Here is a 115,343-nt window from a genome sequence, read left to right on the forward strand (position 1 = left end):
TTTTCCAGAGCTTCATTAAGCCTGGCTTTATATTTTTCGTCATTAAAATGGAAAGAGTTTCCATATTTTTTGCCTAATGCATTTTCCAGATCATCAAGAAAAAAACGGCCTGTGATCTCAAAAGATTTGGATTTGGAATTATAATTAATTTCAACAGAACCTACATGATAAGGATGCTTCACCTTTGAAAAAGAGAATAAAAAAAATACCGGTAATAAAAACAGCCATAAATTCTTCATATGCCCTGACCTTTAAAATTTGTTCGAAATTAATCATTATTTTCGTACGCATTATATTTTTACGTTATGATGCTGGATTTTCTCTTCTATTTAAACCTTGGCTGGGAGCATATTATTTCTCTGGATGCGTTGGATCATCAATTATTTGTCCTCGCTCTGATTGCCGTATATTCTTACAGTGACTGGAAAAAAATACTGATCCTTGTGACTGCTTTTACAATAGGACATTCTATCACATTGGCATTGAGTATTCTCGATATTTTCAGAGTTCCCTCTGCCTGGGTAGAATTCTTAATTCCGCTCACGATTGTCCTTACCTCTCTGGATAATATTCTGATGAAAAACAAAAAGCAGACCCTGATGCGGACCAATTATTATCTGGCAGCCATCTTTGGGCTTATCCATGGAATGGGGTTTGCGAATACGGCAAGAGTGATGATCGCCAAAAGCCAGAGTATCGCCATACCGTTATTAGGTTTTAATATCGGGCTGGAATTGGGTCAGATCGTTATTGTTTTAGGGATTCTTATCCTTTTATTTATTTTGCTGAGCATTTTTAAGGTTAACAAAAAAGACTGGGTCCTGTTCGTATCTTCCGGAGTATTCGCATTGGCTTTAAAAATGACTTTAGAAAGAATTCCTTTTTAACTTTGAAACATTTTTAATTTTTCAACGACTTATTATTATCTTTGATAACTATTAAATCAATCCGGTAATGAAATTAAAAGCAGCCCTACTTTCATTTTCTGTATTCGCATATACAGGCTTCACCGCACAAAACATTCAGAATAATCCTGGAAGTAACCACGGAAACAGATTCGAGCAGCTCGGGACTATTCTTCCCACTCCTAATATTTACAGAACGGCTTCCGGGGCTCCCGGCCAGGGATACTGGCAGAACAGGGCTGACTATGATATTACAGCCTACCTTGATGAAGATAAAAGAAATCTGAAAGGTTCAGAAACTATTACTTATTATAACAATTCCCCGGATGATCTGGATTATATCTGGCTTCAGCTGGATGAAAACGAACAGTCCACTGTAAAAAATGCCGGTTTTGCGTTTCCTTCTACCCTTCCGGCTTCTTCTAACGATCAGCAGCTGAAAGTCACCGATCTGCCTGAAAAGGACAACGGCTATGGCGTGAACCTGGAGAAGGTGACGGATGCCTCAGGAAATCCCCTGAAATATACGGTGAATAAGACGATGATGCGCATTGATTTGCCAAAAGTATTGAAAAAAGGAGAAAAACTGGTTTTCAAAATAGACTGGAATTATAATATCCCGAACAGAATCAAAATGGGCGGCCGCGGTGGCTATGAAAACTTTGCCGAAGACGGAAATGATCTGTACACCATGACACAATGGTATCCGAGAATGTGCGTATACAGTGATTTTCACGGATGGCAGAACCACCAATTCACAGGGCGTGGTGAATTTGCATTGGTATTCGGAAATTTTAAAGTTTCAATGAATGTACCCGCAGACCATATCGTGGGCGGAACCGGAGAATGTAAAAATTATGAGCAGGTTTTAACTTCGGATCAGATGGCAAGATACCGAAAGGCTGAAAATGCTGCTGAACCTATAGAAATCGTAACACTGGAAGAGGCGAAAAAAGCTGAAAAAAATCATTCTAAACAGAGAAAAACATGGAGCTTTGAAGCCAGTGATGTAAGAGATTTCGCATGGACCTCATCCAGAAAATTTGTCTGGGACGGAATGCGTGTTACCATTCCAGAAAACAACAACAAAGTAATGGCGATGAGTTTCTATCCAAAAGAAGCTTATGGACTTTACAGGAAATATTCAACAAAAGCAGTTGCCCATACCATCAAAACCTATTCAGAATTCACGATTCCTTATCCATATCCTGTAGCGCAGTCTGTAGAGGCAGCCAACGGAATGGAATATCCTATGATCTGCTTCAATTTTGGCAGAACGGAAAAAGACGGGACCTATTCCGAAGGGACCAAAAATGGAATGATCGGAGTTGTGATTCACGAGGTTGGTCACAATTTTTTCCCAATGATCATCAATTCTGATGAAAGACAGTGGAGCTGGATGGATGAGGGATTGAACACCTTCACGGAATACCTTACAGAAGAAAAATGGGACAATAAATTCCCATCCAAAAGAGGCCCGGCCTGGACGATTACCGATTATATGAAGCTTCCTAAAGATCAACTGGAACCGATTATGAGTAATTCTGAAAATATTATTCAGTTTGGCCCGAATGCATACTCAAAACCGGCTACCGGATTAAATATTCTTCGTGAGACAATCATGGGAAGAGAATTATTCGATAAAGCTTTTAAAACCTATGCAAAAAGATGGGCATTCAAACACCCTGAACCTGCAGACTTCTTCCGTACCATGGAAGATGCCAGCGGTGAGGATCTCGACTGGTTCTGGAGAGGATGGTTCTACGGAACGGATCCTGTAGATATCGCTATTGATAAAGTAACTGTAGCAGTTCCGGACCTTAATACTCCTCCAAAGGAAGCTAAAGAAACAAAATATAAGGTGGAAAAACCTCTTCAGAATACTTTTGAAGATATTTCTAAAATCAGAAATAAAGAGGATAAAAACATTACGTTCTACGTAGATAAAGATAAAGAGCTGCAGGATTTCTATTACCGATATGACAGAGGTCAGGAAAAATTAGATACTGAAAAAGAATACACCGTAAAAACGGAAGCAGGTATTCCTCTGGATGCTAAGGATAAAGAGAAGTTCAAAAATCTTACCGGCTATCAGATCGACTTTGTCAATAAAGGCGGACTCGTAATGCCAATTATCCTTGAATTCACTTTTGAAGACGGAACAAAACTGTATGATAAATCATCTGCACAGATCTGGAGACAGAATGAACAGAAGGTTTCCAAGACTTATTATTTTGACAAAAAAATCAAGTCGATACAGCTTGACCCGATGAGAGAAACAGCGGATATTGATACTTCCAATAATGTATGGAGCAGTAACAGTACAGATACTCAGGTTTCAAAATTCCAGCTGTTTAAACAGAAACAGGGAGAAGGCCCGGTAAGAGGTGGTGCCAGCGGAAAGGTAAATCCGATGCAGGCCGGGAAAAAATCATAACATAAAAGGTTGTCCATATTTGAGGCAACCTTTTTTATTAAACTTAGCGGGTTAATCATTTTGGCTAAAGCCATTTTTCCGCAAAATTGTTAAGCGGGCTAAAGCCCGCTCCTATTGAATTATATAATTCCGAAAAAGAAAAAGAGCTGCTCAATCAGCTTAATCTGCGAGCTTTTTTAAACGCAAAGTTTTATCTATATTCCGACAATTCAAGTTTGCAAAGGGTGAATCATTAAATTGATTGATGAAGCTGTTGTTAAAATTAGTTCAGGTAAGCTTTCAAAGAATTTTTATAGGTCCTTCCAAGCGGAAGCTTCTCCCCATCTTTAAGATACACATGAGCCGTATCATACGAACTGATATGGGAAGACAGGACAATATATGACTTGTGAATTCTGATGAATCCCAGGTTTTGAAATTTCTCTTCAAAATTCGACATCCGGTCAAGGATCATATACTTTTTAAGATGGGTCATCAGAATGATATATTCTCCAAATCCCTGTACCCACCGCACATCATCCAAAAGGACTTTATGCATCACGTAATTGGATTTGAACATGATAAAGTCTTCCTTCTTCTGTTGTTCCGCAGAGTTTTTAAACTGAAGGAAATCCTTTGCCTTGTTAATCGCTTTCCGGAATGTTTCAAAGTCCACAGGCTTTACAAGATAATGTACAACATCCAGTTCAAAAGCTTTAACGGCATACTGCGTTTCGAGAGTGAGAAATATGCATAATGGTTTATAAGGTAACTGATGTAAAAGCTCAATTCCGTTGATGTAGGGCATATTGATATCCAGAATCACCAGGTCTACCCTGTTCTGCTTAAGATATTCCAATGCTTCTTCCGGATCCTGAAAAAAATTCAGCAGATCTACATCTTCCATTTGTCCGCAATACTTTTGAATAAGCTGAAGCGCCGGATATTCATCATCTACACTTACGATCGTCAGATTAGCCATTACAATTTTATTTTTAAAATAGTCTGATAGTTGTTGTTTTCCGCAGGTTCGGAGATAAAAGTAAATCTTCCTGCATAGTTTTTTTCAAGAATATTGATAACGGCTTCGTTTCCCAAACCGCTGTCATTCATATTCCCGACAAGATTCTTCTTCCTGGATATAGAATTTATGATCTCAAATAAAAGTTCCTGATTCCTTATTTTATAGCTTACATGAATATGGCTATCTTCTTCTATTCCCACCGCTGAATGTTTCAGGGCATTCTCAAATAGAGTAAGGCATACGGAAGGCGGAACATCAATCAATTCAATGGTTTCTTCATCTTCAATCGTAAAAGCAATATTCAATACATTATTATATTTTAGCTGATACAAGCCTGCAAGAGAATGGATCGATGAAAGTTCCTGAGCCATGGAAATTTTCTCTTTACTGGTGTCATAAATTATATACTGAAGCAGTTTACTGAGCTGTAATATAGATTCTGAGGTATTTTCTGAGGGCTGGAAACTTTTGGAATAAATATTATTGAGGGTGTTCAGCAAAAAGTGGGGATTCATTTTAGATTTTAAAAGATCAAGATACAGCTGGTCTTTTTCTTCGCCAAGATCTTTAAAATCCTGTTCAATGAGGAATTTATCTTTTGTAATCCCCAGGAATGAGGCAACAAGTATGACAATTCCCTGCGCCGTATAGACATTATATAAAAATTTGGTATTGGACAGGCTTTCATTAAAATTCATATTAAAAACCGCCGGTTCCAGCAGAATTCTGAAAAGGCTGGAGACAAGAAAAGTGATTAGCGCAAAGAGAATGAACTCAGGATATTTATTGGAAAGATAAAATTCCGGGACCAGATAAAAATAGACAAGACTGTAAATTCCGACATTAAAAATAATCACAGATAAAACACTCCAGATAAGTTCCGGAACATCCAAAAAGTAGTTTTCGGTAAAAAAAGTGATGATAACGAAGATCAAAAGGAAAAAAATATGCTGAAACTTCAGTAAAAACCCCCAATGATATTCCATCAGTCTTTTCAAAACTTTTGCATTAAACAAAACCCTGAAAACCAACAATATAAATACAATATTGATAATTAAAAACATCTAAAAACCCCAATTTTCAATCTTTCAAATATACCATCTTTTTCTGCCCATCCTGCAGTTCACTGATAAAAACTGTCATTGATTGAAAAATAAATCCGCGGCTGGTTCTTATAAATATATTTGAGACATCAGGATGTTAACTCAATATTACATGAAAATTAAATTCAAATTAATCATTATTCTACTGTTTGGAATGATCCGCCTGGCAGATGCACAAAGCCGGGACAACTACAATATGTGGTTCCAGTATCTCATGTCGGCAAGACTAACGGATAAAAGCACCTTGACCGCTCTATCCCAATACCGTTCTTTTGATTTCGCTTATGACACCAGGCTTTTTCTGGTATCTGCCTATGTAGATTACGAAGTAGCCCATGAAGTGAAGCCCGCTGCCGGATTTATGTTTCTGGTACTGGATTCCTATAAATCTGACAATACAAAGAAAGCGAGGTATGAAAAAAGGCCTTTCCAGCAGGTGACACTGGGAAGTAATATCGGGAGAACTTCGGTTTCACACCGTTTCCGTGTAGAAGAAAGATTCATAAGCAATCCTGATGAATTCATCGTCAGGCTGCGTTATCTGATTTCACTGAGAATTCCTTTTAACAGAGCAGGAGAAAAAGAAAAACTATACGGTATTCTGAAAAATGAAATAAGAATGAATGTAGTGAAGGATGAACCGTTTGACAGTAACCGCCTAACGGCTGGCATCGGAGTTAAAGTGGGGAAAAACTCTGCTATTGAAGTGGCTTTTATCAACCAGCTGGAGACCGGATCTACAAGCAACTACGGCTATATCGGCTACAGAAACAGCTTCGACTGGAGAAAAAACAAAAATAAATAACTATAAATCAAATCATCTATGCTTACTTTCCTTGGATTTCTCATGATCCTGATCTTTATGGTCCTGATCATGAACAAAAAAATGACTCCGCTCACAGCCTTGGTCATCGTACCCGTAACCATAGCTCTTTTTGCGGGTTTCGGTCCTGAGCTGGGGGATATGATGAAAAACGGTGTCAAAGAAATAGCACTTACAGGGGTAATGCTGATCTTTGCCATCCTATATTTCAGCTTAATGATCGACACGGGACTTTTTGAGCCCTTAGTAAATATAATCTTAAAAGCTGTTGGGGACAATCCTATTAAAACCACAATAGGAACCGCCATTCTTACGGCCCTGGTATCACTGGACGGTGACGGTTCTTCCACTTATCTGATTGTAGTGGCCGCTATGCTTCCGCTTTACAAAAGACAGGGTATGAACCCGTTAATCCTGACCTGCATCATTATGCTTGCCGGGCAAATCATGAATATTCTTCCATGGGGAGGACCTACGGCAAGGGTAATGAGCTCACTGAAGCTTGGGCACACAGAAATTTTTGTTCCTATGATCCCCATTATGGCGATAGGCATCCTATGGGTGATTTTTGTGGCTTACATTCTGGGAAGAAAAGAAAAAATAAGGATTGCAAAGCATGGGAAATTTACCAATTACAACAGCAATGATATCATTGGCGAGGCAGATCCGAAGCTCCGTCGTCCGAAACTGATCCTTATTAATCTCGCCCTTACCATCACACTTTTAGTGGTCATGATCCTGGATATTGTTCCTTTGGGCATTGCTTTTATGATTGCGTTCTGTATCGCTTCCATTATCAATTACCCTAAACTGAAAGACCAGCAGAAAATAATCTCCAAACATGCAGGAAATGCTTTATCTGTGGCAGGAATGATCTTTGGAGCCGGAATTTTTACCGGAATTCTGAATGGTTCAGGTATTATGCAGGCAATGGGAAACAGTATGATAGAAATAGTTCCTAAAAGCTGGGGAGGCTATCTGAATATTGTAACGGCACTCTTCAGTATTCCGCTTACTTTTTTCCTTTCCAATGATGCCTATTATTTTGGAATATTGCCTATTATTGTGGCTACCGGGCATCAGCTGGGGATTTCACCGGAAATTCTGGGAAGAGCAAGTCTCATTGGTCAAGGTTCACATCTTTTAAGCCCGCTGGTTCCATCTACTTATCTGTTAGTATCATTGGCAGGTGTAGAATTTTCTGATCATTTGAAATATACTTTAAAATGGGCATTAGGATCCTCCCTTGTGATGCTGCTGGCAGCACTGATTCTTGGAGTTATCTGATCATTAAAGATTGGAAGCCGGAAGAAGGGGGATGGAAGTTAATATTGGACCCGGTTATAAAATTAATGGGCAGATTTAAAGATTAATAGAAACCGGCTGGAAGCTTTTATTTCCAACTTCAATAACTTCGTTCTTTCAGCCTCACGCTTCCCTACCCTTACTATTATATTTCAGATGTAAAAAAAACAACAGATCTTTGTACGGAAAGCATAAGCATATTCAGATGAACCTTTTTGAAACAAAAAAAACATTCACAGGAAGATATTTAAAAAATCTCACCTTATATGTATTTGCCGCAATTCTCGGTGGAGTGCTTACAGGATATTATGCGCCTGAGGCAAGCATTCAGCTGGGAATTGTAAGCCGGTATTTTTTCATGATTCTGGAAATGCTCATCCTTCCCATTATTTTCATGGCGATCATGTATGGTATCTGCCAGCTGTCAGGAATCAAAAATGCGAGCAGCATTGTATGGAAAACTATTCTGTATTTTCTTATCATAAGCTCTGTTGCTATTGTTTTAGGATTTATTTTCGGTTTTGCCGTAAAACCCGGAGCCGATACGGGCATTGATCCTGCGAGGATCAGTAAATCACTTCCCAGAACATTTGAAATTGACAATACAAGTATATCCGGTATCCTGTACCTCAACAGACACGGTATTTTTCTTATCGTGTCCATTGTCGCCGGGATTTTCATGAATCTTTCCAGTGCAAGAGAAAAATTCCTGAATCTATTGGACCATGGTCTCAAGGTTTTTTATACGGTGATCAAGTATCTCTACCTTATTCTGCCCGTTATCATATTCTGCAACATTGCATACGGAGTTTCTGTATATGGCATCAATACGCTTCTACCGCTCAGTAAAGTTGTTGCAACAGTATATCTGGCTGATATTGTCTTTATTTTTGGAATTTTGGGAGTTGTCTCTTATCTGTTCAAAATCCGGCTTTGGAAGTTTTTACTTGATTTAAAAGAAGAAATTATCCTTGTAGTTACCACATCATCTTCCAAAACAGCATTTCCGCTCATCTTTGAAAAAATGGAATCTGAAGGCTACAGCAGAAAAATTTTAAGGTTTGTCATTCCTTTGGGATATAATTTTAATCTTTCAGGAGCCTGTATTTATATTGCCGTGACCTGCTGCTTTCTTATTCAGTTTTACAACATTTCTTTGACTGTCACCGATTATCTGTGGCTTTTCGTCATTATTTCCGTAACCTCGAAAACAGCATCAGGTGTTCCTGGCTCAGGATTTCTGGCCCTTATTTTCACTTTAAACAGGTTTGGAAAAATTCCGTTAACGGATATTGCCCTCCTTTACAGTGTAGACCGTTTTATGAATGAGGCGAGATCTGTTACCAACTTTATCAGCATTGCGGTTTCCGGGGCTGTGATTTCAAAAATAAATCAGAATCAGAAAAATAAAACCCACTCTATTTGAGTTACTGCATACTACTTTACTGACAAGGAAAATAAGGCTGTAACTTTTTGAAAATGAGTAACACTTATTAATAAAAAATCATGAGAACATTTCTTGCATTGTTATTAATAAGCAGTGTTAATTTATTTTCACAAAAACTGCTCACCCCAGCCAACAATGCTATTGATCCTAAGCTGATCAAAGATGAAACATCAGAAGCGGTCTGGTATGCTGAAAATGCAGGAACAAAAATGGAAATTGGGAGCATTATTACAGAACTCAAAAAATTAAACAAAACGGATCTCCTCATCAAAACTACTGTAAAGCTGAAAAAGGCACCTGATGCTAAATGGACCGATTCTACCATTGTAAAAACTGCCAATTTCCAGCCAGTCTATCATTCGTCTTTTAATATGATGAGAGATATGGTTCTGAAATCAGGGAAGGCTAAGGTAACAGGATATTATCTGGATAAAAAATCCCAGAAAAAAGACCCTATCGAAATGGATGCTGCAGATTATTTTGACAGCAGCAGCTATCCTATGCTGATCAGGTTTTCTCCCCTGAAAGAAAATTATACTGCTGACCTCTCTATTTTCGATTATAACCCGGATGCTAAGAAAGGACTTATTAAAGCCTATATACTGGACGTAAAGAAAACAGATTACAACGGAAAAAAAGTATGGGCTGTAAAAACAACCGACGATATTAAAGATAAGACAACGATTGTTACTTATTACATAGATACCGAAACCCGGAAGATCCTGAAACAGGATATGGACCTCGGCGGTAGAAAAATGACATTGGAAACCATTCAATGATGGATCTACAAAGTTTACCGTAATGGTAAACTTTTTCTTTTTAATGTTGAGTACTGCTAAGAAGCCTATGCCAGGAGCCTTTTACAAAGCAACCAATAAAACACTGAAAATCAAAATACAAACTCCATAAATAAATCTACAAACAGTGTATAATCTGATCATATTTTTTTTTATCTTTGACATACACTATCACATCAAATCGTCAAAATCCTGATTGACATTAAATGTTCAGGCATGTACAATAAACAAAATATTACCTATGAAAAACGCTAAATCATTAAGCAGAGAGGCTCAAAAATCCATCGTTGGAGGCGCAGCCGGAATTGTTTGCTGCGAATGGAACGATCAGGGAAAATGCATCCTTTGGATCGGGCCGGGACAGCACTGCCCTTAGTTTACTAATTATTAGAGTTAAATACAAAAGCCGGAAGTTTCCGGCTTTATTTTTTTTTATTTTTCTGCCAAATTTTCACACTGGGAAATAAAATTCTGCCATTTCATCCACAGATCTCTCATGGCATACATTTAGAGAATTATAACGGAGAATTAATTAAAAATAAATATATTATGTCAGTAAACTTTAAACCATTAGCAGACAGAGTTTTGATCGAGCCGATCGCTGCAGAAACTAAAACAGCTTCAGGTATTATTATTCCGGACACCGCAAAAGAAAAACCACAGGAAGGTACAGTAGTAGCAGTAGGTCCAGGGAAAAAAGATGAGCCTACAACTGTTCAGGTAGGTGACAAAGTTCTTTATGGAAAATATTCAGGTTCTGAATTAAAATTAGACGGAAAAGATTTCTTAATCGTTAAGGAAGGTGATTTACTTGGTGTAATCGGGTAAGATTTGTAAAAAGTACGATGTACAGAGTACAACGTATTTTAACAACGTTTAATCAAATTATTTAAAAATAAAAAAGTACATTTTACATTGTACATAATAATACAATAATACAGCAAAAAATGGCAAAAGAAATAAAATTCGATATTGAATCAAGAGACGCTTTAAAAAGAGGGGTTGATGCATTGGCTAATGCAGTAAAAGTAACGTTAGGACCAAAAGGTAGAAACGTAGTGATCGAAAAATCTTTCGGTGCACCTCACGTAACTAAGGATGGTGTTTCTGTAGCGAAAGAAATCGAACTTGAAGACAGAGTAGAAAATATGGGAGCGCAGATGGTAAAAGAAGTGGCTTCCAAAACCAATGATATCGCAGGAGACGGTACTACTACCGCTACTGTATTGGCACAGGCTATCGTAAGAGAAGGTCTTAAGAACGTAGCTGCAGGTGCTAACCCAATGGATCTGAAAAGAGGGATCGACAAGGCAGTAACTGCAGTTGTTGAAAACCTTAAATCTCAGTCTAAAACAGTTGGAGATTCTACAGAAATGGTGAAGCAGGTAGCTTCAGTTTCTGCAAACAACGACGAAACTATCGGATCTCTGATCGCTGAGGCTTTCGGAAAAGTAGGTAAAGAAGGGGTAATCACTGTAGAAGAAGCTAAAGGTATCGATACAACAGTAGACGTTGTGGAAGGTATGCAGTTCGACAGAGGATACCAATCTCCTTACTTCGTGACTAACCCTGAGAAAATGGTAGCTGAAGTAGAAAACCCTTATATCCTTTTGGTAGAGAAGAAAATCTCTTCCATGAAAGAATTGCTTCCGGTTCTTGAGCCGATTGCACAAGGCGGAAAATCTCTTTTAATTATTTCTGAAGAAGTGGAAGGTGAAGCTTTAGCTACTTTGGTGGTAAACAAATTAAGAGGTTCTCTTAAAATTGCTGCTGTAAAAGCTCCTGGATTCGGAGACAGAAGAAAAGCAATGTTGGAAGATATCGCGATCTTAACTGGCGGACAGGTGATTTCTGAAGAGCAAGGTTTCACTATGGAAAACATTTCTCTGGATATGCTTGGAACTGCTGAGAAAGTAACGATCGATAAAGATAACACGACTATCGTAAACGGTGGTGGTGATGAAGCTAAAATCAAAGGAAGAGTAGCTCAGATCAAAGCTCAGATGGAAACTACAACTTCTGACTACGACAGAGAAAAACTACAGGAGAGACTGGCTAAATTAGCCGGTGGTGTTGCCGTACTTTACGTAGGTGCAGCTTCTGAAGTGGAAATGAAGGAGAAAAAAGACAGAGTAGATGATGCCCTTCACGCTACAAGAGCAGCCGTTGAAGAAGGTATCGTTGCAGGAGGTGGTGTTGCTTTAGTAAGAGCAATCTCTGCTCTAGAAAACCTTACAGGGATCAATGCTGACGAAACTACAGGGATCAGAATCGTGAAAAGAGCGATCGAGGAGCCATTAAGACAAATCGTTGCCAACGCAGGTGGTGAAGGTTCTGTAATCGTAGCGAAAGTTGCGGAAGGTACAGGAGACTTCGGATACAATGCTAAAACTGACGAGTATGTAAACATGCTTGAAGCAGGTATCATTGACCCTACGAAAGTAACAAGAGTTGCCCTTGAAAATGCAGCTTCTGTTTCAGGAATGCTTCTTACTACTGAATGTGTAATCACTGAAGTGAAAAAAGACGAACCAGCTATGCCAATGGGTGGTGGAATGCCAGGAATGATGTAACGGTCAGCGACCGAGGCAAATTAATATACTAACCGCTCTATTTTATAGGGTGGTTTTTTTGTTGAGAATAAGAATAAAAGGAAGTAATATAAAACAACGAATCAAGAAAAGCTACAGGAGGTTAGCTCAACAGCCATTTTACGCAATTGTGAATTTTGTTGTGAATTCATTTTTACGTCTCGCAATAAGCTTTATCTTTAACAAAAAATAAACTAATAACCTAAAAGAATGACTTTCACTAAAACAATTTTCACATTTTTAATTACCATTTTATCATTAGCCTCAATTTTTGGACAAGAGTCTAAACACAAAACCAAAATCCTGTTAATCGGGACCATTCACTTCGAAACCCCTCATTTAGACACATTTGAATTAAAGACTGACGATTTTTTAGCTCCGAAAAGACAGAAGGAACTGGAAGAACTGACCGAAATTTTAAAACGAACAAATGCTGATAAGGTGATGATAGAAAAACCATTGAATCAACAAAAGCAAATTGATAGTCTTTATAATGCCTATTCCCAAAACAAGTATACATTAACCGTTTCTGAACGGGAACAAATCGGTTTTAGATTAGCTAAAAAATTAAATTTAAAACAGATCAATGCTGTAGATATTTTTTATGGAATGAAACATGACAGTTTGGTTTCTGTCACTGCTAAAGAAAAAAATCAGTTATATCTGTTAAAGGAATTAGGTACTACTGCGAATAACTTAAAACTTGAATTCGATGGTGTTGTAAAACGAAATTCAATAACCGAAGTCCTAAAATATATCAATACAAAAGAACTTTTGCAGAAAAACTTATCATTGTACTTAAAATATATTGCAAAAATTGGTGCAGGAGAGAATTATATTGGTGCGGAATCCGTTTCTGACTGGTATTTGAGGAATTTAGCCATTTACGCTAATATCATTACCCAAATAAATAAAAATGACAAATACGTTATCCTCATATTTGGACAAGGACATATTCCTATCTTAAAACACCTGTTGCAAAATAATGACGACTTTGAAGTGGTTGAAGTAAATAGCGTACTAAAATAAACGGCCACCAACAGCTAAAGTTAAAAAATACAGCTTCTGTTTCCGGAATGCTTTTAACCACTGAATGTGTGATCACTGAAGTGAAAAAAGACAAACCAGCTATGCCAATGGGTGGTGGAATGCCAGGAATGATGTAACGGTCAGCGACCGAGGCAAATTAATATACTAACCGCTCTATTTTTATAGGGCGGTTTTTTTTGAATTATGGTTTCCCGTAAAGAAATAATATATTTATATTTTATATTTGATGAGTAACAAGTAGTTATCTAAACCAAAACAACATTAGTGCAATTGTATATTGACACAATGCATAAATTTGAACATTAGGCAACAATATAAATAAACTCCCATGATAATAAAATCTATAACCTTAAAAAATAAGTCTGAAATAAATATTGGAAAAATTTCAGTATTAGTAGGTCCAAATAATGTTGGAAAATCTCAAACATTAAGAGATATTCAACAGACAATGGAAAATGGAAAAATGAGTCAAAAGATTTTGATTGACAAAATTACTTTTGAAACACCAACAAAATTTGAAGATATATTTTCTAATCTTAAAGTCACTGATAGTACAAATAATATTGCCTACAAAGTAGTAAGAGGAATAAAAAATAATTTAAGTCAAAAAGATCAATATGAGTTTCATTGGGAATCTATGAAGGAACAATTCGAGAAAGAAAAAAATATTGATTTTACTTTAGGAAACATTAGTAAATTTAAAGTTTCATTTTTAGATTCATCAACAAGGCTTAATCTTGTAAAAACCTCAACATCATTTAATCCAGAAAAAGAAGAACCTTCAAACCTATTACAAAATTTATATATTGACAATAATAATGATAAACTATTGAGGGATGCATTTTATAATTCTTTTGAAATGGACATAAAATTAGATTACAGCGGACTAAAAGACTTTTGTCTTCGAGTAGCTAAAGAATTCGAAGAAATTCCAGAAGATCCAAGAAAAGCATTTCCAATTTTCAACAAATATAATAAAATAGATAATCAAGGTGATGGATTTCGTAGTTTTGCAGGGATAATATTAAGTTTATTGTTTTCAAAAGATAGAATTATTCTACTAGATGAACCTGAGGCTTTTTTGCATCCAGCACAAGCAAGATTTTTAGGAAAATGGATTGCTGACAATTCTGATAATTTTACTGGTCAATTATTAATTTCAACCCATAATTCAAATTTTTTAAGTGGTTTATTGCAAAGTGATAAAAAAGTAGACATATACCGATTGAATAGAGTTGATGATAATACTTCTTTTAATCTGATTCCCTCTGAAGCAACAGACAATCTTTCAAAATCACCAATGTTATCAAGCCAAAGAATACTTGAAGCAATTTTCCATAAAGGTGTAATAGTTTGTGAAGCTGATGCCGATAGAATTGTTTACCAGTCAGTTTCAACTCTTTTATTCAATAATCAAGAGGTTTTGTTTGTTCATTCACATAATAAACAAACATTAAAAGATGTAGCAAAACTACTTAAAGCCACAAAAATACCCGTTGGAGTTATTTGTGATATTGATTTATTAAATGATGAAACAGATTTTAAAAACCTTATTCTAAGTGTTACAAATAATACAGTTTCTGAAGCATTAATAATTAAAAGAAGAGAAATTGCAGATAGTATTAACAATTCTGATGAAGAAGAATTACTTAAAAATATTCAAGAAAAAATAATAGAATTTCAAGAACAGCTAAAAAATGGTGAACATAGACTTGGTGGAGCCATTGGAGCTATAAATAGAATTCGAAATGAGACATCAAAATGGAGTGCCCCAAAAAGCAATGGCATCAATGGTTTTGAGGAAACTATTCAAACAACAGTAATATCATTAATTCAAGAACTTAATGAATTAAATATTTTTCTTGTTCCAGTAGGTGAACTAGAAGGATGGATTGATGTCGGAACAAAAAGAAAAAACAAATGGATAATAAAAGCTCTAGATGCTATTTTTGCCGGACAAACTCCCAACAATTTACGTGACTTCGTTGGTCTTGCTATAAATAAAGTGAAAAATAACATTACTTAACATTGTATTGGCAAAATTGATGAGAAATCCCGAATCTCGTCAGGATTTCTCATCAATTTTGAAATTAAATAATTCTTGCGGATGAACTTCTAAACCTTTAGATAGTTCCTGTATTGTTGAAATTCTTAAATCAACCTCTCCCTTTTCAATTTTACTAATATTACTATGGTCTACATCACACTTCTGAGCTAACTCCCGATAGCTTAATCCTAACTTCTTTCTAAATTTTTCAACTCTTTTTCCAAAAGCTATTCGAAACTCAATTCTATCCATTGCAATACCATTATCAGAGCAATTTGGAAAGTTTACAATAAAAAAATGTAGTTGAATTAGCCTACAATTGAAAAATTATTTTATATTTGTACAATAAGCTACAATAAATGTAGCTTTGCGATACTTCAAAGAAATATAGAAGCTATTGCTTAGAATCTCGCCATTGGAAACTGGTAATTTTTAGGAACGAGACGATAAGCTAGAAGCTCACGACCTAGGCGTGGGCTCTCTTATCTGTTCCCAGGTATACCAGTACCTCAATGGCGGATATTGTAGAGTCTCATGCCGTTTTTATTTTTCATGCAGTTCTCTTTTCTACAATCATCCTTTTCTAAGCCTGCTTTACATCATAAAGTATCATGATACGGTACAATGGGGTGTACAATCCATTGCGGCTTTAGGGCTTTTATAAAAACACAAATTCTATCATATTCATTGGGCTTGTATGGGCAGGAAGTTCAGGCGGACTTCCTCCTTTACAGCCAGTAAAAATCGTACAGTAAAAGAAAATACAAACTCATGAAAAAAAACAGAACAGACCTTCAATCCCGGCTTGGTAAAGACCGGAAGAAACATTGCGGCTTACAGCTAATGGAAAACTATTTTAAACTCAATGACCTGACAGCATCCAAAGAGCTGCTAAACGACATTATAAGTTATGCGGTAAAAAGAAATAGCTGGATAAAAGAACATCCGTCCGTTATCCTTCATTTTCAGCAGGCTATGCGGTCATTCATCCATGCAGGCTACTCCATTGCACTACAGGAAAAGAAAAGGACCGTCAATGCTCCGTTGGAAGATGTTTCTCCGTTGGTTCTTGGCTTGCTATCCGAGAAGGAATACCAAAATCCGCTGTTGGTATTTAGAAAAGCCTTCAAAGAATACAGCATCAAGGAATTCGATTATTTTATTTCCGGGATGGTCTATCTCTCACTGGGAATCTATGACAATCTGCCGGAAAGGAATATAATAAGCCCATACATACATCTGACCAAAATGCTGGATGCAGCGTACCTTATTATTGAAAGAAAAAATAAAGATAACCCCACCTTAAGTTAACTGTTTCGCCATCAGTAGGGGCCTAATGGATAGCATTTCATTACAAACACTATTGCGGGAAACAAAACACAGTTGTATTTTGTTTCCCGCAAGTTGCGTAAGACCTTCAACAAAATATTTTTAACAAAAACAAGGTTGTTTGTAACCAATGTAAAAAGTATTTGATTACAAACAACCCTGTTTTAAACCAAATACAAATTACTTTAGTGAAAAACATATATGTTTGAACTTTCGCAGATTTTGTGCAGTGGAAACCAACGTTCACAAGGATGCTGCAATTTCTAAAGATTAAAAACTTAAATTAGCAATCATTATTATTGCAAATAATTTCAGAATGAAGTATAAACTAGCCGTGATTATATTTTTTATCAGTTTTTTATCTTATTCGCAAACCATAGAATGGAGACCTGATTTTAAATTACAACAAAGTGACTTTCAGGGAAAAATCCCTGACAATAATACAATTGATCATGCAGGAACGGCCTTTAATATCGGCTATGAAATTGTCTCGAATTCTATATGGACAGGAAGAATGAAGATCAGGACTTATGCCATATTCGATCAATCAAAATCCTGGTTAAATGAATCCTTTTATTCTGATAATTTATTGAATCACGAACAAAAGCATTTTGACATCGCTCAGGTTTTCGCATACAAATTGCAGAATCTGATTAATAAGGAAATAAAAAAATCAGAAGATTTCAGTTCAAAATTTTTGAGCTTAAGCAAGCTAATTGAAGATGAATGCTTAAGTTTTCAAGAAAAATATGATGCAGAAACTGATCACGGGACTATACCGGAAGTACAAAAAGAATATGATAAAATTATTGAACAAATGCTAAAAGAAAATAACAAAAACTAATCATGCCAAATTATAAACAACTATTCCTATTTTTCATTCTTCTTCTATTTCCCATAAATAATTCATTCGCCCAGACAAACAAAATCAGCCAGATAGATTCCCTGATGAAATGGTCAAATCAGATTGGAGTATTTAATGGAAACGTTTTGGTATCAAAAAATAATAAAATCATTTACAACGCTTCTTTTGGCTTTACAGATGCCACAAAAACGAAAAAACTAACGCCTGATTACAGGTTTCATATTGGTTCCATTACCAAAGAATTCAGTGCCGTGGCATTGATGCAATTACAGGAGCAGGGCAAATTGAACATAGAAGACCCTGTTTCCAAATACATTCCGGAGTTACCAAAATGGGCCAATGAAGTCACCATAAAAAACCTGTTACAGTACACAAGCGGCATCCCCGGTGTAAACTGGAAAAAGATTAAAAATGACAAGGATCTTTTTGATGGCTTAAAACTCGTGGATTCACTGGATTTCAAACCGGGTACCCATTACGATTACACCATCAATAACCTGTTTTTACGCCAGTTCATTATTGAGCGGTTAGCCGGAATGAACTTTAAAACGTATGTGGAAAAATTCATTTTCAAGCCTTGCAAAATGACATCTTCCGTTATGACTCTTTTTGAAAATGAAAAAAACATAGCTAAAGCATTTGATAATAATTTAGTAGCAGACAAAGAAGAATTGCCTATAACTGGCGGAACCTATTTAACCACTAAAGATTTGTTGAAATGGGAAGATTGCCTTCATTCCAATAAAATAATCAGTGCCAACTCAGTGTTTGAGCTGGGGCAGCATTTTGATCTGCCGGATACCCAATCAGCTTTGGGACAGGCAAAATATAGAAATAGAAAATTAATTGAGCATGTACACGATGGAAGAGCCGGAAGATATGAAGCCCTTTTAGTTTCTGATCTGGATCAAAAATTTACAATTATTCTATTGGGAAACAACTACAACGGAAGATTATTTGAAATTTCCGATGCCATTACAGCCATTCTGAAAAACGAGAAATATAGTCTTCCTCAAAAAAACAATCCATAAAACAAAAAGACCTTTGAATTCTTTAAACTACTTTGCTTTTAACCATAATAATTAAGTTGAATTTTGAAAAAAATAATTATAATAAGCTGTATCATTTTAGTATTGATTTTTCTTAATTATCCTGTTTTTGATAGCGAAGGAATATCTTATCTTATTATTTTTACCTGCTTTGTTGCTATTTGTTTTTCAGGAGCAAAAATATATTCTCCCAAGGCTGAAAATTATGTCTCTGTTGAAAAAGAAGCCGATCAACTAGAGAAATATGATGGTGATTTCCAATATACAAATGAAGGATTTTACAATAAACAGAAAAAACCGGTAGAGCTTATAAAGTGGGATGAAATTATTTCAGTATATTCATTTAGTATTCCAGTTTCAAAACATAAAAGAGAAACAGGCCTGGAAGTAATTACCTACAAAAATAGTTATGAATTCAGTAGGTCTACACCCGGAATCAAAAAGTTAACCAATGAAATGTATAATCATCTCCCAGATTGGCAATTAAATTCTCCAACTATTAGAATCAATAATCACGGACTGGAAAAAACAAAACTGTATGAAAGACACCATGAAAAAAACCTTTGAATTCCTAAAACACTTAGAAAAAAACAACAACCGTGAATGGTTTACTCAAAACAAAGTGGAATATGATTCAGTGGTAAAAGCAAACAAAGTTTTTTTTAATCAGGTCTATACTGAACTTCAGGAACACGATAATTTAAAAGGAATCCATATTTTCAGAATTTACCGGGACGTACGCTTTTCCAAGGACCCTACTCCGTATAAAACCAATTTCGGGGTTGGCTATTCCCGTTCAAAGCCAATGCTGAGAGGAGGATATTATATTCAGCTGGAGCCCGGTAACAGTTTTGTAGGTGGCGGTTTCTGGGGACCTGAGGCTAAAGACCTGCTCCGTATCCGTAAAGAATTCGAGCTCAATACCACAGAAATTGAAAAGATCACTTCTGATGAAACTTTCATGCAATACTTTGGAGAAATTAAAGGCGATGCTGTAAAAACAGCTCCGAGAGGTTTTGATAAAAATCACCCAGCCATAGATCTAATCAGGAAAAAACAATATGTAGTAATGCGGAAATTTACCGATAAAGAAGTTCTGTCTGATGGTTTCCAGAAAGAAGCAGTTTTCACCTTACTGGCCATGCGTCCTTTTTTTGATTATATGAGTGAGGTGCTTACCACAGATTTGAATGGGGAGCCTTTATTTTAAAACATAAAGAAGGTCGCTTATGAATTTTCTGTTTTCATAAAATCCGGTTAATATTTTACTTATTTTTATAACACCAAATCACCAAACAAAATATTAATCATCATGAATTTAAAAACATTAATCACGCACAGTGTTCAGTACAACAATTGGGTAGTCAATAAATACATCGACTGGCTTTCCACAAAGTCTGATGAGCAGCTTAACCAGGAGGTTATTTCAAGTTTTCCGACGATCTTAGCAACCCTACATCACATCTGGCAGACCCAGCAATACTGGTGGGCTTATATTGCCGAAAACGGCGATTTTGATTTTGCTGAAATTTCAGCTGCAGTGACTAAAGAAGAGATTTTCAATGGCATAAAAAACAACTCCCAAAAGTTGATGGATTACGTGGAAACCTTATCCGAAGAAGATCTGGCAAAAAACGTAAAAATTGAGTCCCAATGGTTCCAGTGTGACTTTTCAAAATTTGAATATATCCAGCACGTGATCATTCACGGGACTTATCACCGGGGGCAAATCGTTACTATGGGACGGAATGTTGAAATAACAGATGCTCCAATGACGGATTACAACTTCTGGAATGTCTATAAAAATTCAGAAGCAACATCCGAAGCATAGCTAAATAACCTAATATCTGTAATTGTTAAATTATAAAACATCTACTAAAACATGACAGATCCTGAACTCTGGGAGGAAGAATTAACAACAATATGGAATCAGCTGGGAAAAATATCCAATGATGATTTTATTGAAAAAATAAAACGACATACGGATAAGATCTCTGATGATCATCCTGCCATTGCAGATTTTGAAAGAGCGTGTGCCTACGATTCTACAGGTTTTGAAAAACATGCAGAACCCCTTTACAGATCTGCTTTAAAATTGGGTCTTGCAGGATTGCGGAGAAGAAGAGCAAGAATTCAGCTGGCAAGTACTTTAAGGAATAATGGAAAATTCCATGAAAGCATAGAAATACTGAGAGAGGAAAAGGAAAACTATTCCGATGAGCTGGATGATGCTGTCAATGCATTTTTGGCGCTGTCGCTTTCCTCGGTCAATAATGATAAGGAAGCATTGTCTTTAGTTCTGGAATCACTATCCGCACATTTGCCGAGGTATAATAAATCGGTGTATCATTATTCAAAAGAACTCATCAAATAACCAATAGACGCAAATAAGTGCAGGTTCTGTTGTAAATTTAACTGTTAAAAGCTGGAAGATCCTAAATTACTACAGCCTTAATATTCTTTGTCATTTATAACGTAAAACGTTCGGTCTTCAGAACGTTTTTCTTTATTTTTACAGGGATTCAACGATAAACCCATACTATCATATGAGAAAAATAATCCTGGACCTGGCTGTCACTTTAGATGGATTCATTGAAGGTCCCAATGGCGAAACAGATTGGTGCATCATGGATGATGATATGAATTTTGACGGATTTCTGAACAGTATCGATACTATTTTTTATGGCCGGGTAAGTTATGATTCCTGGGGAACCTATCAGCCGGAAGAAACTGCTGATTCTGAAGAAAAAGAGTTTTGGAGATCTATACATTCTAAAAATAAATATGTTTTTTCAGGACAGGACAGAAAAGATCCGGGAGCCTTTTTTATCAGCTCCGATATTGCTGAAAAAGTAGCTGAAATTAAACAACAGGATGGTAAAGATATCTGGCTGTATGGCGGAGCGCGTCTTATCAACACTTTTATTAATTCAGATCTTATTGATGTATACAGAATTTCCGTTCACCCCGTTGCTCTGGGAAGCGGCAAACCTTTGTTTGAAAACCTGAAAGAAAGGCTGGAGCTGAAACTGATCACCACAAACGTTTTCAGGTCAGGAGTGGCACAGCTTATCTACGAGCCAAAAAACCAATAAATTAAACCTCAGAAAATATATTAATCATGGAAAAATATGCACAGTCTTCGGACGGACAGAATATTCATTATAAAGAAAGCGGACAGGGAAGCCCCTCTCTCCTATTTGTACACGGGTGGCTCGGCAATGCAGAATGGTGGAACAGCCAGCAGGAGTATTTCAAGGACAGATATCATATCGTACAGATGGATCTTGCCGGGCACGGAAAATCTGATGCTTCCAGAAACGAATGGACGAGTACATTGTATGCAGATGATATCAAAGCGGTAGCTGACCAGATAGATTCTTCAGAAATCATCCTGGTAGGACATTCTATGTCAGGAGCCTATGTCCTTGAAGCTTCTTTAAAAATTCCCCAGGTAAAAGCACTTATCCTGATCGACACCGTAAAAGATCTTGACGAAGCGATCACAGAAGAAAAGGCTGAAGAGTATTTATTCGTGCATTACCGCAATGATTTTAAAAATGCCGTTGAAAATATTCTTCCTCAATATCTTTTTGCGGAAAAAACGCCATCCGAAGTGAAACGTAGTCTTCAGGATGAGTTTCTTCAAAATACTTCAGAAAAAGCTATTGATCTGCTCAGACCTTTGTATAAGAAAGATTTTAGAGAAGAGGCGTCACAAGTTCAGGTTCCGGTAAGGGCTATCAATTCCGATAACTTCCCGACCAACATAGAGCATAACCGGAAGTATTTGAAAGATTATAATTATACTGAAATAGCCGGGACAGGTCACTATCCTATGCTGGAAAATCCAAAAGAATTTAACCGTATTCTTGATGATATTCTGAAAGAAGTCAATGAGGAACGTCAATAGTAAGTGAATATTAATTAAAAAGTCATGCAGAACACCAGAATTTATACTACCGCTTTTGCCAGCGTTTATCCTCATTATATTCAAAAAGCAGAAAAGAAAGGACGTACAAAATCCGAAGTTCATGAAATTATATTTTGGCTTACAGGATATGATGAAAAAAGCTTACAGGAGATTTTAGAGAACAGAACAGATTTTAAAACATTCTTTGCAGAGGCCCCACAGATCAATCCCAATGTTTCACTGATCAAAGGGGTTATTTGTGGATACCGCGTGGAAGACATTGAAGATGAGCTGATGCGAAATATCCGTTATCTGGATAAACTCATCGATGAATTGGCAAAGGGAAAGAAGATGGAGAAAATATTAAGGGAATCATGATTTGTGAGATGTAATGGAAATTAGTTTTTAATGTAACAAATACGAGTAAAATCCCTTTCCGGATTCAAAAAACTTTCCGAAATTTGTAATCTGTGCGTTAAATATAATCAATGAAATAAAAATTTTAAATCAGAACATACAGTAAAACTTAGTATAAGTTTTCTTCGGGGCAGGGTGAAATTCCCTACCGGCGGTTACAGTCCGCGACTCCTTTCTTATGAAGGGACTGATCTGGTGAAATTCCGGAACCGACAGTTAAAGTCTGGATGGGAGAAGAAAATGAGATGACCAATAAGATTCCTTATGGACTCTTGTTGCGTTGTATTTCATTTCCATGTACCGAAGACTATTTTAACTTTTAAAAGTAAAATAACATGGAAAAATTATTAGAACAATTCGGAGCAAGCTCCAAAGAACGTGTAGAAAAAGCACTTCAAACACTACAACAGGGAAAAGGTATTCTTTTGGTAGATGATGAAAACCGTGAAAACGAAGGTGATATCATCTTTCCCGCTTCCACTATTACAGAACAGGATATGGCACTTCTGATCCGCGAATGCAGCGGTATCGTCTGCTTATGCATTTCTGAGGAAAAAAGCCGCCACCTCAACCTTCGTCCGATGGTGGAAAACAACAATTCAAAAAATCAAACCGCATTTACCATTTCCATTGAAGCCAGAGATGGTGTGGAATCCGGTGTTTCTGCAAGAGACCGTGTAACAACGATCAGAACTGCTGTGGCAGCAGGTGCCCAGGCAGAGCATATTGCAAGTCCCGGTCATGTTTTCCCTCTGATTGCCAGAAAAGATGGTGTATTTGCAAGACGCGGTCATACCGAAGGCAGTGTAGATCTTGTAAAAATGGCCAATCTGGGTGACGATGCCGTACTTTGTGAACTGACGAATGAAGACGGTTCTATGGCAAGACTTCCTGAAATTGTGAACTTTGCTATCGAAAAAGAGATGAGCGTCGTGACCATCGAAGACATTTATGCTTACCGTAAAATGGTAATGAGCAATTAAACGTAAACATTTTTAACGCACAAAGTCGCCTGCTGATGCTATCAGCAGGCGTTTTTATTAAAAAGTTAACTAAAAACAAATAAAATTATCATTTCAATACTATTTTTTGATTATTTTTAACAAAAAAAATCTTAACCATGAAAAAATCTTTACTCCTCTTATTAGGAGCTTCTGCAATGTTTTCTGCGCAGATCACGCTTACAAAAGCAGCCAATGACCCTATTTCCGGAAACGTTATCAATTACAATCATGTAACCGGAGCCGTAAACAACTCCGCAACAGGAGCTAACACTGTGTTTTCAAACGGAGGTCTTACAATGGGAATTTCGTCAGTAACGACTTATTCTACTCCTACTTCTGCTGAAATAACAACATTTCCGGGTTCTACCATTAAAATGATAGACGGAGCAACAACCATTTATTATAAAGCTTCTACAACTAAACTGGAAATTACAGGAATTGTAAATCCACAGCTTACCTTAAATTTCAGTGTAGATAATGGTACTTATAATAATTATCCTACCACTTATGGACCGGCACAAAATGATACGGCTAAAGGGACTTTCTCGTCATCTGCTGCCAACGGATTATTCAGTGGTACAATGACTGCCCAGGCTGATGCATACGGAACTCTGATTATAGGCAATCAAACATACAGTAATGTTCTTAGAGTAAAATATACACAGAATCTTAATCTATATGCATCTTTTGATGTTATTTATGCCAACCCTATCGGAACAGCTACCAATACATCCTATGCTTATTACGATGCTTCTCACAGATATGCTCTGCTAAGTTCTACAAGCGGAAATGTCAGTGTTCCATTGTTGAGTATCAACCAGACAGTAGGCACTGCATTAGCTTTAAACGAAGCATTTCTGGCAACCAGCAATACAGTGAAAAAAGAAAACTTAGTGGTTTATCCTAACCCTGCACAGGACTTTATCGGTTTCAAAGGAAATACGGATAATTACTCCAAAGCAAATATTTACAGTCTGGATGGGAAACTGGTTAAAACATCAGATGTAAAATCCGGAAATATTCAAATCTCAGATCTTCCACCAGCGTCTTATTTCATAGAGATCAGTGGAAAAAATGCTACAGATACAAAGAATACAAAATTTATCAAGAAATAAAAAAAATCCCCGCTCAATTGAGCGGGATTTTTTTTTAGAAAGAAGCTGGATGTTGGAGGATGGAAGCTATTTCAGCCTAAGAACAAATGCAGTTCAATTTTATTCTATTTTTTAGCCAAAAATCTGGTGTAATAGTTTACACAGCGTAAGCTCCCATCTTCCAGCTCCCTGCTTCCATCCTATTTTATGATTAAAAAGTAGCTGCAGGAGCTGTTTCGTTGTTAAGCTTTCGCTGAATTTCCGTCTTTTTTCCTTTGGAGAAATCATAACTCAGTCCTAATACAAACATTGACTTATTATTCATAATCTGAGTATGAACTTTATAATCAACTAAGCTTTCCGGTAAACTTTTCGTTTTGTACTCTGAAGGCATTCCTATCCAGTACATGCCCGTGGAAAACGTCCAGTTCTTGTATTTATAGCTTACAAAAATATTATTCTGATTTTCGTTCGTGTTCATGAAAGCACCGCTAAGACTATACACCGGAATATTGAACTGATACTGAAGTGAGAAAGATTTATATTCTGAGGAAAGCGAAAAATAATTGCCTAAATAATCATTCTTAATCAAAGCGCCGGTACTGGTTTTTACTGTTTCAGAAGTAGGTGTAATCACAGCTTTTATGACAAACAGGTTATTCCCGAAAGGTTTATAAGATCCTGTAAGCTGTACTCCGTATCGCTGTCCGTTTTTCCCGTTTTCATAAGTCAGTGCATAACCTCCCAATACATTATCCTGAACATAGTACTGATTAATTACCCTGTTGGTATATCGGTAAAACAAACCTGCATTAAAATCAAAATATTTGTTATTAAAAGAATAAGTCAGGTTGTTAGAAAATACCTGCTGAGATTCTAAAAAGGGATTTCCTCTTTGGACAATATTAGGCGCCAACTGCAGCACATTACTACTCAAGGCATTACTCCATGGGCTTACCGGGTTATAGCTTGCTGTAAAACGAAGGTTGTGATTGTTTTTAAGTTGATAGGATAAAATAACTTTCGGAGTAAAAGTCCATTCATCAAAAGTATTCTCTGCACTTTTGTTGTGAATATTTGTAAGACCAGCTCCGATGCGGTAACTGAATTGATTTACCTTTCCAGCAAATTCGATATAAAAATACTGTTCCAGATAATTGACACTGTATTGAGAATATCTGGCAAGGTTATTCAGATCATTGGAAATAGAAGACCTTGAAATACGATATCCGGATGATAGTTTTCCTGCTTTAAAATCATGAGTATGGGCAAGCTCTCCTACCAGGCTCGTTTGCTTTGCCTTTAAAACCATATCATTATCATATACCGAAACTCCTGAGCCTACAATCCATTCCCTGGCAGTTTCTGAAGTATGGGTAGTATAATGAGAACCTACTACATTAATGCTTAGTTCATCTTTTTCACCAATCTTTTTGGAGTAATAAAGATCCAGCTTAGGAATCACATAATCCGAACCATTATTTTTAAACATCGCATGTTCTTGCTTCAGATGATTTTCACTAAAGATACTTTGCCCTACTCCTTTTGAAAATCTGCTGAAAATATCCATATTCAGTTTGACCTGAAAGGCATAATTATCGGGAACAAGTCTTGTATAACGTAAAGCAACATTCTGGAAAGTATATCCAAAATGATCTTTCCTGTTTTCATCAGAACGGTAATGCTTCCCATTCAGCTGGTAATCATAAATGCTGTTTACTCTTCTGTCATCATAATCTCTGAGGTTTAGAGAATATTCAAGTCCGAAATTATTTTTCCCTTTTGTATAATTAGCGTAAGCAGAACCATTCACAAATCCTGTATTCAAAGCTGTAGAAACATCAGCCCCGAACACATATCCTGTTTCTGTGGATCTCGTCAGAATATTAACTACAGTATCTGCCCTTGTTGCCCATCTTGCCGGCGGAATATCATAATACTCAACTTTCACAACCTCACTGGGTGCAACACTTCGTATCTGCATATCTGTAGCTTCAATCCCGTTGATAAGAAATAGTGTAGTTCCTCCTTTCGTACTTGTGATGGTATTGGAAACTGGATCCAGCTGCAGCTCAGGCAGTGTCTGAAGTAAGTCTTTTGCATACCTTGCTTTCTCCAGAGCTTCTTTATCAAAGGTATAAACGGACTTATCTGCAAACTGTTTTTTACGTTGAGCCTTTAAGATCACTTCCTGGATTTCCTTTGTACCCGCCTGTTCTATCGTATCATTTTTCGTGCTCTCCTGCGAGAACACTAAAATCCCACAAAGAAAAAGTACAGAATATATCGTTTTTTTCATATTCAGAAATAAAATTGTATTGATGAAAATAAGACAGTCAATATCCAGCATTTGTTACATGTAGTCAAGTTTCTGCAGGAAATAAAGACAACCGGTTAAGTTGCAAAGACTTGTCTGCTCCTTCATTATCCACGGAAATAAACAGCACGAATAACAATTAAATCACTAATTAAAAATTAAAAACGAAACCATATTGAATTATTATTGATTTTTTGCCCGTTTTTTGCTGCTACCTTTTTACACCACAAAATATAAAGTCATGAAAAAGCTCCTCATCTTAATCCCTTTTTTGCTGCTTTCAGAAGTAGGCGCACAGGAACTACAGGCTGTTCCAACGGAGAAAATGAACATTATTAAGACCAACGTTACAGCTTATGCATTCAGAAACATCAACCTGTCTTATGAAAGGGCCATCAACCAGTGGTTCTCTCTCAATATAGGTTTTGGAACAATGACGCAGGGAAAAGTACCTTTCATTAATGCATTTTTAAAAGACGAGGACGAAAAAAGGTTCCAAAATCTAAGAGTCAAGGCAACCAACTTCACTATCGAACCCAGATTTTACATTGGGAAAGGCTATGGCAGAGGATTTTACTTTGCACCTTATTACCGGTATTCAGATGTTTCGTCCAATAGCTTTGACTTCTATTACGATTATGATGCTATCGACGGAAATACCTACCAGATTCCTCTCAAAGGCCAGGGAAGCACCAGCGGAAACAGCGGTGGTCTGATGGTTGGCGTACAGGTCTTCCTTACCAGAAGCCAAAACCTGGTTCTTGATTTCTGGATTGCAGGCGCCCATTATGGAAGCGGAAAAGGTGACTTCACCATGACCAGCAATTATGTGCTGACTCCTGAAATGCAGGCACAGCTTAAACAGGAAATTGAAAATCTTGATATCCCTTTTGTAGATTATACCGTAGAAACGAATGCCAATGGAGCAAAAATAAAAGTGGACGGACCATGGGCAGGCTTCAGAAGTGGATTATCGATTGGATATAGGTTTTAAAAATGATATTTACGTTATTAAACCGTTCTTAAAAGAGCGGTTTATTTTTTTACAAAATTTGTATCTTGGCTTCCATTATACCATGAAAAATGATAGAACTAATTCAGCAAAATAAATTTCCGGAACTTAAAGAGGCATTAAAAAATTCTGATGAACTTCAGATCCATGAATATCTTTATGATATTTTAAACGGTAACGCCCTTGAAATTGATAATGAAAGCTTTTCTCCTTATAGCTATCAAATTGAATTTCTTGAGGGACTGCAACTTTATAAAGCCCTTGAAAAATCTGAAATACAAGCAGAATATTTAAAGCAATTCTCTAATCTTTTGGTTCAGTTAGCGTTTATGATGAGTGCCCATGTTCAAATGCTCTCCGATAAAGCAATGAATAACGGTGCTTATCTGACAGACCTTGGACATATCTACCGGTTCAAAGTTTATCCTGAGATCAGAGACGGTATTCAGGAGTTTATCGATTTGCTGAAAATCAAACTAGAAGAAGATAAAGCTATTGCCAATCTTACTGCTGCAAAAGCAAAGATCAGCAATTCTATAGGCAATATTCTCGAAAAGTATGAGATCGGGGAAGATATGCTCCAGTTTGCAGAACACTTTGAAAAAGTTGGTGAAACTGAAATAGCCATACGAATTCATCAGGGAATCATGAATGATTTTGAATGTGAATCTGTAAAATTAAGTTCGGGCATCATTCCAGAAGCAAGCCACATAGATGACAGACCAGAAGCAGAGATTGAAATTTTCGAAAAAGCAAAAAACCATTTTGAAAGACTAACTGGTCAAAAGATACAGGAACCCAACAGAATACACATAAAAGAAAACATAGATGCTAAAAATTTAGCTGATTCAACAACAATTCAGAGTCAATCCCAAACCCAAAAACAAAGTTTTTCAGAACAAAATACAACTTCTCAATCTTCCAAACCTGGATTATTAGATAGAATAAAAAAAATGTTTGGTAATAACTAATCTATGTACTTAGTAAAATATTTATGAATTCATCACAAATCACCACCGCTCAAAGAATCAAAGCTATTGTGGGCGGATCTATCGGAAACCTTGTCGAATGGTACGATTGGTATGCCTATGCTGCTTTTGCCATTTATTTTTCTCATTCATTTTTTCCGGATTCGGATCTTAATGCACAATTAATGAATACAGCGGGAATCTTTGCCGTAGGATTTTTAATGAGACCGATCGGAGGCTGGATATTCGGAAGTATTGCCGATAAGATTGGAAGAAAAAAAGCGATGACCTTTTCTGTCTTGTTGATGTCTTTCGGATCGCTTCTTATTGCCCTTACCCCAACCTATAAAACGATTGGGATTCTGGCACCTGCACTGTTGCTGCTTGCAAGATTACTGCAGGGATTAAGCGTTGGCGGAGAATATGGTGTTTCTGCAACCTACCTCAGTGAAATGGCATCAGAAAACCGGAGAGGCTTTTATTCAAGCTTTCAGTATGTAACGCTTATAGGCGGACAGCTGATTGCATTAGGCATTCAGTTGATTCTTCAGAAACTTCTTCTAACGGAGACCCAACTTGAAGAATGGGGCTGGAGAATTCCATTCGTAATCGGAGCCTTACTTTCTGTTATTGCTTTATATTTAAGAGCTAATCTTCATGAAACTGAAGCGTTTGAAAACAAGAAAGAAATCAGTGAAAAGAAAAAAGGAACAATTACCGAGCTGCTCAAACATCCCAAAGCTTTGCTTACCGTTATAGGACTTACTTTAGGCGGAACCCTGGCTTTTTACACCTATACCACTTATATGCAGAAATTTTTGGTGAATACGGTAAATCTTACCAAAGAGCAGTCTACCCTTATTTCTTTTATTTCACTGTTTATATTTGCCTGCCTGCAACCTGTTTTCGGAGCATTATCGGACAGGATCGGAAGAAGACCGCTTCTTTTAGGTTTTGGAATTCTGGGTACGTTGTTTACAGTTCCTCTTCTTACAGCCTTAAGCACAACCACCTCGATGTGGACTGCATTCTTCCTGATCATGGCTGCCCTGATTATTGTCAGCGGTTACACATCAATTAATGCCGTTGTAAAAGCAGAACTTTTCCCTTCTGAGATCAGAGCGCTGGGAGTGGGACTTCCTTATGCCCTTACGGTAGCTATTTTTGGAGGGACTGCAGAATATATAGCCCTGTGGTTTAAAAAATCCGGAACGGAAGAATATTTCTACTGGTATATTACCGGATGTATATTATTCTCGCTGATCGTTTACGCCGGAATGAAGGACACCAAAAAAACCTCCACACTGGATAAGGATTAATAATTCGTCATAAAAAACCGGGCGCCGCAGATTCTCTGCGGCGCCCGGTCTATATTTTAATGGTAAGCCTTTTTAAATTTCTCCACCATACTGTCCAGATTATGACGTTGGACATACACACTCTTCACTTCCTGGTATCTTGGTGATTTATAAAAAACCTCATGGAAATCCATACTTCCGTTTCCTACCTTCACTACTTTCTGTACGTCGATATTCAGTTTTTTCAGTTCGTCTTTAAAGACTTTAAATTCATCTTGTATATTGCTCATTTATATTTTTGGGTTTTTAATTAAAAATTAATTTTATCCTTAACACCCTTCAATTATCTGGGGCAGGCTATAAATTTGTAATAAAAATAGTGAATTTTTCAATATAATCATCAGTCAACCTCTACTTTTTTACTTAAATTAATGATTTTATATGGATTTTACATTTTTTTCATGATTGTAAAATAATTTCAGCTTTTTAAAATTTTCCAGAAAACACATTTGAAAAGCCTATCAATTCAGGAAAAATTACCAATTTGTCATTTGACTGATATACACATGTACGGTTTTACTCCAAATTCAAAATCACAAGCAAACGGGACAAAAGTTAATGGATTAATTTATAAATTCGAAGAAAGAAAGAAAGAAACTACTAAAAGGGTAACGATCAAAAAACATATTAAAATGAATGATATCAACAAGGAACACTGGGAAAACGTATATGCGACTAAAAACCCGGATCAGGTAAGCTGGACCCAGAAAAAACCACAAACATCCCTTGATTTTATTCATTCTTTCGGTTTGGGAAAAAACGCCAGCATCATTGATATAGGAGGTGGAGACAGTAATCTTGTTGATTATCTTCTCGAGGAAGGCTATGAAAATATTACCGTCCTTGATATTTCCGCCAAAGCTCTGGAAAGGGCCAGAAAAAGGTTAGGAGAAAAAGGTGATAAAATAACCTGGATCACTTCAGACATTACAGCATTTGAGCCCCGGGAAACTTATGATATCTGGCATGACAGGGCTGCTTTCCATTTTTTAACGACTCCACAGCAGGTTTCCCAATATATTAAAACAGCAGGTAAATGTGTAACCGGGTTTATAATTTTAGGGACTTTTTCGAAAGAAGGTCCTGCAAAATGCAGCGGACTGGATATTCAGCAATACGATGCCGAATCGTTGCCAGCAAAGTTTGAAGCAGATTTTGAAAAAATAAAATGCCTTACAGAAAATCATATAACACCTTTTGGTACAGTACAGAATTTTGTTTTCTGCAGTTTTAAAAAAACTTAGGATGTTGATTTTAAAGAGTCATTCAGTAAAATGATTTCTCTTTTAAAATTTTATTATAAACAGACGTACTTGTAAGCCTGATCTATTTTTATATTTATATTAATTATTCTATTTTACTGTTTTCCTCAATGAGAATTAACAATATTTAGCCAAATATAATAGAAAATATAGTTTTTTGTTATTTATTTTATTATTTTTATTACACCACAATTTAATAATATAATATATGAAAAAACTACTATTAATCATTGTTTCGGGCTTAGCCTGTTCAAATTTTTATTCACAGAAGTTAGAATTCCAGGAGTGCGGGACTGATGAATTGATGCGAAAACATTATGAAAGACATCCGGAAGAGAAAGCTCAGGATGATGCTTTTAACCTGGAATTATCCAAGCTGATCAAAAGCGGAAAATTATCCAGCACATTAAACAAAAACCAGGTCTATGAAATCCCTGTTGTTGTTCATGTGGTAGGTGACGGAAGTGCTGTTGGGACAGTCAATAACAAATCTGATGCTGATATTATAGCATGGGTGAATTATACGAACGGAGTATTTTCCGGAAGTACAACCAGCGGAATGTCAGGTACCAGTGCTATATTGCCTGTAAAATTTGTTTTTGCCAAGGTCAATCCAAGCTGTAATCCTACCAACGGGATCAATAGAATCAATGCGTCTCATCTTCCAAAGTATGTGAGCGGAGGGGTAAATAATGATAATACAACGAATGCTGTAACCGCTTCTGAGATTACTGCTCTGGGAATGTGGGATACCAGTAAATATTACAATATATACGTTGTTAAGAAACTGGCATCCAATGCAGGGACTTTGAACGGATTTGCCTATTATCCCGGAGGCAGCAATGATTATTCTTTTATGTCTACAAGTGCCTCGGCAGTGAATGCACAGACGTTGGCCCATGAATTTGGACACGCGCTTGGCCTTCGCCACACACATGAAGGTTACAGTGAATCTACCGGAGCCTGCCCTACGAATACAGACTGTACTCTTCAGGGAGACCTGGTATGTGATACTGAACCCATGAAAAGCCTTTATCATTCGTCTGTTCCTTATACCTGCCAGACAGGACAGATTAATCCGTGTACCAGCCAGATATATGCGGGCGGTGAAAGAAATGTTATGGCTTACACATTCTGTTTCAGGAATTTATTTACCCAGGGACAGTCTGATAGGGCTACTGCACAGCTTCTGCAGTACAGACAATCGCTGATCAATTCTCCGGTAGCCTCTTCAACTACGCCTAACAACAGTTCTGTTTTAACCACAACATGCACTCCAACCTCTATGACGAATCCCGGAAACTTTAATATCGGAGTTACTTCTGTAAAATTCGGAAACATCAATAACTACTCTGCCAATTACAAACAGGCTTCCAATAATTTCTATGAAAACTTTACTGGAAATTACTGCTCTGGGATTTCAAAAACTACAATTCCGTCGAATACCGCAACGGTACTTACGGTTGCACCGGGAACCAGCAATCCACATATTATTAAAGCTTATATAGATTACAATAATGACGGACAATTTAATGAGACCACAGAACTTGTGCTTAATCAAAGCGCAATAAGCAGCGGTTCTGTTGCCACTGCATCAGTAATTCCTCCTGCAGGTGCGGTCACTAATACGCCATTAAGAATGAGAGTTATCGGTGAATTTAACGGAACAGCTGTTACGGCCTGCTACACTCCAAAATATGGGCAGGTAGAGGATTATTCTGTGATCATTACACCTCAGAATTTATTGGCTGCTGAAAGTGTAAACAAATCAAGCATGACACAAATTATCAAGGATGAGGGTTTTGTACAGGTAAAAAGTGATCTTAAAATTTCCACCGTTCATATCTATGATGCTTCCGGAAGACTTTTGACCAGCAGAACAGACATAAAATCCTCTGAATTCAGATTTCCTGTCAATGTAAAAAATACCGTCATCACGGTAACAACAGTTTTGGAGAACGGGAAAATAATCAATAAGAAATTAAAATTTTAAAGACACATTTCAAATACAAAAAAGAGAGCCCAGAGCTCTCTTTTTAAGTTTTATAAAATAAGGTTAATCTATGATTTTTGCTTTTCTTCTTCCAGTTCTACTTCATGTCTCAATTGGGCTTTGTAAAGTGTTGAGTAATATCCGTTACGGTCAAGAAGTTCCAGATGCTTTCCTTCTTCTACAATTTTACCATGCTCCATGACAATAATTTTGTCTGCCTTTTCAATGGTAGAAAGCCTGTGGGCAATAATGATAGAAGTTCTGTTCCTGGTAATTTTTTCTGTTGCTCTTTGGATCAGCTTTTCACTTTCATGGTCTATAGAAGAAGTAGCTTCATCCAGAATAAGGATTTTAGGGTCTGATAAATAAGCTCTCAGGAAGGATAAGAGCTGCCTCTGACCTAAGGAAATAGAAGAACCTCTTTCACTTACCACAAAATCATATCCGCCCGGAAGCTGCTCGATAAACTGATCTACTTCAATTTCTTTTGCTCCGGCTTTTATTTTTTCTAAAGTAATGCTTTCATCTCCAAACGCAAGGTTTTCGAAAATGCTCCCGTGAAAAAGAAATACATCCTGAAGAACAACTCCGATATGACTTCTCAAGTTATAAAGCTCATAGTCTTTTACATCCACATCATCAATTATAATCTTCCCGGAATTAATATCATAAAGCCTTGTGATAAGACTGATAATGGTAGATTTTCCAGCACCGGTCGCTCCTACAATAGCAACGGTCTCTCCCGGATTTACTTTAAAATTAATTCCTTTCAATACTTCCTGTTTCTCATCATAAGCAAAATGTACATTCTCAAATTCAATTTTGCCGTCAAAATGATCCTTCTTTACGGTTCCTGTATTCGGCATGGCATAATCTTCATCCATGACACCCAATACCCTTTCTGCCCCTACAATACCTCTCTGGATATTATTGAAACGGTCTGCAATCTGCCTCAACGGGCGGATCAGCATGGAAATATACTGGATAAATGCAATAACAACTCCTGCACTGATTGTGATATAACCGCCATAAAACAGGATAAATCCGATAAATAAAGAAGATATAAGCTCTACAACCGGAAAAAATAATGAGAAGATGAATACTGTTCTCAGTAAGGCACTTTTCAGGGTAATATTAATATCATCGAATTTTTTAAATTCTGCATCCTGTCTGTTGAAGACCTGAATAATTGACATTCCAGCCAGTCTTTCCTGAACAAAAGAATTCTGATTGGCCGTCCACGTTCTTTCATCTCCAAATGCTTTTTTCAATCTTTTCTGGAAAAATCTGGTAATCATAACCATTAAAGGCAGGATTGCCAATGTGATATAGCTCAGATGCACATTGGTATTGAACATCATGATCAGGACAAATGCAATTCTGAGAATATCCCCGAAAACCATAAGAAAACCGTCCGTATACACTGTAGCAATAGTCTCTACATCACCTACAGCACGGGTCACAAGCTGACCGATAGGTGTTTTATCAAAAAATGATGTCCTGAAATAGATCAGCTTTGCATAAAGTCTTTCGCGAATATCACGGATAACATTCTGCGAAATAAAATTTGAAAAGTAAACTAAGAAAAAGTTTAAAATAGTTTCTGCAAAGACCAAACCTACCAGAATATAGATATGCTTCATCATCAAGGCATTATCCTTCAGTTTAGTGATATCATTATCGACCACCTCCATGGTAAGATAAGGCCTGTAGGTAGAAACTACGGACAGTAGGACAGAAATAATTAAAGTAAGGATGAACCAGGACCGGAATTTCATTCCTATAAAGAACAGCCTCTTAACAATTCCCCAGGTATCTTGTTTTTTCATTGTACGAGTTGAAGAAAGAATTTAAAATTCTATGCAAAAATAAGACTTTAAAATTTGACAGCCTTTAGAAGTTGATCAAATCGTCATAGAAAATTTCAGATAAAGGTTATTTACAATATGAATATATTAAGCCGGATCTTATCTTAAGTACTTCTGAAATACTTTAATAAACCCATTATAAATTCTTATCCCCAATCTTTTCAATTTCCAGAGAAGGTTTATTCACATGCTCTTTCACAAACTTCCTTTCGAGAAGCTGATAAACCCCATATACGACTGCAATTGAAATGATCCAGCTAATCATATTGATCAGGGAGAAACCTGTATAGTTCATATTATCTACAGCGTCAGGGTCTGTAAGTCCTTTATAAACCCCATAAGAAAAACCAAAGAGCAGCTGGGTTCCAAAATACACTCCAATGGCTAAAAGGCCATAATGCCATTTTGTTTTCCCGAACTTTTCAGCAAGCTGTGCATAATACCTGTAAGCTCCGATAAGAATAAAAATTGATAACATAATTTGTGTTTTATATATTTAACATTCAGACTGTCCTATTTTATGAAAATAATGCAATAATTTTCACAGAATAGTTACTGATTGCTAAAATAACTTTTTTTTCAATACTGTAAAACAAAAGAACATCCGTAAAATCACTGAAATTTTGTCACTGGATTAAAATTCGTATCCTACATCTACAAGGAATAATCCATGGCCCGGAGCTGAAGTTCCGGCAGCATTACGGTTTTTATCTTCAATAATTTTACGCAGGTCTTCGGGTTTTATTTTACCGCTTCCAATTTCTACCATAGTTCCCACAATGGCACGGACCATATTTCTGAGAAAACGATTAGCTGAAACCGTAAACTTAAGTTCGGTTCCTTCCTGTTCCCATTCTGCCTTATAGATTTTGCAGATATTGGTTTTATTATCGGTTTTTAATTTGGCAAAGCTTGTAAAATCCTCATATTCAAATAAAATTTTACAGGCTTCATTCATTTTATGGATATCAAGCTGCCTTTTCCAGTGCTGCCATGCCGATTCCTGGGTAAAAGGATTTTTCGCCAGGGAAATATAATATTCGTAGGTTCTGTACGTAGCATCAAAACGGGCATGAAAATCATCTTTAACCTTAAAAATCCGCTTTATAGAAATATCGGGAGGTAAGAAACTGTTTAATTTATAAGGAAGATTCATTTCATCCACAGGTTGTTCCGTATCAAAATGGGCAAATATTTTTTTAGCATGAACACCTGTATCTGTCCTTCCGGCACCTGTCGTTTTGACTTCTTCTCTTAATATCGTGGAAAGTGCTTTTTCCAGTTCCTCCTGTACAGAAACGGCATCCGGTTGTATCTGATAACCGAAATAATTTTTTCCGTTGTAAGAAAATTCAATAAAGTATCTCAATGTAGTATAATAACTCAACAAAAATACTTTAATTTAATGAAATATTTGTTGAAAAGTCTTTGAGAATATTACTTAAAATCCTTATGAAAATTCCTATTTTTGCAGACGTATGAAAAGATGGTACCTTTATCCTTTTTCCCTCGGTTATCATTTGGTAACGGGTATCCGAAACACAATGTATGATCTGGGCGTTTTTAAGGCGACAAAATTCAAAACTCCGATAATCAATGTCGGTAATCTTTCTGTGGGCGGAAGCGGGAAATCGCCTATGGTGATGTATCTTGCCCAATACCTGTCCAAACACTACAGAACAGGGGTTCTTTCACGCGGTTATGGCAGACTGACGAAAGGCTATGAAGTGACGAATTATGAAAGCAACTATAAAATTGTAGGTGATGAAGCCATGCAGCTTTTTGAACGTTTCAAAAACCGATTCGTCATCGCAGTTTCAGAAGAACGAGTTCCCGGAGCCAAAAAGGTAATTGGAGATATGGATCTCGACGTTCTTGTTCTGGACGATGCCATGCAGCATAGAGCCATCAAAGCAGGATTCAATATCCTGATGACAGATTTTAACGATCCTTACTTTAAAGACCATCTGCTTCCGGCCGGAGATTTAAGAGAATCCAGAAACGGAGCCAAAAGAGCAGACATCATCATGGTCAGCAAATGTCCTGATGAACTTACTGAAGAAACCAAACGCTATTATATTTCAAGGATCAGACCTTCTTATAACCAAAAGGTATTCTTTTCATCCATTGGTTATGACGAAAATGTGTACGGAAAAGATAAAATGCTTCCGGATAATAACCTGAACTATTATGACATCCTTCTGATTACAGGAATTGCTAACCCCAAGCCGCTTCTGGAGCATCTGGCTAAATTTTCGCAGCGGGTTAAACATTTAAAATTCAGAGACCATCATAATTTTACGGATGACGACATCAAAAATATCACTGCAGAATATAAAAAATTAGGCGAATACAAGCTGATCCTGACCACGGAGAAAGATTATGTACGTCTGAAAACTTTTGACTATCTTAGAGACATTGTTTACTACTGGCCTATTAATGTTATCATTGATAAAAAGGAAGAATTCAACCAAATCATCTTAGATTATGTTAGAAAAAATTAAGCAGACCGCCGATTTTATCAAAAGTACAATCAAAGAAATCCCCGATTTTGCTATTGTTTTGGGATCCGGACTGGGAAAACTGCAGGATGAAGTGGAAGCCCTCCATATTTTGGAATATCCTGAGATTCCCAATTTTCCTCAGACCACTGTTGTTGGGCACGGAGGAAAATTAATTTACGGAATTCTTAATGGCAAAAAGGTTCTGATGATGAGCGGCCGTTTTCATTATTATGAAGGCCATTCCATGGAGACTGTAACTTTCCCGATAAGGGTTTTCCATCTGTTAGGTGTTAAAAACCTCATCCTCTCCAATGCCTGTGGCGGTGTAAATCCCGCTTACAAAGTTGCCGATATCGTTATTTTAAAAGACCATATCAATATGATGCCTGAACATCCGCTTCGTGGTAAAAATATTGAATCGTTCGGACCGCGTTTCGTGGATATGAGCGAACCTTATAACAAAAAAATGATAGAAGCTGCCGAAAAAGCTGCCGCCGAAAACAATATTAAAATCCACCAGGGAGTATACGTAGCACTACAGGGACCAACTTTTGAAACTCCTGCAGAATATGGCATGATCAAAGCCATCGGTGGTGATATGGTAGGAATGAGCACTGTTCCGGAAGTAATTGTTGCCAGACATATGGGAATGGATGTTTTCTGCATTTCCGTAATTACAGACCTTGGCGGACCGGATATTGCCTTTGCCGTTTCTCACGAAGAAGTTCTGAATGCCGCCAATAAAGCCATGCCGAATGTGATCGCTGTGGTAAAAGGCGTGATCAAAGACTATCAATAGATCTTTATAGAAATTTTCAATCTCATAAATTTTTCCTAATTCATAAGAAATCAATCTCCAATTACGTTTCATTGCTTAGATTTGTATAAATGAAATTGAAAGAATGAAAAAGTTAGCATTCATTTTTATGATCGGTGTTTTCGGGTTAAGCTATGCACAGCAGCAACCGAAAGTGCTTAAAACCTCTTTCTCCAAAGAAGCTTTAATACAGAAGCTGGAAGATGAGGAAGGAAAAAATATTACTATTCAGCAGATCCTTGATGAACATAAAGGAAAAGTTTTAGTGATTGATTTCTGGGCCGGATGGTGTAGAGACTGCTTAAAAGCACTTCCAAAAGCTGAAGAGCTTGAAAAAAACAATCCGAATGTAGATTTCGTATTCCTTTCCCTGGAAAGATCAAAAGAAGGTTTTGACAAAAGCCTCGACAGGTTCAATATGAAAGATAAGGATAATTACTGGTTTGCTTCAGGCTGGAAAAATGATTTTAACAATTATATTGATCTGAACTGGATCCCTAGATATATGGTCATAGACCAGAAATCGTCTATCGCGAAATATTACGCTATTTCGCCTGAAGATCCGGAAATACAGGAAACCATTAACCGTCTTTTACAATAATGATCACAAGAGAAGCCACAGAACAGGATCTGAAAGTCCTTTTTGAATTTGAACAGGGAATCGTTACCGCAGAAAGGCCATTCAACAGTACTCTTATTGATGGAGAAATTCATTATTATGATCTGCTTAAACTGATACAGGCTGAAGATGCATTTGTACTCGTAGCTGAAGAAAATGATGAAATCGTAGCATCTGGATATGCAAGGATTAAAAAACCGGATGCCAATTATTATAATTTCGACCGCTATGCTTATCTGGGCTTTATGTATGTAAAACCCGAACACAGAGGAAAAGGAGTCAACAAATTAATTCTTGATGAACTAATGAGTTGGGCAAAGTCTAAAGATATTTCAGAGGTCAGGCTCGATGTTTATTCCCAAAATGAATCCGCTGTAAAAGCCTATGAAAAAGCAGGGTTCCAGTCATTACTCACTACGATGAGGATGAAAATATAATCAGAACTCAATTCAAAAATAAATGAATCCATATCTTTGCGGTATGGATTCTTCTTTTCCCACCCGTAAGATTATTCATGTCGATATGGATGCATTTTATGCTTCTGTGGAACAGCATGACAATCCCTCACTTAAAGGGAAGCCTATTGCTGTAGGAGGAGAGCACCGGGGTGTGGTTGCAGCAGCAAGTTATGAGGCAAGAAAATACGGAGTCCGTTCTGCAATGCCCAGCAAAACAGCTAAAGAAAAATGCCCTCATATTATTTTTGTGCCTCCACGCTTTGCACGTTACAAAGAAATATCACGACAGATCCGCGAAATATTCCATGAATATACCGATCTGGTAGAACCTTTATCACTGGACGAAGCATATCTTGATGTCACTGAAAATAAAAAAGATATAGAATCTGCCAATCAGATTGCCAGAGAGATCCGCCAGAAAATATTTGAGCAAACGGGACTGACAGCTTCTGCAGGAATTTCTGTAAATAAATTTCTTGCAAAAGTAGCCTCTGACATCAATAAACCGAACGGCCAGAAAACCATTCATCCCGATAGAATTGAAGATTTTCTTGAGAAACTTCCGGTTGAAAAATTTTACGGTGTAGGTAAAGTAACCGCCAACAAAATGTTCAGCCTGGGAATTTACAAAGGAAAAGATTTAAAGAAAAAAACTCTGGAAGAATTGGTAAGGCTTTTTGGAAAATCCGGAACGTACTATTACAATGCAGTACGTGGCATTCACCATTCTGAGGTAAAGCCACACCGGATCCAGAAAAGTGTTGCCGTGGAGAGAACTTTTTTTGAAGATCTTTTTGATGACCAATCGATTAATGAAAAACTGGAACATCTAAGCCAGGAACTTCACCAGAGACTGCAAAAGAATAATATTCTGGGAAGAGCCTTAACTTTAAAGATCAAGTATAAAGATTTCTCGCTTTTTACAAGAAGCTTTACAAAAGAAGAGTATTTCACTTCTCCTGAACAGTATTTCAGCACCGGGAAAAAACTTTGGGAACTAAGGCCGTTTGATAAGCCTGTAAGATTGCTGGGGTTATCTCTCTCCCACCTCAACACCGAGGAAAAAAAACAGGTTTCTATTCAACTAAAAATTCCGTTTGAAGAATTTGAGAATTAACAGGTAAAAAAATTTCACTACCTTGTAATAACCAAATTACAGCCTATGAACCCGACAATGATTCAATTTTTCCACTGGTACTCGGAAGGGAATGGAAAATTATGGAAAGAAGCAGAAAAGCAGGCCGCATATCTGGCGAAGTTAGGAATTACTTCAGTATGGTTCCCCCCTGCCTATAAAGGAACAAACGGAGGTTATTCTGTAGGATATGATGCTTATGACCTGTATGACCTCGGAGAGTTTGATCAGAAAGGAAGCACACCAACCAAATATGGCACCAGGAATGATTATATCAAAGCTATTAAAGCTTTAAAAAAACAAAATATAGAGGTAATTGTAGATATTGTACTGGGGCATAAAGCCGGCGGGGATGAGCTGGAAAAATTTAAAGCCGTAAAGGTAGACGAAAACAACAGGGAAAAGGTTATTTCCGAAGTTATTGAGATAGAATCTTACACTAAATTCACATTTCCCGGAAGAAATAAAAAATATTCTGATTTTGAATGGAACTTCACTTGTTTCAGCGGTGTGGATTATGCCGAAGGTATGGATTCCCATATCTTTAAAATACAGTCTGAATACGGAAACGACTGGGAAGAGATGATAGATGATGAGAAAGGGAATTACGATTACCTGATGTACAACGACATCGAGCACCGGAATCCTTTTGTGCGTGAGGAGCTCAACGGCTGGGCAGAATGGTATTTCAACCTGACCGATTTTGACGGAGTAAGACTGGATGCTTTAAAACATATTTCATTTGATTTTTATAAGGAATGGCTGACCATGCTCCGCTCCAATTCCGGAAAAAACATTTTTGCAGTCGGAGAATATTGGGCCCCGGGACAGCTTAATCTTCTGCAGAAATATATTGAGGTAACGGAAGGATGCATGAGCCTTTTTGACAGCTCGCTGCAGAATAATTTCCATACTGCATCTAGTGAAGGCAGCTCCTATGATCTCCGCAGGATTTTTGACCAAACTCTTACCGAGGCAGATCCTATGCACTCTGTAAGCCTTGTGGATAATCATGACACACAGCCTCTTCAGGATCTTGAAGCTCCGGTACAATCATGGTTCAAGCCGATAGCTTATGCGTTAATTCTGCTTCGCGAGAATGGATATCCCTGTGTTTTTTATCCCGATCTTTATGGCGCCCATTACGTTGATACAGGCAGAGATGGTAATAGCCATGAGATTTTCCTGCCGAAAGTGGATGGTATAGAAGAGCTTCTGATAGCAAGAAAGGAACATGCGTACGGAACACAGAAGGATTATTTTGAAGATACCAACTGTCTGGGCTGGACACGTGAAGGTGATGGTGAACATTCCGGATGTGCCGTAGTTCTCAGCAATAAAGATGCCTACAGCAAACCTATGGAAATGGGAAAACAGTATGCAGGCAAAAGTTTCAAAGATTTACTTAAAAGATCTGAGGAAACGGTAATCATTGATGAAAATGGATGGGGAGATTTCCCGGTTCCTGCAGGAAATGTAAGTGTATGGGTCTCTGAGTAGGCTTTGCAATCTATATAAAAGGCATACATAACCTACAGTAATGTATGCCTTATTAGTTTTACTGACAAAATGATTAGCAGTAGATATACCGGCAATTCTGTATATTAATGGCCCATTCGCAGCAATAGCCATCCTCGTTGGAGGTACAGCATACACCGTTCCGGATGATCCCTTCTCCTTTTAGATTCTTAAGTTCACTTCTGTCAAGTTTTCGTACGTTAGCAAAAAGTTTTGTTTTCATAATTAATAGATTTTTTGGTTTGGTTAGCCTAATATACTTAAAACATCATAATATGCCAAATACGAATCACCAAAAGACTATCTATTTCATAAGCTAAATACTCCATTGCACTTTCCTTCCAATTACTTAAAATTTAATTTCCTGATTTTTAAGATTTCCGGCCTTTCCGAATCGTCAGAAATATGACTGCTTCTTGCAAATTCTGCCCAGAGCGCTCTGAGTTTTTTGCCATTCTCGTCAATGTACTTCCATGGAATATCTTTTACCATTTCAGAGGATTTCCAAGCCTGTTCATTTCCGAAAATCAGCGGAAGATCAATACAGTGCGGAGCCCCGATAGGGCTGTTTTCTGGTCTGGAATGAATTCTAAATAAATAAACGTTCCCCCCTGCCTTTGCATAGTTTTCCGCAAAGACCTTTGCCGGAGTCCCATAAATAAGTTCAGTCGTCTTTTCAACGGCTTTATCCAAAACCCTCAATCCAAAACCTTTCCCGAAATATTTATTTAAAGCATCGGAAGTTTTAAGGTAAAATGCGGTTTCATCATTATTCAGACCAATCAGGACATCGTACTTCCGTGCGTTTGCCTTCCATTTCTCTATAGATTCCTCTTCTTTGCATAAGGGCGGAAATCCATACTGAATACCGAAAGGCATAGCAGCCTTCAAGCCATATTTAATGACGGACGGCACATGTTTCCTGTATTCATCCATCATTTTAAAAACATCTGTTTCGTATTTCAGTCCTTCGGTTTTCTTTAGAAATTCGGCGGACATTTTTTGTCTTTTATAACGTAATCCCAATGGGGCGCTCTGAATAATCACTCTTTGAAACAGGCCCTCTACCCCTTCGGAAATCATAAGATGGGCAATAGCATCACCACCTGAAGATTGACCTAAAAGAGTAATATTTTCAGGATCCCCTCCAAATTCTGAAATGTAGGCATTGATCCATTTTAATGCTTCTATGATATCGAACAGCCCCAAATTAGGCGGCCTTTCATCACCTCCCAGAAATCCGAAAAGCCCGAGTCTGTAGGAAACGGTAACAACAATAATCTGCTGTTCCCGCACCCAGTCACTGGGGTCAGAGGTAGGAAGATCACCACATCCTATTTCATGGGAACCTCCATGGATCCAGACTACAACAGGAAGCTTTTCACTATCTGTAATGCTGCCGGGACGGAAGACTGAAAGATACTGTGTAGATTCATCAGGAGCAAAGTTTTCAATATGAGTAGGGCCAATCATTTTTTCTACTAACGGACTAATGGCCTGCGGACAAACGGGAGTCTTATCCGGGAAAATAATTTCTGAAGGTGAAGGCTGCTCTGCAACAGGTTTTTGAAATCTTTCAGAACGGGCATACCGGATGCTTCTGGCTCTGATAACACCGTTGTTCTTTAATGCAATAACTTTCCCGAAAGAAGTCTGAAAAATGTGGGTTGTGGTCTGCTCAACGGTCATTTTAAAAACTTTGAAAAATTTTATCCTATTAAAATTAATTCAGTTTTTTGAAATGAGAAAACTTTCCATTGATTTTAACGTTAAAAAACGCCGACTTATACAGTTAATCTATAAAATAGTTTAAAAAGGGTACTAATTTTAAACGCTAATTTCCACAAACAATTCAAAGTAAAAAATTGTAATGAAGTATTAGTGTTACTTGCGTTTAAAATGATCAGTTCAATGTTTTGTATTCACTGGGAGAAACACCAACTTTAGCTTTGAATAATCTTGTAAAATGCTGTGGATATTTAAATCCAAGATCATAAGAAATCTCACTGATTGATTTTGATGGATTCAGTATCTGTTCTTTGGCTACCTCGATCAGCTTATTATGGATAAATTCCTGCGCGGAAACCCCCAATTCTTTTTTGATCAGGTCACCGAAGTAATTAGCAGATAGGTTCAGCTTTTCTGCAAAGTAATTGACCATCGGGAAGCCAATATTTTTAGGATTATCCGATTTAAAATAATCATCCACCAGATTTTCAAATTTCCCGATAACACCCTGATTGACATGGTCTCTTGTGATAAACTGACGATCATAGAACCGCATACAGTAATTTAAAAACAACTCAATATTGTTGACGATTAACGATTTGCTGTGCTTATCGATAGACTGTTCGAGCTCAAGTTTTATATTTTTAAAACATTCAAGAACAATTTCCCTTTCTTTTTCTGAAAGATGCAGAGCTTCGTGCACGTCATAGGAAAAGAAGCTATAATCTGTGATATTCTTGCCAAGATTGGTTCCTTTGATAAGGTCCGGGTGAAACAGCAATGCATATCCGCCCGGCTGTATAGATTTCCCATCGTTTGTAACTCCGCTCACCTGTCCCGGAGCAATAAAAACCAGCGTACCTTCCTGATAATCATAGCTGTGCTTTCCGTAATGCATATCACCACAGATTACATCTTTCAGAAAAACGGTGTAAAAAGTATAGGTTCTTTTGTACTGGCATATAGGATCGGATTTTGCAAAATCTACCACACTTACCAGCGGATGCAGCGTTTCATGATTTACCATTTTATTGTAATCTGAAATACTGTTTACTTTTTCAACTTCCTGATCTTCCATTGACTATCTTTTTTAAGCTTATTCAAAATTACCACTTTCCTGCGGACCTTTTTATGGTGCCTGTAAAATTGGTAAGTATTCCGGTAATCTGTATAAGTTATGTTTACTTAAAAGTGTCGACTTTTGTACTGTTATGGAAACATTTAATACAAATATCTTCCCGAAAGGAGAAAAAGCGCCGGAAGCTTATTTTTCTGGAGGAACCGCATGGGTTCAGATTTTAAAACCTAATGTAGATGATCTGAACTGCCAGATCGGAAATGTTATTTTTGAACCCGGATGCAGAAATAACTGGCATTCTCACGGTGGCGGCCAGATTTTAATTGTAACTTCAGGAACAGGTTTTTATCAGGAAAAAGGAAAGCCTGCACAGGTTTTACATCCTGGAGATGTAGTCAATATTCTTCCTGGTATTATCCACTGGCATGGTGCGTCTGCAGACAGTGAGTTCACGCATATTGCCATTAATCCCAATACTCAAAACGGTATTGTGGAGTGGCTGGAACCTGTAAGTGATGACGAATACAATAATTTATAACTGAACTTAATATAACTTAAATTAAATAAACCAATGAGTACAATCACAGTAAAAGCCTATGGGGCCGAGTCTACTACGGCAGACCTGAAAGAAATGACTATTGAGAGAAGGGAAACAACACCTAAAGATGTAGAGATTGAAATCCTATACTGCGGGGTTTGTCATTCTGATCTTCATACGGCAAGAAACGACTGGGGCGGATCTTTGTATCCTGTAGTTCCGGGACATGAAATTGTCGGAAGAATTACTAATGTGGGAAGTGAAGTTTCTAAATTTAAAGTTGGCGACCTGGCTGCTGTGGGATGCATGGTAGATTCATGCGGACACTGCAACAGCTGTAAAGAAGATCTGGAGCAATACTGCTTAAATGGATTCACAGGAACCTATAACGGAAAAGACAAACATTTGGGGGGCCATACTTTTGGCGGATATTCTCAGAAAGTAGTGGTAGACGAACATTTTGTTTTAAGCGTACCTGAAAATTTGGACCTGGCTGCCGTAGCACCCCTTTTATGTGCAGGTATTACCACCTGGTCTCCATTGAGACACTGGAATGTTGGACCGAACTCTAAAGTGGCGGTTGTTGGATTAGGCGGACTAGGACATATGGCCATTAAATTAGCAAAAGGATTAGGTGCAGAAGTGACTTTATTCTCAAGAACTCCGGGAAAAACGGATGATGCCAAGCAGCTGGGAGCTGATCATGTTGTAATTTCTACTGATGATTCGCAGATGGATACAGTAAAAGGAAAGTTTGATCTGATCATCGATACAGTTCCTTATGAGCACGATATCAATCCTTATATGCAAACGCTTACTCTGAACGGGACTTTGGTTCTTGTAGGATTTGTAGGTGAATTTCAGGAAACTGAAGTGAGTACAAGACCTATGATCTTCCAACGCCGTTCTGTTGCAGGTTCATTAATCGGTGGTATAGCTGAAACTCAGGAATTACTGGATTTCTGTGGAAAACATAATATTGTATCAGATATTGAGCTGATCAAAATTCAGGATATCAATCAGGCATATGAAAGAATGATCAAAAGTGATGTGAAATACCGTTTCGTTATTGATATGAAGTCTTTGTCATAATTTCAAGATTCAAAATAAAAAAAGACTCTTCGCTGAAGGGTCTTTTTTATTGATGTTTAATATGCTTTTTCATATCCTGAAAAGCCCAGTCTGCCATTGCATCGATAACAGGAGCCAGCTTGAGGCCTGCTTTACTGAGTTCATATGTGACATGCGGAGGAACCACAGGCTTTGCTGTTCTGACAACCAGTCCATCAGCTTCTAATTGCTTCAGATGCTGAATCAGCATTTTTTCTGTCACCTCAGGAATGGCCCTTTTTAATTCGCTGTATCTCTTCTCTCCCGTTGAAAGATTGAATAGAATAATAGGTTTCCAAAAACCGCCTATCTTTTCCATTACATACATTACAGGGCACTGTTCCAAGATATTTTTCCTGTTCTGCTGGATGGTAGAACTTTCTTTAATTGCTGTCATGATACATACTTTAGGGTAAGTACTTGTATAAAAGTAAGTACAAATATAACTTTGTATAAAGAAATAAACAACATTTAATATGAAAATTATTGTAACAGGTTCTTTAGGGAACACCGCAAAACCGTTAGCACAGCAATTAATTGCAAAAGGACACGACGTTACTGTAATCAGTAGCAGCGAAGCAAGGAAAAGTGAAATTGAATCTTTAGGAGCGAAAGCTGCCATCGGTTCTATTACTGATGTCAATTTTTTAGTTAAAACATTTGAAGGTGCTGATGCCGTATTTGCAATGACTCCTCCGATTATAGGTGAGACGAATATTGTCGAAAATACAGTGAATGCAGGAAAAAATTATGCTGAAGCCATTGCCAGAACAGGAGTAAAAAGACTTGTCATGCTAAGCAGCGTGGGAGCTGATTCTCCGGTTGAAAATGGTCCCATTAAAGGACTTCACCATATTGAAAAACTATACAACGAGCTGGAAAATACTTCTGTTACTTTGCTAAGAGCAGGTTATTTCTACATTAATTTCTTCAATGATATTCCATTGATTAAAAATGCAGGGATTATCGGCGGAAATTATCCTGGAAATATAGATATTCCATTGGTGCATCCCACTGATATTGCTAAGGCTGCAGCTGAAGAACTGGTAAAAAATACAGCAGGCAAAAATATCCGTTATGTGGTAAGCGATTCGCGACCGCCTGCAGATTTTGCAAAGGTTTTAGGAGCCGCTGTTGGGAATACGGAATTACCTTGGGTAGAATTTACAGATGAGCAGTCTTTTGAAGGAATGGTGCAGGCAGGTCTTCCAAAGGAAATGGCTGAGCTTTATGTTGAAATGGGAAAAGGAATGAGAACCGGTGTTGTTCAGAAGGATTTTACTGAACAGGGATCTCCGGTTAATGGCTCAGTAAAACTTGAGGATTTTGCCCGTGAATTTGCTGATCAATTTTAAGTTTGATTTTTTCTGAGACTAAAAAAATATGTAAACAGTTTCGGCGCACCTGCGGTGCGCCGAAACTGTTATTTTAAATCAAATCCTGAATGATTTGTATAGTAAAGCTCAACTTATTTCTTCTCCTTCAGAGTTTTCTTTAAAACCTTCAGTTTCCCATCAATAGGCTGATCTGTTTTCAATCCTAAGATTTCAGTGACTAAAGGATAAACATTAATATTGGCAAATTCATTGATTACCAGATTATTTTTAAATTCAGGTCCCCAGGCATAGAATGTTGCCTTCATTTCAGGGACAACTTTCGGATTATAGCCGTGCTTTCCTACGGATGTTTTCTTTCCTTTTTCTAAGAATATTTTTGGAGCTTTTGGAATCAGAAGAATCTGTCCTATCCTGTCATATCTGTCATCTTTGGTCGAAAAGTGAAGATATTTGGGCAGTTTTTTGTCCAGATATACTTCATAATCATCTGTTTTGTTTGCTTTAAGTTCTTTATAAACGGCTTTAACCTCATCAGGATTTTTGACATATACTCTAAGTAAGGTCTGGGAATTGTAAAAATCGAATCTGTTTTTATCAAGAAGCATAACCGGAATTTCCAATGGAGTTCCGCCATCCACTTTTATCATTCCATGATCGGAAACAAAAATAAAGTTGACATTATTAAGTCCAAGGTTATTAACTTTCTGAACAAGCTCACCAATTGCACCGTCAATTAAATGAACAGCATTTTCTGTTTCCTGACTATCCGGTCCGTAATGATGGCCGCTTCCGTCAACTTCCGGGAAATACAGAGATATAAAATGTGGTCTTTTCTCTTCAGGAAGCTTCAGCCAGTTCACGACCTTATCTACTTTTTCGGAAGGCTTAAATTTTTCATGATATGGATAATAATAGGAAGGTCTCATTCCTCCTGCATCGCTTGCAGAGCCTACCCACATAAGGGATGCAGAAACCATTCCCTGCTTTTCAGCCAATGCCCAAAGTGGAATTCCTCCGTACCAGCTTCCGTCTTCAGCATTCTTCTTATTGCTCATTGCATAAGGCTCTTTTCTTTTGTAATCATAAAAGAAATTATCGATCAGCCCATGATGGGAAGGATAAAGTCCTGTGATCAGGCTCCAGTGATTGGGAAACGTAATGCTTGGATAGCTTGGGATCATTGCATCGGCCTGGACCCCATTAGCGGCTAGCTTCAGAAGATTTTCGGCATGGTATTTTTTAGCGTAATCATACCTAAAACCATCGGTAGAGATCATGATCACATAAGGTTTTGTCCGGGCTTCAGCACTGTTGGTACGGCCGGAAATAACTACCTGGGCCGTATCCATATGTGTTTCCTGAGCACAAATAGCTAAAGAAAAAAACAGTAACAAAATTTGTATTCCTCGCTTCATTATTAAAATTTTTGGCAAAGTTACGGCCTATACTGCTCCCGGAAAAGTTTATAAGATTAAAAGTATATTAAAACAGATTAAAATTTTAAATATCCCTCTTCATTTCAAACTGGGACACCCAATTTTTAAGTCCGGTTGCATGTAGAAAGACAGAAGTATTTTCAGAAGTATCATCTACATTGTTTACAGAGATGGCCTGTCCTCCATTCGTCTTCTCTATTGTGCTCAAAAGCTTTGTGCCGATCCCCTGTCTTCTTGAATATTGATCAACAGCAATCTGATAAACTTTCTTAACGGCAGGATTGTAAATGACATATCCTTTAAGCTGTTCATCTTTGTACGCTCCTAAAATTGTATAGCTTTGACGAATATTCTCAAGTACTTTTATTGAGCTTTGCCATGACGGCTGTATATCCCAGAAAGACTGCAATTTTTCCCACTGTAAGTTTTCAATCTCTTTTATCGAAATATTGATATCCTTTTCTTCAAGATTAATAATTCCGTTAAAACACAACAGCTTCCGTACGATTTTGAAGCCTAAATTTTCGTACGCTCTGATAGCAGAATTATTACCTTCGATTACTTCCAGGGTTAGCACATCGGTTTTTATTTCTTTGAGTGTGGGAATAATATAATCATACATTTTTCTTACCAACCCCTGGCCTCTGTATTCAGGGATGATGCCGGTTCCTCCATTATATGCTATGTGCTTTCCATTTTCCTTTTTTTCAGCATTAAGGATAAATCCTACCAGCTTTCCTGATTCGAATGTTCCTACAGACAGATTCATATCAATTTTATCCGCTATAATTTTCAATTCAAGCTGTTCCAATGATAGGTGAAAGGGAACAATATAATCTGAAAAGGATCTGTTAAAAACAGATAAAAGCTCATCTGTCGCAATATTCTTTAAATTTCTGATCTCCATAGCTTATTTTTTATCCGAAAACCATCAAAGGTATAAAAACGTTCAGTTCTATATAGAAATAAGGCATACAATTTTTAATGCAGGTTAATAGAAAATGCCTCCAGTATCAGAGGCATTTTGATGAGTTATTTTTATAAAATAATTATTCTTTAATCAGTTTTTCATAAGAAAGGTTTCCATCTTTCAGAGTGATCTCAAGATAATAAATACCAGGCTTCAGATCTCTGACATTAATGCTTTCTCCTTCAGGTTTTACAGATCTTACTTTTCTTCCTGCTGATTCATAAATATCAATAGATTTTATTTTATCTACATTTTTGATACTTACGGTTTCTTTTGCAGGATTTGGATAAAGAACAACTTTTTTGTTTAACATTTCAGTATCATTTACTCCTAATACGGAAGTAAAAGATGCAGTAGCATATCCTACGTTGGCTGTTCCGCCATGAGGGCCCACTGTATTAGTTGCAGAAGCAGGTCTTGGTCCTGCAAAACTTATAGAATTGGTAGTTGCATAGGGCATTTGATAGTCATTAGGATCTGAATTGGTCAAAGCCCTTGTTAAAATTAGTGTTCTTACAGTTCCAGCAACAACATCACTTACTATTGTCCAGTCTTGTGAACCGTCTAATGGAGGCTGCACGAATCCTGTAAAATTTCTATCCGTAAGTTTTGGAGTTGTAACCGCAGAATAAACCACAGCATCTCCTGACGACATGCTAAACCCTGCATTAACACCAATTCCTAAGCCAAACCATCTGTCAGACGGACCTTTTAATACCAAGGTTACTGTAGATGTTGTATTGTCAAGAGTAAAATTTGCAGTTATCCCATTATTAGGGGACAAAGGTACATCACCTGTAGTTTTTTGCTGCGAAATGCCCAAAAAACTGATTAATAAGAAAGAAAAAAGTACAATGTTTTTCATATTTTAATTTTTTAGCTGGTTGATAAGTTCTGAATTTTTTGATAAAACGGCATATTCAAAGGCTGTATTTCCCTGTTTATCTTTTACTGTTTTATTTGCTTTATATTTAACAAGAAGTTTCACCATTTCTGTATTTCCCAATTTCGAAGCAAAAATAAGCGGTGTCGTTCCTTGTGAATCTGTTGTATTGATATCCGATTTATGATCTAATAGTTCCTGAGCTAATTTTAAATCACCTTTAAATACTACTGCCATCAGTGCAGTTCCCATTGAAGAGTTATAATTGATATCTTTTACTTTATCCATCAAAAAATCAGCCACTTCGGCATTGCCTCTGTAGCAGGCGAGGATAAGAGGCGAAAAGCCACTTTCATTGGTCTTGTTGATGATATCCGGATCCTGTTTCATAAGCTCCTTCACTTCAGCTACTGTTCCGCTTCTGGCAATATCAAATATTGATTTTACTTTTTCCTGGGCAGACAGTGCAGAAAAGCTCAGGAAAATACTTATGATGAAGATAATATTTTTCATTATTTTGTCATTATATAATTGTATTCTACATTGACATTTTCAGCGATCTTTTTAGTTACTACTTTTGGGATAGTCACCTTGTGATCAGCAGGTTTTGCCACAAAGCTTCCCTGCATATAGATCTTCCCGTCTTTGCTGTAAATGGAAGCAGCGGAAGAAACAGCCTTATCTACACCATGAAAATTCAGGGTTCCCTGAACGGTATACTTTTGTGGCGAGGCTGTAAGTTTTGTTTTATCAAAATTCAAAATCTTTCCTTTGAAGGTTGCCTTAGGATATTTTGCTGTTTCAGCATAATTTTCATTAAAATGCTCTTCCATTAGTTTGGTTTTAAAATGAAAGTTTTTCACGGCAGAAACTGAAGCTATTTCCCCGTTATCTGTATTGAGGACAACAATATTGTTATCATCTTTAGCATATACGTCTTCGAACAGCGGCACGGATGCCTCAAAGGTTACACTGCCTGTTTTGGAACTGTACTTCTGGGCTGAAGCAAAACCTGTAAAAAACAGGACACTAGTTATTACTATTAATCTTTTCATATCGGATATTTTAATTTTCAGCAAGCCCGTCGGCTTTCCATTTTATAAAGGTGTTAATCTGAGTCTGAGATAAAGATCCGCCCTGCGGCATTTTTCCCGGATCTCCGTTGGGTCTCTGTATCCTGTCTAGAATGCCATCAATATTGTTTTTTACGTCTGTATAGGTTGTAAAAGGCTTAAAACTTCCTGCAGAATGGCATCCGATGCAGTTATTATCAACAATTGATTTTACGTCAGAGTTATATTTTACAGTCACTGTAATTGGGGTATTATCCGAAATCTCCTCATAGGTCCTGCTGTCACAAGCAATAAACAGGGCAGCTGATGATAATAAGTATAGTATCTTTTTCATCTTAAAAAACTCTGTAAAGGTTAAACCCAAAGAAAATCTGTCCTTTCCCCCATTTTCCTACTGCATTGGAAAGATATCCTATATCTGAATTGATTTGGGAATTGGTAAATAAAAGCTGGAACACATGTCCCCCGGTTTCTATATCCATCCCCAATGAGAGAGGATTTTTATAGAAACTGTGATCATCGAAATTCACAAAATATTCTGCGTTAATAGAAATTCTTTTAGAAATTTTATAGCGGCCGCCTAATCCGGCCAAAAACTGGTTTTTATCTTCAATAGCGGGATCATAAAGATTTTTATGAATATATGACGGAGTCAGTTGCAAAGAAAATTTATCATTGAATCTTCTTGAGATCAAAGCCTGCGTAAGATAGGAAAGCCTGTCACTGAATCTGAGATGGGGATAATTGTCCTTATCCAGGTCTGTATTTAAAGCCATTACATTATAGCCTACGATCTCTGCCGGAAAACTTTCAGTCTGCTTTACAAGCTTGTATTTTACAGCCCCTTCGAATGTTTTCATGTTTGTCTCCCTGGAAAGACTGACTGAAATACCGTCTGTAACACCGTAAATAACCCCTAGTTTGGTAGAAGCATCGTCCAGACCGAAAAAATTTTTAAATCCTGTACTGATGTCTCCGAAACGGTGAGCCACCACAATGTACCATTCATTTTTGGCAGAGAGTTTTGTGGATTGTCCTGTGACGATCTGCAGGGCTTTAAAAGCTGGCTGTGAAGTTGATGTGGTTGTTTTGAGAGTGTCAATATCTTTTAGCAGATCTTCCTGTGCTGAGACAAGACCTGAGGCCAATACCGACAAAAATAAGAGAGTTTTTGTCATATACAATTTGAATTAAATTATGATATGACAAACTTATTGAGTTATCGATCTAAAAGTGTGTGATAAAAGTCACCATAAAAATTGTTTTTATCAATGATAAAAACAATTTAATTAAAATATCATATATTAGACAGGTCTAACATTTTCATTAACAAGGATTTTGATTCCTTCCTTAGTCTGAAGAATTTCACCTTCGTTTTCAATCTTTTTAAGAACCCTGCTTATAACTTCTCTGGAAGTGCCTAAATTGTTGGCTATTTCACGGTGTGTAATTTTTAAAGGACTGTTTCCTGTGGCTGAAATCTGCTGGCGGATATAGTTCAGAACTCTTTTATCAAGTCTGTGAAATACAGCATCATTTACCATATTCATGACGTCTGAGAAACGTTTATCATATTCATGATAAAATACCTTGTTGATTTCCGGAAAACGGATCAGCCAACTGTGTATAACAGATACAGGAATGAGAATAACTTCAGATTCTTCTTCTGCAACAGCATATACCCTGCTGGTATAATCTGTAAAAATGGACGAAAAAGTCATCAAGCAGCTATCATTGGGTCTTATATAGTAATAGATCAGTTCTCTGCCATCATTGAGGGTAAAGACTTTTATAGAACCTTTAATGAGAAAAGGAACGTATTTATTTTTTTGCCCTTCCCTGATAACTTCTGTTTTTGATTTTATTTCAGTAATAATTGCATTTGCATGCATTTCATTTAAAAAATCATCTCCTAAAAATCCAAATTTATTGAGAATAAATTGATTATTTATCATATCTGTTATATCATATCTAAAAACAAATTTAGAAAAATATAAATATAAGAGTGAATAAAATTATTTTAACAATTGATTATTTAAAAAAAACTGCTTCACTTTTGTGAAACAGTCTTTTGTAAAATTTATATTGAGTTTTGAAATAGCGATACAATCATTATTTAACTTCAGATGCACAGACCATCAGAAATCATTACACCTATAAAAAGTATTTGATCTGCATCGGGATTTTTCAGAACTAGTCACTATAATCTGTATTTTAAATTCAAGCCATAAAAGAAATACGATTTGTTTGGACCAGGATTAAGATCCGTGGCGAGTCCTTTTGGGTAACCATTACCTGTATCCGAATCATTAATACTGTTTCCTAAGAACAGGAATGTATAATTAATTTGATTGGTTAAGTTATTTCCCATTATATAAGCATCCACATCAAATTTTCCAAAAGTTTTTTTATAACCTAATTTAGAATTAAGTAAGCCAAAACCTTTTACGAGATTGGTATTTGCAAAATCTGTGTATACATTGCCCAGATAATTATAAGTATTTACGAGATAAAAGCCAGGTTTTGTATATAAATCCAAACCGACAGCATATTTATTTCTAGGAACCCCGACAACAGTTTTATGATCGTAAGTTTGTTCACCGCCCAATAACCTTGTTTTAAAATCTTTATATTTTGCATCGTAATAAGAAAGATTTACAAAGGGAGCGATTCTGTTAAGGAATGAGTTATCATTTTTATACAGGTAACCAACACTTACTTCCAGACCACTATTTTTCTGACTTCCTGTGTTTGCCCAATAGGTCTGGTTATTAGAATCAGGTATTGTCAGCTGAGTTAATTTATTAGAATAATCTATTCTGAACAAAGAAACCTGATAATCCAGCTTGGTATCTAATAAAAGTCCGTGTACACTGAAATCTACCATTTTAGCACGTTCTGCCTGCAGATCATTATTAGCGGTATTCGTAGAATTTATAAAAGATGAACTTGCAGTAGGGGCATTGTATCCTTCACTATAGCTTAGATTAAAAATCTGATGTTTCCATTCTTTTTGTAAAGCAAAATGCGGAGTATAAGCCGTCTCATATTGTTTTCCGAAAGACTGATCTTTTTTTCCTGCAATTAATCCGGGAAGCGCATACAAATCTTTTCTGTCATAATTAGTTTTATTCGCGCTTACTCCTGCAAGTAATGTTAAGCCCCAAGGTTTGTATGTTAAATAATCTATTGCAAAATAAGTGGCCTGATTATTATTGTATTTAAAATAAGTGGCTCCGGATATTCCCGTAGTTTCCAGCGGATTTGTAATCGAGCCTGTAAAACGGTAGCTTGATGCAGTAGACATTGAATTTTGAATTTCTGCCCCAAAATCCAGCCTGTTCTCGAAGTCTTTGAATTCATTTTTTAGGGTAAATGTGGAACGCAATCCTATATTTGGTGCGCTTGATACTCCGTAAGCTCCTGCAGAAATACTTTCTGTATTTCCATTATAGTAAAATATCGTCGTGTAATTTCTAAGGTTCGGAAGAATATTAACAGAGTTGCTAAGCCCCACTCTGGTAGATTTTATTTTTGTTCCTGAATTTTTACGAATATAGGCAGGGTTTCCGTTATCGATTCCTGCATAATAATCGTCATAAGAAATCTGTCCCGACGTGTGCTCGTAAGAATAGGCCTGGCTTCCAAAGAAACTTAACTGATCATTTTTTCCAAGCTTTACTGTTCCGTTTACGTTAAAAAAGTTTTTTAACCCACTTCCGTTCGGTCTGTAACCATCAGTTTCAAGATGACCGTAAGCTGCATTAACCGAATAGTTTCCATCAGCAACATTCAGCTGAGTACGGGACTGAAATGTTTTAAAAGCACCTACCAAAACATTTTCGGAAACTGTAATGCCTTTTGTAAAATCAGGACGTGTATAAAACCGAACCACTCCGCCTACTCCGCCACCATACATTGTTGCTGCAGGACCTTTGATAACCTCAACATTATTGACGTACGCAAAATCCAAATCATCCAAAATGGTGATTCCTTCAGCATTTGTTAATGGCATATTATTCCAATAAGCTTTAACCCCCCAGTTGTTAAACTTCTGATCGTTTCCATACCCACGAACAACTAATCTCTGACCTCCAAAATTAGTCCGTTTATCAACTTGTAATCCGGACATTGTAGATAATGTCTGTTCAATTGCAGCAGGATTGTTCCTGTTTAATTCTTCTTCCGAAAGTGTTTCTACAGATTGTGCATGTCTTTTAAATTCTGCACGTTCCTGCTTTATTTTTTTTCTTCCCTGGATAGCAACTTCTTCTATATTACTTCCTGATGATTGTTGGGCATTTGCAATTACACAGCTAAGCAAAGCTGCAATGCATATATATTTTTTCATTGATTAAAAAATTAATTATTTGTCGTTTAAATGTTTTTATAACAGGTTAAAAACATCTTCCGGAGGCGGAATTATAATTGACAAACAAGATGTACTTTTTAATCTTTTTAAATATTCTGATCTTTGTTTTAAATGAAATATATTGAAAACCCGCAATTCTCCACCATCAAAAAAAATAAAAGAATTGGAAATTTTTACTATCTTTTTTCCTTGTAAAGGCACACCGAAATGTCGCCATGCAACTATTTTCTTGGTAACGAAAAAGGCAGAGAAATTCAATATAGAATTAAGAATGATGTCTTTTTTATCCAGATAACAATAAAAATATTTAGTCCCGTTTATAAAATTAATGTTGATCACATCATAAGAAAAACCATTGAGGATAAATTCTTTTTCCTCTTTCCATTCGGCTTTTACTAAATCTTTTTCAGAAAAACAGATCGTTTCAGACGTATTAAATTTACGTTCTAAAATATGAGATTGTGTTTTTTTGGATACTTCAGTTTTAATATAAGAAATGACAGGATGAATCATATTAAAAAATATGATTACTAAAGGAATAAATAAAAATATAAAGAATAGTTTTTTATGCAAATGAAGAAAATTATTGTCTTTGAGGAATTAATTCTCCCTCAGGTTCTGCCGAAACAAATCCTGAAATATATATTCTGTGAATTTTTTTGGAATTGTTTGCCGTGTACTCTATCCAATTATCTTTTGAATCTGGAATAAGAGATTTTTTAGGACTTTCTACAGGTGTTCCGGAAGGTTTATTTTCAAAATTATCTGCCTGATCTGTACTTTGTAAATTACCTTTTATAGTAATTAAATTGCCAGAATTGGTTTGAGTAAAATTGATGGTATTTCCTTCTGCTTTCAAAGATTTAACACGGATATTATCTTTGTTATTTTTTGATTTTAATATAACTGTATAAACCGTTCCTCTCACTCCTGGTCTTCCTCCAAACCAGTCTTTTTTTTCTGCAGAAACTAAAATTACACGATCCTGATATAATGAGGAAACCGGCGCTTTACAGGAAAACGCCAGTATCCAAAATATGATTATAAATAATTGGTTATTCATTTTTAATCGTCTTCTCCATTATCAGTTACTTTGCCTAAAACCAAATAGTTTCCACTGTAAATAACTTCACCTTTGGATTCAGCTTTCAGTACGTAATTTCCAGGAGTTAATCTTTGACCAAATTCTTCATCAGATTTTACATTTTTCTTACTGTAAATCACTCTTCCCGATGCATCAAAAATACTGATGTCTACAAAACTGTATTTAGCAGAATCAAATCGTAAATGCGAAATTCCTTTTGAAGGATTCGGATATACTTTTGTTTCGTCTTTTTTAGATTTTACCTCTCCTGTTGCTAGTGCAACTATTGTGTTTTGAGTAGTCCAAGCCCCTCTTCCGTAAGTAGAAACCAAAACTGTTCTTGTTGCAGGCCGGTAATCTAAATTGGTAATTCTTATATTCCCAATATTTCCGCTAATGGAAGCCCAGGTCGGCGATGCAGAAAGGAAATTGGATGTTCCCCATACTCCCATTTCTGTTCCTACAATTATTTCATTGGCATCGTCAGGATTTCTTAAAACCGTTCTTACCGGCATATCAGGAAGATTTCCTTCTTTATTCTGCCATGTTACTCCGCCGTCTGCAGAATAGAAGATACTGGTAAGATTATAGTTGGATAATGTTACAATAATTTCGTTTTCATTGGCTCCAAATTCGATATCAGAAATCGTTCCCACCGCTGGTGTTGTTATTGCTGTTGTAACATATGAAGTTGTATTAGCATTTGTTATTTTAAAGATTCTTCCCAGGTTAGTCCCAACAAACAAGGTTGTAGAAGCAGTTGTGTAAGGAGAAACCTTCAGCCAGGAAATTTGCTCGTTTGTTTGTGCCGTTCCTACTGTAACAGTGTTATTGGTAAATGTTGTTGCTGTAGCAGATAGTCCACTTGTTCTGAATAAAGTCAATCCTGAACGGTAAGAATAGAAAACATTGTTTATCCTGTCTAAAGCAATCTCATTTACAAAGTGCCCGTAAGCATTCCTGTTAGCACTTGAGATAAGATAATAGGCATTGTTTGTCAATAAATAATGATTATTGTAAACATAACTTGCGATTTCATAATTATCCTGATCGTCATATTCTGTGTACATTCCGTCTCCGGAAGTTGCAAGTTGGCTCGTTAAGAAATTGTTCGCCTGCGGAACGCCATACAACCACCAAGAACCATTATCCTGAGCACCAGCCAAAATTTCTTCATTAGAAGGAGTTTTAATAGGATTCAACGTTGCACTATAAAACTGTGTAACATTGTATCTTGTATTTCTAGCAGAAAAACCTCCTATTGTTCCAATCGTATTTTTATTACCAGCAAAATAAATTCCGCCGTCATTTCCAAACAACATCTGGTTGGTAGAATAGTTATTAAAAGGATTAAAAACTATTTCATGCTGGTCTGCATGTACCTGAGAAACCTGCAGGGCTGCCATATTGTTATTATTCGACCATTTTGAAATCTGTGTCCAGCTCACACCTCCGTTTGTAGATTTAAACAGATCAATTCCTCCGATATAAACGGTATTGTCATCTAAAGGATCAGCAGCAATCACAAGATCATAGAACGACTGTCCTCTTGTAAAATCGTTTGCAGCAATACTTGTGTCTGCGGCTGTAGGAAGTGTAATAACCGGTGTTGCATCATTAGTAGCCTGCCAAGTTGTCCCACCATCCATAGATCTTGCAATACGAATTGGCTCCGAAGTATTGTTTACTCCCTGCATGAATGCATAAATCTTATTTGCATCGGTTCTGGAAAGTGTGAAATTTACTCTTGAACCCGTATTTCCCACATTATAAATTTCGCTAAAAGTATTTCCGTCTGTAGATTTGAAAATTCGCCCTCCTGAATCTATATTTGAGAATCGGGAAGATCTGGTAGAAATCCACACTGAATTATCCGCTCCTATTTCTATTTGCTGGATAGAGTATCCTGTTGTACTGGTTGTACCGGTAGTTGTATTAAGGGCAAGCAAGTTGCTGTTCTTGGTAAATGTTGTACCACCATCTGTAGACTTGTATAATCCGGCCTGGCTTAGTCCCTGCCATCCGTCATTAAAAGAAATCCCTACATAAGCACCGCTTACTCCGGCATATACTTCCGAAACACCATTATTATTTCTTACTTTAATATCATTAATATAGAAATTACCATTTCTTACTCCTGAAGAGGAATAGGTAACCGGAATGGTGAAGATCTGCGTCCATGTCGTTCCTCCATTAGTTGATTTCCATATTCCCGAGCCTACCGCATCAGTAGTTGAAGATTCTCCTGTTCCAACATAGAAGGTTTGTGGATCATTTGGATCAGAAGCCATACAGGCAATGGAAGTATTTGCCCAAAATGTACTTAACGGCGTCCATTCATTGGTACTTACAGAAGGGTCCTGGTTTACCCAAAGACCTCCTGAAACACCCCCTGCAAAGACCCTTTTACCTGTTGGATCATTGGGATCAAACATTATAGTCCGGGTCCTTCCTCCTACACTGTAGGGTCCTCTTTCTACCCATGGCTCATTTACTATTTTTGCTGTAGAAGATCCGGATCCGTCTGTAGTGATAAAAGACAGTGGTTTTGTGGGAGCATATCTTCCTTGAGCAATCTCCTGATTCAGTTTGGCAAGCTTATAAAAATTAGTTCCTCCTGTAACCGGATCCATTGTTCTTTTATAATCTTCCTCATTATAAAGATCGGGAGGAATTCCTGCTGTTTTTGAATATTTATGCTGTTTTTTTACACTTTTATCATATTTAGAATATAATTCCTGAAGGTGTTTTTGATTAGCATGAAGTGTATTATCTTGCGCATAAAGACCTCCGGATATGCACAACATAACACCAAAAATAATATATCTTTTCATTTTTTATATATTTCCTACAAATATACTCAAATACAACAACGATTGTATTAATTTGTATAAAAAATTACAAATTACATAAAATAACAGCTTTTAAAGTATAAAAAATTCATTATTATGTTAAATGAAGGCATAAAAAAATGCCTCAAATAAATTTGAGGCATTCTGATTTATTTTGAAAAAAAATCTTAAGCTTGTACGTTGTTACCTCCTAATACGAAAGGCTCAACTTCTTTGATTTCTCCAAATTGCTGCTCGTAGTTAGTGATGTTTTGTTGAAGAGCAGAAAGTACTCTTTTAGCGTGAAGCGGAGCAAGAATAATTCTTGATCTTACTTTAGCCTGTTGTACACCTGGCATTAATTGGATGAAATCTACAACGAATTCAGATGGAGAGTGGTTTACCAATGCTAAGTTAGCATATACTCCAGCAGCTACCATTTCGTTTAATTCGATGTTGATGTTTCCATCTTGAGGATTTTGATTGTTGTCCATTGTTATAAATTATGTTTTTTAAATTCGAAATTTGAGATTGTGAAAATATAAAAATAAATCCAAACCTCAAATTTCAAATCATTAATTTTAGTTAAGGTCTTCAAATTCTTTTTTAGAACCTACAATTACATTCTGGTATTCTTTAAGACCTGTACCTGCAGGGATTCTGTGTCCTACAATTACATTTTCTTTAAGACCACTTAAGAAGTCTACTTTACCAGCAACAGCTGCTTCGTTCAGAACTTTAGTGGTTTCCTGGAATGATGCTGCAGACATGAATGACTTAGTCTGAAGAGCTGCTCTTGTAATACCTTGCAATACAGGCGTTGCTGTAGCAGGAAGTGCTTCTCTAACTTCAACTAAAGCTTGATCTTCACGCTTCAACTTAGAGTTCTCATCTCTTAATTCTCTTGCAGTAATCATCTGACCTGGCTTGAATTCTTTAGAATCACCAGCTTCAACTACCACTTTAAGACCGAACACTCTGTTGTTTTCTTCCAAGAAATCAAATTTATGCTCTAATGCACCTTCAAGGAACTGAGTATCACCTCCGTCTACGATAGATACTTTCGTCATCATCTGTCTTACGATAATTTCGAAGTGCTTATCATCAATTTTTACCCCCTGAAGACGGTAAACTTCCTGAATTTCGTTTACTAAATATTCCTGAACTGCAGTTGGGCCTTTAATTCTTAAGATGTCATCCGGAGTAATTGAACCGTCAGAAAGCGGCGAACCAGCTCTTACGAAGTCATTCTCCTGAACAAGGATCTGGTTGGAAAGTTTTACAAGGTAAATCTTTCTTTCTCCAGTTTTAGCCTCAACAATAAGTTCACGGTTACCTCTCTTGATTTTTCCGTAAGAAACTACCCCATCGATTTCAGTAACAACCGCCGGGTTTGAAGGGTTTCTTGCTTCGAATAATTCGGTAACTCTCGGAAGACCTCCGGTGATATCCCCTGCTTTTGCAGATTTTCTTGGGATCTTGATCAAGACTTTACCAGCCTTAATTTTTTCACCATCGTTTACCATTAAGTGGGCTCCTACCGGTAAGTTGTAACCTTTTTGCTCAACTCCTTTAGAATCTACCACTTTCAGAGTAGGTACGGCTTTCTTATTTCTGGATTCAGAGATTACTTTCTCTTCGAATCCTGTCTGTTCGTCAATTTCAAGCTGGAATGAAATACCCTGGATGATATCCTCGTATTCTACTTTACCAGCAGTTTCAGCAATGATTACCGCGTTATATGGATCCCATTTCGCAATAAGATCACCTTTCTTCACTTTATCACCAGATTTAACGACTAACTGAGAACCGTAAGGTACGTTAGTAATCATTAATGGTGTTCTCTGCTCATTATCGGTAACCAATCTGAATTCTGTTGTACGGGAAACTACTACTTCCGCAGTATTACCGTTTTCATCTTCAGAAGTAATTGTTCTTACTTCATCCAATTCTACGATACCGTCTCTTCTTGCAACAATAGATGGGTTTTCTGAAACGTTCGTGGATACACCCCCTTGGTGGAAGGTTCTCAACGTAAGCTGAGTACCTGGTTCCCCAATTGATTGAGCTGCAATTACACCTACCGCTTCACCCATGTGGATCATTTTACCTGTTGCTAAGTTTCTACCGTAACATTTCGCACAGATACCTTTCTTAGTTTCACAAGTAAGCGGAGAACGAACTTCAACAAATTCTAACCCTGCTGCTTCAATTCTCTTCGCTAATGCTTCATTAATTACCTGATCTGCTTCAGTGATTAACTCATCTGTTTCAGGATCATAGATGTTGTGAAGAGAAACTCTACCTAAGATTCTTTCGGAGATCTTTTCAACGATCTCATCATTTTTCTTAAGTGCAGTCACTTCAGTACCTCTTAAAGTACCACAGTCGTCTTCTGTAACGATAACGTCCTGAGCAACGTCTACCAATCTTCTTGTTAAGTAACCGGCATCGGCTGTCTTAAGAGCGGTATCCGCAAGACCTTTACGGGCTCCGTGAGTAGAGATAAAGTACTCAAGGATGGAAAGACCTTCTTTAAAGTTTGCCAAGATCGGGTTTTCAATAATTTCCGCACCGGTAGAACCAGCTTTTTGCGGTTTTGCCATCAAACCTCTCATTCCTGATAACTGACGGATCTGTTCTTTGGAACCCCTCGCCCCGGAATCAAGCATCATATATACAGAGTTGAATCCACCTTGATCGGTTTTCATTCTACCCATGATCATTTCAGTTAATCCGGCGTTGGTATTAGTCCAAACGTCGATTACCTGGTTATAACGTTCTGTATCTGTAATCAGACCCATGTTATAGTTGGCTCTAATTTCGTCTACTGCTTCAATGGACTGAGCAATCATTTTTTTCTTCTCAACAGGAACTACAATATCTCCAAGTGAGAAGGAAAGACCTCCTTTAAATGCATTTGAATATCCTAAATCTTTCATTGCATCCAAGAACTTCACCGTTGTAGGGAAGTCGGTATCAGCAAGGATCTTACCGATAACATTTCTTAATGATTTCTTAGTCAGAAGTTCATTGATATATCCTGATTGTTTAGGAACAATCTGGTTGAATAAAATTCTACCTACGGAAGTTTCGATCAATCTTGTTACTAATTCTCCGTTTTCTTTAACAGGCAGTCTACATCTTACTTTAGCGTTTAATGATACTCTTCCTTCAGCATAAGCGATTTCCGCTTCTTCCGGAGAATAGAATGCAAGGCCTTCACCTTTTACTTTCATATCTTCTGTAGAGCTCAATTCTTTGGTCATGAAATAAAGACCAAGAACCATGTCCTGAGAAGGTACAGTAATAGGAGAACCGTTTGCAGGGTTCAAGATGTTCTGAGAACCTAGCATCAATAACTGAGCTTCAAGGATCGCTTCAGGGCCTAACGGTAAGTGTACCGCCATCTGGTCACCATCGAAATCGGCGTTGAATGCTGTTGTTACCAACGGGTGAAGCTGAATTGCCTTACCTTCGATCATCTTAGGCTGGAATGCCTGGATACCCAGTCTGTGAAGAGTAGGTGCTCTGTTCAGTAGAACAGGGTGACCTTTCATCACGTTTTCAAGGATATCATATACTACAGGCTCTTTTCTGTCGATGATTCTCTTTGCAGATTTCACAGTTTTTACAATACCTCTCTCGATCAGTTTTCTGATGATGAACGGTTTGTAAAGTTCTGCTGCCATATCTTTAGGAATACCACATTCGTGAAGCTGTAAGTTTGGACCTACAACAATTACGGAACGCGCAGAGTAATCTACCCTTTTTCCTAGTAAGTTCTGACGGAAACGACCTTGTTTACCTTTCAATGAATCAGAAAGTGATTTCAATGGTCTGTTTGATTCAGATTTTACGGCAGAAGATTTTCTTGTATTATCGAATAATGAATCTACTGATTCCTGAAGCATACGCTTCTCGTTTCTCAAGATTACTTCCGGAGCTTTGATCTCCAATAGTCTTTTCAGACGGTTGTTTCTGATAATAACTCTTCTGTAAAGGTCATTTAAGTCAGAAGTTGCGAAACGTCCTCCATCCAATGGAACCAATGGTCTTAGTTCTGGTGGTATTACTGGAAGCACACGCATAATCATCCACTCCGGTCTGTTGATCATTCTTGTATTGGCACCTCTTAATGCTTCTACAACGTTCAATCTTTTAAGAGCTTCAGTTCTTCTTTGCTTGGAACCTTCATTGTGAGCTTTGTGTCTTAAATCGAAAGACAATGCATCAAGATCGATTCTTTTTAACAGATCTTCAACAGCTTCAGCACCCATTCTGGCGATGAATTTGTTTGGATCGGAATCATCAAGATACTGGTTTTCCACAGGAAGAGTGTCCATGATATCAAGGTACTCTTCTTCTGTAAGGAACTCCATATTATCGAAGTCGGAACCGTCTAATTTTTTAGCAATACCCTGCTGAATCACTACATATCTTTCGTAGTAGATGATCATGTCTAATTTCTTAGAAGGAATTCCTAAAAGGTAACCGATTTTGTTCGGTAATGAACGGAAATACCAGATGTGCGCAATAGGCACTACAAGGTTGATGTGTCCGATTCTCTCTCTTCTTACTTTTTTCTCAGTAACTTCTACTCCACAACGGTCACAAACGATCCCTTTGTAACGAATTCTCTTGTATTTACCACAAGCACATTCGTAATCCTTTACCGGACCAAAGATTTTTTCACAGAACAAACCGTCTCTTTCAGGTTTATGTGTTCTGTAGTTAATAGTTTCCGGTTTTAAAACTTCCCCTCTTGATTCCTGAAGAATCGATTCCGGTGAAGCTAAACCGATGGTTATTTTATTAAATCTACTTGATTTATTTTTATTTGACATTTTTTAGATTTTAGATTTTGGATTATAAATTTTGGATTATAAATTCTGAATTGATTCAAAATTCAACACTCAAAATTTAAAATTATTCCTCAAGTCTTACATCAAGTCCAAGTCCTTGTAATTCGTGAAGTAATACATTGAATGATTCCGGAATACCTGGTTCAGGCATCGATTCACCTTTTGCAATTGCTTCATAAGTTTTTGCTCTACCAATCACGTCATCCGACTTCACAGTCAGAATCTCTCTCAGGATATTTGATGCTCCAAATGCTTCAAGAGCCCAAACCTCCATCTCTCCGAATCTCTGACCTCCGAATTGAGCTTTACCTCCTAACGGCTGCTGAGTAATCAATGAGTAAGGACCAATAGAACGTGCGTGCATCTTATCATCAACCATGTGTCCTAGTTTCAGCATATAAATAATACCTACTGTAGCCGGCTGAGTAAATCTTTCTCCTGTACCACCATCATAAAGGTGAGTGTTACCGAATTTCGGAAGACCAGCTTTTTCTGTATATTCAGTGATCTGATCAAGGCTTGCCCCATCGAAAATTGGTGTAGCGAACTTCAGACCCAGTTTCTGACCAGCCCATCCAAGAACTGTTTCATAAATCTGTCCGATGTTCATACGGGAAGGTACCCCAAGTGGATTCAATACGATATCTACCGGTGTTCCGTCTTCAAGGAATGGCATATCTTCTTCACGAACGATTCTTGAAACGATACCTTTGTTACCGTGACGTCCTGCCATTTTATCCCCTACATTCAACTTACGTTTTTTAGCGATATACACTTTTGCCAATTTCATGATTCCTGCAGGAAGCTCATCTCCGATAGAAATAGCGAACTTCTCACGGTTTTTAACTCCCTGGATATCATTGAACTTGATTTTATAGTTGTGAATTAACTGTTTTACCAATTCATTCTTATCGTTATCTACAGTCCAGTCTGCACCGCTTACGTTTACGTAATCTTCAACTGAAGTCAATAATTTATGAGTGAACTTCACACCTTTACCGATGATTTCTTCATCAAGGTCATTGGTAACTCCCTGAGAAGTTTTACCGCCTACCAGTGTGTTTAATTTTTCAATTAAAGTGTTTCTCAACTCATCAAACTTAGCCTTGTAAGTGTTTTCAATTTCTTCAAGCTTAAGTTTTTCTTCAGTTCTTTTCTTTTTATCTTTAATATTTCTGGAGAACAATTTTTTATTGATCACAACACCTCTTAATGAAGAATCTGCTTTCAATGAAGCATCTTTCACATCACCGGCTTTGTCACCAAAGATGGCTCTAAGAAGTTTCTCTTCCGGAGTTGGGTCAGATTCACCTTTTGGCGTAATCTTACCGATCATAATATCACCAGGCTTCACTTCAGCTCCGATTCTGATCATACCGTTCTCGTCAAGATCTTTAGTTGCTTCTTCAGAAACGTTAGGAATATCTGCTGTCAGTTCTTCCATACCTAATTTGGTATCACGAACTTCAAGTGAATACTCATCAACGTGGATTGAAGTAAACCAGTCTTCACGTACCACTTTTTCGTTGATTACGATGGCATCCTCAAAGTTATATCCTTTCCAAGGCATGAAGGCTACCACTAAGTTTCTACCAAGAGCTAATTCTCCGTTTTCAGTAGCATAACCGTCGCAAAGTACCTGTCCTTTATGCACTGTTTCACCTACTCTTACGTTTGGTCTCAGTGTAATTGTTGTACTCTGGTTGGTTTTTCTGAATTTAGTAAGGTGGTAAGTTTTAGTAGCAGATTCAAACTGTACTAAATCTTCGTCAGCGCTTCTTTCATATTTGATGGTGATCTTATCAGCATCTACATATTCTACAAGACCTGTACCTTCAGCATTGATCAAGATTCTAGAATCTTTGGCAACCTGCTGTTCCAGACCTGTACCCACGATTGGAGCTTGTGGCTTCAATAGAGGAACTGCCTGACGCATCATGTTGGATCCCATCAATGCACGGTTCGCATCATCATGCTCCAGGAACGGAATCAATGAAGCTGAAATACCAGAGATCTGGTTTGGAGCTACGTCGATAAGGTTAACCTGAGACGGCTCAACTACCGGATAGTCACCATCTAGTCTTGCAATAATCCTGTCTGTTAAGAAATCACCGTTATCAGTCAATTCTACGTTCGCCTGAGCAATTACTTTATCTTCTTCGTCTTCTGCATTCAGATAAATAGGATCTGCAGTAAGGTCTACTTTACTATTCTCTACTTTTCTGTATGGAGTTTCGATGAAACCTAAGGTATTGATTTTAGCATAGATTCCTAGAGATGAAATCAAACCGATGTTTGGTCCTTCCGGAGTTTCAATCGGGCAAATTCTTCCGTAGTGGGTATGGTGAACGTCACGAACCTCGAAACCTGCTCTTTCTCTTGATAAACCACCAGGCCCTAGTGCAGAAAGTCTACGCTTGTGCGTGATCTCTGAAAGCGGGTTGGTCTGGTCCATGAACTGAGAAAGCTGGTTGGTACCAAAGAACGAGTTAATTACTGATGTTAATGTTTTTGCATTTACAAGATCAAGTGGAGTAAAGATTTCGTTATCTCTAACGTTCATTCTTTCTTTGATCGTTCTTGCAATTCTTGAAAGACCTACACCGAACTGTCCTGCCAATTGCTCACCAACAGTTTTAATTCTTCTGTTTGATAAGTGGTCAATATCATCAACCTCAGCTTTAGAGTTAACAAGCTCGATCAAGTGTCTTACAATAGCAATGATATCTTCTTTTGTAAGAACTTCAGTTGTAGTTGGAATATTAAGACCTAACTTTTTGTTTAGCCTGTAACGTCCAACTTCACCAAGAGAATATCTTTGCTCAGAGAAGAATAATTTTTCAATGATTCCTCTTGCAGTTTCCTCATCTGGCGGATCTGCATTTCTTAACTGACGATAGATGTACTCTACCGCTTCTTTTTCAGAGTTGGTAGGGTCTTTCTGTAATGTATTCTGGATGATAGAGAATTCATTGCTGTTTTCTTTGTGAATCAGGATAGATTTCACACCAGCATCAAGAATAAGATCTAAATGTTCTTTTTCAAGAATAGTTTCTCTGTCCAGGATGATTTCGTTTCTTTCAATAGAAACTACTTCACCTGTATCTTCGTCTACGAAATCCTCGAACCAAGTGTTCAATACTCTCGCAGCCAATGTTCTTCCTTCTACTTTCTTAAGGGCCGCTTTAGAAACTTTCACTTCTTCAGCAAGGTCGAAGATCTGAAGGATATCCTTATCAGATTCGTAACCGATCGCTCTTAACAGGGTAGTTAATGGTAACTTTTTCTTACGGTCGATATACGCGTACATAACGCTGTTGATATCGGTCGTAAATTCCATCCAAGATCCTTTGAAAGGGATAATTCTTGAATAGTACAGTTTAGTTCCGTTTGCGTGGTAAGTCTGTCCGAAGAATACACCAGGTGAACGGTGAAGCTGCGTAACAATAACTCTTTCAGCACCATTGATGATGAAAGATCCACTAGGCGTCATATAAGGAACCGGGCCTAAATACACATCCTGAACCACAGTCTGGAAATCCTCGTGCTCAGGGTCTGTACAATACAATTTAAGTCTTGCTTTAAGAGGAACTGAATACGTCAATCCTCTTTCCACACACTCGTTAATTGAATAACGTGGAGAATCTACCAGATAATCAAGGAATTCCAATACGAACTGATTTCTAGAATCGGTGATCGGGAAGTTTTCCTGGAAGGTTCTGTATAAACCTTCGTCTGTTCTGTCTTCTGGAAGGGTATCAAGCTGGAAAAAATCTCTGAAAGACTCTAACTGGATATCCAGGAAGTCAGGAGTGATAATTTTTCCTTTAGCTGATGAGAAGTTAATTCTCTGATTCCCCCTTGTAGTTGCTGTTGTTTTACTCATAAAACTTTTAAGAAAGGGTTAAAAAATATTTTGATTCATTAAAAAATATCAGGAAAGAAAAAGAAAAAGAGAGAAAAGATAAAAGACTTCATAATGTTTGGCGCTATTAGAAATTGTCTTTATTCTTTGTTCTTTATTCTTACAATCTAATCCTAACTGCAACGCTGGTATATCTTTTCACAGCGTAATGCAAAATATTTTTATTTACTTTTGAGGCAGAACTAGCCGCAGTATCTATATACGAGAAATCCCTTTCATTATTTTCCATGAAAGAGTTGATTTTCAATATTTTATAGATTTACAAACAATTATTCGCGCCAAAAGAGGGACAAAGGTACGAAATTACATTCATATAGACAAATAAAACCTCTTCATTTTGAGAGCATTAAAAGTTTTCAAATAAAAAAGGCCGTCCCGAAGGACAGCCTTTCATTTTATAAAATGTGAAAATTATTTTACAATGATCTTATAAGATTTCATTGTTGATTTAGTTTCTATTTTTACAATATAAACACCTGCCGGTAGTGAAGCTGTATTAATTTCAGCATTACCAGAGAATTTATCTGATTTGATTAATTGCCCTTGAGCAGAGAATAATGTATAAGTTCCTGCTTCTCCAGATTTAACGTTTAAGTTTTCACCTGATTTAACTGGGTTAGGATACACACTAATATCACTTGCAGTTGAAGTAACATCTGAATCAGCTATCCCTTTACCTGACTTCGCCAAAGCACTCTTTAACTGAGCAGCGTAAGGAGATAATGGAGAATCAGGTGCTCCTCTCTTTACAAGATCTGTATCCACAACAGCCTGGATACCATCTTTATCCACATCATTGATTCTGGAAATAAATCCTGAACCAAGGTCATCCAGGTTACCTTTACCAATAGCATATAAATCGAAGCTTGCACCGTTTGAGGTAAGATCTACAAAATCAAGATCAGCATCTCCATCAGTATTTTTAGTAGCATATTTCAATACACCTGAATCCGGAGAAGTTTCCAAAATATCAGCAATACCATTAGCACCTACAGCCACACCTAAATCTATAACACCATTATGATCTGCATCAATCTGATCAATTACTGATGTTGGAACACCTGATTCAAATAAATCAAGAATACCATCATTATCAGAATCTAAATCCAAATAGTCAGCAATACCATCACCTAAAGTAGGAATAACAAAAAGATCTCCTTCTACGTCATCATTCTCAAATAAGCCATCATGATTCAAATCTTCAACAGCATCCAGAATTCCATCATTATCAGAATCAAGGTCACATGCATCCACAATTCCGTCACCATCTGTATCAATAGTAGGAGATTTGTCATTGACCGCTGTACATCCTTCTGCACAATCCGGAATACCGTTACCGTTATTATCAATACTGTCATTACCGTTAGGACACTGATCGAAGCAGTTTGGCACTCCATCATTATCATCGTCTCTGCTTGCAAATGCATTATAGATATAGTAGTTCTGAGGAATACGCACCCCTGTACCACTATAGAACGTCACTTTAATACGGTTGAAAGGTTTAGTCGCCTTACCTCCTACATAAAATTTATTGGAATCTGTAGTGAAGAAATTTCCACTAATTAAGCTTCCTGTACTTGTGAAAATGTCTGTCTGAGTATTATTATTGTAAAGGGTTACCGTAATATTTTCAAGAACACTCACCCCGATCAGATTCGCAGCTTTTTCCAATGTAAATCCAGCATACGTATTAGCAGGAAGTAAGCTATTGGTACTTACAGTTGCATATGCTGAGAAAATACTTAACAATGAAGCAGCGGGAATAGTTGCTGTAGCATAATTAGATGTATTGGTATCTACAATAGCCGCTGGGTTTACCATTTTTGCTAAAATAAGACCAAAAAGTCCAGGACCGGAAGTCCAGTTAGTTCCTGATACAAGATTTCCCTGAATTGCAGAACCACTTGTCTGGATTTTATCATTACATTCACAAGATGCAGGCTCCTCAAATGCATAATATACTTTTAAAGATCCCAGATTAACACCTAAAGTCTGCGTAACTTTCAAACGCACTTCGTTAAAAGGCTTAGTTGTTGTCACCGAAACTTTTTGTTTTCCGGTACCAAAGCCCAGAACTTTAATGTTAATTAAACCGCCACCATCAGATAATGTCCTAGAGTCCTGCAGCTGGCCATATAAATAAGTTTCCACTGTAATATTCTTTAAGAACTCTGCACTTAAAAGTTTTCCTTCATCGTCAGGAGAGATCACAAAACCTGCTTTGTTTCCTGCCGGATAAACCTGATTTTTATCCAATACTCCTACTGAGTAAGATCCAAGAAGTCCAGCCGGCAATACAATTGATCCGTAAGAATTCTTATCTCCGTCCCCTATTCTTTCTCTGTTTTGAACAAAAGAAAGCGGAGCAATGAAGCTGCTGCTTCCTGATACGTTTCCATCTACACCACTTCCCGCAATAATATCATCACAAATTCCATTGTTATCAACAGGAACTTTAGTAGGATCAAATGCAAAGGCATAATATACATTCAGTGCACTGAATATAGACAGTACATTGGTTTGGTATAGTCTTACTTCGTCAAATTCTCTTGTCGTTTTCATATGCAGGAAAATTCTGTTTTTGCTTCCTCCGAACGCAGGAACAGACAATAAGGTACTGCTTGTAGTAGATTCCTGAAGCACTCCATTTTTGTAGGTACTGATTCTTAATGAACTTAACAGGTCTACTGTGATAAAACTTGTCCCCAAATCCACATTAAAACCTGTAATGTATCCTGCAGGATAAGTAGTATTTGTATTTTTCACAGATATACCGTTTCCACTTACTAAAGAAGCAAAGTTCCCCATACTTACACTATTATCCAGATTCGCATCTATTACAGGATTCATACTCCCGTTATAACACGCCAAGCAAATACCTGAATTATTTACAGGTTTAGCTTCTACCCCCATCCCTCGGATAGGCTCATAACCTTTTTGAGCAGATACTGCCGCTGACATCATAAATATCATCAGCATGACTGCAAATTTCTCGAATAATTTTTTTGCCATTTTTTTTGTTTTTGTTTTTATTAAGTTTTGTGTTTATTTTAAATTAGAATGCCTTCCAAATTGTGCCATTGCAGCCCTCATGAGCATGTATAGTAATATTATATCGAATTGCTCCTTCTTCGGCCGAAGTACAAGATGTACCCGCAGCAGCAGCAATTCCTTTCATCTGAATAGCCGCTCCGGTTGAAGATGCCGCTGTAGGAGCCATATTTATTCCTACAACCGTGTTAGTAGCTGTTGATTGCCCAAAAAAAGCATGCTGATTATTAGCATATATAGTCTGGTTAGCTGTTGTTGCCTGCGCTCCAATACCTATCGCCATAGCCGCACCTCCTGAAGCAGTCACTGTGTTACTATTTCCAAAAGCGTAATTACTACTCGTTACATTATTTGATGATCCCAAAACAAAGCCCGCGAAAGTATTATTATTCCCCAAGGCAATACCAGAAGTACTACCCGCAACAGCCGCATTGAGATTACCCATTGCGAATTGATTGGATCCATTCAGATTATTATTATTACCAATTGCTTTTGCTCCGTTAGTAGTTGTATTACCCGAACCTATAGCAACACCTGGAAAATTAGGTCCCTGTGCAGAAACCGTATTATCTTTGCCCAGGACAACACTAGAAGATAATGTTGTATCTGATATTGTATTGTTTGATCCCCATACAAGAGAAGCATATGGACCGGCAGCTGTAGTATTTCCACCACGTAAAGTACCATCCGTATATAAAATTCCTTTTATTGCACCAGCTGTAGCAATTACCAAATTCTGAGAATCTTTTGTCCCTAAAAAATTTCCGGAAGAAATTGTACTTCCCACCACACCGGCGGCGGCGGTTGTCCCTGAGTTCCCAGTAGTATGCCAGTCTGAAGGCGTAGTAAATATCCATACTGTTCCATCATAATAATAATATCCCGGAGTTGTTACATTAATCGTTGAACCAGCAGGAGTAGCGTTAATAGATGTAACATATACCAAAGCCCCCGTCTGAGCTGCAGCGTACGTTTTAGCAGCCAATTGGCTCAATGAAAGCCTTGGCGCAATAATTCCATCAGGCTTATTGATATTTGTTGGAAACCCGACTACATCCAATGTAGCCTGGGGAAGACCAGTATTAATTCCAACTTGTGCGTTTATAAGATATCCTGTAAAGGATAAAATAGCAAGTGTTAATAATTTGTTTTTCATTAAATTGATATTTGTTGTTTTTTTATGTTTTATGTTTTTTTTATACTATTGAACTCAAATACTGTATAGCTTAACATGTATTAATTCCAACCTGTGCGTTTGTGGGGTGGCACCCATAAAGGATAAAACTATTACTACTAATATTTGTTTTCGTTAAAGCAATTGGAAGATGTACGATTAAGATAATTTATCCGGAAACTTAATGACAAAGTCAAAACCTGCCTCAATTTTAGGATCTTCAACAGAATGTATAGTGCATTTATACTGTTGTACAATTCCTGCGTCTCTGCATATGAAGCTCAGATGCCTGATACCAGCATACCGCTTACTCATTTCTATAGAAGCCTTACTAAGAACGGGAATCTTATCTTTTTGTGAATATTTTGTAAACTCACCAGTTTTATAAAGAGAGCATGATACAGTAGAATTCTGTACTGCTAAAGATGTGGTGCTGAGATTTTCTATCTGCCATGCAAACAACATATTGATACAATATGCTATAGCACAGCTATAGAAGATAAAGTAATTTATTTTCAATGATGTATGTGTTTTTTTCGGTACAAATATAGTAAATTTTCAATTAAAACAACTTTTTAATATTAAATTTTAACAAAAAACAAACATTTAAGCAAATAATAAACATTTAATTATGTTAATTTTTACGACATACACAACAATAATCAATTATCAAAACATACATATCAATAATACCTGATTATTTTAACAAAATACATTGATTTTTAGAATGTTATAAAAACAAAAAAAGCCCGGACATTGCTGTCCGGGCTTCTTATTTTATAGTAAATTGAATTATTTCAATTCTACTTCAGCACCAGCTTCTTCTAATTGCTTCTTAAGAGCTTCAGCTTCGTCTTTAGAGATTCCTTGCTTGATAGCAGCAGGAGCTCCGTCTACGATATCTTTAGCTTCTTTAAGACCAGCACCAGTTAAATCTTTTACCAATTTAACGATAGCCAATTTAGAAGCACCTGCAGACTTAAGAATTACATCGAATTCTGTTTTTTCTTCAGCAGCTTCACCTGCACCACCTGCAGCAACTACTACAGCAGCAGCAGCTGGCTCAATTCCGTACTCATCCTTAAGGATAGTAGCTAATTCGTTTACGTCTTTTACTGTTAGGTTTACTAGCGTTTCAGCTAAATTTTTTAAATCTGACATTGTTGTAATGTTTTTGTTGATTATTTATTTAATTTTTTGAGTGTAATTATTCAGCAGCTGGCGTTTCGTCAGTGCTTTCTGCAGCAGGAGCTTCTGGAGCCTCAGCAGCAGGAGTTTCTTCTACAGCAGGTGCAGCTTCTTCAGCGGCAGTTTCTACTGTTTCAGATTTGTTTTGAAGAGCAGAAACAACTCTTTGAATTGGAGACTGAAGCAATCCGATGATTTCACCGATCATTTCTTCTCTAGACTTAATGCTTACTAAGGCATCAAGATTGTTGTCACCAACATAGAAAGTTTCCTGTACAAAAGCAGACTTTAATGCCGGCTTCTCTTCTTTTTTTCTGAAGTCTTTAATTAATTTTGCTGGAGCGTTAGCTGTATCAGCAACCATTAATGCAGAGTTACCTTTGAATGTTTGGAACATTTCAGAGAAATCTACTCCGTCAATCTGCTCCATTGCTTTTTGTAAAAGTGTATTTTTTACTACTTTCACTTTAATATTCTGCTTGAAAGCCTGTCTTCTGAAATCAGAAGATTTAGCAGCGTTCAAACCGTCTAAATCTGCTACATAAACTACTTTCGCATCCTGAAGCAAATCTTTGATCTCTTGTATTGCTACAACTTTTTGGTCTTTTGTCATTGTCTTAAGGATTATTATTAGTTAACAGATTTACTATCAATTGCAATACCCGGGCTCATAGTAGAAGACAAATAAATGCTCTTCACATAAGTACCTTTAGCAGCAGTTGGTTTCATTTTGATCAATGTAGAAATTAATTCCTGAGCATTTTCTTTAATTTTAACAGCATCGAAAGATACTTTACCAATACCAGCATGGATGATACCATACTTGTCTACTTTGAAATCAATTTTACCTGCTTTTACTTCAGTTACTGCTTTACCAATTTCCATAGTTACAGTTCCTGATTTAGGGTTAGGCATAAGACCTCTTGGACCTAATACTCTACCTAATGGACCTAATTTACCCATAACAGCTGGCATAGTAACGATAACGTCAACATCTGTCCAACCTTCTTTTATTTTTTGTAAATATTCGTCAAGACCTACATAATCAGCTCCAGCTTCTTTTGCTTCAGCTTCTTTATCTGGTGTAACCAATGCCAAAACTTTAACATCTTTACCAGTACCGTGAGGAAGAGATACAACACCTCTTACCATTTGGTTTGCTTTTCTTGGATCTACACCCAATCTTACAGCGATATCTACAGAAGCATCAAACTTTGTAGTGTTTACTTCTTTTACAAGAGCAGAACCTTCTTCAAGGTTATAGATTCTTCCTTTTTCTACTTTGCTTAAAGCTTCCTTTTGCTTTTTAGTCAATTTTGCCATTTCTATTAGTTTTAAGCGTTAAAAGTTGGTTTAGTTCCTGTTACTCTTAATCCCATAGATCTAGCAGTACCTGCAACCATAGAAACTGCAGAATCCATTGTAAAGCAGTTAAGGTCAGTCATTTTATCCTCAGCGATTTTCTTTACCTGATCCCAAGATACAGAACCTACTTTGTTTCTGTTTGGTTCTCCGGAACCTCCTTTGATCTTAGCCGCATCCATTAACTGAATTGCTGCAGGTGGAGTTTTAATAACGAATTCAAAAGATTTGTCTTCGTATACTGTAATTACTACAGGTAAAACTTGCCCTGGCTTATCTTGGGTTCTCCCGTTAAATTGCTTACAAAACTCCATGATGTTCACACCTGCAGAACCCAATGCTGGACCTACTGGTGGAGAAGGGTTAGCCGCGCCACCTTTCACCTGAAGCTTTACCATTTTAAAGACTTTCTTAGCCATTTTTAATTTTTTTAGTTTGAATAATTAATGAGTTTGGAAGCATTTATTATTCAGCAGATTACCGACTCACATACAGTAAATCTACTTTTCGGACTGCAAAATTATGAAATATTTTTGAATTAGCAAATGGAAAGTGCTGATTTTTAGAAAAGAATATGAATATTTTTTTATTTACATTTATAAAAGACAAAGCTCCATGGGACTGAAATTTTTTAGTCTTGGGTATATTTTTAGTGTTTTATTGTCTTATTAAAATCTAAAATGAATTTATTACAATATGGAAACCAAGCAATACAAACTTACTTCCAATATTAAGCATATCCAATCAAATTCTTTTAAAGCCTCTGTGTTTCACCAATCTTTTCATAACTGCCCTTTTAACAAAAATAAAAGAACAAAAAAAACATAATCATAAAAAAAGACTGCCAAAACAGCAGTCTTTATATATTTTAAAAGTATAAATTATACCTTTTCTACTTGCATATAGCTAAGCTCCATTGGAGTTTTTCTACCGAAGATCAGTACAGAAACTTCAATTTTCTTCTTGTCTTCAAGAATTTTCTCAACAGTTCCGTTGAATCCATTGAAAGGTCCGTCAATTACTTTAACGTTTTCACCTACAATAAACGGAATCTCAACATCGGTTGCAAATTCTGAAAGCTCATCCATTCTTCCCAGCATTCTGTTGACCTCAGATTTTCTCATCGGAACAGGATCACCTCCTTTTGTTAAGCTTAAGAAAGATATTACTCCCGGAATGTTTTTAATTGCGTGAGGAATTTCTCCCATCAGATCAGCTTCGATCATTAAGTATCCAGGATAGTAAGGTTTCTCTTTAGGAACTTTTTTTCCGTTTCTGATCTGAATAACCTTTTCCATAGGAATAACCACTTGAGTAACGTACTGCTCAAACCCTAAACGTTTGATTTCTGTCTCAATATAGTTTTTCACTTTATTTTCCTGTCCGCTGATTGCTTTCAGCACATACCATTTCAATTCGCTCATTATGGGAAAATACTTTTTTAGTTGAACACGTTAATTAGCATTCCAATTATGTTGCTGATTGCTTTTGAAAACAATTCATCAACTCCAAAGGTAAACAATGCCAAAATCACTGTAGCAATAGTTACCACAATAGTAGAAGACTGAAGATCAGCCCACTTTGGCCATTCAACTTTATGTCTGAATTCGTTATAAGAACCTTTTAAAAAATCGACAAATGAACTCATAATTAATATTTGCACGGGCACAAGGATTCGAACCCTGATCAACGGTTTTGGAGACCGGTATCCTACCATTGGACGATGCCCGTAGATAAAAAGCTTCCGAGAGTTTCCTTCCGGAAGCTTTATTTATTTTAAGATGATTAGTCTAAGATTTCAGTTACCTGACCTGAACCAACTGTTCTACCTCCTTCTCTGATCGCAAATCTAAGACCTACGTTAAGAGCGATTGGCTGTAACAATTCTACAGTGATCTCTAAGTTATCACCAGGCATTACCATTTCTACACCTTCTGGTAAGAAGATCTCACCTGTAACGTCAGTAGTTCTTACGTAGAACTGAGGACGGTACTTGTTGTGGAATGGAGTATGACGTCCACCTTCTTCTTTAGAAAGGATATAAACTGATGCTTTGAATTTTTTGTGTGGCTTAACAGAATCTTTCTTAGCGATTACCATACCTCTTTTGATGTCAGTTTTTTCAATACCTCTCAACAATAGACCTACGTTATCACCAGCTTCACCTCTGTCAAGGATTTTTCTGAACATCTCAACTCCTGTAATAGTAGAAGTTAATTTTTCTTCACCCATACCGATGATATCAACAGGATCACCTGTATTGATAATACCAGCTTCGATTCTACCAGTTGCAACAGTACCTCTACCTGTAATAGAGAATACGTCTTCGATTGGCATCAAGAATGGCTTATCAGTATCTCTTGGTGGCTGCTCGATCCAGTTATCAACAGCATCCATTAATTCTTCAACGCTCTTGAACCACTTGTCTTCAGTATCAGGAGTAGCTGCTGTAGCTGCTGTAAGAGCACCTAATGCAGAACCTTGAATTACTGGAGAGTTATCTCCGTCAAAATCGTAAGTAGATAATAAGTCTCTAAGCTCCATTTCAACAAGCTCTAACAACTCAGCATCATCCACCATGTCAACTTTGTTCATGAAAACAACAATTCTAGGTACATTTACCTGACGGCAAAGTAGGATATGTTCTCTAGTCTGAGGCATTGGACCGTCAGTTGCAGCACATACTACGATAGCTCCGTCCATTTGAGCAGCACCAGTTACCATGTTCTTTACGTAATCCGCGTGACCTGGACAGTCAACGTGAGCATAGTGTCTTTTTTCAGTTTCGTATTCGATGTGAGCAGTATTGATAGTAATACCTCTTTCTTTTTCTTCTGGAGCAGAGTCAATTGCAGAGAAGTCTTTTTTCTCAGCAAGACCTTTGCTAGCTAGTACAGCAGAAATTGCAGCTGTAAGAGTAGTTTTACCATGGTCAACGTGACCAATAGTACCAATGTTCAAGTGTGGTTTGTTACGATTAAACGTTTCCTTTGCCATGATTTAAAATTATTTATTTTATTATTTTTCAATTTTTCGGTGTGCAAATATAATGATTTTTTAAATACTAAAATCTTTTTTATTTAAAAAAGTTTCAATATTCAATCAAAGAAGCACAAACCTTATATTTCAATGTATTGAGACTGCAAATTTACACAAATTTCCGGATTGAAAAAAATCATTATAAACGTTTTTATTTGAAAGCATAAAGTATGTGACTAATTCTGAATAATATAGGAAGTAAAAAAATATTTGCAAATAAAATTATACTATAAAAACCGCCATTAATATTTCCTCGTATATATAATAGAATAAAATAATATTACGAGAATCTTTATCCTTCTTTTAGATGTTAATTATTCTAATATTTTTCCGGGCTAACAATTTTTGAAGATAATATAATACCCGAAAATATGGTCCAGGAACTTTTAACAGGATTGTGGGTTAAGAAAACACATGATTATTTTGATGCAAGAAGCGCGGAAAACTATGTTTTCCGCGCCTCACATAATATATAGATAGAAGAAATATTAAATCTGTTGGGACTTTTTCGTCCTGTTGAAGATCCAGAAAATAATCGGGAAGATCAACAATGTTAATATAGTTGCTGTAATTAACCCTCCGATAATCACGATGGCTAAAGGTTTCTGAGATTCCGAACCGATACCTGTGGACAATGCGGCAGGCATCAATCCTATCGAAGCCATGAGCGCCGTCATAATAACAGGTCGCGTTCTGGATTTTACACCATTTAATATGGCATTGTCTAAGCTCAATCCGTTCTTGACATTCTGATGAAACTCAGTAATAAGGATAACTCCATTTTGGATACAGATACCGAGCAAAGCAATCATTCCCACTCCGGCTGAAATTCCGAAATTCATTCTGGTAAGATGCAGGGCAATAATCCCTCCGATCAGTGCAAAAGGTACGTTCGCCAATACCAGCAATGAGTCTTTCATATTTCCAAAAAGGATGAACAGTAAGAAGAAAATCCCCAGAATGCTGATCGGAACCACCTGCGCCAGTCTGTGTGAAGCTCTCTGCTGGTTTTCAAACTGACCTGTCCAGCCAATGGAATAACCGTCCGGAAGATCAATATTGGCCACTCTTTTCTGTGCATCCGCAATGGTACTTCCTAAATCACGGTCACGAATCGAAAATTTCACCCCGATGTATCTTTTAATATCATCTCTGTAAATAAATGCAGCTCCGTTATCTTTTACAATGGTACTGATTTCCTTCAGCGGAATCTTTGCCCCATCCTGTGTAGGAACCATTAAGGAAGCAATATCATTTTCATCTTTTCTGTATTCCTGGGAATACCTGAGACGAATCGGGAATTTTCTTTCGCCGTCAAACATTTCTGATGCCGTTTTTCCTCCAAAAGCCATTTCCAGTACAGATTGTGCGTCATCAGGCATTACTCCGTAAGCCGCCATTTTATCCCGGTCCAGCACGACACTTACTTCCGGCTGACCGATATTTTTAATGATCCCCGGATCTTTTACTCCGTCTACGTCTTTGATCTGTTTTAAAACCTCATCCGCCAATTTATCCAGGGTTTCCAGATTATCACCATAAATTTTGATTCCGTTCTCCGCTTTGAAACCAGCTACGGCTTCTGCCACATTATCTGAGATGGGTTGGGAATAATTAAAGGTAATTCCCTGGTAGCTTCTGAGCTTTTTATCTATTTCCTCAATCAGTTCTTCGTAGCTGATCTTGCGTTTCCATTCATCTCTAGGCTGAAGATTGACGGCAAACTGCACAAATCCAAATCCGTTCGGGTCTGTTCCGTCATTACTCCGTCCGGTTTGAGCCAAGACATCGGTAACTTCAGGAAAGCTCATAATGTCTTTCTTTAAAAGGTCTGCGGTTTTCAGAGATTCTTTTAATGATGAACTCATCGGCATTTCTGCAGTAATCCAAAGTGAACCTTCATTCAGTTGGGGCAGGAATTCTGTTCCTAAAAATTTTCCTGAGAATAACGTCACTACCATGAAAGATATGGCAACAATTAAACTCATTCTTTTATGTTGAAAAGTATAGTTGAATCCTTTGAGTACAATTCTATCCCAGAAATTAACAAACGGATTATTTTTTTCTTTTACATTCTTATTTAATAAGATATGGGAAAGAACGGGAACCAATGTCAGAGTGAATACCAATGCCCCTATCAAAGCAAATCCTAAGGTAAATGCTAATGGTGAAAACATCTTCCCTTCCACTTTCTGGAAAGAGAAAATAGGGATTAACGATGTAATGATGATTAATTTTGAAAAGAAGATGGCTTTTCCTAAACCTGTTCCAGTCTGCTTGATCCAGCCTCCTTTTGACAGTTTATTGAATTTTTCTGTTCCATATTTAAGCGCTTTATGATCGAGCATGACAAAAAGCCCTTCCACCATGACGACAGCTCCGTCAATAATAATCCCGAAATCTACCGCACCCAGCGAAAGCAGGTTGGCACTCATCCCGGCAAGCTTTAAGCATAAAAATGCGAACAACAGGGACAGTGGAATAATAATGGAAACAATGAGCGTGGTTCTCCAGTCTGCCATAAAGATCAGAACAATCACCGTAACAAGAATGATTCCCTCGATCAGGTTGTGCATCACGGTGTGTGTCGTGAAGTCCATCAGGTTGTCACGGTCGTAGAAGGTTACCATTTTGACATCTTTCGGAAGAACCTTTTCATTAAGCTCTTTGATTTTGGCTTTCACTCCAACCAGAACTTCCCTTGGGTTCTCCCCTTTTCTCATTACAACAATTCCTTCAACGGTGTCTTCATGATTATTCAATCCGGCTTGTCCGACTCTCGGCATTGAACTTTCGTGAACGTCGGCAACATTTTTGACCAAAACAGGATTTCCGTTGTCATTCTGAATGGTAATATTCCCTATATCATTAATGGATTTAACCAAACCGATTCCTCTTACCACATAAGCCTGACCATTTTTCTCAATAACATCACCTCCGACATTTAAATTGCTTTTGGTAACGGCATCATACACCTGAAGCGGCGTCAGATTGTATTTATCCAAAGCTCTCGGATCAATACTTAATTCAAAAACCTTGTCCTGGCCTCCGAAAACATTGATGTCTGCAACTCCCGGAACGCCTCTCAGTGCGCGGTCGACTACCCAGTTCTGTAAAGTCAGCAGTTCTCTGGAATCTTTCGTTTTACTTTCCAGGGTATATCTGAAAATTTCCCCGGTAGGCCCGTAGGGTGGCTGAACTTCCGGATCCACCTCATCAGGAAGGCTTACGGTTCTTAATTGGTTATTCACCTGATTTCTGGCGAAAGTATCATCCACCCCATCGTCGAAAAGAATTTTAACGATAGAGAGACCAAACATCGTGGTACTTCTCACACTCGTTTTCTTCTGCACCGGGCTCATGGCCAATTCAATGGGCGTAGTCACAAAACGTTCCACTTCTTCTGCGCTCCGCCCATTCCATTGGGTTATAATAACAATCTGGGTATTGGTAACATCCGGGAAAGCTTCAATGGGCATATTTTTGAAACTGATAAAACCCGCAATGGCCAAAATAGCAACCCAGATAAAGGTAAATGCTTTATTTTTTAACGAGAAAGCAATTATATTTTTAATGAATTTATTCATAGTAGAAATTAGATGTTAGACTTTAGATATTAGACTAATAACTAAATGTTTAATTGTTGGGACAATTTTAAAGATGTTAATTAAAAAAATTGAAGGCTTTTGAACCATTAAGTTTTTATTTTAGGATTTAAGATTATGAAGCAGTCGCAGCCGAATTTGGGTAAGAGGAATGCTTAAGAATATCTTCAGATGCTTTTCTTAATTCAGCTTAACTTCTTCCTTCAACATGATCAATAATTCTTAATGGTTCAAAATCAATTTTAATTATTCAGAGAACGGTAAATTAAAAGTTGATTATTAGTGATTACTTCTTCTCCTTCAGACAAACCTTCGGAAACATAAGTGATATCTCCGGTCTGCTTTAAAATCTTTATTTCTTTAACCTTAACATCTGTTCTTGATTTAAAAATCACCACAAAACTTCTGTTATCATCAAAAATCACAGCTTTGGAAGGAACTGTGAGGGCTGTATTATTTTCTGAGCTTGTCACTTTTATGGTTGCCTTACTTTCAGGAATTAATAATCCGTTTGCATTGTCTAAAACAACTCTTGCCTGCATTGCATTGGTTTGCGGATCAATAATTTTAAATATTTTATCAATTTTTCCATCAAAAACTTTGTCCGGATAAGACAATGTGGAAACCTGGGCTTTCATTCCGAGACTTATTTTTTCGATGTCTGATTCGTTGACATTCATGATCGCCCAAACGTTGGTCGTATTCGCCACATCAAAAATATTATCACTTCTGTCACTTCTCAACTGCATATCTTTATTGATATTCTTCTGAACGATGTAACCGCTGATCGGAGCCACAACACTGTAAATATTTCCTTTCTTTACATTATAAACCGTACTCACCGCACTTGCTCTCTGCATTTGGTCCTGAGCCTTCTGCAATTGGCTCTTGGCTTCCAGTACATCTCTTTCAGTATTCAGTTTTCCCTCGTACATTTCCTTGGCAACACGAAGATTGTTTTGAGCAACAACCAAATCCGTTTTTGCATCGCTTACATCTTTCTGAACTTCCGCCAACTCCGTACTTCTGATGGTCGCCAAAATCTGTCCTTTCGTCACATGATCTCCCAACTCTACATTTACACTTAAAACATTTCCTCCAACCAGCGGATAAACATCTATATAGCAGTTTTTATCTGCGGATATTTTCCCGTAAAAATTATAATCGTCTTCTATATTTTTTTTCTCAACTTTTGCTAAAGAAATCGACTTCAGCATTGTGTTGCTCAGTTCAAAGCCTTTTTTTGCCTGTGGTTTAGCCTCTTCCTCTTTTTTTGAGCAAGACAAGACTGACAAAACCACCATTGTTAGGGTTATATATTTTTTCATGTTTAATAGAAGATTTTCGTTTGTACTAGTTGATTAAGCTGTTCTGCCGATTGTATAATTTCATTCTTCATATCGAAGATCTGGAGAGCCGTCTCTCTGTAACTGTCCATGAAATCTGTAAATTCTATAAGGCTGATGTTTCCTTTTCTGAAGTTTTTCAGCATTCCATCATACACAATTTCCATATTGCTAAGGTCTGTGGTTTTAATTTCTGCAAGCTGGTCGTACTGATTTTTCCATGTTTTGTAGGCAGCCTGAACTTTAGTTTCAAGGTTCAGTTTCTGATAATCTGCATTTTTCTGGTTCTGTTGAATGGCATAATTGGCTTTTTCCACATTTCCCTGATTGGATTTCCATAGTGGCAGTGGAATCCCGATCATAAGATTAACCTCATTTTTAAAAGTCCCTCCATTCTGGTCCCATCCTGCTCCTACATTAAGGTCCGGAACATTCAGAGATTTCTGCCACTGTGCATATAATTTGCTGTTGTCAATTAATTTCAGGAAATATTGATAATCAGAATTATGTTCCAGTGCTTTTCTCTTTAGCTCATCTTCGTCTCCGAAGGGCTGGGCTGCAAGAATTTCTTTTGCATCAGCGTCAGAAAGCTGCGGCTCTATTTCATCGGAAATTCCGGTCAGCACTTTTAAATTTTGTTCAAATTCAAGGATGTTTTTATTAATTCCCAGTTTATCATTATTAAGCTGGATCACGAGACTCTGCAGCCTTACTTCGTCTTTAAGGGAAACGTTACCTTTGGCTGACTGTAGGCGGTAAGCATTTAACAGGTCATTCATATACTCCAGCTGCTTATTGGTATTGCCAAGCTTCTGTTTCTCATAATATAAATTGAAATAAGCAGCACGAAGCTGAGCTCTCAGGTCCACTAAAAGCTGCGAAAACTGAAGCTGGGCAAGTTCTTTGTTCGATTTTGCAAAAGCAATTTCATTTTTCTTTTTTCCTCCCATATAGATCAGCTGGGTGATCTCCGCTCCTTTGGCATGGCCTATATCAAAAGCTTTTTTACCTTCAGGATTGTAGGCATTGATCTGACCGCTCAGCTGTGGCAGTTCCCAAATCTTAGCCTGCAGAATATCTGCATCGGCCATATTGATGTTATATTGTTCTGCAAGAAGCTGAAGATTATTTTTCTGAAAAGCCTCTTCACAGTCCAAAAGTGACATCTGCTGCTGTCCTGCCATGAATGAGGAGATGGCAATAAACAGCCCTGCAATTTTGTTCATTCTATCTTTATTTATGATACAAAATTGCCTTTACATGATTAAAAGGGCCTTAAAGAAGCCTTAAAAAAAAATTAAATTTGGTTTAGGAATACGAAATTTATTTGAAAACTTACCCTTTAAACCATATTAAGGTCGGGAATAGGAATAAGTATATGTTTACAACTATAGATTATAAAAAGCGCAACTAAGACTGTTTATTAAATATGATGCTAAATTTATTTGTACTTTCAGCCGGGGAAGAATATTTGATTCTTGCGTTGTGATACTCCAGGATTCGTTTAACAATTCGAAGTCCAAGACCCGAACCGGAAATATTTTGAGAATTATTACCTCTCATAAAAGCTTCAAACAGTTTTGCCTGCTCTTCTTCAGGTATGGTATCTCCATGAGAAATAACATCAACCGTAAGCTGATCATTGGTTTCTGTTATCAAAACATCCACTTCTGCATCATCAGAATATACGGCTGCGTTTTTAAAAAGATTGATAAAGACAATGACTAAAAGAGAATGGATGCCACTAATCGTAAGCAGTCCGTTTTCCGAAGTATCTTCAGAGATCAGAAAATCCAGCTTCAAAGTGGGATAACTTTTTTCTACTGCTTCGAAGGCTTCAAAAATAACTTCATCAATCCTTACTTCTTCATAAATGCTCTGAATATTCTCTTTGTCGAATTTTGTAAGCAATAAAAGGGAATTGGTAAGATCCGACAACTGATACACATCCCGTTGAATCTGTTTTAAAGAAGCAAGGGTTTCAGGAGAGTGCTTTTCAAATTTGATCAGGTTTTCCAGCTGAAATGCCATTCTTGTAATAGGAGTCCTGATTTCATGTGATGCACTTGCCGTAAAATCTTTCTGTGACTGAAAGACATCATCCAACCTTGCAATCATGGTATTAAAGGATTTGGCTAAAACATTAATCTCATCATCAGACTCCTGGACCGGGATCTGTGTGGTAAGTTTATGAGCAGTAACTTCGGAAATTTCGGTATTCAGATCTTCCAACGGACGTAGGAACTGCCCCATGAAATAATAACTGAAAAAACCGATGAGAAGTGTACTCATTACATAAGCTGTGATCAGAAGATATTTAAGGTATTCGAGTTTCGATTTCCCATTGGTATCAAAAGCACTGGTAAGAATGTAGTAATTCTCCCCATTGATGTTTCGAAGTGCTGCATAGATCTCCGGAACAGTTTTTTCACTGTATATGATCTTCTTTTCATCCAGCTCTTTGAGAATCGCATTATCCCAGGTTACATTACGGTCTTTGATTGTACTGTAGACCAGTTCTTTGTCTGCATTGAAAATTAAGATTGTTTCATTGAGAAGGATATTGTCTGAATTTTCGTTAAAAAAAATAGGTGCTTCTTCTTCGAAATTCCTGGACTTTGAAATGAAGTGTGAAGTAAATTCAAGGCGCTGTCTGAATCTTTCTTTGAACTCATCTCTTCTAAAATCATTAAAAGATAGATAGATCACCGCCATCACCATTGCAAAAAGCAGGGAAAAAGCGATACTTAATGTTAATGCTATCTTTCTTTTTAAAGACATTTATAATGGGCTTAGGTAATATCCGAAACCAGAACGGGTGTGGATAAGTTTAAGTTTAAAATCCTTATCGATCTTTTTTCTCAAAAAATTGATGTAGACTTCCACCGTATTGGTATTCGTATTAAAATTATGTTCCCACACATGTTCTGTGATCTGCTGCTTGGAAACAGTTCTTCCCTGTGCCTCTGCAAGATAGACCAGCAGCTGAAATTCTTTAAGAGTAAGGGCTATTTCATTGCCTGCTCTATAGACTTTCTGTTCAGTTTTATTGATGATAAGGTCGTCTACCCTGATGATATCCTGGTCTGCAGCATCGGACGGGGACTTTCTCCTTAGCAGCGAATTGATTCTCAGCAGCAGCTCTTCAAACTGGAAAGGCTTCACCAGGTAATCATCTGCAAGTCTGGTAAACGCATCTTTTTTATCAGAAATGTCTCCGTAAGCCGAGATAATGATGATGGGAGTATTTTTATCGAAAGAACGGATGGTCTGGCAAACGTCAAGCCCGTTTATCTTGGGAACATTGATGTCGAGCAGATACAGGTCATACGTATTGTTCTTGATTTGCCGGAGAAAGGTTTCGCCATCATAAATCTTATCACAGGTGAAGCTGTTCGATTCTAAAAACCGGCAAAGCTCCGCCGAAAGAATGAGGTCGTCTTCCAATAAAAGAATATTCATCAAAATCTTATTTTATACGAATTTAACGAAATTTTTATGTTCCTGTATTATCCATTGAAGGCTGATGGACAGATTTAATTAAATTTTAAGGTAAATTTTTACAAAAAAAGGAGTAATTATTGTTTTTTTGTTGCTGAAGATTTCTGGGAGGCATACTATAAACCAGACTTAAAACTAGATTTTAGGGTAAAAAAAAATCCCGAAAAGATTCGGGAAATATAGAGAGCCAACTACGGGACTTGAACCCGTGACCTCTTCCTTACCAAGGAAGCACTCTACCGCTGAGCTAAGTCGGCATTGAAGCAAAAAAATCACACTAATTAGCGTGATTTTCTTTGAGCGGAAGACGGGGGTCGAACCCGCGACATTCAGCTTGGAAGGCTGACGCTCTACCAACTGAGCTACTTCCGCAATTTTGTTTCCAAAACTATTGGTAACGCTGTGCAAATCTAGGAAAATCCTTTTAAATCTACAAAACTTTTTTTATTAATATAAATGTGGGGAGAGCAGGATTCGAACCTACGAAGCCGAAGCAACTGAGTTACAGTCAGTCCCATTTAGCCACTCTGGAATCTCCCCTCATGTTATATTAAAATTGAGCCTCCAGAGGGATTCGAACCCACGACCCCGAGATTACAAATCACGTGCTCTGGCCAACTGAGCTATGGAGGCAATTTTAAAATGTAAACTGAAGGCTTTAGAGAAAATCTACTCTATGCTTTTCAGCAGTTAAAAAAAAATCACCCTCTAGCAGAGTGATCTATTTTGAGCGGAAGACGGGGGTCGAACCCGCGACATTCAGCTTGGAAGGCTGACGCTCTACCAACTGAGCTACTTCCGCAATTTTGTTTCCAAAACTATTGGTAATGCTGTGCAAACTTAGGAAAAATCCTTTAGATACACAAGTTTTCATCTAATATAAAATGTGGGGAGAGCAGGATTCGAACCTACGAAGCCGAAGCAACTGAGTTACAGTCAGTCCCATTTAGCCACTCTGGAATCTCCCCTCATGTTTATATTAAAAAGAGCCTCCAGAGGGATTCGAACCCACGACCCCGAGATTACAAATCACGTGCTCTGGCCAACTGAGCTATGGAGGCATATAAAAAAGAATTCAAAAGATCGCTGTTCCCTTTTTGCGAGTGCAAATATAGAACGGATTTTTTGAATTCTCAAACTTTTCTATAACTTTTTTAAACTTTTTTTACTACGCCATTTCTTTTTTCTTGATTAATAGCTTTTTAGCAGTATCAACACATAGGTCTAAACTTTCTTCAAAAGTTTCAGACGTCTTTTTTACAACGATATCGTCGCCTGGGACGGCTAAAATAAGCTCGGCAGTTTTGTTGTTTCTATCAGAGTTATTTTCAACTTTTAAGAACACCTTACACTCATGAATTTTATCATAAAAGGTTTCCAATTTGCTTACTTTTTTGTCAATGTGTGATTCTAATGGTTCGTGTGGAGTTAAACCAATTGATTGAACTGTGATCTTCATAATTCTTCTTTTTTAGATGCTCGAGGATGAGCCTGATTAAACACTTTTTTCAATTGTTCAATATTAGCATTCGTATAGACTTGAGTACTTGCAAGACTGGAATGCCCTAATATTTTTTTTACTTTGGAGATCTCCGCCCCATTATCCAAAACGTGTGTAGCAAAGCTATGCCGAAGGATGTGAGGACTTCTTTTTTCTTTCGTTGTTACAAGACTAAGGTACTTATTAACTACCACATAAACAAATTTTTCATTGAGTTTTTTACCCTTTTTATTGATGAAAAAATAGGTTTTATATTCGGTATCAGATTTCCTTATTTCCAGGTAACTTCTAAGCAGATTTGAGAGGTCTGCGGAAATGGGAATAAAACGTTCTTTATTTCCTTTTCCTATTACCTTGAGCTCATTTCCTTCTAGGTTAACGTGTTCAAACATCAGGCCACAAAGCTCAGCTTTACGCATTCCGGTCTGGTATAATACCTCTATAATACATTTTTCCAGAATATCGGGTTGATCTATCAGAACACCGTCACTGAGCGCCTGCATTTCTTCCTGTGAGATAGGAATCTGTTTTTCAGCGTAAAACTTAAGGGAAGATATACTTTCCGTGGGAGAGACTTTAATTTCACCGACCTTTAAAAGGAATAAATAAAAACTTCTGAGGGATGATAATTTTCTATTGATGCTTCTTTTTGAAATATTATTTTCGCTCAATTCGACGATAAAATTCCTGATTACTTTTTTATCAGCCTTGGAAATATCTTCAGAAGCTTCTGTTTTAAGGTAGAAATGGGAAAAGTCTTCAAGATCTTTTCGGTAACTTGTAATAGTGTGAGGCGAATACCTCTTTTCGAACTGTAAATATTCTAAATACTTATCTAACATTACATAAGGTATAAAAACAAAAATTCACCTCTCAAATATACGTATTTAAGAAGTGAATTTAGTATGTGGTTAAGAAAAATCTTAAGCCTGCTCTTCCTTGCTAAGTCCTCTTTGTTTGTAAGCGGCCTTTAGTCTAGCTTGTCTTAAAGTTACAGAAGGCTTAATAAACGCTTGTCTAGATCTCAATTGACGAACTGTACCCGTTTTATCAAATTTTCTTTTATATTTTTTTAAAGCTCTGTCGATGGATTCCCCATCTTTTACTGGAATTATTAACATATTTTACATCTCATTTTGGATTGCAAAACTAGACATTTTTTATTAAACTGCAAAATTTAGCTCCACTTTCTTTAAAAAACACATTATAAGTTATCCACAATCAGATACAATAATGTGGACAAGTATGCTATTTTTAAAATTTTGAGTCCTCTCTATTATCCGTTATATACTAATAACAGCAATATAAACATACTGGGGATTATCTGAAAAGTATGTCATATTATGAACTATATGTAAACAAAAATCCCTATCTTTGTAGCTACTTTATTCATGGGGTTGACTGGTTTCGACAGCAAGATCAATGGGTAAGTAAGCATGCAGAGAACCGTAGCGCGATCTCTTTAATCCCTTGCTACACAACTTTAACTGGCAACGAAGAGTTCGCTCTTGCAGCTTAATATCGAAGTATAGTAGATCAAGCGTTTTCCTGAAGATAGTAAGGAAGCAAGATATCTCACAAATGCTCTGTTCTGCGGCGTTTGATTCTGGGATATAGGAATGCAGGAATAAGGTTTCAGATGCTTTGGCTGAAACTCGAAAACTTCAGAAGATAAGCTGGAAGTTGGGTGTCTGCCCTCTGCCTCCAGTCGAAAACCAATGGTAGAATAAGCATGTAGAAATCTTATGTATTGCTTGTTTGGACGAGGGTTCGAATCCCTCCAACTCCACTTTTAATAAAAAAGGTCCTTTTCCAAGGTCCTTTTTTTATTTTGTTATACCATATAGATATTAAAACGAAATTTTCAAAATTTCATCATCCAGTTATTGAGGTCTTCATGCGAAGGAATATCCAGTTGTTTCCTTAATCTGTTTTTTTTGGTTTCAATTCCCCGAATAGTCAGGTGATTATAATGAGCAATTTCTTTAGTAGAAAAATTGAGACGGAGCAATGCACAAAATTTAAGCTGTCCTGAAGTGAGAAAAGGATACGTTTCTGATAGTTTTTTATAAAATTCCGGATAAATCTCTTTAAATCTTAAAAGAAAAGCAGGATCATCTGATTTTGCTAATTGAACTACTTCTTCAAAAGCATCATTCATTTTATCTTCCAAATCAGAAATCACCACTTCCTTTTGTTTCTTCTCCTTTCTTTCTTTTCGGTATCTTTTAAAATATCTTACTGCATAATAGACCATGATCAATAAGACACTTAAAATAAGCCCTAAAATAATATAAAATCTACCGGATTGCTGTTTACTTGTTTCGTTATCCCGTATTGATTCTTTATTTACAGCCATTTTTTCGACATTGCGCAAGCTGTCATCAAGTTTTTTATATTTATTTCTGTAAAACAAGGAATTTTTATAATCTTTTTGTTTTTCATAAACAAGAGCAAGATTATCATAAACATCCTTCAATTGATAAGGTCTTGCACTCAATTTTGTAATAGGTAAAGCTTTCTTTAAATAGAAAAGAGCACTATCCTGTTCATCACTCTTATAATAATAAGAACCCATATTACTAAAAATAAAACCCACATTTACCGTATCTTTTCTTGAAATGGAAAGCCTCAATGCTTTGCGGCTATAGTAACGTGCAGAATCAAGTTGATGAACTTCGGAAAAATACATCCCTATATTAGAATACATTGGAATTAAGGATATTTCTTTTTTATCTTTATCCTGCATTTTATTATACCACTTCAAACTTTCTTTAAGATAAACTAATGTACTTTTATCATAAGATAATCTCATTTCACTTTTGAGGATAACCAGATCACTAAATAATGATCCTTTTCCCGCAAACATCTCATCTCCTTTTAGTTTTGAGGCTTTTTCAAGGGCTTGCTTCAACAAACTTTCCGATTTATTATAAACTCCCAACTTCATATAAGATATTGCCCTCATACGAATAGCCAGCATTTCAAAAAACGGATAACCAAGTTTATGAGCATAATCTTCCAGTCTTAGAGAATATTCTATTAGTTTTTCGTATTCTGCCATATCATAATAAACAGTTAAAGCACGATACATTGCATACATTTCTTCCTTCTCATACCCACTTTCACCAGCAATATCAACGTATTTAAAAAGCAGTTGTAAAGCTTCCTTTTTATTGGTCATACTAAAAGCTGCTATTTTACCAAGACTATCTATTTCTTTTGGGGTATATTTTTGTCCTAAAAGATGTACAGAAACAGAAATTGTGAAAAGCAGAAAAAGTATTTTTTTCAACATAGTATTAATGCATATTTATGATGTAAGTAAAGTTAAAAAAAAGACTTCACTTTAATTAAATAAAACCATATCATTTAATTTGCATTCTAAATAATGTATAGTAAATCATTATAATGAATCTTTCAGAGATTTATTGATTGTATGTAAATTACCCTCTGTCATATACTGTAATACAAAAATTTGGATTACCACTTTTTCGGCGGCTTTACTATTAATAAAAATCAAAAGTTTTTTTGTTGCAAAATCCACTTTGGCAGAATGAATTTCAGTTAAAGGGATTTCTACCTGCCTGTAAAACATCAACAGGGATCCTATACGTATTGGATAAAATTCTTTTATACTGAATACTGCTTCAGAATTTTCTATTTCAATATATCTCAGATTAAGCAGCAGAAACAGAAAAAAAATGATTAATAAACAGATAACAATCTGAATACAATATAAGTATAAGAAACTTACACAAAGTAAATAGGACATTATCAATATAAAGAATTCTAATAAAATACTGAAAAAATAAAAATACATCCAGCGATCAACCTTTTTTTTATTATTTATTCTGATCATAGTTTTGTTTAGAATTTAAAATAGTGGCTGCTGTAGCAGCCACTATTCAAATACACATATGTAAAAAATGAAAAAAAAAATCTAGAATTAGTGTACCACTTTTAGAAAATCACCTGTTCTGTACAACGCCCCAATAGGTAACCCAGCTGCAATGGCTGCTGCGTTATCTGGAAGGTCACTACATCCCTCAATAATTGCAGGCGTAAGATCTGAAGCCTGCTTTACTACATGAAGTGGTGCAGCGGGAGCATTAACCCCGATACCTACTCTTCCTTCGAAATAGTTTTTGGTACTCACTCCTTTAGAATATAAGTTGTAACTAGTCGCAGCTGTTCCTCCGGAAAAAGTAAAGTCGTCAATATAAATACCATATGCATTAGCAGGAGTAGCATTCCTAGAAGCTCTATTGATGTGAAGCCCATAAAGATTGGTAAACTTATTATTGGCCGCAGTACCCGTCAAATTAATCTGGCTTCTCAATCCTGCTCCATAAGTAATATTTCTGACTCCTGCATCCTGAGTATACAAAGCTCCATCAAGACCAATAGCTTCAAAAGAGGTTATATTACCCGCTCCTGCAAGAGTTACGCGCAATTGTGCACCTTTTATATCTCCGCTTACAGTAAGTGATTTTCCAGCAGAAGCACTTGCAATTAAAATGGTATTATAAGATCTTAAATACGATGCTGTAACATCATTAGTGTTTGCAGTAATAGTTGGCCAAGTACTAAAAGCATACATTTGAGATATATTCCTATCACTAAGGTTAATCGAGTTATTCACACCATAATAAGAAGAAGACCCTGAAGATGCCGGTGATGCAGTAATAGAGTTATTCAATCCATAGGTTGAAAATGATCCGGATGTAGAGCTGTCATAGATTTGATTATTGAATCCAAACTTAAATCCTAACTTGTTACTAATTAATGTATTGTCAACACCTGTTGAATTTCCCGTATCTCCTGAGCTTGTAGTTTCCATAATCTGAAGATTAGCAGCCGGAGAAGTTCCGGGATTAACCCCAATTCCTACTTTGCCCATCTGATAAATGTCTTGGGTATTGGCAGAAGCCTGGGTATTGGTTCCAGAAATGTTCCAGGGCTCTTGACCTCCGCTTGTTAAGGCTTTCCATAAACTACCATCAAAATAATAATAACCAACAGCAGTCACATTGGCTGTTTTTGTTGTTGTATCAATAGGGAGTAATGCTTGGGTAACATAAATAATGGTTCCGGTTTGTGGAACATCATAATTGGCATCTTTTGCTTTCAGTTCAGTTCCTGTTAATCTTGGAGCAATAAAACCATCAGTTTTTGTAAGATCTGCAGGCGTGGATGTTACATCCAGCGTTGCTTTGGGAGTTGCGGTATTGATTCCGACCTGTCCATACGCAATAGAGGAGACAGCAATAGTTGCTGCTAATAATAATTTTTTCGTCATAGTGTTTGAAATTAAAAGTTATTAATTAAACTTTTTTGTTTGAATAATTTTTGGCAAAGTAAATTTCAAATCCGGACAACATGCAAAAAAAGCGCTACTTCAAATCTACGCCAGTTTTACAACTATCTGGAAATCAAAACAATTATTCACTAACACACAACATTGACCAACTCATTCAAAATGAGAAACTTTTCTTATTATTATTAAAATTGAACTTTAAAAATCTAGAATATAAGATTATTTCAGAAGCTTATATTTTCATTAAAAATGGATTTTTTAAATTAAAAAGCAGATTTACACTACTGCATAAGAAACAGAATAGTATCTTGAATAGTATATAAGTTTTATGGTAAAACAATGCAAGCTTTAGAATTACTGAATAATTTCAATTTAATAAGATGCTGATAAGTAAGGAAAATAGGAGCTTAAAAAATGAATGGAATTATTTTAATCAATGACTTTTCAATTTCGCATCAGCAGACACCCTAACATAACCATCTGAAAACTAAAAGACTAAAACCAAACAAACTAAAATGAAAGCTTCTAGTCCACAAAAAAGACTAAAAAAATGTTTTATCGTGAAGAATTTTATATATTTGCACCATCTAACAATTAAAAAAATAATTTACTATGTCAGACATTGCATCAAGAGTAAAAGCTATCATCGCTGATAAGCTTGACGTTGAAGAAACAGAAGTAACTCCTGAAGCTAGCTTCACTAACGATTTAGGAGCTGACTCATTGGATACAGTTGAGTTAATCATGGAATTTGAAAAAGAATTCAATATTCAAATCCCTGATGACCAGGCTGAAAAAATTACTACTGTAGGGCACGCTATCGCTTACATCGAAGAAGTAGTAAATAAATAATATTCTTCAACAAAAAAGAAAATTTTAAAAGTTTATGGAATTAAAAAGAGTAGTTGTAACCGGTTTTGGCGCAATAACACCGATTGGAAATAATGCAAAAGAATACTGGGAAAATCTTCTTAAAGGTGAGAGCGGTGCTGCTCCGATTACTCTTTTTGATGCCAAAAACTTTAAAACTAAATTCGCTTGCGAGGTGAAAGGCTTCGATCCATTACAGCATTTCGATAAGAAGGAAGCTAAAAAAATGGACCGGAATACCCAGCTTGGGCTGGTAGCTGCAAGAGAAGCGGTAGCGCACTCCAGGATTATGGAAGACAATGTAGATAAAAACAGAGTCGGTGTAATCTGGGGGTCAGGAATCGGAGGTTTAGAAACTTTTGAAACTGAGGTTTTAGGATGGGCGAACACGGAAATTCCAAGATTCAATCCATTCTTTATTCCTAAGATGATCGCGGATATCACTCCTGGACATATTTCAATAGAGTATGGCTTTCACGGGCCGAATTATACTACGGTATCTGCCTGTGCATCTTCAGCCAACGCTTTAATTGATTCCAAGATGATTATCCAGCTTGGAAAAGCAGATGTTATTGTATGCGGAGGCTCTGAAGCAGCCGTAACAGCAAGTGGTGTCGGTGGATTTAATGCGATGATGGCACTTTCTACAAGAAATGACGATCCTAAAACAGCTTCAAGACCTTTTGACAAAGACAGAGATGGCTTTGTGTTGGGCGAAGGAGCAGGATGTATCATCCTTGAGGAATATGAGCACGCAGTAAAACGTGGTGCTACAATTTATGCAGAATTACAAGGTGGCGGGATGAGTGCAGATGCACATCACATGACTGCCCCGCATCCTGAAGGACTGGGAGCTTATCTGGTAATGAAAAACTGTTTGGAAGACGCAGGCTTAACTGCTGATGAAGTAGACCATATCAACATGCATGGTACCTCTACTCCATTAGGAGATATTGCAGAATCCAACGCAATTTCAAAATTACTGGGCGAGCACGCTTTTGATATTCAGATTAATTCTACAAAATCAATGACCGGACACCTTCTGGGAGCTGCCGGAGTAATTGAAGCTATCGCTGCATTAGGAACTATTATTCATGGTATTGTTCCGCCTACCATCAACCATTTTACTGATGATGAAAATATTGACAGCAGACTGAATTTCACATTCAACAACGCTGTTAAGAAAGATGTGAAAGTAGCCATGAGCAATACTTTTGGATTTGGCGGGCATAACGCTTGCGTTCTATTTAAGAAAATCTAAATTCAATGAATGGAGTTACAGAAATACTTTTCTAAATTCCTTCTCAAACAAAGAAAAAGAAAATTAACGGAGAGAGACTATTTCCTTAGTACCGAGCTGAAAAAAATGCTGGGTGCGGAGGTTCAGAATATTGCTCTTTACCGTGAAGCTTTTTCTTTAAAAAGTTCTTCTAAAAATCAAGACTGCAATTACGAGAGGCTTGAATTTTTGGGAGATTCTGTTTTGGGTACAATTATTTCCTGTCATCTGTTCCAGACCTATCCTCAGGCTAATGAAGGATATCTGACACAGATGAAATCTAAAATTGTTAATAGGAAGAATCTTAATAAATTAGGAGAAGACCTGAAGCTTATCGATCTTTTGCAGAAGCAGGGATCCGCAGCATTGGGAGAAAACATTTCCGGAAATTTATTTGAGGCACTTATTGGTGCTGTTTATCTGGACTTTCATTATGATGCCTGTAAGAGGATCATCTTGGAAAGATTATTGACTCCTAGTGAAATTAACAAGCTTGAGAATAAAATTGTAAGCTATAAAGGTCTTCTGCTTGAATGGAGCCAGAAGAAAAAAGTAAATATAAAATACGAGACCTGTGAAGAGGTCCAGGCCAATAAAGCGGTGGTATTCAGGTGCCACGTCTGGCTGGGAGAAGAAAAGATCGCCAATGCGACGGAAACTTCCAAAAAGAAAGCGGAAGAAAAGGCAGCACAAAGAGCATTTTATATTTTAAACAAAAAAGAAAACATACTTGGAAATTCAAAAACTTTATGATCTGGATGATATAGAATTTGAAGATATTGCCATAGGATTGGTAAGATTAGCAAAAGATATACCTGCTCATGAGTTTTTCTACAAAATAAATCAAATCAACGGCCTTACCTTTTCCAGAAAGAAAGATGTGATCATTCACGGGGCTTATTATGATTATTATTTCCCGAGATTTGAGGCTTATCATAAGTTTACAAAGACATGTTTTACATTTATTTCGAACCGATCCTCGGAAAGTACGCAAAAAAAACTGCAGACCGAGCTCTTTACAGGAGAAGAAAACATTAAATTTTTATTAAATAATCAGGTAGATGTAGAATATATTCTGCATACTTCGGAACAAATTCCTGATTTTTCCGTAATTTTGCTCCCGGAAAATCTTGTATTTCCGATACAAGACTATACACTAGGTTCTGAAGAAGAACTTTATCAAATTATCCAGTATTATGAATAAGTATTTAAAGAAGACAAAAATTATTGCAACACTAGGGCCTGCTTCATCGTCGAAGGAGGTAATGTTAGGACTCATGAAAGCAGGTGTTGATATTTTCAGAATAAATTTTTCACATGCAGATTACGAATTAGTTCGAAATAATATTGAAATTATCAGAGAGCTTAATCAGGAATACGGTTTTTCTGTGGGTATCCTTGGAGACCTTCAGGGACCGAAACTGAGAGTAGGTGTCGTAAAAGAAGGTTCTTACCTGAACCCCGGCGATATTCTTACTTTTACGAATGAGAAAATAGAAGGTGATTCCACTAAGGTTTACATGACGTATCAGCAGTTTCCTCAGGATGTAAAAGTTGGGGAGAGAATCCTTATTGATGACGGAAAGCTGATGTTGGAGGTTATTGAGACCAACGAAATAGATACGGTAAAAGCAAAGACTATTCAAGGGGGACCTCTGAGCTCTAAAAAGGGAGTGAACCTGCCGAATACCAATGTATCTCTTCCTGCTCTTACGGAAAAAGACGTTCAGGATGCCAATTTCATGCTTGACATGGAGGTTGACTGGATTGCACTTTCTTTCGTACGACACGCACAGGACATTATCGACCTGAAAAAGCTGATCGACAGCCATCCAAACGGAAAATTCAAAACTCCGATTATTGCTAAGATCGAAAAGCCTGAAGGTGTTAAAAATATTGACGAAATTTTATTGGAATGTGACGGACTTATGGTTGCCCGTGGTGACCTTGGGGTGGAAGTTCCGATGGAAGAAGTTCCAGCTATCCAGAAAAATCTGGTAGAGAAAGCAAGATTTTACTCAAAACCGGTAATTATTGCTACACAGATGATGGAAACAATGATCAACAGCCTTACGCCGACAAGAGCAGAGGTAAATGATGTTGCCAACTCTGTATTGGACGGCGCGGACGCAGTAATGCTTTCCGGAGAAACTTCTGTAGGAAGATATCCGGTTCAGGTAGTTGAAAACATGTCAAAAATTGTACAGAACATTGAGAAGACGCATTTTTATCAGCATAAAAATGAACCTATCGAAAAAGACTATAACTGTATTGATGAGAGATTCATTACCAACAGGGTATGTCTTGCAGCAGTAAGAATTGCTAAAACTACCAATGTTTCTGCTATTGTTACCCTGACGCATTCAGGATATACAGCATTTCAGCTGGCAGCACACAGACCGAATTCCCATATCATTGTATACAGCGGAAACCGAAGAGTGATCACAATGCTGAACCTTCTTTGGGGAGTTCATGCCTTTTATTATGACATGAAAAAATCTACCGATGAAACAATTATCCAGGTAAATATGCTGACACACAACCATGGTTATATTGAAAGCGGAGACTTTGTGATCAACATCAATGCTACTCCATCTTACGAAGGTGGAAAGACAAATACATTAAGACTGACAACAGTTTAGATAATAAGCAATAAGCAATAAGCAAAATTACTTAGCTACTATATAAAAATCCCGGAAATAGATGTTTCCGGGATTTTATTTTTTATATTGTTAACGTAGGTTTACACAAATACATTATACATTATACATTATACATTATACATTATACATTATACATTATACTTTATACTTTATACTTTATACATTATACAAATCAATTTCCTACAATTGTTCTTGCTGTTACAAACTCTTTTAAAGCCAATAATGATAACTCCGTTCCATATCCTGAAGCCTTGCTTCCACCGAATGGAAAACGCGGGTCAGAGCTTGTCATTCTGTTGATATTTACCGTTCCTGATTCCAGATTTTCGATGAAAAACAGCTGACGTTCTTTATTTGCAGTCCAAACAGAGTTTGAAAGCCCAAAAGGAATATCATTAGCCATTTGTAAAGCCTCTTCATCACTTTTAGCGATCATAATCATCCCAAGAGGTCCGAAAAGTTCTTCTTTTAAAATAGGGTTTCCTTCCTGAACACGAATTAAACCGGGTTTAAATTCATTTTCAGAAATTCTTTCCAAAGGAATAATAATTTCAGCCCCATTTTCCAATGCTCTGTTGAATTGAGCTTCCAGCTCATCGGCCAGGTCCGGTCTTGCCATTCCCGCTAATTTAGTTTCCTTATTTAAAGGATCTCCAACTTCATAAGTTTTATATTCTTCAATGAACTTCGGCAAAAATTCATCTTCAATTTTTTCATCAATAATAAATCTTTTAGCGGCAGTACAGGTTTGTCCGCAATTTTGAAGTCTGGATTTTACTCCTGCTTTTGCCGCTTCATCTAAATCTGCATCATCGAAAATAATGAAAGCATCACTTCCACCTAATTCCAATAAAGATTTTTTGATATTCAAACCAGCAATTGAAGCTACTTCTCCACCAGCTTTTCCACTTCCTGTAAGACTTACTCCTTTTACAGCATCATGCTCAAGAATTTCTTTTACGGCTTTATGTCCCACTTCCAGATTCTGAAATACACCTTCCGGAAAACCTGCCTCTAAAAGGACCTCTACAATTGCATTTCCACTTCCAAAACAAATTGAAGCGTGTTTCAGAACTACTGTATTTCCGGCTAAAATAGCTGGAACAGCAAACCTCAATACCTGCCAGAAGGGAAAATTCCAGGGCATTACTCCTAAAATTACACCTTTCGGAACATAATGAACTTCAGAATAAGCAAATTCAGATTCAACTTTTTCAGGTTTTAAAATATTTTCAGCAACTGCATAGTAATTCATCATTAAAGCGCACTTTTCAACCTCAGCAATCGACTCTGAAATCGGTTTATTCATTTCAGCAGTAATAATTCTTCCGAATTTTTCTGAATTGTTCTTTAAAATTCCTGCCGCTTTTGCGATCAGCTTCTGCTTTTCTTCAAACGGTACTTTTCTCCATTCTGAAAATGTCTTATCTGCTTGAATAAGCTTATTTTCAATTAACTGTTCCATAATATAATTTCTGTTTTAAATTCACAAAATGAATTTATTAATGCCTTTATTCTAAAAGCAGTGTGAAAGTAACAAATTCTATTCCTTAAGGCTAAATAAAGTAATGATTTTTCTCTATCGAAATAATATAATTTATTCTCAGACCATAAACCATTCATTCACAAGACATGCGGCCAGCTTGGCTGTTCTGTCCTGAATATCAAGGGAAGGATTGACTTCTGCAGCATCAAGTGCTATCAGTTTTTTACTTTTTAAAATATGTCTGTAAAAATGCATAAAAGGGGTATCTGCAAAGATTCCATTATAGGCGGAAGCGGAAACTCCGGGGGCGATGGATGCATTGAAAACGTCCATGCAGATGGTAAGATAAGCAAAATCTACAGTCTCCATCAGCTCATCGATACGCTGGTAGATGGAAGGAAGATTTTCAAAAAAGAGTTCATCAGCAAGGATATATTTCATCCCGTACTGATGGGCTGTATCAAAAAGCTTCAGAGTATTTGAGTTTCTCTGGATTCCGACATGAAGTGAGTTGATCTGCCCTTCCTGTGCAATTTGCCAGAACCCTGTTCCGGAGCTTGCCCCTACTCCTTTTTCCGGCTGCCTGTTATCAAAATGGGCGTCTATATTGATGATCCCAATTTTCTGTTCCGGAAAAGCCGTTTTCACGCCTAAATAATGCGCATAGGTTACTTCATGGCCTCCTCCTAAAACGAGTGACTTTCCTCCTTTCAGCAAAACTTTTGAAACATTTTTCGCAAGGCTGTTCTGGGCACTTTCAAGATCGCCGTCTTCACAGGTTATATTTCCAAAATCAAGAAGGGAGAAATCCGGACGGATCACAGGGAAATTAGACATATTTTTTCGGATTACATCAGGGGCATCTTTGGCACCCTGCCGTCCTTTATTTCTTCTGACTCCTTCATCTACGGCAAAGCCATGCAGAACAAAATCATCTGCTTTAATATTGTCGTAATTATGTTCTTCCTTAACTCTTTGAAATATTCTGTGGAAAAGAGGTTCTTCTCCGTCTAATCTGCCTTGCCAAGTGTCCTGAAACATAGATCTAAATTAAATTTTAATTACTGCGTTTTATCCAGTAAATCTAAATAATATTGTTTAGATATTAAAACGCTCCTGTGTTCAATTTCAAAAATGCTCCATGACTTCTGTCATTCCTGTAATATGCTGATCTTAAATTATTTTTTTTTCTGATTGGCGTTACTGCTTATGAACATTTCATTTCGCTCTTCTGAAACAATTTCTAGGAATCGTTCATAATGCTTGAGTACATCAGAAATCAGTTCATTCTTTGTAAAGTACTGCACATCATACCCTTCTCTTCCATCTCCGAAATAGGATCTCGGATAGTGGGTTTTATTGTCATCGAGATCGGGAAGATTCTCTTCAGTGATCATGTATTCTGAAACGGTTTTCACTCTATTTTCAATTCCATAAATAAAATTATTGACGATTCCCTGGTGAATCTCTATTTCTATTCTGGCAGGATTTTCATAATGATTTATTTTGGCTTCAATTCCGTTCGCTGCAAATTCCTGCCGCAGATCTGTAAAGGCTTCTTTTGTTTTGATCTGAATAAAATGATCTACCGAAGAGTTATCTTTAAAGGAAACAATATTTTTTAAACGCTCTTTCCAAAACTCGCCTGACCATGGAACGGTTGAAGCAGAAAAGTTAGTCTCATAATATTTCTGGTCAATGATCAGTCCCTTCATCAAACTTACTATAAATAAAAGTATGATGACTGAAAAGGGTAATGCCGTAATTAAAGTCATACTTTGAAGCGCTTTTAATCCCCCGGCGTTTAATAGCAAAAGGGAAAGCACAGCGAGTAAAATACCCCAGAATACAATCTGCCATTTGGGAGATTTTTTAGCATTTTTGGTAGCGATACTGTTCATCACAAATATTCCCGAATCAGCGGAGGTCACAAAGAAAATAATAATGATGGCAATAACGAAAAACCCGGTCAGTGTTGATAAGGGCATATATTCTAAAAACCGGAACATCAATGCATCAGGATCGGACGCCAGTTGACTCAATTTTCCATTTGCAATATTTAAATCAAACCAGATAGCACTGTTTCCAAACACAGACATCCAGATAAAATTGAATAATGTAGGAAGTACTAAAACTGCCAGAATAAATTCTCTGATGGTTCTTCCCTTGGAAATCCGGGCGATAAATAATCCTACATAAGGCGACCATGAAATCCACCACGCCCAATATAAAATAGTCCAGTCATAGAACCATGGCAATGCATTTTTTTCGTAGACATGGGTATTGAAAGTAAGATTGAAAAAATTATTGATATAGTTTCCCAATCCATCCGTAAAACTTCCTATCAGATAGACCGTCGGGCCCAATATTAGTACAAAAAGTAAGAGTACAATGACGCTCATTACATTGATATTGCTTAAAATCTTTACCCCTTTATCCACTCCGCTAATCGCTGAAAATACAGAAAGAGTAATAAGACTGATCACAATAATCACCTGATTGGTAAAACTGTTTTCCGCGGTAATATGAAGTATATTTAATCCTGAACTGATCTGTACCACTCCAAATCCTAAAGTAGTAGTCAATCCGAAGAAAGTGCAACATAATGCAAATACATCAATTGCATTCCCCCATTTACCATTAATCTTATCTTTCAGCAATGGATAAAAACAGCTTCGTAATGAAAGCGGCAGCCTGTACCGGTAAGCAAAGTACGATAAAGAAAGTCCTACCACTCCGTAAATAGCCCAGGCATGAACTCCCCAGTGAAAAAAGGTATACAATTGTGCCTGCTTGGCTCTGCTAACGTAATGATTATCGGCAAAAACTTCGGAAGAATAATGCTGCATAGGTTCTGCCACACTAAAATAAATCAGCCCGATTCCCATTCCTGCTGCAAACAGCATTGAGATCCATGAGAAAAAGGAGTATTCAGGTTTGCTGTCGTTAGCTCCCAGCTTTATATTTGCATATTTACTGAACAGCAGGTAAACTAAAAAGATCACAAACAGAGTGACCGCCCATACATACACCCAGTTCAGATTAATAAATATAAATTGTTTAATCTCGTTTAAAATATTTTCCGTCGGCTTAGGATAAAGAGCCGAAAGAAAACATGTTCCGATAATAAAAATGAGACTTGGAATAGTAACACCTTTGTTGAAAGTAGACTTTAGATTTTCAAATTTCATCAAGTTTATTTTTTCGTATTAATATTGACAGACACCTGGCATAGCCCTGGCAGAAGTACTCAAAGAATAATATGACTGCGTTATTTTCCTTATCAAGGAGTGTACTTAAGAACTATAGAAAATTACTGTTTTATACAATGAATCAACAGTAATGGGGTCACAATATAAGAAAACTTAAATAAAAAATAAAAGTCTGAGGCTGTATTCCGCCTAATTTGCCTTGTAAAAAAATGTATTTTCTTTAATTTACATTGTAGTGTTCAAAGCTCTGCCAGTATTTATCTTTATAAATTTCAAGTGAAATTTTATACTGAGGATTGTCTTTTATGATCCGATCAAAAACTTTAGAAGGCTGCCTGAAGTCCTTGCTTGCAAAGTAAATGCTTTTGGAATTGTCTGCGGTTTCCCTGCCGATATACAAATGACCATCTTTTTGGCCAAGAAGTTCTATTGCATAGTCTTCAATGACATTCATTGTATTGTAATCCGCTTCTTCCGGAAAACCATTATTGTTCTTTCCATCGTAAGAAATTTTCAGGGCAGAAATCCATGGATAAGAGGCTTTTGCATCATATTTTAACAGAGAAGCATTGACTGTGGCCATAAGCGGCATTCCGTTTTCCAGAGTGGCTTCAAGAAGAGAAAACTGATCTTCACTTTCCAAAACCTGCCGGTCTTTATACTTTTCTGTAAATTCTCTTTCTCTCCACAGAAGAAATTCTTTTAGTTTTTCTATGGGAATAAGTTCCTGCTCCGCTTCACTTTTACCTATAATGCTGAAAGTATCAATTTGGGTGGCAAAATTCAACTCGCCCAGGAAATTATCCAGAAAAATACAGATTCCCGTCGTGGCCGATTGTCTGTTTTCTTCGTTTAAGTTTTCATAAACAAACGCCAGATCAATCTCATCCGGATAACCTTGTATTTCATTGGAGTAAAAATAGATATTGTTTTTTGTAAATTCTAAGTCCCCCATTCTCAATCCAATATTTTCAATATTCGTTTCGGGTTTGAGGGCTGTAAATTTCCAATGATCAATCTTAGGAGCAGCGGCAATAAGTTCTTCTGCAAAAATTATTTTTTTTACATCACCTTCTACCGTAATGATAAGTTCGGCTGTATCTTCATCACACATTCCTGAGAGGAAATAGTAACCGTCATTTATCTTAGTAAGTTCAGGAGATATGATATCAAAAAACTGTTCTTCAATATGTTCTCTGCCTTTTACAACTTCAAAAAAAGTTTTCTCTTTTATTAAAAACCAGTCCCAAAAGTCCTTATAGGTTTTGGTTTCTTTCTCCGGCTGTTTTTTGCCTAAGATCTTATCAAAAATACCCATTTTCTATTGAATTTGAGTTCCGCTGATATACACATGTTCTGCATTCAGGCTTCCCTGATTGTAAAGAACGTTCTGAAAATTATCGGTTTTAAACGTTACAAAATCTGCTTTTTTACCCGTTTCCAGTTTTCCTATATCTTCAAGACCTAATGCATAAGCAGCACGGAATGTTATTCCCGCTAACACTTCAGCAGTTGTTAATTTTTCAAATGTAGCCAAAATAGAAGCTTGGGTAATTAAGTTTCCCATCGGTGCAGATCCCGGATTCCAGTCGCTGGCAATGGCTACAATAGCTCCGGCATCCAGTAATTTTCTGGCCGGAGTAAATTTTTCACCTAATCCTAAGCTTGCTCCCGGCAATGCAGTAGCAACAGTATTCGACTGTGCTAAAAACTCAATATCTTCATCAATGGTGGCTTCCAGATGATCTGCAGATTTTGCTCCTACTTCTACTGCAATCCTTGAACTTCCTGGTGTAAACTGGTCTGCATGAACCGTTATATCAAAACCTAAATCTTTAGTTTTAAGAAGGAAATCTTTACTTTCTTCAGGCTGAAATGCAGATTTTTCTATAAATATATCTACACGCTGTGCTAGTTCTTCTTCTTTTACTTTTGGCAAAATCTCTGTAAGAATATATTCTAAATATTCCTGATTGGTTCCGTCAAAATCTCTGGGCTTCAAATGAGCAGAAAGACATGTAGGAACCAGTCTGGCTTTTGTCTGTCCCTGTGCTTTTTTAATGATTCTGAGCATTTTCAGTTCATTTTCCACATCTAATCCATAGCCACTTTTTATTTCAATGGTCGTAATTCCTAATGAAACTAAAAAACTGATCCTTTCTACCAATGTTTTTAATAATTCTTCTTCTGAAGCATTTCTCGTGTGCTGTACGGAGCTCCAGATTCCCCCGCCGCTTTCTGCTATTTCAAGATAGGTTTTTCCTGCATTACGCATGGCAAAGTCATTGGCGCGGTTTCCACCGAAACAGATGTGGGTATGGGAATCTACAAATCCGGGAAGAGCAATCTGCTCTCCTTCAATAGATTCCGTTTCTGTATCCGGATTTTCAGTCTTTAGCATCTTAAAGTTCCCAACTTTCTTAATCAAGCCATTATCAACCAAAATTCCTCCGTCTGTAATAATATCCATTTGCTCATCAGATATTTTTCCTCTTAACGGAAGATCTGCCAACGTAATGATCTGCTTGAAAGGTCCTATTAATTTCATTTGTTTAAGATTAAAGCTACAGCTTGTTTGCAATTAAATTTTCTTCTCAAAAATACTTAAAATATCTCAATATACTAAATTCAAATTGGCTTCAACCTTAGCTATTGTAGTTATCTTTGCCTTTACCTCTGCCTTACAACTCTCCTTTTTGAATCCCTGAATTTTCTCAATCTAAACCTCAACCTTAGTCTAAATTTCCTATCTTTGAAGTAAATGAAATGAATTAATGCCAGACTTTTTACATCCAGATAAGGAAAACTACTCACATGAAGAACTTATGCAGGAGGAGCAGATCCGTCCGCAGAGTTTTAAGGATTTTGCCGGACAGAGAAAAACTTTGGAAAACCTGGAAGTTTTTGTCAGTGCTGCCAAAAGACGTGGTGGTGCTCTTGATCATGTTCTTCTGCATGGTCCGCCGGGTCTGGGTAAAACAACTTTAGCCAATATTATTGCCAATGAGCTTGGTGTTAACTGTAAGATTACTTCTGGTCCTGTTTTGGATAAGCCGGGAAGTTTAGCCGGCCTGCTGACGAATCTGGAAGAAAACGATGTTCTTTTTATTGATGAGATCCACCGCCTGTCGCCTGTTGTGGAAGAATATCTGTATTCTGCCATGGAGGATTATAAGATAGATATTATGCTGGAAAGCGGTCCTAATGCGAGAAGTGTCCAGATCAGTCTGAATCCTTTCACGCTGGTAGGAGCAACCACAAGAAGCGGAATGCTTACAAAGCCAATGCTGGCAAGGTTCGGGATTCAAAGCAGGCTTGAATATTATTCGGTTGAGCTTTTATCGATGATCATTCAGCGAAGCTCAAGGGTTTTGGGAAGTAAGATTTATGAAGATGCAGCGATAGAAATTGCCAGAAGAAGCCGCGGAACACCAAGGATTGCCAATGCTTTGCTAAGAAGAGTACGTGATTTTGCCGAGATCAAAGGAAACGGAGAAATTGAGATCAATATCACAAAGTATGCATTGAATTCTCTTAATGTTGATGAGTTTGGCCTGGATGAAATGGATAATAAGATCATGCGGGTCATGATTGAAAACTTCAAAGGAAAACCGGTAGGAATTTCCGCCCTTGCTACCTCAATTGCTGAAAATCCTGAGACCCTGGAAGAGGTGTATGAGCCTTTTCTGATTCAGGAAGGATTTATCATCAGAACACCCAGGGGAAGAGAAGTTACCGACAAAGCTTACCAGCATTTAAAAATATCCCGTCCAAAAAATCCGGGAGAATTATTTTAACGGTCTATGTTTATTCCAAAATTATACAGAAGTGAAGATCTTGATCTGATGAAAGAAATCATCAGAGACAATGCATTTGCCCTGCTTATTTCTTCCGTTGAAAAAATAAGAGCTACGCATTCCATGATGATGCTTAATGATAATGATCCTGAGAATGTCTATGTGGAAACTCATATTTCCAGAGCCAATCCTCAGGCAAAAACATTAAAGGACGGAGATGAAGTTCTCTGTGACTTCCTGGGAGCCCATACTTATATTTCGAGCAGCTGGTATGATCATCTTAATGTTTCGACCTGGAATTATGAAGCTGTTCAGGTGTATGGGAAAGTACAGCTTATGAATCATGACGAACTTTATCAGCATCTTGATAAATTAACTTCAAAATATGAAAGTTTCCAGAAGTGTCCTGTCATGGTAAAAGATATGGGAAGGGAATTTGTGGAAAAAGAAATGAAAGGTGCTTTCGGGCTGAAAATAATTCCGACAGAAATATTCATCAAGCAAAAGCTTTCTCAGAACAGAAAAGATCATGATTATCAGAATATTATCTCTGAGCTTGAAAATTCGGATGAGAATGGAAGAAAAATTGCTGAGAAAATGAAATTAATAAAGAAATAATAATCAAAATATATATGAAGCTATATCCAATACAATGTGGAAAATTTAAACTGGACGGCGGTGCCATGTTTGGAGTCGTCCCAAAGAGTCTGTGGGAAAAAACCAATCCTGCAGACGAAAGAAACCTGATTGAACTGGGAACGCGTTCCCTGCTTATAGAAGACGGCAAGAAACTGATTCTTGTAGACTGCGGTCTTGGAAATAAACAAGATGATAAATTCTTCGGGCATTATTCGCTTTGGGGAGATGATAATCTTGATAAGAATTTAAAGAAATTCGGTTTTGTAAAAGAGGATATTACGGATGTATTCCTTACTCACCTTCACTTTGATCATTGCGGAGGTGCTATTGAATGGAATGATGACCGAACGGGATACAGACCGGCTTTTAAAAACGCTCAGTTCTGGACGAACGAAAACCACTGGCAATGGGCTACAGAACCTAATGCAAGAGAAAAAGCCAGCTTTCTGAAAGAGAATATCCTTCCAATGCAGGAAAGCGGACAGCTTAACTTTTTGCCTCTTCCTACTACGGGAAATTACGGTTTTGCTCCAGACTTAAAAATGGATGTGATATTTGTAGACGGGCATACCGAAAAACAGATGCTTCCGGTGATTCAATATCAGGAAAAAACGATTGTTTTTGCTGCGGATCTTATTCCTACTGCAGGACATATTAACCAGGTTTATGTAATGGGATATGATACAAGACCTCTTCTGACATTGGAAGAGAAAGGAAAATTCCTGAAACAGTGTGTAGACAATGAATATCTTCTGTTCTTTGAACATGATGCCCACAATGAACTGGCAAGTCTTAAAATGACTGAAAAAGGGGTAAGATTAGACGAGATTCACAGTTTTAATGATGTTTTTGGATATTAATTTTTGATTATGGAAGATTTACATTCAGAAACACAGAAAGCAGAACCGGAACCGGCACCCAAGGTGATCGGACTTACCGGTGGTATAGGTTCAGGAAAGACTACTGTAGCTCATTTTATAGAAGACTTTGGATTTCCTGTTTATTATTCCGATGACAGAGCGAAAGCCATTGTGAATGAAAGTGAGGATTTAAAGGTAAAAATAATAGATTTACTAGGCAATGAAGCTTATGATGCGAACGGACTGTATGACAGAAAATTTGTTGCAGAAAAGGTTTTCAGCAATAAGGAACTGCTTCACGAGTTAAATGAGATTATTCATCCTGCGGTACGTATTGATTTTGAAGAATGGCTTAAAAAACAGACAAAGTATTTGGTCTTTAAAGAGACGGCCTTATTATTCGAATTAAAGCTGAACCGACAATGTTATAAATCTCTTCTGGTTACTGCTGAAGATAATATCAGAGCCAAAAGAGTAATGGACAGGGATGGAAAAACCTACCGAGAAGTAGAATCTGTCATGGAAAAGCAAATGCCTGAAAAGGATAAGATAAAACTTGCAGACTGCATTATCTATAATAATACCAACCTAGAAGATCTTAAGGAACAGACCGAACAGATCATCTTTGCTATTGAATAAAAAAAACCTCGTTAGAAAATTCTAACGAGGTTTTTTTTAAGTTTAACATAACTGCTTGCTATATTTTAGTTAAGGTATTATTCTAACTAATCCCTATAGACACAAGTTTTATAGTATCTTAACAAATAATCATACATTATCATTTCAAATAGTCTTTGATTGGAAACAAAAAGCCTGTTGATGTTCATATGAAAAATACTTTGCAAAAAAGCCTGTAAAGATATTCCTAAGGAATCATTTTCACTATAGGATATGATATTTTGAAGAATATCACTGCTTTCTTCAATATTGGAAATAATTGCCTCCCTCTCTTCTGAAGATTCATCTGATTGAATAAAATCTAAAAATTTAGGTTTAAACTCTCTATATTTTTTATCTAATTGACTATTCAATTTTTTATCAGCATTAAATTCTGTTTTAAAGGCATTATTAAAATCCTTTATCCATTCCAGCTTTTCCTGAAGCGGGAGATTAAGTTTATTCAATACTTCATTAATATAGAAAAGACCAATCATAATTTTTCCTTCATCATCATAATCTAAACATTGAAGTGTAAACTCACTGTTTTTGTAAAATAGAGTTTCAGCATCTTCAATCGTGTTTTTACCATAGCGTTCAATTTCCCTGTTGTAAGTATCAATTAAAATATTTGAAATCTCACCACTTTCTATATATTCCTGTAGAGTCTCATTGATTTTGCCAAGAATTTTGCTGTAATCACCAATATTCCTTAACAAAAATCTTATTCTCAGATGTGGTTTTGGATCATTGTAGCGGACAAAAAACCATTGTGAAATATAATTATCCTTTTGAAAATCTTCTACTAAAGGTTGTATGGCTTCTTCTAAAATACTATCCCCAGTCTTTATTCCCGTATAAATTTTCAGGTAGAGCCACTCGGTTCCAGGAATAAATTTTCTTTTTACCATAGCCTATTTCTTGTTTTTATACATTGGGAAGATAAATTCATGCTTAAAATCATCATTTTCGTTGCATAAAAATTCTTCGATGATAATAGATTTTTTTCGTTTTATAGTTTCGATAAAAAGTTTTGCCATATCATAGTTTTCCAGATTCATTGTTAAAGTATTATCAAAATTCACCCATTGAATCCATGATGGAATCTTTCTCTTAATTCTCCAGTTTTCAAGCTGGATCAGAAAATGCTCTTTATCCAGTAAATCAAAAGAGATAATATCTTTTTCGGTTACCTTCCATTGGGCTTTTGACAATATAATATTCCTATACTCTACTCTTGGTAGAAATTTATAAATATCTTCTAATCCTCCCCATGTAAAATATAATCCTTTTCGTATATCCTGGGAATAAAGATCAGAGAGGAAGTGATAAACAGGTAAAGTATTTCCTGAATAATTATGGGCATTCGTCAAATAAGGTTTTATTTCCTTGTTTTGTTTTTTGGAACGCAAAACAATTCTTTCATTTTTCAAAGAAATGTATAAATCATTTACTGGTATTTGATTTTCTTTTGGTAATACAGATTGTGCCAAATAGGGAATTTCATATTGTCTTAAGGTTGGCCTTCTGATCAAATTTCCGATTCTTGCTTCAGGTAAATGGACAATTTCTGCCAACATATAATCAGAATTTAATTCCTGCTCTTTTTTTGCAATTACTTTTGAAAGGGTTTGTAGCTCTGATCTTTCCGAACAAAATCTTCCCAGCAGATTCGCTGCACTGCTCCCTGTACTGGTATTTAAGAATAGTTTTTCCTGATTATTATCTGAAATAATCTCTGTTAAAAAAGCAATCGTGTCAGGTAAATCATCCCAATTTACTTCAAAATCTTTGAAATCGTCGTCTGACAATTCTATTTTATACCAATCTTCCAGTAAAGCATTTTGTAATTTTTCATTAAGAATTGCATGAACCGGACTCAGTTCAATATGTAAATTTTGATTTTTTTTGGAAGTTGATAGCTGCAAATCTTCCAAATAGGGGTGAAGTCCTTTCGCTGAATTATCTTGCTTATAACCAATTCCAACTTCTACATCGAGTACATACATTAAAGGCACTTCTTCTCCTTCAAATCTTTCGTTAAATGCTTTTTTGAATTTTTCTAAGTAATTATTTTTTTGGAGCCGGTTTAGTTTATTTAAAAAGATAACTCCTTTTTTTATCTCTTTCTTCCAATGATTGGATAAAATAAATTGACTTTCTGAATACAAATCGGTCTGAAAAAGATATTTTTGTTCATACTCAGTATCAAAAGATTTAATTAATTCTTCTGTCTGAGTATAGGCTAAGATTCGATTTCCAATGTTTTGATCCAATTCAGTTAATTTATTTTTTATAGAAATGAGAGTATTTCCGTCTTTATCTGCATCTATTTTTTTCAGAATAAGAATAAGAACGTCTAAAAAATCTTTTCCAGATACATTCGGCTCTAATTCACTTACAAGAACTTGATTATCTATCAGCTCATTAATAAATTCTAAAGATTCTTCTTGAGTTATTTCATGATTAATAAGGGTTTCTGCAAGTTGTTGCAGTGTTTTACCTTCTTTTGACAGTTCAAGTATTTGCTGTAATTCTGTAGATAAGGGGGCAGATGAAATAATATAATCTCTTTTTCCTCCGGTATACTGATATTCTACATAACGGATTTTGTTTCCTATCCTGTAAATACTATTGTTTGGAAATAGCAATAATTTATTTCTTATTTCAGGTAATTTCACAAAATGCTGAGCCAAGGAAACAAGAAAATACATATCCAATTTAGTATCTCTAACTAACTGGTCTCCTTTTATTTGATCCTGATTACTTACATATTCCCCATTTATTACCTCCTCACTAAATTTCCCTAAACTAACACAAGAAAATAAGCCGAATGGTGTACAACGGGTACTCATTCGGCTATAGTATTTTAATATCGTGTTTTTTATTTTTTGATCGTCTTTTGGTAAAAACCGTTTTTCTGAATTTACCCATCTAGCCAACTCTTCATGTAAATATGGCGAAGCTAAATAAATGGCTTCTTTAAAAATAGAATTCTCGGTAATTTCTTTTAATTCGCTGTCTGAAATTTCTTTTTTATTAAGCTTTTTAAAAAAAAAATTGCAAGAAAATAAAGGAGTACGCACAACATACTCATTAAAAAATTGATATGGAAAACGAGACATCTATTTTTTTGTGTTTTCTTTTGGTTGGTAATCAGGATGCCCCAATTGCCAGAAGGCAAATGCAAAAATATCTCCTATGCCGGCATATTGTTGGGCCACAGGAATATTAGCTCCATGTCCTCCCTCAAAATCTATTTTTAGTAATATCACATTGTCGGAAGCATCATCTGCCATTAATTTTGCCGCAAATTTTGTAGGCATCCATGGGGAAACTCTCTGATCATTTATTCCTCCAGTGATAAAAGTTGCAGGATATTTCACACCTTTTTTAATGTGATGGTAAGCATCCATTTCTAATAAGGCTTTAAATCCTTTCGGATCTTTTATACTCCCAAATTCTTGAGGCTGCCCATTAGACGTTACCTCTTCCCTAAGCATATTTAGAGATCCCACTTCTGCAATAACAGCCTTAAAAAGATCTGGTCTTTCTGTCATTGCTCTACCTACTGCAATTCCTCCTGCACTACCTCCCCAAATCGCTATTTTCTCTTTTGAAGTATATTTTTCTTTTATCAGGTATTCTGTACAGTCTATTAAATCTCTCCAAGTATTAGGCTTTGTCTCTTTATACCCCCCCAAACGCCATTGTTCACCTTTTTCTCCTCCTCCTCTAACATGAGCAATTGCCATTATGCCTCCTTGACTTACCCATAATAAATAACTTTTAGCAAAAGCAGGACTGTCAACTACTCCATAAGAGCCATAAGCTTCTATTAACAATGGAGATTTACCATTTTTAACTAAGTTTTTATTGTAAATCAAAGATAATGGGATTTCTTCTCCATCTCTGGCTTTTACAGTTATTTCTTGCGCTATTATATCTTTGAATTCAGGGTATTCTACAATTGGTACAAGGTTTTCCGGCTTGAAAGTATTAGTTTTAGCATCATATCTAAAACGTTGCTCATCATTTGCCCATCCTGAACATGTTATCCAAATATCCGGGAAATTTTGTCCTTTAGATTCTAAATCAATATTTCCTGATAGGAATGGAAGCCGGATAGGAATATCTTCCCCATTTTTATATAAATATAATTTAGCTTCTACTCCGTTTTTAGTGGTAGTATAATAGATACCATCTTTCGTAATTTTATATCCTTTTATAATTTCATCTTTTCTTTCAGGAATTAAAACTTCAGCATTTTTAAAATCTGGGTGATCAATACTGGTTTTACATAATTTATTAAGAGATGAATTATAGGATGATTGGAAAATAACTTTACCATTCCAAAAATCTAAATTTTTAGCTTTGTCACTTGATTCAGAAAAGGGTTTCCAGTTTTTCTTACCGGCTAACAGATCTTTTTTACTTATTATAAATGTTTTCCTGTAAGATTGAAAGTCTACTAGCATTCCTTTATAATACTGATCTTCAATATTATATTCCAAAATCATCGGAAACTGGTTTTCAGTAATTTTTAAATCAGGAT

102 protein-coding genes, 8 tRNA genes, 1 other RNA gene and 1 riboswitch (2 of these 112 running past the window's edge) are annotated in these 115,343 nt (G+C 36.8%); of the genes, 47 read left to right on the forward strand and 64 right to left on the reverse strand.

From position 1 onward, the window contains the following. Positions 1-239, reverse strand: the 5' end (the start) of a protein-coding gene (locus LC418_RS18830; RefSeq protein WP_223560267.1) for a DUF6702 family protein. The gene continues 262 nt to the left of window position 1, outside the view; only the first 239 of its 501 coding nucleotides appear in the window; its start codon is at positions 237-239; its stop codon lies off the left edge, out of view. Between the two features lie 69 nt (positions 240-308). On the opposite strand from LC418_RS18830, the gene LC418_RS18835 reads away from it, so the two are divergent. Together LC418_RS18835 and LC418_RS18840 are read left to right on the forward strand one after the other, a co-directional pair. Next, positions 309-887 carry a HupE/UreJ family protein gene (locus tag LC418_RS18835; protein WP_223560431.1) on the forward strand — a complete coding sequence of 193 codons (579 nt, stop codon included), beginning with the start codon at positions 309-311 and terminating at the stop codon, positions 885-887. Between the two features lie 67 nt (positions 888-954). After that, entirely contained in the window at positions 955-3,342 is a 2,388-nt protein-coding gene (locus tag LC418_RS18840; protein WP_223560268.1) for a M1 family metallopeptidase, read from the forward strand. Between the two features lie 262 nt (positions 3,343-3,604). On the opposite strand, the gene LC418_RS18845 is transcribed toward LC418_RS18840, so the two are convergent. Beyond that, positions 3,605-4,303 (reverse strand): LytR/AlgR family response regulator transcription factor, encoded by a 699-nt coding sequence (locus LC418_RS18845; protein WP_223560269.1) that lies wholly within the window; start codon positions 4,301-4,303, stop codon positions 3,605-3,607. Then, a complete protein-coding gene (locus LC418_RS18850; protein WP_223560270.1) occupies positions 4,303-5,409 on the reverse strand; it encodes a sensor histidine kinase in 1,107 nt (368 codons plus the stop codon). The genes LC418_RS18845 and LC418_RS18850 overlap by 1 nt, the downstream gene beginning before the upstream one ends. Before the next feature lie 151 nt (positions 5,410-5,560). Here LC418_RS18850 and LC418_RS18855 point away from each other — a divergent pair, with 151 nt between their 5' ends. The 9 genes from LC418_RS18855 to LC418_RS18890 all read left to right on the forward strand — a co-directional run bounded on the left by LC418_RS18855 (position 5,561) and on the right by LC418_RS18890 (position 15,487). Then, positions 5,561-6,253: a DUF2490 domain-containing protein gene (locus tag LC418_RS18855; RefSeq protein WP_223560271.1), complete on the forward strand. Its 693-nt coding sequence runs from the start codon at positions 5,561-5,563 to the stop codon at positions 6,251-6,253. 18 nt (positions 6,254-6,271) lie between these two features. Next, the gene (locus LC418_RS18860; RefSeq protein WP_223560272.1) at positions 6,272-7,558 is read left to right on the forward strand and encodes a CitMHS family transporter; all 1,287 of its coding nucleotides are present in this window, start codon (positions 6,272-6,274) and stop codon (positions 7,556-7,558) included. Between the two features lie 196 nt (positions 7,559-7,754). Beyond that, complete coding sequence (locus LC418_RS18865) at positions 7,755-9,002, forward strand: dicarboxylate/amino acid:cation symporter (protein WP_223560273.1); 1,248 nt, start codon at positions 7,755-7,757, stop codon at positions 9,000-9,002. A gap of 80 nt (positions 9,003-9,082) precedes the next feature. After that, complete coding sequence (locus tag LC418_RS18870) at positions 9,083-9,802, forward strand: DUF3108 domain-containing protein (RefSeq protein WP_223560274.1); 720 nt, start codon at positions 9,083-9,085, stop codon at positions 9,800-9,802. Positions 9,803-10,061: 259 nt separating this feature from the next. Continuing rightward, entirely contained in the window at positions 10,062-10,196 is a 135-nt protein-coding gene (locus LC418_RS20930) for a hypothetical protein (protein ID WP_262510822.1), read from the forward strand. 173 nt (positions 10,197-10,369) lie between these two features. Next, entirely contained in the window at positions 10,370-10,648 is a 279-nt protein-coding gene (locus tag LC418_RS18875; RefSeq protein WP_034723531.1) for a co-chaperone GroES, read from the forward strand. A 119-nt stretch (positions 10,649-10,767) separates the two neighbouring features. Then, on the forward strand, positions 10,768-12,393 hold the full coding sequence (gene groL, locus LC418_RS18880) for a chaperonin GroEL (protein WP_111955271.1): 1,626 nt from the start codon (positions 10,768-10,770) through the stop codon (positions 12,391-12,393). 228 nt (positions 12,394-12,621) lie between these two features. After that, complete coding sequence (locus tag LC418_RS18885; RefSeq protein ID WP_223560275.1) at positions 12,622-13,440, forward strand: DUF5694 domain-containing protein; 819 nt, start codon at positions 12,622-12,624, stop codon at positions 13,438-13,440. A gap of 349 nt (positions 13,441-13,789) precedes the next feature. Then, positions 13,790-15,487, forward strand: a complete 1,698-nt coding sequence (locus tag LC418_RS18890; RefSeq protein WP_223560276.1) for an ATP-dependent nuclease — start codon at positions 13,790-13,792, stop codon at positions 15,485-15,487. 39 nt (positions 15,488-15,526) lie between these two features. On the opposite strand, the gene LC418_RS18895 is transcribed toward LC418_RS18890, so the two are convergent. Then, the gene (locus LC418_RS18895) at positions 15,527-15,760 is read right to left on the reverse strand and encodes a helix-turn-helix domain-containing protein (protein WP_223560277.1); all 234 of its coding nucleotides are present in this window, start codon (positions 15,758-15,760) and stop codon (positions 15,527-15,529) included. A 519-nt stretch (positions 15,761-16,279) separates the two neighbouring features. Here LC418_RS18895 and LC418_RS18900 point away from each other — a divergent pair. The 12 genes from LC418_RS18900 (at position 16,280) to LC418_RS18955 (ending at position 25,200) form a co-directional block, all read left to right on the forward strand. Further along, complete coding sequence (locus tag LC418_RS18900; protein WP_223560278.1) at positions 16,280-16,819, forward strand: hypothetical protein; 540 nt, start codon at positions 16,280-16,282, stop codon at positions 16,817-16,819. Positions 16,820-17,153: 334 nt separating this feature from the next. Further along, positions 17,154-17,681 (forward strand): hypothetical protein, encoded by a 528-nt coding sequence (locus tag LC418_RS18905; protein ID WP_223560279.1) that lies wholly within the window; start codon positions 17,154-17,156, stop codon positions 17,679-17,681. 104 nt (positions 17,682-17,785) lie between these two features. Further along, positions 17,786-18,733: a serine hydrolase domain-containing protein gene (locus LC418_RS18910; protein ID WP_223560280.1), complete on the forward strand. Its 948-nt coding sequence runs from the start codon at positions 17,786-17,788 to the stop codon at positions 18,731-18,733. 63 nt (positions 18,734-18,796) lie between these two features. Continuing rightward, positions 18,797-19,318, forward strand: coding sequence for a hypothetical protein (locus LC418_RS18915; RefSeq protein WP_223560281.1), 522 nt, complete (start codon positions 18,797-18,799; stop codon positions 19,316-19,318). Continuing rightward, on the forward strand, positions 19,290-19,961 hold the full coding sequence (locus LC418_RS18920; protein WP_223560282.1) for a DUF2461 domain-containing protein: 672 nt from the start codon (positions 19,290-19,292) through the stop codon (positions 19,959-19,961). Before LC418_RS18915 ends, LC418_RS18920 begins: the two co-directional genes overlap by 29 nt. A 102-nt stretch (positions 19,962-20,063) precedes the next feature. Next, positions 20,064-20,582 (forward strand): DinB family protein, encoded by a 519-nt coding sequence (locus tag LC418_RS18925; RefSeq protein ID WP_223560283.1) that lies wholly within the window; start codon positions 20,064-20,066, stop codon positions 20,580-20,582. 51 nt (positions 20,583-20,633) lie between these two features. Beyond that, on the forward strand, positions 20,634-21,125 hold the full coding sequence (locus LC418_RS18930; protein WP_223560284.1) for a tetratricopeptide repeat protein: 492 nt from the start codon (positions 20,634-20,636) through the stop codon (positions 21,123-21,125). A 172-nt stretch (positions 21,126-21,297) separates the two neighbouring features. Further along, entirely contained in the window at positions 21,298-21,846 is a 549-nt protein-coding gene (locus tag LC418_RS18935) for a dihydrofolate reductase family protein (RefSeq protein ID WP_223560285.1), read from the forward strand. 26 nt (positions 21,847-21,872) lie between these two features. Beyond that, a complete protein-coding gene (locus tag LC418_RS18940) occupies positions 21,873-22,664 on the forward strand; it encodes an alpha/beta fold hydrolase (protein WP_111955293.1) in 792 nt (263 codons plus the stop codon). 24 nt (positions 22,665-22,688) lie between these two features. Next, on the forward strand, positions 22,689-23,042 hold the full coding sequence (locus LC418_RS18945) for a DUF2200 domain-containing protein (protein ID WP_223560286.1): 354 nt from the start codon (positions 22,689-22,691) through the stop codon (positions 23,040-23,042). Between the two features lie 156 nt (positions 23,043-23,198). Further along, a riboswitch (FMN riboswitch) is annotated at positions 23,199-23,324 on the forward strand. A gap of 92 nt (positions 23,325-23,416) precedes the next feature. Further along, entirely contained in the window at positions 23,417-24,064 is a 648-nt protein-coding gene (ribB, locus tag LC418_RS18950) for a 3,4-dihydroxy-2-butanone-4-phosphate synthase (RefSeq protein ID WP_223560287.1), read from the forward strand. A 137-nt stretch (positions 24,065-24,201) separates the two neighbouring features. Beyond that, positions 24,202-25,200, forward strand: coding sequence for a T9SS type A sorting domain-containing protein (locus LC418_RS18955; protein ID WP_111955299.1), 999 nt, complete (start codon positions 24,202-24,204; stop codon positions 25,198-25,200). 190 nt (positions 25,201-25,390) lie between these two features. On the opposite strand, the gene LC418_RS18960 is transcribed toward LC418_RS18955, so the two are convergent. Beyond that, complete coding sequence (locus LC418_RS18960; protein ID WP_223560288.1) at positions 25,391-27,478, reverse strand: TonB-dependent receptor domain-containing protein; 2,088 nt, start codon at positions 27,476-27,478, stop codon at positions 25,391-25,393. A 259-nt stretch (positions 27,479-27,737) separates the two neighbouring features. Between LC418_RS18960 and LC418_RS18965 the strand changes: the two genes are divergently transcribed. From LC418_RS18965 to LC418_RS18975, 3 genes are all read left to right on the forward strand, one after another. Further along, positions 27,738-28,490 (forward strand): DUF3575 domain-containing protein, encoded by a 753-nt coding sequence (locus LC418_RS18965; RefSeq protein WP_223560289.1) that lies wholly within the window; start codon positions 27,738-27,740, stop codon positions 28,488-28,490. 89 nt (positions 28,491-28,579) lie between these two features. Continuing rightward, positions 28,580-29,479 (forward strand): hypothetical protein, encoded by a 900-nt coding sequence (locus tag LC418_RS18970; protein ID WP_223560290.1) that lies wholly within the window; start codon positions 28,580-28,582, stop codon positions 29,477-29,479. 23 nt (positions 29,480-29,502) lie between these two features. Beyond that, the gene (locus tag LC418_RS18975) at positions 29,503-30,795 is read left to right on the forward strand and encodes an MFS transporter (RefSeq protein WP_223560291.1); all 1,293 of its coding nucleotides are present in this window, start codon (positions 29,503-29,505) and stop codon (positions 30,793-30,795) included. Between the two features lie 56 nt (positions 30,796-30,851). Here the strand turns inward: LC418_RS18975 and LC418_RS18980 are convergent, their stop codons facing one another. Further along, entirely contained in the window at positions 30,852-31,064 is a 213-nt protein-coding gene (locus LC418_RS18980) for a hypothetical protein (RefSeq protein ID WP_034702111.1), read from the reverse strand. A 402-nt stretch (positions 31,065-31,466) separates the two neighbouring features. On the opposite strand from LC418_RS18980, the gene LC418_RS18985 reads away from it, so the two are divergent. Together LC418_RS18985 and LC418_RS18990 are read left to right on the forward strand one after the other, a co-directional pair. Beyond that, positions 31,467-32,078 (forward strand): class I SAM-dependent methyltransferase, encoded by a 612-nt coding sequence (locus LC418_RS18985; RefSeq protein ID WP_223560432.1) that lies wholly within the window; start codon positions 31,467-31,469, stop codon positions 32,076-32,078. Positions 32,079-32,304: 226 nt separating this feature from the next. Further along, positions 32,305-34,089 (forward strand): M43 family zinc metalloprotease, encoded by a 1,785-nt coding sequence (locus tag LC418_RS18990; RefSeq protein ID WP_223560292.1) that lies wholly within the window; start codon positions 32,305-32,307, stop codon positions 34,087-34,089. Between the two features lie 68 nt (positions 34,090-34,157). Here the strand turns inward: LC418_RS18990 and LC418_RS18995 are convergent, their stop codons facing one another. The 3 genes from LC418_RS18995 to truA form a co-directional block, all read right to left on the reverse strand. Then, on the reverse strand, positions 34,158-35,918 hold the full coding sequence (locus LC418_RS18995; RefSeq protein WP_223560293.1) for an ABC transporter ATP-binding protein: 1,761 nt from the start codon (positions 35,916-35,918) through the stop codon (positions 34,158-34,160). A 175-nt stretch (positions 35,919-36,093) separates the two neighbouring features. Beyond that, positions 36,094-36,435: a hypothetical protein gene (locus tag LC418_RS19000; RefSeq protein ID WP_111955309.1), complete on the reverse strand. Its 342-nt coding sequence runs from the start codon at positions 36,433-36,435 to the stop codon at positions 36,094-36,096. Between the two features lie 156 nt (positions 36,436-36,591). Next, positions 36,592-37,347 (reverse strand): tRNA pseudouridine(38-40) synthase TruA, encoded by a 756-nt coding sequence (gene truA, locus LC418_RS19005; protein ID WP_223560294.1) that lies wholly within the window; start codon positions 37,345-37,347, stop codon positions 36,592-36,594. 88 nt (positions 37,348-37,435) lie between these two features. Here truA and lpxK point away from each other — a divergent pair, with 88 nt between their 5' ends. From lpxK to LC418_RS19035, 6 genes are all read left to right on the forward strand, one after another. Further along, the gene (lpxK, locus tag LC418_RS19010) at positions 37,436-38,461 is read left to right on the forward strand and encodes a tetraacyldisaccharide 4'-kinase (protein ID WP_223560295.1); all 1,026 of its coding nucleotides are present in this window, start codon (positions 37,436-37,438) and stop codon (positions 38,459-38,461) included. Continuing rightward, the gene (locus LC418_RS19015; protein ID WP_223560296.1) at positions 38,445-39,260 is read left to right on the forward strand and encodes a purine-nucleoside phosphorylase; all 816 of its coding nucleotides are present in this window, start codon (positions 38,445-38,447) and stop codon (positions 39,258-39,260) included. The genes lpxK and LC418_RS19015 overlap by 17 nt, the downstream gene beginning before the upstream one ends. A gap of 103 nt (positions 39,261-39,363) precedes the next feature. Further along, a complete protein-coding gene (locus LC418_RS19020) occupies positions 39,364-39,879 on the forward strand; it encodes a TlpA family protein disulfide reductase (RefSeq protein WP_223560297.1) in 516 nt (171 codons plus the stop codon). After that, on the forward strand, positions 39,879-40,334 hold the full coding sequence (locus LC418_RS19025) for a GNAT family N-acetyltransferase (protein WP_111955321.1): 456 nt from the start codon (positions 39,879-39,881) through the stop codon (positions 40,332-40,334). The genes LC418_RS19020 and LC418_RS19025 overlap by 1 nt, the downstream gene beginning before the upstream one ends. 43 nt (positions 40,335-40,377) lie before the next feature. Continuing rightward, entirely contained in the window at positions 40,378-41,472 is a 1,095-nt protein-coding gene (gene dinB, locus LC418_RS19030) for a DNA polymerase IV (RefSeq protein ID WP_111955323.1), read from the forward strand. 45 nt (positions 41,473-41,517) lie between these two features. Then, on the forward strand, positions 41,518-42,990 hold the full coding sequence (locus tag LC418_RS19035; protein WP_223560298.1) for an alpha-amylase: 1,473 nt from the start codon (positions 41,518-41,520) through the stop codon (positions 42,988-42,990). A 73-nt stretch (positions 42,991-43,063) separates the two neighbouring features. Here the strand turns inward: LC418_RS19035 and LC418_RS19040 are convergent, their stop codons facing one another. The 3 genes from LC418_RS19040 to LC418_RS19050 all read right to left on the reverse strand — a co-directional run bounded on the left by LC418_RS19040 (position 43,064) and on the right by LC418_RS19050 (position 45,814). Beyond that, on the reverse strand, positions 43,064-43,231 hold the full coding sequence (locus tag LC418_RS19040) for a hypothetical protein (RefSeq protein ID WP_223560299.1): 168 nt from the start codon (positions 43,229-43,231) through the stop codon (positions 43,064-43,066). 122 nt (positions 43,232-43,353) lie between these two features. Continuing rightward, positions 43,354-44,697: a carboxylesterase family protein gene (locus LC418_RS19045; protein ID WP_223560300.1), complete on the reverse strand. Its 1,344-nt coding sequence runs from the start codon at positions 44,695-44,697 to the stop codon at positions 43,354-43,356. Positions 44,698-44,911: 214 nt separating this feature from the next. Further along, a complete protein-coding gene (locus LC418_RS19050) occupies positions 44,912-45,814 on the reverse strand; it encodes a helix-turn-helix domain-containing protein (protein WP_223560301.1) in 903 nt (300 codons plus the stop codon). 133 nt (positions 45,815-45,947) lie between these two features. Here LC418_RS19050 and LC418_RS19055 point away from each other — a divergent pair, with 133 nt between their 5' ends. After that, entirely contained in the window at positions 45,948-46,352 is a 405-nt protein-coding gene (locus tag LC418_RS19055) for a cupin domain-containing protein (RefSeq protein WP_223560302.1), read from the forward strand. Between the two features lie 33 nt (positions 46,353-46,385). Next, positions 46,386-47,444 (forward strand): NAD(P)-dependent alcohol dehydrogenase, encoded by a 1,059-nt coding sequence (locus LC418_RS19060; protein ID WP_223560303.1) that lies wholly within the window; start codon positions 46,386-46,388, stop codon positions 47,442-47,444. A 46-nt stretch (positions 47,445-47,490) separates the two neighbouring features. Here LC418_RS19060 and LC418_RS19065 read toward each other — a convergent pair whose 3' ends face one another. After that, entirely contained in the window at positions 47,491-47,859 is a 369-nt protein-coding gene (locus LC418_RS19065; protein WP_223560304.1) for a winged helix-turn-helix transcriptional regulator, read from the reverse strand. 79 nt (positions 47,860-47,938) lie between these two features. Here LC418_RS19065 and LC418_RS19070 point away from each other — a divergent pair, with 79 nt between their 5' ends. Then, complete coding sequence (locus tag LC418_RS19070; RefSeq protein ID WP_223560305.1) at positions 47,939-48,817, forward strand: NAD(P)H-binding protein; 879 nt, start codon at positions 47,939-47,941, stop codon at positions 48,815-48,817. A 113-nt stretch (positions 48,818-48,930) separates the two neighbouring features. On the opposite strand, the gene LC418_RS19075 is transcribed toward LC418_RS19070, so the two are convergent. From LC418_RS19075 to rpsU, 41 genes are all read right to left on the reverse strand, one after another. Beyond that, a complete protein-coding gene (locus LC418_RS19075; protein ID WP_223560306.1) occupies positions 48,931-50,214 on the reverse strand; it encodes an alkaline phosphatase family protein in 1,284 nt (427 codons plus the stop codon). Between the two features lie 85 nt (positions 50,215-50,299). Next, entirely contained in the window at positions 50,300-51,142 is an 843-nt protein-coding gene (locus LC418_RS19080) for a GNAT family N-acetyltransferase (RefSeq protein WP_223560307.1), read from the reverse strand. A gap of 142 nt (positions 51,143-51,284) precedes the next feature. Continuing rightward, entirely contained in the window at positions 51,285-52,070 is a 786-nt protein-coding gene (locus LC418_RS19085; protein WP_223560308.1) for a T9SS type A sorting domain-containing protein, read from the reverse strand. Positions 52,071-52,073: 3 nt separating this feature from the next. Then, positions 52,074-52,601 (reverse strand): ankyrin repeat domain-containing protein, encoded by a 528-nt coding sequence (locus LC418_RS19090; RefSeq protein WP_223560309.1) that lies wholly within the window; start codon positions 52,599-52,601, stop codon positions 52,074-52,076. After that, positions 52,601-53,143 carry a YceI family protein gene (locus LC418_RS19095; protein ID WP_223560310.1) on the reverse strand — a complete coding sequence of 181 codons (543 nt, stop codon included), beginning with the start codon at positions 53,141-53,143 and terminating at the stop codon, positions 52,601-52,603. Before LC418_RS19095 ends, LC418_RS19090 begins: the two co-directional genes overlap by 1 nt. Positions 53,144-53,153: 10 nt before the next feature. Next, positions 53,154-53,495 carry a c-type cytochrome gene (locus LC418_RS19100; protein WP_167409407.1) on the reverse strand — a complete coding sequence of 114 codons (342 nt, stop codon included), beginning with the start codon at positions 53,493-53,495 and terminating at the stop codon, positions 53,154-53,156. Between the two features lies 1 nt (position 53,496). After that, positions 53,497-54,339, reverse strand: a complete 843-nt coding sequence (locus tag LC418_RS19105) for a DUF5777 family beta-barrel protein (RefSeq protein WP_223560311.1) — start codon at positions 54,337-54,339, stop codon at positions 53,497-53,499. A gap of 126 nt (positions 54,340-54,465) precedes the next feature. Then, positions 54,466-55,116, reverse strand: a complete 651-nt coding sequence (locus LC418_RS19110) for a Crp/Fnr family transcriptional regulator (RefSeq protein WP_111955351.1) — start codon at positions 55,114-55,116, stop codon at positions 54,466-54,468. A gap of 245 nt (positions 55,117-55,361) precedes the next feature. Continuing rightward, the gene (locus LC418_RS19115; RefSeq protein WP_223560312.1) at positions 55,362-57,512 is read right to left on the reverse strand and encodes a TonB-dependent receptor; all 2,151 of its coding nucleotides are present in this window, start codon (positions 57,510-57,512) and stop codon (positions 55,362-55,364) included. Between the two features lie 36 nt (positions 57,513-57,548). Then, complete coding sequence (locus tag LC418_RS19120; protein WP_223560313.1) at positions 57,549-58,106, reverse strand: hypothetical protein; 558 nt, start codon at positions 58,104-58,106, stop codon at positions 57,549-57,551. 10 nt (positions 58,107-58,116) lie between these two features. Beyond that, positions 58,117-58,596: a hypothetical protein gene (locus LC418_RS19125; RefSeq protein WP_111955357.1), complete on the reverse strand. Its 480-nt coding sequence runs from the start codon at positions 58,594-58,596 to the stop codon at positions 58,117-58,119. 2 nt (positions 58,597-58,598) lie between these two features. After that, on the reverse strand, positions 58,599-61,451 hold the full coding sequence (locus LC418_RS19130) for a T9SS type A sorting domain-containing protein (protein WP_223560314.1): 2,853 nt from the start codon (positions 61,449-61,451) through the stop codon (positions 58,599-58,601). A gap of 185 nt (positions 61,452-61,636) precedes the next feature. Then, on the reverse strand, positions 61,637-61,942 hold the full coding sequence (locus LC418_RS19135; protein WP_034702050.1) for a DUF3467 domain-containing protein: 306 nt from the start codon (positions 61,940-61,942) through the stop codon (positions 61,637-61,639). 87 nt (positions 61,943-62,029) lie between these two features. Further along, the gene (gene rpoC, locus LC418_RS19140; protein WP_111955359.1) at positions 62,030-66,295 is read right to left on the reverse strand and encodes a DNA-directed RNA polymerase subunit beta'; all 4,266 of its coding nucleotides are present in this window, start codon (positions 66,293-66,295) and stop codon (positions 62,030-62,032) included. A gap of 82 nt (positions 66,296-66,377) precedes the next feature. Then, the gene (gene rpoB / locus LC418_RS19145) at positions 66,378-70,199 is read right to left on the reverse strand and encodes a DNA-directed RNA polymerase subunit beta (RefSeq protein WP_111955361.1); all 3,822 of its coding nucleotides are present in this window, start codon (positions 70,197-70,199) and stop codon (positions 66,378-66,380) included. Positions 70,200-70,649: 450 nt separating this feature from the next. Beyond that, positions 70,650-73,250: a T9SS type A sorting domain-containing protein gene (locus tag LC418_RS19150; RefSeq protein ID WP_146897138.1), complete on the reverse strand. Its 2,601-nt coding sequence runs from the start codon at positions 73,248-73,250 to the stop codon at positions 70,650-70,652. A 43-nt stretch (positions 73,251-73,293) separates the two neighbouring features. Further along, the gene (locus LC418_RS19155; protein ID WP_223560315.1) at positions 73,294-74,445 is read right to left on the reverse strand and encodes a hypothetical protein; all 1,152 of its coding nucleotides are present in this window, start codon (positions 74,443-74,445) and stop codon (positions 73,294-73,296) included. Between the two features lie 177 nt (positions 74,446-74,622). Next, positions 74,623-74,982, reverse strand: coding sequence for a hypothetical protein (locus LC418_RS19160; RefSeq protein ID WP_223560316.1), 360 nt, complete (start codon positions 74,980-74,982; stop codon positions 74,623-74,625). Positions 74,983-75,255: 273 nt separating this feature from the next. Beyond that, the gene (gene rplL, locus LC418_RS19165; protein WP_034723387.1) at positions 75,256-75,624 is read right to left on the reverse strand and encodes a 50S ribosomal protein L7/L12; all 369 of its coding nucleotides are present in this window, start codon (positions 75,622-75,624) and stop codon (positions 75,256-75,258) included. Positions 75,625-75,670: 46 nt separating this feature from the next. Beyond that, positions 75,671-76,264: a 50S ribosomal protein L10 gene (gene rplJ, locus LC418_RS19170; protein WP_111955368.1), complete on the reverse strand. Its 594-nt coding sequence runs from the start codon at positions 76,262-76,264 to the stop codon at positions 75,671-75,673. A 17-nt stretch (positions 76,265-76,281) separates the two neighbouring features. Further along, the gene (rplA, locus tag LC418_RS19175; protein WP_111955369.1) at positions 76,282-76,974 is read right to left on the reverse strand and encodes a 50S ribosomal protein L1; all 693 of its coding nucleotides are present in this window, start codon (positions 76,972-76,974) and stop codon (positions 76,282-76,284) included. Positions 76,975-76,985: 11 nt separating this feature from the next. Continuing rightward, the gene (gene rplK, locus LC418_RS19180) at positions 76,986-77,432 is read right to left on the reverse strand and encodes a 50S ribosomal protein L11 (RefSeq protein WP_034702033.1); all 447 of its coding nucleotides are present in this window, start codon (positions 77,430-77,432) and stop codon (positions 76,986-76,988) included. Between the two features lie 462 nt (positions 77,433-77,894). Then, positions 77,895-78,437, reverse strand: a complete 543-nt coding sequence (gene nusG / locus LC418_RS19185; protein ID WP_111955370.1) for a transcription termination/antitermination protein NusG — start codon at positions 78,435-78,437, stop codon at positions 77,895-77,897. A 17-nt stretch (positions 78,438-78,454) separates the two neighbouring features. Continuing rightward, positions 78,455-78,661: a preprotein translocase subunit SecE gene (gene secE, locus LC418_RS19190; RefSeq protein ID WP_034702507.1), complete on the reverse strand. Its 207-nt coding sequence runs from the start codon at positions 78,659-78,661 to the stop codon at positions 78,455-78,457. A 12-nt stretch (positions 78,662-78,673) separates the two neighbouring features. After that, positions 78,674-78,744 (reverse strand) — tRNA-Trp (locus LC418_RS19195). Positions 78,745-78,798: 54 nt separating this feature from the next. Beyond that, positions 78,799-80,010, reverse strand: a complete 1,212-nt coding sequence (gene tuf, locus LC418_RS19200) for an elongation factor Tu (protein WP_034749673.1) — start codon at positions 80,008-80,010, stop codon at positions 78,799-78,801. Positions 80,011-80,540: 530 nt separating this feature from the next. Then, a complete protein-coding gene (locus LC418_RS19205) occupies positions 80,541-83,639 on the reverse strand; it encodes an efflux RND transporter permease subunit (RefSeq protein ID WP_223560317.1) in 3,099 nt (1,032 codons plus the stop codon). A 260-nt stretch (positions 83,640-83,899) separates the two neighbouring features. Further along, positions 83,900-84,985, reverse strand: coding sequence for an efflux RND transporter periplasmic adaptor subunit (locus LC418_RS19210; RefSeq protein WP_223560318.1), 1,086 nt, complete (start codon positions 84,983-84,985; stop codon positions 83,900-83,902). A 2-nt stretch (positions 84,986-84,987) separates the two neighbouring features. Continuing rightward, on the reverse strand, positions 84,988-86,229 hold the full coding sequence (locus LC418_RS19215; RefSeq protein ID WP_111955373.1) for a TolC family protein: 1,242 nt from the start codon (positions 86,227-86,229) through the stop codon (positions 84,988-84,990). Between the two features lie 184 nt (positions 86,230-86,413). Next, complete coding sequence (locus LC418_RS19220; RefSeq protein WP_223560319.1) at positions 86,414-87,784, reverse strand: ATP-binding protein; 1,371 nt, start codon at positions 87,782-87,784, stop codon at positions 86,414-86,416. Further along, positions 87,785-88,465: a response regulator transcription factor gene (locus LC418_RS19225; RefSeq protein WP_111955376.1), complete on the reverse strand. Its 681-nt coding sequence runs from the start codon at positions 88,463-88,465 to the stop codon at positions 87,785-87,787. It abuts the gene before it with no gap. 224 nt (positions 88,466-88,689) lie between these two features. After that, a tRNA-Thr gene (locus LC418_RS19230) sits at positions 88,690-88,761 on the reverse strand. 42 nt (positions 88,762-88,803) lie between these two features. Beyond that, a tRNA-Gly gene (locus LC418_RS19235) sits at positions 88,804-88,876 on the reverse strand. 87 nt (positions 88,877-88,963) lie between these two features. After that, positions 88,964-89,044 (reverse strand) — tRNA-Tyr (locus tag LC418_RS19240). A gap of 19 nt (positions 89,045-89,063) precedes the next feature. Further along, a tRNA-Thr gene (locus LC418_RS19245) sits at positions 89,064-89,137 on the reverse strand. A gap of 96 nt (positions 89,138-89,233) precedes the next feature. After that, a tRNA-Gly gene (locus LC418_RS19250) sits at positions 89,234-89,306 on the reverse strand. An 85-nt stretch (positions 89,307-89,391) separates the two neighbouring features. After that, a tRNA-Tyr gene (locus tag LC418_RS19255) sits at positions 89,392-89,472 on the reverse strand. Between the two features lie 19 nt (positions 89,473-89,491). After that, positions 89,492-89,565, reverse strand: a tRNA-Thr gene (locus LC418_RS19260). Between the two features lie 107 nt (positions 89,566-89,672). Beyond that, positions 89,673-89,963, reverse strand: coding sequence for an HPF/RaiA family ribosome-associated protein (locus tag LC418_RS19265; protein WP_111955378.1), 291 nt, complete (start codon positions 89,961-89,963; stop codon positions 89,673-89,675). Further along, positions 89,960-90,847 (reverse strand): tyrosine-type recombinase/integrase, encoded by an 888-nt coding sequence (locus LC418_RS19270; RefSeq protein WP_223560320.1) that lies wholly within the window; start codon positions 90,845-90,847, stop codon positions 89,960-89,962. Before LC418_RS19270 ends, LC418_RS19265 begins: the two co-directional genes overlap by 4 nt. 81 nt (positions 90,848-90,928) lie before the next feature. Continuing rightward, the gene (rpsU, locus tag LC418_RS19275; RefSeq protein ID WP_034702010.1) at positions 90,929-91,126 is read right to left on the reverse strand and encodes a 30S ribosomal protein S21; all 198 of its coding nucleotides are present in this window, start codon (positions 91,124-91,126) and stop codon (positions 90,929-90,931) included. Positions 91,127-91,398: 272 nt separating this feature from the next. Here rpsU and ssrA point away from each other — a divergent pair. Next, positions 91,399-91,797, forward strand: a transfer-messenger RNA (tmRNA) gene (ssrA, locus tag LC418_RS19280). A 72-nt stretch (positions 91,798-91,869) separates the two neighbouring features. On the opposite strand, the gene LC418_RS19285 is transcribed toward ssrA, so the two are convergent. Beyond that, entirely contained in the window at positions 91,870-93,303 is a 1,434-nt protein-coding gene (locus tag LC418_RS19285; RefSeq protein WP_223560321.1) for a tetratricopeptide repeat protein, read from the reverse strand. Positions 93,304-93,954: 651 nt separating this feature from the next. Beyond that, positions 93,955-95,307 (reverse strand): hypothetical protein, encoded by a 1,353-nt coding sequence (locus tag LC418_RS19290; protein ID WP_111955410.1) that lies wholly within the window; start codon positions 95,305-95,307, stop codon positions 93,955-93,957. A gap of 630 nt (positions 95,308-95,937) precedes the next feature. Here LC418_RS19290 and LC418_RS19295 point away from each other — a divergent pair. From LC418_RS19295 to pyk, 5 genes are read left to right on the forward strand one after another with little or no spacing between them, the layout of a single operon-like run. Continuing rightward, complete coding sequence (locus tag LC418_RS19295; protein WP_002976354.1) at positions 95,938-96,177, forward strand: acyl carrier protein; 240 nt, start codon at positions 95,938-95,940, stop codon at positions 96,175-96,177. Between the two features lie 34 nt (positions 96,178-96,211). Further along, positions 96,212-97,456 carry a beta-ketoacyl-ACP synthase II gene (gene fabF, locus LC418_RS19300; protein WP_111955414.1) on the forward strand — a complete coding sequence of 415 codons (1,245 nt, stop codon included), beginning with the start codon at positions 96,212-96,214 and terminating at the stop codon, positions 97,454-97,456. 9 nt (positions 97,457-97,465) lie between these two features. Next, positions 97,466-98,227: a ribonuclease III gene (rnc, locus tag LC418_RS19305; protein ID WP_111955416.1), complete on the forward strand. Its 762-nt coding sequence runs from the start codon at positions 97,466-97,468 to the stop codon at positions 98,225-98,227. Next, positions 98,205-98,678: an IPExxxVDY family protein gene (locus tag LC418_RS19310; RefSeq protein ID WP_111955418.1), complete on the forward strand. Its 474-nt coding sequence runs from the start codon at positions 98,205-98,207 to the stop codon at positions 98,676-98,678. Before rnc ends, LC418_RS19310 begins: the two co-directional genes overlap by 23 nt. Further along, entirely contained in the window at positions 98,671-100,116 is a 1,446-nt protein-coding gene (gene pyk / locus LC418_RS19315; protein ID WP_111955420.1) for a pyruvate kinase, read from the forward strand. Before LC418_RS19310 ends, pyk begins: the two co-directional genes overlap by 8 nt. 193 nt (positions 100,117-100,309) lie before the next feature. On the opposite strand, the gene LC418_RS19320 is transcribed toward pyk, so the two are convergent. The 5 genes from LC418_RS19320 to hutI form a co-directional block, all read right to left on the reverse strand. Further along, positions 100,310-101,602, reverse strand: a complete 1,293-nt coding sequence (locus tag LC418_RS19320) for an aldehyde dehydrogenase family protein (protein WP_223560322.1) — start codon at positions 101,600-101,602, stop codon at positions 100,310-100,312. Between the two features lie 138 nt (positions 101,603-101,740). Further along, the gene (gene hutG / locus LC418_RS19325; RefSeq protein ID WP_223560323.1) at positions 101,741-102,664 is read right to left on the reverse strand and encodes a formimidoylglutamase; all 924 of its coding nucleotides are present in this window, start codon (positions 102,662-102,664) and stop codon (positions 101,741-101,743) included. 137 nt (positions 102,665-102,801) lie between these two features. Beyond that, the gene (locus LC418_RS19330) at positions 102,802-104,814 is read right to left on the reverse strand and encodes a BCCT family transporter (protein ID WP_167409408.1); all 2,013 of its coding nucleotides are present in this window, start codon (positions 104,812-104,814) and stop codon (positions 102,802-102,804) included. 241 nt (positions 104,815-105,055) lie between these two features. Continuing rightward, positions 105,056-106,153 carry a DUF695 domain-containing protein gene (locus LC418_RS19335; RefSeq protein WP_223560324.1) on the reverse strand — a complete coding sequence of 366 codons (1,098 nt, stop codon included), beginning with the start codon at positions 106,151-106,153 and terminating at the stop codon, positions 105,056-105,058. 3 nt (positions 106,154-106,156) lie between these two features. After that, positions 106,157-107,383 carry an imidazolonepropionase gene (gene hutI, locus LC418_RS19340; RefSeq protein ID WP_223560325.1) on the reverse strand — a complete coding sequence of 409 codons (1,227 nt, stop codon included), beginning with the start codon at positions 107,381-107,383 and terminating at the stop codon, positions 106,157-106,159. A gap of 226 nt (positions 107,384-107,609) precedes the next feature. Here hutI and ruvB point away from each other — a divergent pair, with 226 nt between their 5' ends. From ruvB to coaE, 4 genes are read left to right on the forward strand one after another with little or no spacing between them, the layout of a single operon-like run. Further along, positions 107,610-108,632 carry a Holliday junction branch migration DNA helicase RuvB gene (ruvB, locus tag LC418_RS19345; protein ID WP_111955432.1) on the forward strand — a complete coding sequence of 341 codons (1,023 nt, stop codon included), beginning with the start codon at positions 107,610-107,612 and terminating at the stop codon, positions 108,630-108,632. Positions 108,633-108,638: 6 nt separating this feature from the next. After that, positions 108,639-109,250, forward strand: coding sequence for an FMN-binding negative transcriptional regulator (locus tag LC418_RS19350; RefSeq protein ID WP_223560326.1), 612 nt, complete (start codon positions 108,639-108,641; stop codon positions 109,248-109,250). Positions 109,251-109,264: 14 nt separating this feature from the next. Beyond that, a complete protein-coding gene (locus LC418_RS19355; RefSeq protein ID WP_223560327.1) occupies positions 109,265-110,131 on the forward strand; it encodes an MBL fold metallo-hydrolase in 867 nt (288 codons plus the stop codon). A 9-nt stretch (positions 110,132-110,140) separates the two neighbouring features. Then, positions 110,141-110,770 (forward strand): dephospho-CoA kinase, encoded by a 630-nt coding sequence (coaE, locus tag LC418_RS19360; protein ID WP_111955438.1) that lies wholly within the window; start codon positions 110,141-110,143, stop codon positions 110,768-110,770. Between the two features lie 86 nt (positions 110,771-110,856). Here coaE and LC418_RS19365 read toward each other — a convergent pair whose 3' ends face one another. The 3 genes in view from LC418_RS19365 to LC418_RS19375 are tightly spaced (at most 3 nt apart) and all read right to left on the reverse strand, a layout consistent with a single transcriptional unit that may run on beyond the window. After that, positions 110,857-111,699, reverse strand: a complete 843-nt coding sequence (locus tag LC418_RS19365; RefSeq protein ID WP_223560328.1) for a thiopeptide-type bacteriocin biosynthesis protein — start codon at positions 111,697-111,699, stop codon at positions 110,857-110,859. Between the two features lie 3 nt (positions 111,700-111,702). Next, on the reverse strand, positions 111,703-113,913 hold the full coding sequence (locus tag LC418_RS19370; RefSeq protein ID WP_223560329.1) for a lantibiotic dehydratase family protein: 2,211 nt from the start codon (positions 113,911-113,913) through the stop codon (positions 111,703-111,705). Next, a protein-coding gene (locus LC418_RS19375; RefSeq protein WP_223560330.1) for a prolyl oligopeptidase family serine peptidase crosses the window boundary here: on the reverse strand, positions 113,914-115,343 show its 3' portion. 751 nt of this gene lie beyond the right edge of the window; 1,430 of the gene's 2,181 nt are visible here — the last part of the coding sequence; the start codon falls outside the window, past its right edge — the gene reads right to left on this strand; the stop codon is at positions 113,914-113,916.

This window comes from Chryseobacterium lathyri (assembly GCF_019970085.1).
In the GTDB taxonomy this organism is placed as follows: Bacteria; Bacteroidota; Bacteroidia; order Flavobacteriales; family Weeksellaceae; genus Chryseobacterium; species Chryseobacterium lathyri.

What these genes read in the sequence shown, in the direction of transcription:
- LC418_RS18835 (WP_223560431.1), top strand. Translation starts at nt 309, where the DNA reads ATGCTGGATTTTCTCTTCTATTTAAACCTTGGCTGGGAGCATATTATT.
- LC418_RS18840 (WP_223560268.1), top strand. Translation starts at nt 955, where the DNA reads ATGAAATTAAAAGCAGCCCTACTTTCATTTTCTGTATTCGCATATACA.
- LC418_RS18845 (WP_223560269.1), bottom strand. Translation starts at nt 4,303, where the DNA reads ATGGCTAATCTGACGATCGTAAGTGTAGATGATGAATATCCGGCGCTT.
- LC418_RS18850 (WP_223560270.1), bottom strand. Translation starts at nt 5,409, where the DNA reads ATGTTTTTAATTATCAATATTGTATTTATATTGTTGGTTTTCAGGGTT.
- LC418_RS18855 (WP_223560271.1), top strand. Translation starts at nt 5,561, where the DNA reads ATGAAAATTAAATTCAAATTAATCATTATTCTACTGTTTGGAATGATC.
- LC418_RS18860 (WP_223560272.1), top strand. Translation starts at nt 6,272, where the DNA reads ATGCTTACTTTCCTTGGATTTCTCATGATCCTGATCTTTATGGTCCTG.
- LC418_RS18870 (WP_223560274.1), top strand. Translation starts at nt 9,083, where the DNA reads ATGAGAACATTTCTTGCATTGTTATTAATAAGCAGTGTTAATTTATTT.
- LC418_RS20930 (WP_262510822.1), top strand. Translation starts at nt 10,062, where the DNA reads ATGAAAAACGCTAAATCATTAAGCAGAGAGGCTCAAAAATCCATCGTT.
- LC418_RS18875 (WP_034723531.1), top strand. Translation starts at nt 10,370, where the DNA reads ATGTCAGTAAACTTTAAACCATTAGCAGACAGAGTTTTGATCGAGCCG.
- groL (WP_111955271.1), top strand. Translation starts at nt 10,768, where the DNA reads ATGGCAAAAGAAATAAAATTCGATATTGAATCAAGAGACGCTTTAAAA.
- LC418_RS18885 (WP_223560275.1), top strand. Translation starts at nt 12,622, where the DNA reads ATGACTTTCACTAAAACAATTTTCACATTTTTAATTACCATTTTATCA.
- LC418_RS18890 (WP_223560276.1), top strand. Translation starts at nt 13,790, where the DNA reads ATGATAATAAAATCTATAACCTTAAAAAATAAGTCTGAAATAAATATT.
- LC418_RS18895 (WP_223560277.1), bottom strand. Translation starts at nt 15,760, where the DNA reads ATGGATAGAATTGAGTTTCGAATAGCTTTTGGAAAAAGAGTTGAAAAA.
- LC418_RS18900 (WP_223560278.1), top strand. Translation starts at nt 16,280, where the DNA reads ATGAAAAAAAACAGAACAGACCTTCAATCCCGGCTTGGTAAAGACCGG.
- LC418_RS18905 (WP_223560279.1), top strand. Translation starts at nt 17,154, where the DNA reads ATGAAGTATAAACTAGCCGTGATTATATTTTTTATCAGTTTTTTATCT.
- LC418_RS18910 (WP_223560280.1), top strand. Translation starts at nt 17,786, where the DNA reads ATGAAATGGTCAAATCAGATTGGAGTATTTAATGGAAACGTTTTGGTA.
- LC418_RS18920 (WP_223560282.1), top strand. Translation starts at nt 19,290, where the DNA reads ATGAAAGACACCATGAAAAAAACCTTTGAATTCCTAAAACACTTAGAA.
- LC418_RS18925 (WP_223560283.1), top strand. Translation starts at nt 20,064, where the DNA reads ATGAATTTAAAAACATTAATCACGCACAGTGTTCAGTACAACAATTGG.
- LC418_RS18930 (WP_223560284.1), top strand. Translation starts at nt 20,634, where the DNA reads ATGACAGATCCTGAACTCTGGGAGGAAGAATTAACAACAATATGGAAT.
- LC418_RS18935 (WP_223560285.1), top strand. Translation starts at nt 21,298, where the DNA reads ATGAGAAAAATAATCCTGGACCTGGCTGTCACTTTAGATGGATTCATT.
- LC418_RS18940 (WP_111955293.1), top strand. Translation starts at nt 21,873, where the DNA reads ATGGAAAAATATGCACAGTCTTCGGACGGACAGAATATTCATTATAAA.
- LC418_RS18945 (WP_223560286.1), top strand. Translation starts at nt 22,689, where the DNA reads ATGCAGAACACCAGAATTTATACTACCGCTTTTGCCAGCGTTTATCCT.
- ribB (WP_223560287.1), top strand. Translation starts at nt 23,417, where the DNA reads ATGGAAAAATTATTAGAACAATTCGGAGCAAGCTCCAAAGAACGTGTA.
- LC418_RS18955 (WP_111955299.1), top strand. Translation starts at nt 24,202, where the DNA reads ATGAAAAAATCTTTACTCCTCTTATTAGGAGCTTCTGCAATGTTTTCT.
- LC418_RS18960 (WP_223560288.1), bottom strand. Translation starts at nt 27,478, where the DNA reads ATGAAAAAAACGATATATTCTGTACTTTTTCTTTGTGGGATTTTAGTG.
- LC418_RS18965 (WP_223560289.1), top strand. Translation starts at nt 27,738, where the DNA reads ATGAAAAAGCTCCTCATCTTAATCCCTTTTTTGCTGCTTTCAGAAGTA.
- LC418_RS18970 (WP_223560290.1), top strand. Translation starts at nt 28,580, where the DNA reads ATGATAGAACTAATTCAGCAAAATAAATTTCCGGAACTTAAAGAGGCA.
- LC418_RS18975 (WP_223560291.1), top strand. Translation starts at nt 29,503, where the DNA reads ATGAATTCATCACAAATCACCACCGCTCAAAGAATCAAAGCTATTGTG.
- LC418_RS18980 (WP_034702111.1), bottom strand. Translation starts at nt 31,064, where the DNA reads ATGAGCAATATACAAGATGAATTTAAAGTCTTTAAAGACGAACTGAAA.
- LC418_RS18985 (WP_223560432.1), top strand. Translation starts at nt 31,467, where the DNA reads ATGAATGATATCAACAAGGAACACTGGGAAAACGTATATGCGACTAAA.
- LC418_RS18990 (WP_223560292.1), top strand. Translation starts at nt 32,305, where the DNA reads ATGAAAAAACTACTATTAATCATTGTTTCGGGCTTAGCCTGTTCAAAT.
- LC418_RS18995 (WP_223560293.1), bottom strand. Translation starts at nt 35,918, where the DNA reads ATGAAAAAACAAGATACCTGGGGAATTGTTAAGAGGCTGTTCTTTATA.
- LC418_RS19000 (WP_111955309.1), bottom strand. Translation starts at nt 36,435, where the DNA reads ATGTTATCAATTTTTATTCTTATCGGAGCTTACAGGTATTATGCACAG.
- lpxK (WP_223560295.1), top strand. Translation starts at nt 37,436, where the DNA reads ATGAAAAGATGGTACCTTTATCCTTTTTCCCTCGGTTATCATTTGGTA.
- LC418_RS19015 (WP_223560296.1), top strand. Translation starts at nt 38,445, where the DNA reads ATGTTAGAAAAAATTAAGCAGACCGCCGATTTTATCAAAAGTACAATC.
- LC418_RS19020 (WP_223560297.1), top strand. Translation starts at nt 39,364, where the DNA reads ATGAAAAAGTTAGCATTCATTTTTATGATCGGTGTTTTCGGGTTAAGC.
- LC418_RS19025 (WP_111955321.1), top strand. Translation starts at nt 39,879, where the DNA reads ATGATCACAAGAGAAGCCACAGAACAGGATCTGAAAGTCCTTTTTGAA.
- dinB (WP_111955323.1), top strand. Translation starts at nt 40,378, where the DNA reads ATGGATTCTTCTTTTCCCACCCGTAAGATTATTCATGTCGATATGGAT.
- LC418_RS19035 (WP_223560298.1), top strand. Translation starts at nt 41,518, where the DNA reads ATGAACCCGACAATGATTCAATTTTTCCACTGGTACTCGGAAGGGAAT.
- LC418_RS19040 (WP_223560299.1), bottom strand. Translation starts at nt 43,231, where the DNA reads ATGAAAACAAAACTTTTTGCTAACGTACGAAAACTTGACAGAAGTGAA.
- LC418_RS19045 (WP_223560300.1), bottom strand. Translation starts at nt 44,697, where the DNA reads ATGACCGTTGAGCAGACCACAACCCACATTTTTCAGACTTCTTTCGGG.
- LC418_RS19050 (WP_223560301.1), bottom strand. Translation starts at nt 45,814, where the DNA reads ATGGAAGATCAGGAAGTTGAAAAAGTAAACAGTATTTCAGATTACAAT.
- LC418_RS19055 (WP_223560302.1), top strand. Translation starts at nt 45,948, where the DNA reads ATGGAAACATTTAATACAAATATCTTCCCGAAAGGAGAAAAAGCGCCG.
- LC418_RS19060 (WP_223560303.1), top strand. Translation starts at nt 46,386, where the DNA reads ATGAGTACAATCACAGTAAAAGCCTATGGGGCCGAGTCTACTACGGCA.
- LC418_RS19065 (WP_223560304.1), bottom strand. Translation starts at nt 47,859, where the DNA reads ATGACAGCAATTAAAGAAAGTTCTACCATCCAGCAGAACAGGAAAAAT.
- LC418_RS19070 (WP_223560305.1), top strand. Translation starts at nt 47,939, where the DNA reads ATGAAAATTATTGTAACAGGTTCTTTAGGGAACACCGCAAAACCGTTA.
- LC418_RS19075 (WP_223560306.1), bottom strand. Translation starts at nt 50,214, where the DNA reads ATGAAGCGAGGAATACAAATTTTGTTACTGTTTTTTTCTTTAGCTATT.
- LC418_RS19080 (WP_223560307.1), bottom strand. Translation starts at nt 51,142, where the DNA reads ATGGAGATCAGAAATTTAAAGAATATTGCGACAGATGAGCTTTTATCT.
- LC418_RS19085 (WP_223560308.1), bottom strand. Translation starts at nt 52,070, where the DNA reads ATGAAAAACATTGTACTTTTTTCTTTCTTATTAATCAGTTTTTTGGGC.
- LC418_RS19090 (WP_223560309.1), bottom strand. Translation starts at nt 52,601, where the DNA reads ATGAAAAATATTATCTTCATCATAAGTATTTTCCTGAGCTTTTCTGCA.
- LC418_RS19095 (WP_223560310.1), bottom strand. Translation starts at nt 53,143, where the DNA reads ATGAAAAGATTAATAGTAATAACTAGTGTCCTGTTTTTTACAGGTTTT.
- LC418_RS19100 (WP_167409407.1), bottom strand. Translation starts at nt 53,495, where the DNA reads ATGAAAAAGATACTATACTTATTATCATCAGCTGCCCTGTTTATTGCT.
- LC418_RS19105 (WP_223560311.1), bottom strand. Translation starts at nt 54,339, where the DNA reads ATGACAAAAACTCTCTTATTTTTGTCGGTATTGGCCTCAGGTCTTGTC.
- LC418_RS19110 (WP_111955351.1), bottom strand. Translation starts at nt 55,116, where the DNA reads ATGATAAATAATCAATTTATTCTCAATAAATTTGGATTTTTAGGAGAT.
- LC418_RS19115 (WP_223560312.1), bottom strand. Translation starts at nt 57,512, where the DNA reads ATGAAAAAATATATATGCATTGCAGCTTTGCTTAGCTGTGTAATTGCA.
- LC418_RS19125 (WP_111955357.1), bottom strand. Translation starts at nt 58,596, where the DNA reads ATGAATAACCAATTATTTATAATCATATTTTGGATACTGGCGTTTTCC.
- LC418_RS19130 (WP_223560314.1), bottom strand. Translation starts at nt 61,451, where the DNA reads ATGAAAAGATATATTATTTTTGGTGTTATGTTGTGCATATCCGGAGGT.
- LC418_RS19135 (WP_034702050.1), bottom strand. Translation starts at nt 61,942, where the DNA reads ATGGACAACAATCAAAATCCTCAAGATGGAAACATCAACATCGAATTA.
- rpoC (WP_111955359.1), bottom strand. Translation starts at nt 66,295, where the DNA reads ATGTCAAATAAAAATAAATCAAGTAGATTTAATAAAATAACCATCGGT.
- rpoB (WP_111955361.1), bottom strand. Translation starts at nt 70,199, where the DNA reads ATGAGTAAAACAACAGCAACTACAAGGGGGAATCAGAGAATTAACTTC.
- LC418_RS19150 (WP_146897138.1), bottom strand. Translation starts at nt 73,250, where the DNA reads ATGGCAAAAAAATTATTCGAGAAATTTGCAGTCATGCTGATGATATTT.
- LC418_RS19155 (WP_223560315.1), bottom strand. Translation starts at nt 74,445, where the DNA reads ATGAAAAACAAATTATTAACACTTGCTATTTTATCCTTTACAGGATAT.
- rplL (WP_034723387.1), bottom strand. Translation starts at nt 75,624, where the DNA reads ATGTCAGATTTAAAAAATTTAGCTGAAACGCTAGTAAACCTAACAGTA.
- rplJ (WP_111955368.1), bottom strand. Translation starts at nt 76,264, where the DNA reads ATGACAAAAGACCAAAAAGTTGTAGCAATACAAGAGATCAAAGATTTG.
- rplA (WP_111955369.1), bottom strand. Translation starts at nt 76,974, where the DNA reads ATGGCAAAATTGACTAAAAAGCAAAAGGAAGCTTTAAGCAAAGTAGAA.
- rplK (WP_034702033.1), bottom strand. Translation starts at nt 77,432, where the DNA reads ATGGCTAAGAAAGTCTTTAAAATGGTAAAGCTTCAGGTGAAAGGTGGC.
- nusG (WP_111955370.1), bottom strand. Translation starts at nt 78,437, where the DNA reads ATGAGCGAATTGAAATGGTATGTGCTGAAAGCAATCAGCGGACAGGAA.
- secE (WP_034702507.1), bottom strand. Translation starts at nt 78,661, where the DNA reads ATGAGTTCATTTGTCGATTTTTTAAAAGGTTCTTATAACGAATTCAGA.
- tuf (WP_034749673.1), bottom strand. Translation starts at nt 80,010, where the DNA reads ATGGCAAAGGAAACGTTTAATCGTAACAAACCACACTTGAACATTGGT.
- LC418_RS19205 (WP_223560317.1), bottom strand. Translation starts at nt 83,639, where the DNA reads ATGAATAAATTCATTAAAAATATAATTGCTTTCTCGTTAAAAAATAAA.
- LC418_RS19210 (WP_223560318.1), bottom strand. Translation starts at nt 84,985, where the DNA reads ATGAAAAAATATATAACCCTAACAATGGTGGTTTTGTCAGTCTTGTCT.
- LC418_RS19215 (WP_111955373.1), bottom strand. Translation starts at nt 86,229, where the DNA reads ATGAACAAAATTGCAGGGCTGTTTATTGCCATCTCCTCATTCATGGCA.
- LC418_RS19220 (WP_223560319.1), bottom strand. Translation starts at nt 87,784, where the DNA reads ATGTCTTTAAAAAGAAAGATAGCATTAACATTAAGTATCGCTTTTTCC.
- LC418_RS19225 (WP_111955376.1), bottom strand. Translation starts at nt 88,465, where the DNA reads ATGAATATTCTTTTATTGGAAGACGACCTCATTCTTTCGGCGGAGCTT.
- LC418_RS19265 (WP_111955378.1), bottom strand. Translation starts at nt 89,963, where the DNA reads ATGAAGATCACAGTTCAATCAATTGGTTTAACTCCACACGAACCATTA.
- LC418_RS19270 (WP_223560320.1), bottom strand. Translation starts at nt 90,847, where the DNA reads ATGTTAGATAAGTATTTAGAATATTTACAGTTCGAAAAGAGGTATTCG.
- rpsU (WP_034702010.1), bottom strand. Translation starts at nt 91,126, where the DNA reads ATGTTAATAATTCCAGTAAAAGATGGGGAATCCATCGACAGAGCTTTA.
- LC418_RS19285 (WP_223560321.1), bottom strand. Translation starts at nt 93,303, where the DNA reads ATGTTGAAAAAAATACTTTTTCTGCTTTTCACAATTTCTGTTTCTGTA.
- LC418_RS19290 (WP_111955410.1), bottom strand. Translation starts at nt 95,307, where the DNA reads ATGACGAAAAAATTATTATTAGCAGCAACTATTGCTGTCTCCTCTATT.
- LC418_RS19295 (WP_002976354.1), top strand. Translation starts at nt 95,938, where the DNA reads ATGTCAGACATTGCATCAAGAGTAAAAGCTATCATCGCTGATAAGCTT.
- fabF (WP_111955414.1), top strand. Translation starts at nt 96,212, where the DNA reads ATGGAATTAAAAAGAGTAGTTGTAACCGGTTTTGGCGCAATAACACCG.
- rnc (WP_111955416.1), top strand. Translation starts at nt 97,466, where the DNA reads ATGGAGTTACAGAAATACTTTTCTAAATTCCTTCTCAAACAAAGAAAA.
- pyk (WP_111955420.1), top strand. Translation starts at nt 98,671, where the DNA reads ATGAATAAGTATTTAAAGAAGACAAAAATTATTGCAACACTAGGGCCT.
- LC418_RS19320 (WP_223560322.1), bottom strand. Translation starts at nt 101,602, where the DNA reads ATGGAACAGTTAATTGAAAATAAGCTTATTCAAGCAGATAAGACATTT.
- hutG (WP_223560323.1), bottom strand. Translation starts at nt 102,664, where the DNA reads ATGTTTCAGGACACTTGGCAAGGCAGATTAGACGGAGAAGAACCTCTT.
- LC418_RS19330 (WP_167409408.1), bottom strand. Translation starts at nt 104,814, where the DNA reads ATGAAATTTGAAAATCTAAAGTCTACTTTCAACAAAGGTGTTACTATT.
- LC418_RS19335 (WP_223560324.1), bottom strand. Translation starts at nt 106,153, where the DNA reads ATGGGTATTTTTGATAAGATCTTAGGCAAAAAACAGCCGGAGAAAGAA.
- hutI (WP_223560325.1), bottom strand. Translation starts at nt 107,383, where the DNA reads ATGAAATTAATAGGACCTTTCAAGCAGATCATTACGTTGGCAGATCTT.
- ruvB (WP_111955432.1), top strand. Translation starts at nt 107,610, where the DNA reads ATGCCAGACTTTTTACATCCAGATAAGGAAAACTACTCACATGAAGAA.
- LC418_RS19350 (WP_223560326.1), top strand. Translation starts at nt 108,639, where the DNA reads ATGTTTATTCCAAAATTATACAGAAGTGAAGATCTTGATCTGATGAAA.
- LC418_RS19355 (WP_223560327.1), top strand. Translation starts at nt 109,265, where the DNA reads ATGAAGCTATATCCAATACAATGTGGAAAATTTAAACTGGACGGCGGT.
- coaE (WP_111955438.1), top strand. Translation starts at nt 110,141, where the DNA reads ATGGAAGATTTACATTCAGAAACACAGAAAGCAGAACCGGAACCGGCA.
- LC418_RS19365 (WP_223560328.1), bottom strand. Translation starts at nt 111,699, where the DNA reads ATGGTAAAAAGAAAATTTATTCCTGGAACCGAGTGGCTCTACCTGAAA.
- LC418_RS19370 (WP_223560329.1), bottom strand. Translation starts at nt 113,913, where the DNA reads ATGTCTCGTTTTCCATATCAATTTTTTAATGAGTATGTTGTGCGTACT.